102 protein-coding genes and 2 riboswitches (2 of these 104 cut by a window edge) are annotated in these 114,310 nt (G+C 70.9%); of the genes, 61 read left to right on the plus strand and 41 right to left on the minus strand.

Going from position 1 to position 114,310, the window contains the following annotated elements:
• On the plus strand, nt 1-473 hold the 3' portion of the coding sequence (locus JOF37_RS05385; protein WP_210005816.1) for an RDD family protein. It extends 391 nt beyond the left edge of the window; 473 of the gene's 864 nt are visible here — the last part of the coding sequence; its start codon lies beyond the left edge, outside the window; it ends in the stop codon at nt 471-473.
• 24 nt (nt 474-497) lie between these two features.
• On the opposite strand, the gene JOF37_RS05390 is transcribed toward JOF37_RS05385, so the two are convergent.
• Nucleotides 498-704, minus strand: a complete 207-nt coding sequence (locus JOF37_RS05390; protein ID WP_178013449.1) for a DUF3499 family protein — start codon at nt 702-704, stop codon at nt 498-500.
• 100 nt (nt 705-804) lie between these two features.
• Here JOF37_RS05390 and JOF37_RS05395 point away from each other — a divergent pair, with 100 nt between their 5' ends.
• Entirely contained in the window at nt 805-1,245 is a 441-nt protein-coding gene (locus tag JOF37_RS05395) for a metallopeptidase family protein (protein WP_210005818.1), read from the plus strand.
• Nucleotides 1,246-1,254: 9 nt separating this feature from the next.
• On the opposite strand, the gene JOF37_RS05400 is transcribed toward JOF37_RS05395, so the two are convergent.
• The 4 genes from JOF37_RS05400 to manA all read right to left on the minus strand — a co-directional run bounded on the left by JOF37_RS05400 (nt 1,255) and on the right by manA (nt 7,213).
• The gene (locus JOF37_RS05400; RefSeq protein WP_210005819.1) at nt 1,255-2,643 is read right to left on the minus strand and encodes a DUF5719 family protein; all 1,389 of its coding nucleotides are present in this window, start codon (nt 2,641-2,643) and stop codon (nt 1,255-1,257) included.
• Entirely contained in the window at nt 2,640-5,480 is a 2,841-nt protein-coding gene (locus tag JOF37_RS05405; protein WP_210005821.1) for a glycosyltransferase, read from the minus strand. Before JOF37_RS05405 ends, JOF37_RS05400 begins: the two co-directional genes overlap by 4 nt.
• Before the next feature lie 90 nt (nt 5,481-5,570).
• Entirely contained in the window at nt 5,571-5,891 is a 321-nt protein-coding gene (locus JOF37_RS05410; RefSeq protein WP_210005822.1) for a WhiB family transcriptional regulator, read from the minus strand.
• A 146-nt stretch (nt 5,892-6,037) separates the two neighbouring features.
• A complete protein-coding gene (gene manA / locus JOF37_RS05415; RefSeq protein WP_210005826.1) occupies nt 6,038-7,213 on the minus strand; it encodes a mannose-6-phosphate isomerase, class I in 1,176 nt (391 codons plus the stop codon).
• Nucleotides 7,214-7,295: 82 nt separating this feature from the next.
• On the opposite strand from manA, the gene JOF37_RS05420 reads away from it, so the two are divergent.
• From JOF37_RS05420 to JOF37_RS05440, 5 genes are read left to right on the plus strand one after another with little or no spacing between them, the layout of a single operon-like run.
• The gene (locus tag JOF37_RS05420; protein ID WP_210005827.1) at nt 7,296-8,705 is read left to right on the plus strand and encodes an O-antigen ligase family protein; all 1,410 of its coding nucleotides are present in this window, start codon (nt 7,296-7,298) and stop codon (nt 8,703-8,705) included.
• Between the two features lie 50 nt (nt 8,706-8,755).
• Nucleotides 8,756-10,204, plus strand: a complete 1,449-nt coding sequence (locus JOF37_RS05425; RefSeq protein ID WP_210005828.1) for an O-antigen ligase family protein — start codon at nt 8,756-8,758, stop codon at nt 10,202-10,204.
• On the plus strand, nt 10,201-11,547 hold the full coding sequence (locus JOF37_RS05430; protein ID WP_210005830.1) for an O-antigen ligase family protein: 1,347 nt from the start codon (nt 10,201-10,203) through the stop codon (nt 11,545-11,547). The genes JOF37_RS05425 and JOF37_RS05430 overlap by 4 nt, the downstream gene beginning before the upstream one ends.
• A gap of 10 nt (nt 11,548-11,557) precedes the next feature.
• Complete coding sequence (locus JOF37_RS05435) at nt 11,558-12,526, plus strand: glycosyltransferase (protein WP_271174820.1); 969 nt, start codon at nt 11,558-11,560, stop codon at nt 12,524-12,526.
• A gap of 16 nt (nt 12,527-12,542) precedes the next feature.
• The gene (locus tag JOF37_RS05440) at nt 12,543-14,423 is read left to right on the plus strand and encodes a glycosyltransferase (RefSeq protein ID WP_210005832.1); all 1,881 of its coding nucleotides are present in this window, start codon (nt 12,543-12,545) and stop codon (nt 14,421-14,423) included.
• Between the two features lie 2 nt (nt 14,424-14,425).
• Here JOF37_RS05440 and JOF37_RS05445 read toward each other — a convergent pair whose 3' ends face one another.
• The 5 genes from JOF37_RS05445 to glf are packed head-to-tail and all read right to left on the minus strand — an operon-like array spanning nt 14,426 to nt 21,159.
• Entirely contained in the window at nt 14,426-15,169 is a 744-nt protein-coding gene (locus tag JOF37_RS05445; RefSeq protein ID WP_210005835.1) for an ABC transporter ATP-binding protein, read from the minus strand.
• A complete protein-coding gene (locus JOF37_RS05450; protein WP_210005836.1) occupies nt 15,169-15,960 on the minus strand; it encodes an ABC transporter permease in 792 nt (263 codons plus the stop codon). The genes JOF37_RS05445 and JOF37_RS05450 overlap by 1 nt, the downstream gene beginning before the upstream one ends.
• Before the next feature lie 43 nt (nt 15,961-16,003).
• A complete protein-coding gene (locus tag JOF37_RS05455; protein ID WP_210005837.1) occupies nt 16,004-18,088 on the minus strand; it encodes an acyltransferase family protein in 2,085 nt (694 codons plus the stop codon).
• Between the two features lie 39 nt (nt 18,089-18,127).
• The gene (locus JOF37_RS05460; protein WP_210005838.1) at nt 18,128-20,014 is read right to left on the minus strand and encodes a glycosyltransferase; all 1,887 of its coding nucleotides are present in this window, start codon (nt 20,012-20,014) and stop codon (nt 18,128-18,130) included.
• Between the two features lie 8 nt (nt 20,015-20,022).
• A complete protein-coding gene (gene glf / locus JOF37_RS05465; protein WP_210005840.1) occupies nt 20,023-21,159 on the minus strand; it encodes a UDP-galactopyranose mutase in 1,137 nt (378 codons plus the stop codon).
• A gap of 139 nt (nt 21,160-21,298) precedes the next feature.
• Between glf and JOF37_RS05470 the strand changes: the two genes are divergently transcribed.
• The 5 genes from JOF37_RS05470 to JOF37_RS05490 are packed head-to-tail and all read left to right on the plus strand — an operon-like array spanning nt 21,299 to nt 27,993.
• Nucleotides 21,299-23,227 carry a DUF6541 family protein gene (locus tag JOF37_RS05470; RefSeq protein ID WP_210005844.1) on the plus strand — a complete coding sequence of 643 codons (1,929 nt, stop codon included), beginning with the start codon at nt 21,299-21,301 and terminating at the stop codon, nt 23,225-23,227.
• Complete coding sequence (locus JOF37_RS05475; RefSeq protein WP_210005846.1) at nt 23,227-24,420, plus strand: glycosyltransferase family 4 protein; 1,194 nt, start codon at nt 23,227-23,229, stop codon at nt 24,418-24,420. The genes JOF37_RS05470 and JOF37_RS05475 overlap by 1 nt, the downstream gene beginning before the upstream one ends.
• Before the next feature lie 11 nt (nt 24,421-24,431).
• Nucleotides 24,432-25,628 (plus strand): glycosyltransferase family 2 protein, encoded by a 1,197-nt coding sequence (locus JOF37_RS05480; protein ID WP_271174818.1) that lies wholly within the window; start codon nt 24,432-24,434, stop codon nt 25,626-25,628.
• Complete coding sequence (locus JOF37_RS05485) at nt 25,625-26,764, plus strand: glycosyltransferase family 4 protein (RefSeq protein WP_210005848.1); 1,140 nt, start codon at nt 25,625-25,627, stop codon at nt 26,762-26,764. Before JOF37_RS05480 ends, JOF37_RS05485 begins: the two co-directional genes overlap by 4 nt.
• Nucleotides 26,761-27,993 carry an MATE family efflux transporter gene (locus tag JOF37_RS05490; RefSeq protein WP_210005850.1) on the plus strand — a complete coding sequence of 411 codons (1,233 nt, stop codon included), beginning with the start codon at nt 26,761-26,763 and terminating at the stop codon, nt 27,991-27,993. The genes JOF37_RS05485 and JOF37_RS05490 overlap by 4 nt, the downstream gene beginning before the upstream one ends.
• Before the next feature lies 1 nt (nt 27,994).
• On the opposite strand, the gene JOF37_RS05495 is transcribed toward JOF37_RS05490, so the two are convergent.
• Nucleotides 27,995-28,990 carry a glycosyltransferase gene (locus JOF37_RS05495; protein WP_210005853.1) on the minus strand — a complete coding sequence of 332 codons (996 nt, stop codon included), beginning with the start codon at nt 28,988-28,990 and terminating at the stop codon, nt 27,995-27,997.
• An 82-nt stretch (nt 28,991-29,072) separates the two neighbouring features.
• Here JOF37_RS05495 and JOF37_RS05500 point away from each other — a divergent pair, with 82 nt between their 5' ends.
• From JOF37_RS05500 to JOF37_RS05515, 4 genes are read left to right on the plus strand one after another with little or no spacing between them, the layout of a single operon-like run.
• The gene (locus tag JOF37_RS05500; protein ID WP_210005854.1) at nt 29,073-30,044 is read left to right on the plus strand and encodes a glycosyltransferase family 2 protein; all 972 of its coding nucleotides are present in this window, start codon (nt 29,073-29,075) and stop codon (nt 30,042-30,044) included.
• Nucleotides 30,045-30,087: 43 nt separating this feature from the next.
• Nucleotides 30,088-30,957 carry a glucose-1-phosphate thymidylyltransferase RfbA gene (gene rfbA, locus JOF37_RS05505; RefSeq protein ID WP_210005856.1) on the plus strand — a complete coding sequence of 290 codons (870 nt, stop codon included), beginning with the start codon at nt 30,088-30,090 and terminating at the stop codon, nt 30,955-30,957.
• Nucleotides 30,957-31,955, plus strand: coding sequence for a dTDP-glucose 4,6-dehydratase (gene rfbB / locus JOF37_RS05510; protein WP_210005858.1), 999 nt, complete (start codon nt 30,957-30,959; stop codon nt 31,953-31,955). Before rfbA ends, rfbB begins: the two co-directional genes overlap by 1 nt.
• A gap of 4 nt (nt 31,956-31,959) precedes the next feature.
• Nucleotides 31,960-33,381, plus strand: a complete 1,422-nt coding sequence (locus tag JOF37_RS05515; protein ID WP_210005861.1) for a sugar nucleotide-binding protein — start codon at nt 31,960-31,962, stop codon at nt 33,379-33,381.
• A gap of 47 nt (nt 33,382-33,428) precedes the next feature.
• Here the strand turns inward: JOF37_RS05515 and JOF37_RS05520 are convergent, their stop codons facing one another.
• Nucleotides 33,429-36,221: a LasA N-terminal domain-containing protein gene (locus JOF37_RS05520; RefSeq protein ID WP_210005863.1), complete on the minus strand. Its 2,793-nt coding sequence runs from the start codon at nt 36,219-36,221 to the stop codon at nt 33,429-33,431.
• A 156-nt stretch (nt 36,222-36,377) separates the two neighbouring features.
• Here JOF37_RS05520 and JOF37_RS05525 point away from each other — a divergent pair, with 156 nt between their 5' ends.
• The 3 genes from JOF37_RS05525 to JOF37_RS05535 are packed head-to-tail and all read left to right on the plus strand — an operon-like array spanning nt 36,378 to nt 38,941.
• Entirely contained in the window at nt 36,378-37,241 is an 864-nt protein-coding gene (locus JOF37_RS05525; RefSeq protein WP_210005865.1) for an ABC transporter permease, read from the plus strand.
• Entirely contained in the window at nt 37,225-37,965 is a 741-nt protein-coding gene (locus tag JOF37_RS05530; protein ID WP_210005867.1) for an ABC transporter ATP-binding protein, read from the plus strand. The genes JOF37_RS05525 and JOF37_RS05530 overlap by 17 nt, the downstream gene beginning before the upstream one ends.
• Before the next feature lies 1 nt (nt 37,966).
• Nucleotides 37,967-38,941 carry a M23 family metallopeptidase gene (locus JOF37_RS05535; RefSeq protein ID WP_210005868.1) on the plus strand — a complete coding sequence of 325 codons (975 nt, stop codon included), beginning with the start codon at nt 37,967-37,969 and terminating at the stop codon, nt 38,939-38,941.
• Between the two features lie 14 nt (nt 38,942-38,955).
• Here JOF37_RS05535 and JOF37_RS05540 read toward each other — a convergent pair whose 3' ends face one another.
• From JOF37_RS05540 to JOF37_RS05565, 6 genes are all read right to left on the minus strand, one after another.
• On the minus strand, nt 38,956-40,041 hold the full coding sequence (locus tag JOF37_RS05540) for a glycosyltransferase (protein ID WP_210005869.1): 1,086 nt from the start codon (nt 40,039-40,041) through the stop codon (nt 38,956-38,958).
• A complete protein-coding gene (locus JOF37_RS05545; protein WP_210005870.1) occupies nt 40,038-41,480 on the minus strand; it encodes an LCP family protein in 1,443 nt (480 codons plus the stop codon). Before JOF37_RS05545 ends, JOF37_RS05540 begins: the two co-directional genes overlap by 4 nt.
• Nucleotides 41,477-41,944, minus strand: a complete 468-nt coding sequence (gene purE / locus JOF37_RS05550) for a 5-(carboxyamino)imidazole ribonucleotide mutase (RefSeq protein ID WP_210007687.1) — start codon at nt 41,942-41,944, stop codon at nt 41,477-41,479. The genes JOF37_RS05545 and purE overlap by 4 nt, the downstream gene beginning before the upstream one ends.
• Nucleotides 41,945-42,053: 109 nt before the next feature.
• Nucleotides 42,054-43,181 carry a 5-(carboxyamino)imidazole ribonucleotide synthase gene (locus JOF37_RS05555; RefSeq protein WP_210005872.1) on the minus strand — a complete coding sequence of 376 codons (1,128 nt, stop codon included), beginning with the start codon at nt 43,179-43,181 and terminating at the stop codon, nt 42,054-42,056.
• 91 nt (nt 43,182-43,272) lie between these two features.
• Nucleotides 43,273-43,827, minus strand: a complete 555-nt coding sequence (locus tag JOF37_RS05560; protein ID WP_271174817.1) for a PH domain-containing protein — start codon at nt 43,825-43,827, stop codon at nt 43,273-43,275.
• 72 nt (nt 43,828-43,899) lie between these two features.
• Nucleotides 43,900-44,688: a biotin--[acetyl-CoA-carboxylase] ligase gene (locus JOF37_RS05565; RefSeq protein ID WP_210005873.1), complete on the minus strand. Its 789-nt coding sequence runs from the start codon at nt 44,686-44,688 to the stop codon at nt 43,900-43,902.
• 129 nt (nt 44,689-44,817) lie between these two features.
• Between JOF37_RS05565 and JOF37_RS05570 the strand changes: the two genes are divergently transcribed.
• A complete protein-coding gene (locus JOF37_RS05570) occupies nt 44,818-46,407 on the plus strand; it encodes an acyl-CoA carboxylase subunit beta (protein ID WP_210005880.1) in 1,590 nt (529 codons plus the stop codon).
• Nucleotides 46,404-46,628, plus strand: a complete 225-nt coding sequence (locus JOF37_RS05575; protein ID WP_210005881.1) for an acyl-CoA carboxylase subunit epsilon — start codon at nt 46,404-46,406, stop codon at nt 46,626-46,628. Before JOF37_RS05570 ends, JOF37_RS05575 begins: the two co-directional genes overlap by 4 nt.
• Before the next feature lie 211 nt (nt 46,629-46,839).
• Here the strand turns inward: JOF37_RS05575 and JOF37_RS05580 are convergent, their stop codons facing one another.
• The 4 genes from JOF37_RS05580 to JOF37_RS05595 are packed head-to-tail and all read right to left on the minus strand — an operon-like array spanning nt 46,840 to nt 51,105.
• Nucleotides 46,840-47,910: a hypothetical protein gene (locus tag JOF37_RS05580; protein WP_210005882.1), complete on the minus strand. Its 1,071-nt coding sequence runs from the start codon at nt 47,908-47,910 to the stop codon at nt 46,840-46,842.
• Nucleotides 47,907-49,145 (minus strand): sensor histidine kinase, encoded by a 1,239-nt coding sequence (locus tag JOF37_RS05585; RefSeq protein ID WP_210005883.1) that lies wholly within the window; start codon nt 49,143-49,145, stop codon nt 47,907-47,909. Before JOF37_RS05585 ends, JOF37_RS05580 begins: the two co-directional genes overlap by 4 nt.
• A complete protein-coding gene (locus tag JOF37_RS05590) occupies nt 49,135-49,791 on the minus strand; it encodes a response regulator transcription factor (RefSeq protein ID WP_210005885.1) in 657 nt (218 codons plus the stop codon). Before JOF37_RS05590 ends, JOF37_RS05585 begins: the two co-directional genes overlap by 11 nt.
• A 9-nt stretch (nt 49,792-49,800) precedes the next feature.
• Nucleotides 49,801-51,105, minus strand: coding sequence for a class I SAM-dependent RNA methyltransferase (locus tag JOF37_RS05595; RefSeq protein WP_210005886.1), 1,305 nt, complete (start codon nt 51,103-51,105; stop codon nt 49,801-49,803).
• 60 nt (nt 51,106-51,165) lie between these two features.
• Between JOF37_RS05595 and JOF37_RS05600 the strand changes: the two genes are divergently transcribed.
• Nucleotides 51,166-51,822 carry a Maf family protein gene (locus JOF37_RS05600; protein WP_210005888.1) on the plus strand — a complete coding sequence of 219 codons (657 nt, stop codon included), beginning with the start codon at nt 51,166-51,168 and terminating at the stop codon, nt 51,820-51,822.
• A 78-nt stretch (nt 51,823-51,900) separates the two neighbouring features.
• Nucleotides 51,901-53,667 carry an acetyl/propionyl/methylcrotonyl-CoA carboxylase subunit alpha gene (locus tag JOF37_RS05605; protein WP_210005890.1) on the plus strand — a complete coding sequence of 589 codons (1,767 nt, stop codon included), beginning with the start codon at nt 51,901-51,903 and terminating at the stop codon, nt 53,665-53,667.
• A gap of 71 nt (nt 53,668-53,738) precedes the next feature.
• Here the strand turns inward: JOF37_RS05605 and JOF37_RS05610 are convergent, their stop codons facing one another.
• Nucleotides 53,739-55,202: an NAD(P)H-quinone dehydrogenase gene (locus tag JOF37_RS05610; protein WP_210005898.1), complete on the minus strand. Its 1,464-nt coding sequence runs from the start codon at nt 55,200-55,202 to the stop codon at nt 53,739-53,741.
• A gap of 68 nt (nt 55,203-55,270) precedes the next feature.
• On the opposite strand from JOF37_RS05610, the gene JOF37_RS05615 reads away from it, so the two are divergent.
• From JOF37_RS05615 to JOF37_RS05625, 3 genes are read left to right on the plus strand one after another with little or no spacing between them, the layout of a single operon-like run.
• A complete protein-coding gene (locus JOF37_RS05615) occupies nt 55,271-56,104 on the plus strand; it encodes a purine-nucleoside phosphorylase (protein WP_210005900.1) in 834 nt (277 codons plus the stop codon).
• Between the two features lie 38 nt (nt 56,105-56,142).
• The gene (locus JOF37_RS05620) at nt 56,143-57,843 is read left to right on the plus strand and encodes a phospho-sugar mutase (RefSeq protein ID WP_372445484.1); all 1,701 of its coding nucleotides are present in this window, start codon (nt 56,143-56,145) and stop codon (nt 57,841-57,843) included.
• A gap of 26 nt (nt 57,844-57,869) precedes the next feature.
• Entirely contained in the window at nt 57,870-58,439 is a 570-nt protein-coding gene (locus JOF37_RS05625; protein ID WP_210005902.1) for a GNAT family N-acetyltransferase, read from the plus strand.
• 16 nt (nt 58,440-58,455) lie between these two features.
• Here JOF37_RS05625 and JOF37_RS05630 read toward each other — a convergent pair whose 3' ends face one another.
• Nucleotides 58,456-60,375: a BglG family transcription antiterminator gene (locus tag JOF37_RS05630; RefSeq protein ID WP_210005904.1), complete on the minus strand. Its 1,920-nt coding sequence runs from the start codon at nt 60,373-60,375 to the stop codon at nt 58,456-58,458.
• Nucleotides 60,376-60,483: 108 nt separating this feature from the next.
• Between JOF37_RS05630 and JOF37_RS05635 the strand changes: the two genes are divergently transcribed.
• The 8 genes from JOF37_RS05635 to JOF37_RS15755 all read left to right on the plus strand — a co-directional run bounded on the left by JOF37_RS05635 (nt 60,484) and on the right by JOF37_RS15755 (nt 68,214).
• On the plus strand, nt 60,484-60,837 hold the full coding sequence (locus JOF37_RS05635) for a PTS sugar transporter subunit IIB (RefSeq protein WP_210005906.1): 354 nt from the start codon (nt 60,484-60,486) through the stop codon (nt 60,835-60,837).
• Nucleotides 60,834-61,106 (plus strand): HPr family phosphocarrier protein, encoded by a 273-nt coding sequence (locus JOF37_RS05640; protein ID WP_210005907.1) that lies wholly within the window; start codon nt 60,834-60,836, stop codon nt 61,104-61,106. The genes JOF37_RS05635 and JOF37_RS05640 overlap by 4 nt, the downstream gene beginning before the upstream one ends.
• 50 nt (nt 61,107-61,156) lie before the next feature.
• Nucleotides 61,157-62,812 (plus strand): phosphoenolpyruvate--protein phosphotransferase, encoded by a 1,656-nt coding sequence (gene ptsP, locus JOF37_RS05645; protein WP_210005909.1) that lies wholly within the window; start codon nt 61,157-61,159, stop codon nt 62,810-62,812.
• Between the two features lie 25 nt (nt 62,813-62,837).
• Complete coding sequence (locus tag JOF37_RS05650) at nt 62,838-64,487, plus strand: PTS mannitol transporter subunit IIBC (RefSeq protein WP_210005910.1); 1,650 nt, start codon at nt 62,838-62,840, stop codon at nt 64,485-64,487.
• A gap of 87 nt (nt 64,488-64,574) precedes the next feature.
• Entirely contained in the window at nt 64,575-65,012 is a 438-nt protein-coding gene (locus JOF37_RS05655) for a PTS mannitol transporter subunit IIA (RefSeq protein ID WP_210005911.1), read from the plus strand.
• Nucleotides 65,009-66,175 carry a mannitol-1-phosphate 5-dehydrogenase gene (locus JOF37_RS05660; protein ID WP_210005912.1) on the plus strand — a complete coding sequence of 389 codons (1,167 nt, stop codon included), beginning with the start codon at nt 65,009-65,011 and terminating at the stop codon, nt 66,173-66,175. Before JOF37_RS05655 ends, JOF37_RS05660 begins: the two co-directional genes overlap by 4 nt.
• Nucleotides 66,172-66,969 (plus strand): alpha/beta hydrolase, encoded by a 798-nt coding sequence (locus JOF37_RS05665; protein WP_210005913.1) that lies wholly within the window; start codon nt 66,172-66,174, stop codon nt 66,967-66,969. The genes JOF37_RS05660 and JOF37_RS05665 overlap by 4 nt, the downstream gene beginning before the upstream one ends.
• Nucleotides 66,970-67,410: 441 nt before the next feature.
• A complete protein-coding gene (locus JOF37_RS15755) occupies nt 67,411-68,214 on the plus strand; it encodes an endonuclease domain-containing protein (protein WP_210005914.1) in 804 nt (267 codons plus the stop codon).
• A 121-nt stretch (nt 68,215-68,335) separates the two neighbouring features.
• On the opposite strand, the gene JOF37_RS05675 is transcribed toward JOF37_RS15755, so the two are convergent.
• The 8 genes from JOF37_RS05675 to JOF37_RS05710 form a co-directional block, all read right to left on the minus strand.
• Complete coding sequence (locus JOF37_RS05675) at nt 68,336-69,451, minus strand: adenosine deaminase (protein ID WP_210005915.1); 1,116 nt, start codon at nt 69,449-69,451, stop codon at nt 68,336-68,338.
• A 55-nt stretch (nt 69,452-69,506) separates the two neighbouring features.
• Entirely contained in the window at nt 69,507-70,823 is a 1,317-nt protein-coding gene (locus tag JOF37_RS05680; protein ID WP_210005917.1) for a thymidine phosphorylase, read from the minus strand.
• On the minus strand, nt 70,820-71,221 hold the full coding sequence (locus JOF37_RS05685; RefSeq protein WP_210007690.1) for a cytidine deaminase: 402 nt from the start codon (nt 71,219-71,221) through the stop codon (nt 70,820-70,822). Before JOF37_RS05685 ends, JOF37_RS05680 begins: the two co-directional genes overlap by 4 nt.
• 8 nt (nt 71,222-71,229) lie before the next feature.
• Complete coding sequence (locus tag JOF37_RS05690) at nt 71,230-72,516, minus strand: ABC transporter permease (protein WP_210005926.1); 1,287 nt, start codon at nt 72,514-72,516, stop codon at nt 71,230-71,232.
• Nucleotides 72,513-73,829, minus strand: a complete 1,317-nt coding sequence (locus JOF37_RS05695; RefSeq protein ID WP_210005928.1) for an ABC transporter permease — start codon at nt 73,827-73,829, stop codon at nt 72,513-72,515. Before JOF37_RS05695 ends, JOF37_RS05690 begins: the two co-directional genes overlap by 4 nt.
• Nucleotides 73,826-75,340 (minus strand): ABC transporter ATP-binding protein, encoded by a 1,515-nt coding sequence (locus JOF37_RS05700; protein ID WP_210005930.1) that lies wholly within the window; start codon nt 75,338-75,340, stop codon nt 73,826-73,828. Before JOF37_RS05700 ends, JOF37_RS05695 begins: the two co-directional genes overlap by 4 nt.
• A gap of 88 nt (nt 75,341-75,428) precedes the next feature.
• Entirely contained in the window at nt 75,429-76,544 is a 1,116-nt protein-coding gene (locus JOF37_RS05705) for a BMP family lipoprotein (RefSeq protein WP_210005932.1), read from the minus strand.
• A gap of 127 nt (nt 76,545-76,671) precedes the next feature.
• The gene (locus JOF37_RS05710; RefSeq protein ID WP_210005934.1) at nt 76,672-77,787 is read right to left on the minus strand and encodes a mannose-1-phosphate guanylyltransferase; all 1,116 of its coding nucleotides are present in this window, start codon (nt 77,785-77,787) and stop codon (nt 76,672-76,674) included.
• A 191-nt stretch (nt 77,788-77,978) separates the two neighbouring features.
• On the opposite strand from JOF37_RS05710, the gene sdhC reads away from it, so the two are divergent.
• The 8 genes from sdhC to JOF37_RS05750 are packed head-to-tail and all read left to right on the plus strand — an operon-like array spanning nt 77,979 to nt 85,147.
• On the plus strand, nt 77,979-78,413 hold the full coding sequence (gene sdhC, locus JOF37_RS05715; protein ID WP_210005936.1) for a succinate dehydrogenase, cytochrome b556 subunit: 435 nt from the start codon (nt 77,979-77,981) through the stop codon (nt 78,411-78,413).
• On the plus strand, nt 78,413-78,856 hold the full coding sequence (locus JOF37_RS05720; protein ID WP_210005938.1) for a succinate dehydrogenase hydrophobic membrane anchor subunit: 444 nt from the start codon (nt 78,413-78,415) through the stop codon (nt 78,854-78,856). Before sdhC ends, JOF37_RS05720 begins: the two co-directional genes overlap by 1 nt.
• A gap of 46 nt (nt 78,857-78,902) precedes the next feature.
• Entirely contained in the window at nt 78,903-80,729 is a 1,827-nt protein-coding gene (sdhA, locus tag JOF37_RS05725; RefSeq protein ID WP_210005948.1) for a succinate dehydrogenase flavoprotein subunit, read from the plus strand.
• The gene (locus JOF37_RS05730; protein WP_210005950.1) at nt 80,729-81,487 is read left to right on the plus strand and encodes a succinate dehydrogenase iron-sulfur subunit; all 759 of its coding nucleotides are present in this window, start codon (nt 80,729-80,731) and stop codon (nt 81,485-81,487) included. Before sdhA ends, JOF37_RS05730 begins: the two co-directional genes overlap by 1 nt.
• Before the next feature lie 58 nt (nt 81,488-81,545).
• Nucleotides 81,546-82,709: a YihY/virulence factor BrkB family protein gene (locus JOF37_RS05735; RefSeq protein ID WP_210005952.1), complete on the plus strand. Its 1,164-nt coding sequence runs from the start codon at nt 81,546-81,548 to the stop codon at nt 82,707-82,709.
• A gap of 46 nt (nt 82,710-82,755) precedes the next feature.
• A complete protein-coding gene (locus JOF37_RS05740; RefSeq protein WP_210005953.1) occupies nt 82,756-83,595 on the plus strand; it encodes an exodeoxyribonuclease III in 840 nt (279 codons plus the stop codon).
• 42 nt (nt 83,596-83,637) lie between these two features.
• On the plus strand, nt 83,638-84,642 hold the full coding sequence (gene trpS / locus JOF37_RS05745; protein WP_372445416.1) for a tryptophan--tRNA ligase: 1,005 nt from the start codon (nt 83,638-83,640) through the stop codon (nt 84,640-84,642).
• Nucleotides 84,635-85,147 (plus strand): hypothetical protein, encoded by a 513-nt coding sequence (locus tag JOF37_RS05750; RefSeq protein ID WP_245338105.1) that lies wholly within the window; start codon nt 84,635-84,637, stop codon nt 85,145-85,147. The genes trpS and JOF37_RS05750 overlap by 8 nt, the downstream gene beginning before the upstream one ends.
• 155 nt (nt 85,148-85,302) lie before the next feature.
• Here the strand turns inward: JOF37_RS05750 and JOF37_RS05755 are convergent, their stop codons facing one another.
• Both JOF37_RS05755 and JOF37_RS15660 read right to left on the minus strand, forming a co-directional pair.
• Nucleotides 85,303-86,184 (minus strand): endonuclease domain-containing protein, encoded by an 882-nt coding sequence (locus JOF37_RS05755; RefSeq protein WP_210005955.1) that lies wholly within the window; start codon nt 86,182-86,184, stop codon nt 85,303-85,305.
• Nucleotides 86,185-86,329: 145 nt separating this feature from the next.
• Nucleotides 86,330-86,458, minus strand: a complete 129-nt coding sequence (locus JOF37_RS15660; protein ID WP_276512778.1) for a hypothetical protein — start codon at nt 86,456-86,458, stop codon at nt 86,330-86,332.
• Here JOF37_RS15660 and JOF37_RS05760 point away from each other — a divergent pair.
• The 9 genes from JOF37_RS05760 (at nt 86,457) to JOF37_RS05800 (ending at nt 94,836) form a co-directional block, all read left to right on the plus strand.
• Nucleotides 86,457-87,053 carry a GNAT family N-acetyltransferase gene (locus JOF37_RS05760; RefSeq protein ID WP_210005956.1) on the plus strand — a complete coding sequence of 199 codons (597 nt, stop codon included), beginning with the start codon at nt 86,457-86,459 and terminating at the stop codon, nt 87,051-87,053. The genes JOF37_RS15660 and JOF37_RS05760 overlap by 2 nt on opposite strands.
• A 12-nt stretch (nt 87,054-87,065) precedes the next feature.
• Nucleotides 87,066-87,929, plus strand: a complete 864-nt coding sequence (locus JOF37_RS05765) for an Fpg/Nei family DNA glycosylase (protein ID WP_210005957.1) — start codon at nt 87,066-87,068, stop codon at nt 87,927-87,929.
• 56 nt (nt 87,930-87,985) lie between these two features.
• Nucleotides 87,986-88,132: riboswitch (FMN riboswitch) on the plus strand.
• Nucleotides 88,133-88,189: 57 nt separating this feature from the next.
• Entirely contained in the window at nt 88,190-89,266 is a 1,077-nt protein-coding gene (ribD, locus tag JOF37_RS05770; RefSeq protein WP_210005958.1) for a bifunctional diaminohydroxyphosphoribosylaminopyrimidine deaminase/5-amino-6-(5-phosphoribosylamino)uracil reductase RibD, read from the plus strand.
• Nucleotides 89,266-89,901: a riboflavin synthase gene (locus JOF37_RS05775; RefSeq protein ID WP_210005959.1), complete on the plus strand. Its 636-nt coding sequence runs from the start codon at nt 89,266-89,268 to the stop codon at nt 89,899-89,901. Before ribD ends, JOF37_RS05775 begins: the two co-directional genes overlap by 1 nt.
• Nucleotides 89,898-91,211, plus strand: coding sequence for a GTP cyclohydrolase II (ribA, locus tag JOF37_RS05780; protein ID WP_210005962.1), 1,314 nt, complete (start codon nt 89,898-89,900; stop codon nt 91,209-91,211). The genes JOF37_RS05775 and ribA overlap by 4 nt, the downstream gene beginning before the upstream one ends.
• Nucleotides 91,208-91,681 carry a 6,7-dimethyl-8-ribityllumazine synthase gene (gene ribH / locus JOF37_RS05785; RefSeq protein WP_210005964.1) on the plus strand — a complete coding sequence of 158 codons (474 nt, stop codon included), beginning with the start codon at nt 91,208-91,210 and terminating at the stop codon, nt 91,679-91,681. Before ribA ends, ribH begins: the two co-directional genes overlap by 4 nt.
• Nucleotides 91,682-91,714: 33 nt before the next feature.
• Nucleotides 91,715-92,065 (plus strand): Fe-S protein, encoded by a 351-nt coding sequence (locus JOF37_RS05790; protein WP_210005967.1) that lies wholly within the window; start codon nt 91,715-91,717, stop codon nt 92,063-92,065.
• 224 nt (nt 92,066-92,289) lie between these two features.
• On the plus strand, nt 92,290-93,732 hold the full coding sequence (locus JOF37_RS05795) for an MFS transporter (RefSeq protein ID WP_210005969.1): 1,443 nt from the start codon (nt 92,290-92,292) through the stop codon (nt 93,730-93,732).
• Between the two features lie 123 nt (nt 93,733-93,855).
• Nucleotides 93,856-94,836, plus strand: a complete 981-nt coding sequence (locus tag JOF37_RS05800) for an NADP-dependent oxidoreductase (protein WP_245338106.1) — start codon at nt 93,856-93,858, stop codon at nt 94,834-94,836.
• 22 nt (nt 94,837-94,858) lie between these two features.
• Here the strand turns inward: JOF37_RS05800 and JOF37_RS05805 are convergent, their stop codons facing one another.
• The 3 genes from JOF37_RS05805 to JOF37_RS05815 are packed head-to-tail and all read right to left on the minus strand — an operon-like array spanning nt 94,859 to nt 97,481.
• Nucleotides 94,859-95,686, minus strand: coding sequence for an ABC transporter permease (locus tag JOF37_RS05805; protein WP_210005973.1), 828 nt, complete (start codon nt 95,684-95,686; stop codon nt 94,859-94,861).
• Complete coding sequence (locus JOF37_RS05810; protein WP_210005975.1) at nt 95,683-96,543, minus strand: ABC transporter permease; 861 nt, start codon at nt 96,541-96,543, stop codon at nt 95,683-95,685. The genes JOF37_RS05805 and JOF37_RS05810 overlap by 4 nt, the downstream gene beginning before the upstream one ends.
• The gene (locus tag JOF37_RS05815) at nt 96,540-97,481 is read right to left on the minus strand and encodes an ABC transporter ATP-binding protein (protein ID WP_210005978.1); all 942 of its coding nucleotides are present in this window, start codon (nt 97,479-97,481) and stop codon (nt 96,540-96,542) included. The genes JOF37_RS05810 and JOF37_RS05815 overlap by 4 nt, the downstream gene beginning before the upstream one ends.
• A 63-nt stretch (nt 97,482-97,544) precedes the next feature.
• Here JOF37_RS05815 and JOF37_RS05820 point away from each other — a divergent pair, with 63 nt between their 5' ends.
• Entirely contained in the window at nt 97,545-98,396 is an 852-nt protein-coding gene (locus JOF37_RS05820; protein WP_210005979.1) for a sulfurtransferase, read from the plus strand.
• A gap of 86 nt (nt 98,397-98,482) precedes the next feature.
• Complete coding sequence (locus tag JOF37_RS05825; RefSeq protein WP_210005982.1) at nt 98,483-100,363, plus strand: ABC transporter ATP-binding protein; 1,881 nt, start codon at nt 98,483-98,485, stop codon at nt 100,361-100,363.
• A 58-nt stretch (nt 100,364-100,421) separates the two neighbouring features.
• Here the strand turns inward: JOF37_RS05825 and JOF37_RS05830 are convergent, their stop codons facing one another.
• Nucleotides 100,422-102,311, minus strand: coding sequence for a phosphoenolpyruvate carboxykinase (GTP) (locus JOF37_RS05830; protein ID WP_210005983.1), 1,890 nt, complete (start codon nt 102,309-102,311; stop codon nt 100,422-100,424).
• Nucleotides 102,312-102,428: 117 nt separating this feature from the next.
• On the opposite strand from JOF37_RS05830, the gene JOF37_RS05835 reads away from it, so the two are divergent.
• Nucleotides 102,429-103,871, plus strand: a complete 1,443-nt coding sequence (locus tag JOF37_RS05835; RefSeq protein ID WP_210005985.1) for an XRE family transcriptional regulator — start codon at nt 102,429-102,431, stop codon at nt 103,869-103,871.
• A 143-nt stretch (nt 103,872-104,014) separates the two neighbouring features.
• Here the strand turns inward: JOF37_RS05835 and JOF37_RS05840 are convergent, their stop codons facing one another.
• On the minus strand, nt 104,015-105,085 hold the full coding sequence (locus tag JOF37_RS05840) for a DNA glycosylase AlkZ-like family protein (RefSeq protein ID WP_210005986.1): 1,071 nt from the start codon (nt 105,083-105,085) through the stop codon (nt 104,015-104,017).
• Nucleotides 105,086-105,242: 157 nt separating this feature from the next.
• Here JOF37_RS05840 and JOF37_RS05845 point away from each other — a divergent pair, with 157 nt between their 5' ends.
• The 3 genes from JOF37_RS05845 to JOF37_RS05855 are packed head-to-tail and all read left to right on the plus strand — an operon-like array spanning nt 105,243 to nt 107,712.
• Nucleotides 105,243-106,097 (plus strand): ABC transporter substrate-binding protein, encoded by an 855-nt coding sequence (locus tag JOF37_RS05845; RefSeq protein WP_210005987.1) that lies wholly within the window; start codon nt 105,243-105,245, stop codon nt 106,095-106,097.
• A 20-nt stretch (nt 106,098-106,117) separates the two neighbouring features.
• Complete coding sequence (locus JOF37_RS05850; protein ID WP_210005990.1) at nt 106,118-106,963, plus strand: amino acid ABC transporter permease; 846 nt, start codon at nt 106,118-106,120, stop codon at nt 106,961-106,963.
• A 5-nt stretch (nt 106,964-106,968) separates the two neighbouring features.
• A complete protein-coding gene (locus JOF37_RS05855; protein ID WP_210007692.1) occupies nt 106,969-107,712 on the plus strand; it encodes an amino acid ABC transporter ATP-binding protein in 744 nt (247 codons plus the stop codon).
• 91 nt (nt 107,713-107,803) lie between these two features.
• On the opposite strand, the gene JOF37_RS05860 is transcribed toward JOF37_RS05855, so the two are convergent.
• Together JOF37_RS05860 and glyA are read right to left on the minus strand one after the other, a co-directional pair.
• Nucleotides 107,804-108,685, minus strand: coding sequence for a bifunctional methylenetetrahydrofolate dehydrogenase/methenyltetrahydrofolate cyclohydrolase (locus JOF37_RS05860; RefSeq protein WP_210005991.1), 882 nt, complete (start codon nt 108,683-108,685; stop codon nt 107,804-107,806).
• Between the two features lie 131 nt (nt 108,686-108,816).
• Nucleotides 108,817-110,091 (minus strand): serine hydroxymethyltransferase, encoded by a 1,275-nt coding sequence (gene glyA / locus JOF37_RS05865; protein WP_210005992.1) that lies wholly within the window; start codon nt 110,089-110,091, stop codon nt 108,817-108,819.
• Nucleotides 110,092-110,144: 53 nt separating this feature from the next.
• Nucleotides 110,145-110,228: riboswitch (ZMP/ZTP riboswitch) on the minus strand.
• A 71-nt stretch (nt 110,229-110,299) separates the two neighbouring features.
• Here glyA and JOF37_RS05870 point away from each other — a divergent pair.
• The 4 genes in view from JOF37_RS05870 to JOF37_RS05885 are tightly spaced (at most 41 nt apart) and all read left to right on the plus strand, a layout consistent with a single transcriptional unit that may run on beyond the window.
• A complete protein-coding gene (locus tag JOF37_RS05870) occupies nt 110,300-111,811 on the plus strand; it encodes a beta-N-acetylhexosaminidase (protein WP_210005993.1) in 1,512 nt (503 codons plus the stop codon).
• Entirely contained in the window at nt 111,799-112,953 is a 1,155-nt protein-coding gene (locus tag JOF37_RS05875; protein WP_210005994.1) for an N-acetylglucosamine-6-phosphate deacetylase, read from the plus strand. The genes JOF37_RS05870 and JOF37_RS05875 overlap by 13 nt, the downstream gene beginning before the upstream one ends.
• Nucleotides 112,954-112,994: 41 nt before the next feature.
• Complete coding sequence (locus JOF37_RS05880; protein ID WP_210005995.1) at nt 112,995-113,393, plus strand: YrdB family protein; 399 nt, start codon at nt 112,995-112,997, stop codon at nt 113,391-113,393.
• On the plus strand, nt 113,390-114,310 hold the 5' portion of the coding sequence (locus JOF37_RS05885) for an FAD-binding oxidoreductase (protein ID WP_210005996.1). It continues 447 nt past the right edge of the window; the window shows 921 of its 1,368 coding nt (coding positions 1-921); the start codon lies at nt 113,390-113,392; the stop codon falls past the right edge of the window. The genes JOF37_RS05880 and JOF37_RS05885 overlap by 4 nt, the downstream gene beginning before the upstream one ends.

Genomic DNA, 114,310 nt, shown 5'->3' on the forward strand with positions numbered 1-114,310 from the left:
TCACCTTCGGTGCGCTGGCCGGTGTCGTGGCGACCTTCACCCCGCGCTCGACCCGGCTCGGCGACATGGTCGCCGGAACCTACTGCGAGCGCACGCGCGCGCCGAAGCTGCCCGCTCCGGCGGGACCGGTGCCGCCCGAGCTCGAGGAATGGGCGGCCGTCGCCGATGTGGCGCGCCTGCCCGACCGTGTCGCCCGACGCGCGGGACAGTTCGCGCGCTCCGCCGCGGCCATGGACCCTGCCGCGCGGCTGCGCGCCGCCGCGGCGGTCGCGGCGGAGGTCAGCCCGTTCGTGTCGCCCGTGCCGGCGGCAGACCCCGAGACGTTCGTCCGCGCGGTCGTGGCCCTCCGCCGCGACCGGGAGTACACCGCGCTGCGCCGTGTCGACGAGCGCGCCTCGGCCCTCGCGAATGCCGCAGGCGAGTTCCCGCGCGGCTTCCCCGAGCGGGGGACGGTCACGCCGCCGGTCGGGTGAGCCCGGCGTGTGCGACGGCGTCGGTCAGACGCGCAGCGTCTCGTGCCGAATGACGACCCAGCCCTTGGGCACCGACAGCCGGTCGGTGTGGATCGCGCACAAGTCGTGCGCGTGCGGGTCGGTGCCACCGCCGAGCGGGCCGAGCGCGGCCATCTGGTCGCCGTAATCGAAGGTCAGGGTCGTCACGGCCTCGCGGGCGCAGCCCACCTTCGAACACAGTCTCTCGCGCATCTTCTCCACGGTAGACCCGCGGCGCGAGGACGACGGGATGCCGCGCCGCGCTGGCGGCCCGCACCCTCACTCCCGCGTGAGCGCGCATAGGATGGGCGTCATGATCCGGCGCCGTTCCCGCCCGATTCCGCCTCGACGGAGCCGGCCCTCGCGGCACGGTCGACACGGCCGCGACGACCGCAGTCCGGTCGTCCGCCCCCCGTTGCCGGCACTCGAGACCCGGGCGGAACGCTTCGACCTCTCCGTGGGCACCGCCGCCGAGTTCCTCCGCAGCGCGTGGCCCGAGCTGCGCGATGTCCGCTTCGAGGTCGCGGGCATGCCGGCGGAGAGCGACGAGGACGGCATCCCCCGCTGGCGGGTGCTCTCGGACGAGAAGCGCATCATCCTCTACCGGCTGCCCATCGAGCGGTTGAACCGACTGCACCGCAATGACGACCTGCACCGGCGCATGATGGTCGAAAGCTGCGTCTTCCGAGCCGCGGCGGAGTACCTCGACCGCGACCCCTGGGACCTCGGCCCCGACCGCTTCCGGTTCCTCTGACCCCGCCGGTCAGGGGTAGACGGTCAGCTCCGCCGCCGCGGCGGCAGACCCGAAGACCGGGTACGTGCCGATCTGACCGGCCGCGGAGAAGCCGACCGAGCCGTGCACGACGCCCGAGCCGGGGTCCACGCGATACGTCTGACCCGCCGCCACCGTCACCGATCGCGACTGCCCGGCGCGCAGCTCGACCGTCTGCGCGTCGCCGCCCGCGAGCGGGGTGAGCGTCACCGTGGCATCCGAGGCCGCGGCGAGGGTGAGCGTCGGGCCGGGGGCTCGCGCCACCGTGACGAGCGTCGGAGCATCGATCGCCGGTGCGCCGACGGCCCACGCGAAGTCGGCGGGCGCGGAGATGTCGGTCGACGTCCACGCCGAGGCGACGAGGGGCTGCGCGGCGGTCGCGGTGACGGTGTAGTCACCGACGGGCATGCCCGTCACCTCGAGTTCGAGCGGGTGCTCGGCGGTCAATGCGATGTCGTCCTGCTGCGACACGACGGCGCCGTCGGCGACGGAGCGCACGACGACGCTGGCGGTCGTATCGGCGGAGGTGGCGAGCAGACGCACCGACATGCCGCCGGCGGACGACCCCGAGTCGGGCGCGACCGTCACGTCGACGGCCGGGATGATCTGGGTGGTCGCCGGCGGCGCCGCCGCCGAGACCTGGTCGACGCCGCCCGCGATGAGCGTTCGGGTCAGTGCGGACTGCAGCGAGGCGCGCACCGGCGCGCCGGCCGCGGTGACACGCACGACCGGGCTCTCCTCACCGCGCCGGAGGGCAGCGAGCGGCACCGCGCGTTGCGTGCGCGCAGCGACGACGACGGACTGCCCGGCCACGGGATCCTGCGCGCCGTCGGCTCCGTAGACCCGCAGGTCGACCGTGGCGGCGACGTCGCCCGGGTTGGTCAGGAGCACGATGTCGCTCGCACCGGTGGCCGCCGATCCGGCGACGAGCCAGGATTCCATGGCGGGCCGGGTACAGGCGGAAACGCTCAGACCGCGCAGATCGGCGTCATCGAGCACTGACGCGGATGCCGCCGCGAGGTCGGTCGGGCGACCGCCGGACGGGTCGGCGGTGAAGGCCGCCGGCGCGGAACCGGTGTCGGCTCGGTCGGGCGTCGCGAGCGACGTCTCGGTCGGAGCGGGGCCGTCGGCCGCGGACACGACGGCCGCGGCAGCCGCCTCGGTGATCGCCCCCGGAGCGCTCTCGTCACGTCCGAGAACCAGCAGCGGCCCGTCGCACGCGGCGACGGAGCGGGCGGCCTCGGGTACGACGTCGAGCCCGATCGGCTCACGCGCCGTCGTCGGCCACGGGGCGACGACGGCGATCCCGATGCCGCCGGCCACGACCGCGGCCGTGACGGCGCCGACGATCGAGCGGGTGACGGTCAGGCGTACGCTCATCGCTCTCTCCTCCGCAGTTCCCGCAGGCCGACCACGCGAGGCACGGCGCGGGAGGCGGAGCGGCTCCCCCGCGTCGGCAGCGCGAGCAGCAGGGCGATCGCGAAGACCGTGGCGATGCCGGTCCACGCCGCGTTCGTCGCGGCCCGCGCCGAGGCCGGGGCGTCGGAACGCGGCGGGACGTCACCCGACAGACGCCAGAGCTCGCCGCGATCGGTCGCGCCGACGGCATCCAGTCCGTCACGACTGTTCAGCGCGGTGGCCGCGGCCAGGCGGGTCGTGCGCGCCTCGGGCGCCTCGCCCTCGACCTCCGGCGCCACGAGGATGAAGGCCACCCCGTGCTCGCGGAGCTCGCCGACCACGTCGTTCGCGGTGTCGGTGACCAGATCGGCGGCGATCTGCGCGGCGGCCTCGTCACCCTCGGTCAGCCGGGTGCGCGCGGTCACGAGCGTCGACTGCCCGCCGAGCGTCGCGCTGCCGCCCCAGACGACGTCGACGGCCACACCGCCGCTCGTCGGCGTCAGGATGATCGTGCCCAGGCCCGGCCGCCCGGCGCCCTCGGCGGCGACGAACGCGGGCAGGGTGGTCGCCTCGCCGCGGCCGACGATCGCGATGTCTCGCGCCTGCCCGAGCAGCGTCGGCACCGCCGCGACCACGAGGCCCGCGACGGCGATGCTCGCCGCGACCGTCCGAACCGCGCGCAGCGGAACCACGCTGTCGAGCGAGAGCAGCGCGCCGCCGGCGAATCCCACCCAAGCGAGACTGACGGCCGTTCCGGGCCACAGGGAGATCGGCGTCGTCGTATCGATCGAGACCGACACACCGGTCGTCACGACCGCGGTGACGACGCCGAGACCGGCGATCGCGAGGAGCACGATGCCGACGAAGCGGCGGGACGAGGCGCCCGCGGCGAGCGCGAGCACGACGACCGGAGCGGTGAAGAGCAGCAGCCACCAGAGCGGGCCGGCCGCGCCGGTGAACGCGGACCACCCGGCGTCGGCGGGGAACCCGGTGGCCAGCAGCACCCGCCCCAGGACGCCGTCCGCGACCCGCGGGCCGGTCCACGGCACACCGGGATCGGCCAGCAGCGACCACGGGTCGCGAGCGAGCAGCCGCGTGATGACGAGGGGTGCCGAGAGCGCGAGCGAGGGCACGAGGATCCACAGCCATCGGAACCCGGCGCGGCGTCCGCGCAACGCCATCGCCAGCACCACCGCGCAGATCCAGATGACGACGACGGGCGCAGCCAGCACGGGCGAGCACGCCAGCACGACGGCGAGGAGGATGGATGCCGTTCCCGCGTTGCCCCACGAGCGGTGCGCCGCCGCGGCGGTGAACGCGAGCCAGGGCAGCACCAGATGGACGATGACGGCGGCCGGCCGCCCATCGCCGAGCGCGACCAGGAATGCCGGCGCGAGCGCCCAGAGCACGGCGCCGACGATGCGCAGCGTCGGACGCTCGGTCAGGCGGGTGGCGGCGAACCACCCGCCGAGGACGGCGAGGGGCAACGCCAGCAGCCACAGCACGACGAGCGCCCGCGACGGCTCCGCCGGCGAGAGGGTGCCGAGAACGGCGACGACCGCGCTGAAGGGGTCGGCCGGTCCGATGGTGTCCCACCCGAGCGGGCGCTGGACGCCCGTCGCCTCGTCCCACAGTCGCGCGACCGTGGGGGCCAGCGGCGCGAGGGCGCCGCCGCCGATCGAGGGCCAGCTGAGCGCCGCCGGCATGGCCGCGACCGAGACGACCAGCGCCGCCAGGACCGCCCACGCTCCGCCGCCGGAGAAGAACCCGAGGTCGGTGCGCCGCGGCCCGGTGCCGGCGGGCTCGTCCTCGATGAGGCGCTGCCGCATGACGCGCGTGTTGACACGCAGCGGCGCGAGCTGAGCCCACGAGGCTCGTCGGTGCCGGGCGATGCGCGAGCGAGCGCGGACCACCGACACGAGGCTCACGAGCGCGGTGAACGCCGCCGACCATTCCGGGCCGATGCGCGCGGGACGCTTGCCCACGAGGTGGAGGATCGAGCGCCAGAGCGCGAGCGGCAGCAGCGAGAGCCAGTGCAGCGGCACGAGCGGGGGCGCGGCATAGACCAGCCGGCGATGCAGCTGGGCGACGCGGGCCGCGTGGGCCGCGCGGGCCCGGGCACGCGTCGAGTGCGGCGCGGGCGGGCCGGCGACACCGTCGTGCGCAACGGCGATGCGCGCACCGGGGGCGAGGACGACCCGGCCGCCCGCGAGGCGCACGCGAACGCCGAGGTCGAGTCCTTCGTCGGCGCCGCCGAGCGCCTCGTCGACGCCCTCCAGTTCGCGCCACGCCGCCGTATGCACGAGCAGGCCGCGCACGTCACCGCCGAGCACGTCGTCGGCGGCGTCGTGCTGGCCCTGGTCGTGCTCGCCGTCGGCGAGGCCCACGGCGGCCCCGAGGCGCGTGAGCGAGCGGCCGAGCGAGACGATGCGGCTGCGATCGTCCCATTCGACGAGCTTGGGCACGGCGACGGCGACCGACGGCGCCGTCTCGAGCGCGGCGACGAGGCGTTCGAGGGCGGGGGTCTCCGGTGCGACATCCTGCGCGAGAAGCCACACGGCGTCACCATCGATGCGGCGCGAGGCCAGCCGCAGCGCCGCCGCGAACCCCGTGCGCGCCGGAGCGGCGATGACCGCTTCCGCGCCCGATTCCTCGGCGAGCGTGCGCAGCCGGTCGTCAGCGCCGCACAGCACGATCGTCAGCGCATCGACGGCGCGCGTCTGCTCGCGCAGCGCGGCGAGCGTGCGCGAGAGATGGTAGGCCGCGGGCGCGCGTCCATCGGGACGCACGACAAGAAGCGCGTGTACTCGGGCGGGCATGACGGGCCCCAGCCTAAGCTGACCATCTGTGGGTCGCGGACACCGGGCACGCGGTTCGCCGAGAAAGACCGCCGGCGGAGGCCCTTGCCGTCAGCCCGCGCGGCGCTTGAGCTTGCGACGCTCGCGCTCGCTCAGGCCACCCCAGATGCCGAAGCGCTCGTCGTTCTGCAGCGCGTACTCGAGGCACTCGCCCCGGACGTCGCACGAGGTGCAGATCCGCTTGGCGTCGCGGGTGGAACCGCCCTTCTCGGGGAAGAACGCCTCGGGGTCGGTCTGCGCGCACAGCGCGTCGCTCTGCCACGCGAGCGCGTTGTCGTCGTCGGCCGCGTCGACACGACGCACCCCGGGAACACCCAGATTGACCGGATCGACGAACCAGTTGTCGGGAACGCCCGAACGGTATGCCGTCATATCGTGTTCCCTCCTCGCCGGCCGGCACGCGGTCCGCGTGTCTCGCATTAATTACACCCGTGTGATTCGCTCCGGTCAAGTCGCGGATCGTAAACCCTCAAGCGGGTGTTTAACCTTTGCGAGCCCTCGTCGGCGTGTCGCGGATATCAGGGACGCCCCGGCTGAGCGACGAACGCCTCGCCCGCTCCCCCGATCGCGACCGACGCGCCGATGACCACCGCCGCCGTGCCGGGCACCAGCTCGACACGGTCATCCCCCGCCTCAATGACCACGTCACCCGATGTCGCGAGCACGATCGCGGTTCCGGTCAGGGGGATCTCGGCGACGGCCTCGAAGGTCGCCTCGACGCGCACGAGCTGGAAGTCCGGCACCCCGGCGTCATAGGAGAAGACGCCCGGAGCGATCTCGTCCGGCTCGACGATCGGCGCCGCGCCCGTGCTCGTGTCGACGACGCGCATCAGCTCGGGGACGTCGATGTGCTTCGGCGTGAGACCGCCGCGCAGGACGTTGTCGCTCGCCGCCATGAGCTCGACCCCGAGCCCGTCCTGGTACGCGTGCAGCACGCCCGCGGGCGCGAAGAGAGCCTCGCCCCGCGCCAGTTCCACCAGGTTCATGAGCGTCGCCACGACCAGGCCGGCGTCGGCCGGGAACTGGTCGGCGATCCGGCGCAGCACGTCGCGCTCGGCGGCGAACTCGGATGCCTCGTGGTCGACGTCCGGGCCGGACGCAGCGAGCGCCGCCGCCAGGTCGTCCACCACCTCGGTCGCCTCGCCCGAGAGCACCCACCCCATGACGCGGTGGAGCACCGCGGCGTCATCCTCGCCGTCGACCGGCTCCAGCGCGGCGACGAGCGCTCGCACCCCGGGTCGTTCCGGCAGCGAGGCGAGCAGGCGACGGGTCGCGGCGAGAGGTCGCAGCCCCACCAGGGCGCGGAAGCGCTCCGAGAGGGCGACGATGATCTCGGGCTTGTGGTTCTCGTCCTTGTAGAGACGCTCGACGGCATCCCGGGGAACACCCGCCCGCTCCTCCCGAGCGAATCCCTCGGCCGCCTGATCACGCGAGGGATGCGCCTGGATCGACAGCGACATCCCCGCCGCGAGCAGCTTGAGCAGGTACGGGAGCGGTGGGACGCCGACCTCGGCGAGCGCTCGGTCGAGCGGCCGCCCGGTGCCGTCGTCGACGCGCGACGGGCTGCCCGGGTGGTCGCCGAACCAGATCTCGGCCTCGGGCGTCCCCGAGGGCTCGCGCCCCTGCAGCTCGGCGATGAGCGTTTCGGAACCCCAGGCGTAGTCCCGGGCGGAGTTCGAGATCGGAATCAGCACGCCACCAGCCTAGGACGCGGGCCGGGCGGGCGCGGGCCCGCGCCCGGGATAGGCCGGCCACGCGCGATACCCTGTGTGCACCATGGCCGTCCACTCCCGTCACCCCGTCTCGGCGCCGCCCACGGCCCCCGTGCGGGAGTCCACCGGCCACCTGCTGCTGCGGGCCTGGTGCGTCTTCGTCGTCGCCGCGTCCATCGCCGGCACGAGCTGGCTGATGGCCGTCGGCCCCGTCGGCTCGGCGGTCGTCGTGGTCGGCACCGGCGTCGTCTCGACGATCCTGTGGGTCGTCCTGCGACCGCGCGTGCAATGGCGACGCCTTCCCTGGTTCGCCCTCGCCTACGTCGCGTGGGCGGTCGCGTCGATGCTCTGGTCGCAGTGGCTGGGCGCGACGGAGCTGACGCTCCTGCTGCTGGTGTCCACGACGCTGCAGGCGATGTTCGTCGGCGCCGTGCTCACCTGGCGCGAGATCCTCCGGGTCCTGGCCGCGGCGTTGAAGTGGATGCTGGGCCTGTCGATCCTGTTCGAGCTCTACGTGTCGCTGATCTGGCGGGGCGACATGCTGCCCGGCTTCGTCCGTCCCGACGAGTCCTACGACGGACACCCCATCACGCTGTGGTCGCGCGACAACCTCTTCACCGGCGGTCGGCTGCAGGGGATCTTCGGCAACGCGAATCCGCTCGCGTACGTCGCGCTCCTCGCCCTCATCGTGTTCCTCGTGCGCCTCGCATCGGGAGCGCCGCGGAAGTTCCTGCTCACGCTGTGGACCGCGCTGGCGCTGTTCCTGTTCTGGCGTGCGGCGTCCGCGACCGCTCTGGTCTGCGCCGTCGCCGTCGCCGTCGTGCTCGCCACGATCCTGCTCATGCGCACGGCGCGCCGACCGGGAGAGCGCACGCGGTTCTACGTCATGTACGTCGCGGTTGCCGGTTTCGGCGGCGCGGTGCTGTGGCTCGCGCGCGACACCGTCTTCGAGCTGCTCGGGCGCACCCCCGACCTGACCGGCCGGCAGCGGATCTGGGATGCCGTCGGCGAGCGCATCGCCGAGCGACCGGTGATCGGCTGGGGCTACTCCACACCCTGGGTACCCTCCGATCCGGCCTTCGACGGCTGGATCGTCGACCACGGCGTCAGCGTCATGCAGGCCCACAACATGTGGCTGGACGTCGCGCTGCAGCTCGGGTTCGTCGGGGTCGCCCTCATCGCCCTCGCCCTGCTGGCCTTCATCTGGCGATCCTGGTTCTTCGCGGTCGACCGGCCGCGGTGGGATCTCGTCGCCGACCGCCCGTACTCCGCGCTGACCCTCGTGCCCTCGCTGGTCGCGACGGTGCTGCTCGTGCAGGGGATCGCCGAGTCCGCGCCGCTGCTGAACTGGGGCTGGTTCCTGATCGTCCTGTTCGCGTTCAAGATCAAGCAGGCCCCGCTCGTCGGGCGCGGCCCCGCCGAGCAGCGGCTCGACATGGAGCAGGGCGACGGCTTCCCCGAGCGGTCCTCCTGAGCCCGCGCTCAGCGGGCTCGCGGCGGCCCGCCGGTTACCCTGAGAGCATCATGGCCTCTCACACGCACCCGCGGGTCGGGGCCGCTGTGCCCCCTCCCGCATCGCGTCGCCGCATCCCGGTGCGCGTCGTGCGCGCATGGTGCGCCTTCCTCATCGCTGCGTCGATGGCCGGCACGGCCTGGCTCATGGCGATCGGCGTCACGGGCTCGGCCCTGGTCGTGGCTGCGACGACTCTCGTGTCGGCGGGCATGTGGATCGTGCTGCGGCCCCGCCGCCCCTGGCGCCGGCTGCCGTGGTTCGCCCTCGCGTACGTCGGGTGGGCCGTCGCGTCGCTGCTCTGGACCGAATGGCCGGCGGCGACCCTCACGACCCTCGCCCTGTTGCTGGCGACGACGGCGCAGGCGCTCTTCGTGGCATCGGTGCTGACGGGACGCCAGATCATCGAGGCGATCGCCACCGCCGTGAAATGGATGCTGGGACTGTCGATCGGCTTCGAGCTGTGGGTGTCGCTCGTCTGGCGCGGCCCGATCCTCCCGCACTTCGTTCGACCGGGGGCCGATTTCGACGGCGACCCGATCATGTTCTGGTCGCGCGACAAACTGTTCACCGACGACCGCATCCAGGGCATCTTCGGCAACGCGAACTCGCTCGCCTACATCGCGCTGCTGGGCATCGTGGTGTTCGGCCTGCAGCTGAACACCCGAGCCGCCCCGCGCGGCCCCCTCGTGGGCTGGACCGCGGTCGCGGTGTTCTGCTTCTGGCGCGGCTCGTCGGCGACCGCCGCGATGTGCGCCCTCGCGATCGTGATCGTCGTCATCGTCGTGCTCCTCATGCGCCGGGCGCGCACGGAGCGGACGCGCCGCGTGCTCTACGTCGTCTTCACCTTCTCAGGCGCGGCGATCATCGGGGCCCTGTGGGTGTTCCGCGAGGACCTGTTCGAGCTCCTCGGTCGCTCGTCCGATCTGAGTGGTCGGAAGGAGATCTGGGCGACCGTCGGCGCCCGGTTCGCCGAGAGCCCGCTCATCGGCTGGGGCTACTCGGTACCGTGGGTGCCCACCGACCCGTTCTTCGACGGGTGGATCATCGATCGCGGAGTGACCGTCATGCAGGCCCACAGCACGTGGTACGACGTCGCCATGCAGCTGGGCGTCGTCGGCCTGCTCTTCTTCGCCGTCGCGCTCGGGGTGTTCACCTGGCGCGCGTGGTTCCTCGCGCTCGGCCGCGTCCCGAAGCCCGGCGACAGCCCCGAGCCCCGCTCGCGTCTGCTGCTCATTCCCGCGCTCGTCGCGACGATCCTGCTCGTCCAGAGCATCACCGAGTCCTCTCCCCTGCTCAACTGGGGCTGGTTCCTGCTCGTCATGCTGGCTTTCGCGATCAAGCAGGCCCCGGCGACGGTGCGCGGGACCCCGCCGCGACGCCGCTCCACGCTCGCGGCAGCCTGGCCGCTCGAGGGCGCCGTGTCGCTCGACTCCGTCTCGGCCGGCGAGACCCGGTCGTGAGCACACCGCCGGCGCTCTCGGGCTCGTGGCTCGTCCGGACGCTCGACTCCGCGGCCTTCGCGCAGGCGTTCGCGCACGCCGCCCTGGCCGCCGTGTTCGCCGAGCACCTGATCGAGCGGACCGCCGGCCGGGTCACCTACCTCACCGTCATCACCGGGCTCTGCCTCATCGGGGCGGCCGTCCTCGTGGTGCGCCGCCGCGAACTCACCCTCGTGCGGGTCGCGCCGACCACCCTGCTGCTCTTCCTCGGCTGGGCGCTCGCGAGCATCTCGTGGACCACCGACACCCGCGGAACCCTGGGCGGCTGGCTCGAGCTGACCGCCATCGCCTTCCTCGCCGTCGTCATCGGCAACACCCGCGACACGCTGCAGACGGTTCGCGCCCTCGCCGACGTGTTCCGGATGCTGCTGACCCTCTCGCTCGCCCTCGAGCTGTTGTCGGGGGTGTTCTTCGACATCCCCTTCACGTTCCTCGGCATCGAGGGAGACATCGCCTTCTTCGGGCCCGTGCAGGGCATCTTCGGCACACGCAACGCGCTCGGGTTCATCGCCGTCCTCGCGCTCATCACCTTCTACGTCGAGTGGCGGACCGTCTCGGTGCGGCCGGGGCTGTCGCTGTACTCGGCGGGACTCGCGGCGCTCCTCGCCGCCTTCTCGGACTCCCCCACCGTCCTCGTCCTGGCCGTCGCGACCGCCGTCGCCACCGCCGCCCTCGGCGCCGTCCGCCGCGCGCCGCGCAGGATCCGGCGCTCGGTGCAGCTCGCTCTCGGCGTGACGGTCGTCGTCGGCGCGATGGCCGGCTACCTGCTGCGCGAACGCATCATCGCCTGGATCGGGGCGGGAACCGACTTCTCGATCCGCGCCGAGCTCTGGGCGCAGGTGGCATCCTTCGTGCGGTTCGAGCCGGTGCGCGGGTGGGGCTGGTTCGGTCCGTGGTCTCGCGTGGACTTCCCGTTCAACGCGGTCAACTACGCCCTCAACGACCGGCACACGTCGGCGCTCAGCGCCTACGTCGACGTCGTCCTGCAGCTGGGATGGGTCGGCCTGCTGATCTTCATCGTCTTCGCCGGCCTCGCCCTGGGGCGGGCCTGGCTCGTCGCCAGCGAGCGGCGGTCGATCCTCTACGCCTGGACGCCCCTGATCCTGGTGACGCTGCTCGTCGACTCCCTCTTCGAGAGCTTCACGCTGCACGGGTACGGCTGGCTGATGCTCGTGCTCTGCGCCCTGCGCGCCGGCCAGTCGAAGTCGTGGCGCGAGCGCATCGGCGACGCACCCCGCTCGCCCGGCGCGGCGAGCGGCGGTCCCGACAACACCACGACGGGAACTCACCGCATCGCACGGTAGGATCGGGCCGGTGAGCGCGCAGGTTTTCGATCCGTCTTCGGCAGCCATCGTCGTCGTCACCTTCAACCGGTCCGCGCTCCTGTCGCGGCTGCTCGAGAGCATCATCCGCATGGAGCCTCGGCCCGGGCGCGTCATCGTGATCGACAATGCGTCATCCGACGACACCACCGAGGTCGTCGAGTCGTTCCGCAGCCGCCTCGGCACCGAGCTGGTGTACCGGCGCCTCGCGACCAACACGGGCGGCTCCGGCGGATTCAGCGAGGGCGTCCGCGTCGCCTACGAGCTCGGCTCCGAGTGGATCTGGCTCATGGACGACGATGTCGAGGTCATCCCCGATGGACTGGCCAAGATGGGGCGCTGGGCGCCGCGGTTCCGCAGCATCCAGGGTCGCCGGTACGACTACGACGGCAGCGAGTTCTACTGGCAGTACCGCATCGCCGAGCGCATGGGCATCCCCATCCCCTTCGCTCCCGCGGGGTTCGACGCGTCGGGGTACAAGGAGATGAACTCCGGCTGCTTCGAGGGGATGTTCATCCACCGCGACATCGTCGCCCGCATCGGCCTGCCCGACCCGCGATTCTTCATCTACTGGGACGACCAGCTGTACGGCTGGCTCGCCTCGCGCATCACGACGTCCGTCATCGTGGACGAGTTCGTGCTGCGCCGCACGCGTGAGATCCGGCAGTGGGACATGGGCATCCGCCACATGAACGCCTCGAGCGACGCGTACCGGTACTACATCATGCGCAATCGCGCGCACATCAAGCAGTACTACCGGGCGAAGGGCGCCTACAACCCGGTGCTGTTCGGCCTGGGCACGACGCTGACCTTCGGCAAGGAGCTCATCCGGCTCCTCGCCGTCGAGCGGACCGTCCGCGGCACCTCGCACCTGTTCCGCGGCCTCCGCGACGGTCGCCGCATCGCCCGTGACCGGTCGTGGCAGCCGATGCAGCCGCTGATCGATCAGCCGGCCGCGTAGTCGGCGAAGGCACAGGATGCGTCACCTGCTCCACCGCGTCGTGCTCCCCCTCGACCGCGATCCCGCCCTGGCGCCGCTTTACATCGATCCCGAGGTCCTGACCGCGCCCGACGGTGATCCCGCCCATGCACCCTCCCCCGCGGTCGCGCACATCTCGAGCCGGTCCGAGGTCCGGATCGCCGCCGGCACACGGCTGTCGTTCGGCAGCTACTTCAATGCCTTCCCCGCCTCGTACTGGCAGCATTGGACGCCGGTGCGGAACGTGCGCCTCGAGGTCCACTCCACCGGTCCGGTGACGATCCTCGTCTACCGCTCGGACGGGGCCGGCGTGCCCCGGCGCCTGGCGAGGCACGAGGCGGTCGACGAGGCGACGAGCGTGTTCGACCTGACGCTCGACGCGTACAACGACGGCGGGTGGATCTGGTTCGACATCGCGGCGGGCGAGGACGACGCCCGGCTCCTCGGCGCCGAGTGGACCACCGAGCAGGCGCCCGTCCGACGGGGGAAGGCGTCGTTGGGCATCACGACCTACAACAAGCCGGACTACTGCGTCGAGACCCTCCGCGCGCTTGCGGCGGCCCCCGAGCTGCTCGAACTCGTCGATCGCGTGTTCCTCATCGATCAGGGCACCGACCGAGTCGATGCGCAGCCCGACTTCGGCCACATCGCCGATCGTCTCGGGGGGACCCTCGAGATCATCGCTCAGCCGAATCTCGGTGGATCCGGCGGCTTCGCTCGCGCTATGTACGAGACGCTGCAGCGCCCCGAGAGCGACTTCGTCCAGCTTCTCGACGACGATGTCCGCATCGAGCCGGAATCCCTCCGCCGCTCGATCGTCTTCGGGCGTTACACGACCACGCCCAGCATCGTCGGGGCTCACATGTTCGACCTGCTGAAGCGCTCCCGCCTGCATGCGTGGGCGGAGGTCGTCGACGATGCCCCCTTCATGTGGCGACCCGTCCAGCAGGATCGGATGCCGCACGACTTCGCCGTGGCGAATCTTCGTCAGACTCCCGAGCTCCACCAGCGTCTGGACGCCGACTACAACGGATGGTGGATGTGCCTCATCCCCGTCGAGATCATCCGCCGCATCGGGCTGCCGCTTCCCGTCTTCATCAAGTGGGACGATGCCGAGTACTGCCTTCGCGCACGCGATGCCGGCTACCGGACCTTATCGGTGCCGGGGGTGGCGATCTGGCACATCTCGTGGGTGGGCAAGGACGACACGACGGACTGGCAGGCCTACTTCCACGCGCGCAACCGCATTGTGACGGCGCTCCTGCATTCGCGGAGCCCGCGCGGGGGCACGCTTCTGCGCCACAGCCGCCGGGTCGACCTCAAGCATCTGATGCTGATGCAGTACTACCCGGTCGCGCTCCGCCAGCGAGCGCTCCGAGATGTCTTCGCGGGTCCGTATGCCATGGCGAGTGGTCTCGCCGACGCGATGCCCGCAGCTCGGGCGTTGGCTGGGGACTTCCCGGAGACCCGCTCCAGCCCCGATGGCGGGCTGTCGCGGAGGCAGGGCTCGGTGCCACCGAGTCCGCCGAGGAGCTGGCGGCTGGCGCTGCTCACCGTGGCGGGCCTCCTCCGCCACGCCGTGATCCCCGTGAAGCCGAGCGCAGCGCAGAGCGCCGCGGTCGAGCTGGCGAAGCAGGATGCGGTGTGGTGGCGCATGTGGCGGCTCGACAGCGCGACCGTCGCGACCGCAGACGGATCCGGACGCAACGTCTACGTGCGAGACCGAACCGCGTTCCGGGCGATGCTGCGCACCAGCATCCGCCAGCACGCTCGCCTCCGGCGGGAATGGCCGAAGCTGTCGAGCTGGTATCGCGACGCCCTCGCCGACACGACTTCCCCGGCTGCGTGGGAGCAGCACTTTCCGCAGCGCGAGCCCTGACGTCAGGAGGCGCTGTTGTAGTCCGCGTTGTATCGATCGAGCACATCGCCGATCGGACCGTCGAGGACGAGCCCGCCCCTGTCGAGATACAGACCGCGGGTGCAGAAGCGGCGCAGGTCCTTCTCGTTGTGGCTGACGAAGAAGAGCGTGCGCCCCTCCGCGAGCAGTTCGTCGATGCGCTTGTAGCACTTGGCGCGGAACGCGCGGTCGCCGACGGCGAGGACTTCGTCGACCAGCAGGATGGGTTCGTCGAGCTGCGACACCACCGAGAACGCCAGGCGCACCTTCATGCCGTTGGAGAGGTGCTTGTACGGCGTATCGACGAAGTCGCCGATCTCGGCGAAGTCGATGATGTCGTCGAACCGACGGTTCACCTCGGCCTTCGACATCCCGTGCAGGCCCGCCGTCAGCCGCACGTTCTCGCGTACCGTCAGGTCGCCCACGAATCCGCCGGTGATCTCGATCAACGGGGCCACGCCGCCGTTCACGTCGACCGATCCTTCGTCGGCCAGCAGCACCCCGGCGACGAGCTTGAGCAGCGTCGACTTGCCCTGTCCGTTACGACCGACGACGCCGATCGATTCCCCGGGCGTCACGGAGAACGTCACCCCGCGCAGCGCCCAGAACTCGCCGGGACGGCTGCGCCGAGAGGACCCGCCGAAGAGGTCCTTGAGGTTGCGCCGTCCCCGACGGTTGCGCCGGAAACGGACGCCGAGGTCACGCACCTCGATCGCGAGCGGCTGCATCACAGCTCCTTCAGGACCGGGCGTTCCAGCCGGCGGAAGACGAACACTCCGAGCACCAGCACGAGGATGCTCGAGACGGCCCCGACGACGACAGCGAGCGTGTCCCACTGATCCGGGAAGAACCCGACACGGTAGAGGGTGAGGATGCCGGCCAGCGGATTGAACGCGCCGAGCTCCTTGAACACGCCCGGGAGATCCGCCACGCCGTAGATGATCGGGGACGCGTAGAACAGTGCCCGCAGCACCAGTCGGGTCGTGCGCTCGAGGTCACCCCACAGGACGCACAGCGGCGCGACGATGAGACCGAGTCCGACCAGCAAGGCGACCTGCAGGAGGACCGCGACGGGGAACAGCAGCAGACCCCAGTTGACGGTGGCGCCCCCGAAGATCGCGAAGAGCGCGAGGACCGGGATGGAGAAGAGGAACTCGATGCCCTTGCTCAACACGATGCGGCCCACCCAGATGGAGCGCGGGATCGAGGTCGATCGCACGAGCCGCGCATCCTTATTGAACGCACGGGTGAAGTCGGTGACGGCGGAGTTGAACCACACCCAGGGCAGCAGCGCCGTGATGAGGAAGACGATGTAGGGCGTCTCGCCGACGTCGCGCTGGAAGACCTGCGTGAAGACGAACCAGTAGATGCCGCTCATGACGAGCGGATCGAGCACCGACCACAGGTACCCGAGAGCGCTCGTGGAGTACCGCACCCGCAGATCGCGCGCCGACAGCAGCCACAACGAGTGGAAGTAGCGCCGGGGCGATCCGGGGGCGCCGACGACGGCAGGACTCACAGCATCGATCCTACGGGCGCTGTCTGCGCGCCCGTCGCGGGCGTCACCAGCCGAGGAGCGGAAGTATCCGCCCCGCCAGGATCGGCGACGTCGACAGCGCGTAGCTGTTGGAGAGGTGGTGCTGATCGCGGTAGACCAGCCGACCGCCTTGAACGAACGGGCACCATCCGTCGGGACAGATGATGTCGGTCATGTCCACCGGCAGAACCGGGGCGCCACCCGGGGCGGCGACGGGCGCGGGCGGTTCCACGTCGAGGAAGTCGGCGGCGACGACGCCGCACGGCGACGGGTCGTCCCGGTTCTCGGCCACGCAGCCGACGGTGTCGGTTCCCGTCCAGGGGTTGTCGCGGATCGCGAGGGTGGTGATGCCCGCGGCACTCAGGGTCTCCCACGCCCGCTGGTAAGCGGCCGGCACCGCCTCGCGAGGGCCCTCGGGCAGATCCGAGGGGCGAGTCCAGGTCGTGAAGACGGCATCCGGCTGCATCCGGACCAGCTCGGTCAGCGCATTCGCCGACCAGGGTTCGCACTCCGGGTTCAGCTCGGTGAAGAACTCGACGCCATCGAGTCCGTCGATGAGCTCACAGGTCCACTTGATCATGACGTCGACGCGGAAGCCGGCCTGCTCGCCCTCGACGGCCACAGCGTCGATCCATTGCTCGGTGTGCGAACCGCCGGCCATCACGATCACTCGGTCGGCTTCGAGATCGCCGTAGGAGCACACCTCCACCTCAGTCGACATGTTGCCGCATCCGTCGGCGACCGCGCGGGGCTTGTCCTGGTCCGCGATGTCGAGTTGCGGGATGATGCCTGCGCGCGGGTCCCACGAGAACACGTCAGGGTAAGCGACCGCCAGGGCGCCTGGGTGGCGATCGAGATCGATCGCCGCGTCGGCGTAGTTCACCCGCTGCACCTCGAGACGCACGATCCAGGCGAGCGGCAGCGCGGCGACCACGGCGACGGCGACCCCGAGCGTGACCGCGCTGCGTCGCGCGCGCGCCGTGCCGAGCTCCCGCGCCGGCTTGCGGTCCTCGATCCAGACATGCGTGACGACGGCGAGCGCCGCCGAGACGAGGAGCACCGCGCTGCCGGCGAGCCATCCGACCTCGGCGCGACCGCGGACCTCGATCGCGAAGACCAGGACGGGCCAGTGCCACAGGTAGAACGCGTAGGCGTAGCGACCCGCCTCGGACAGCGGCCGCCATGCGAGGAGCCGCGCGGGCGCCCAGGGCGACCGCCAGCAGAGGATGAGAAGAAGGGCGCCGCCGACCGGGACGAGTGCGGCCGGCCCGGGGAACTGCTGCAGACCGTCGACGGCGAACCCGGTCGCGAGAATGGCCGCGAACCCGACCCAGCCGGCGACGGCGATCATGGTGCGGCGACGTGTCGAAGCCTCTCCCCCGGCGGTCCGAGAGAGAGTGGCTCCGGCCACCGCCCCGGCGAGGTACTCCCAGGCCCGCGCGAAGGTGTCGTAGTACGCCGCCCCCTGGTCGATCCGCACCGAGACGACGGCATAGACGAATGAGGCGACCGCGGCGACGCTGGCCGTCAGCAGCACGATGCGCGCCACGTCGCCGGGCGCGATCCGACGCGCCACCGCGGCGACCGCGAGCAGGAGAAGCGGCAAGGCGACGAAGAGCTGGCCCTGCACCGACAGCGACCAGATGTGCTGAAAGGGAGAGCTCAGGATGTCGGCGGCGCCGTAGTCGCGTCCGGCCGAGACCAGGTACCAGTTCTCGACGTAGAAGATCGACGCGAGCCCCTGGCGCGCGACCTCTCCCCACCGACTGGAGGGCAGGAGCAGGACGCTCGCGGCGAGCGCGACTGCCACCACGAGGAGGAGGGGCGGCAGCAGTCGCCGGCCGATGCGCAGCAGATACGACCCCATCGCCGGCGGTTGTCCGGCGGACACACGACGCAACAGGCTCCCTCCGACGAAGAAGCCGGAGAGCACGAGGAAGACGTCCACGCCGCCCGAGACACGGTGGACCCAGATGTGGTAGACCGCCACCAGCAGCACGGCGATGGCGCGAAGGCCGTCGAGGTCGTGCCGGTGACCGCCCGGCGCGGCGGAGACGGATGGACGCGACGCGCGGTGACGCACGCGCACACCCGCGCTCGGGGACTGCATACCCTTCCTACGCTTTCTGAGAACGAAGAGCGGCGACGCTCACGCGCCGAGCGTCTTCTTCCACGCCTCCGGGGAGACGAGGTCGGGGATCTCGTCCCGGTACTTCCGCGTCAGCTTCGCCCAGCGAAGAGCGAGGCGGCAGTTCATGATGAGACTGCGCACGAGGTAACGACGCATGACTCGGCGGTCGCGCTGATACCACGCGACACCGATCCCATCCGGAGCCGTGACCAGCGCCGAGTCGATGTCCGCGAAGCGCCACCAGTTGATGTCCGGCGCGGGGATGATGCGCTCGGGATGACGCCGGCTCCCCGCGGTCTCCTTCACCAGAAGCTGGCGGAAGGTGACCCGCAGCGCCAGCGCGATCGTCGCCAAGGGGTTCGTCGGCCGGCGAACCGGTCCCAGGATCGCCCGCGAGGATCGCCGCACCGGCGGAAGGGTGGAGAGCTCCTCGACGACGCGCGCGTCGACGAAGTCGGTCCGGATCTCCCGAGCCTGCTGATTCTTCGTCCCGAGCCACTCGTGGAGCCGCGCCGGTCCCGAGAAGACGTCGACCATCGCCTGGTACCTGAGCTGGACCGTCGAGTACTGGAGCATGAACAGCAGCTTCAGGTCGCCGAGGAAGGAGTGGAGCGGCAGCAGACCGCCACGCGCCACATCCGAGCGGAGCAGACCCGTGATGATGCGGTTGCGGTGGATGAAGTACTCCTCCCACGTCCGCGTCGGGTCCTTATCGTGCCACGCGAGGTGCCACACGGCGACACCCGGCAGACACACGGTCGGGAAGCCGTGCTGCGCCGCCCGGAGGGAGAACTCCACATCGTCGAACTTCAGGAACACCGGCAGCGAGAGGCCGATCTCGCGCAGCACGGCGGTGGGGATGAGGCACATCCACCAGCCGTTGAAATCGGCGTTCAACCGACGGTGGAGAGTCGGGGTCTCGCGCAGAGTGTCCTCGGCGAAATCGTGGTCGTATTCGCTCTGCCCGGACGGCGCCATCCAGGACCGCGCCGGATCCCACACCTCACCTTGCGTGTAGAGCACGGCGCGCTCATCCAGGTGGAGCATGCCGCCCCCGACGATCGTCGGCGTGACGGCGAAATCGGCGAAGCGCACAGCTCGCACGATGGCTTCCGGCTCTGAGATCGCGTCGTCGTCCAGCAGAAGGACGTACTGGCTGTCGTCGGACTCGAGCGATGCGAGCATGGCGCGCGAGAAGCCGCCCGAGCCACCCATGTTCGGCTGACGCAGCATGACGAGCCGCTCGCCCAGCGGCTCTGCCGCCGCGGCGAAACCGGGCTGCTCCGACACCAGATCGGTGCCCTGGTCGATGACCACGAGGCGGTCCAGCACGTCGCGGACGTCCGCGTTCTCACCGACCGCGCGGATCTGGTTCAGGCAGTACGTCGGCCGGTTGAAGGTCGTGATCCCGACGGTCGTGCGTCCGCCCTGCCAGTCCTCGGGAACGCTGATCAGCCATTCCGCCGAGACCAGCGTGGCCTCGCTCTGGGCGCAGGCGATATCGAACCAGTAGAAACCGCCGTCGACGAACGATCGGATGGGGAGATCGAACTCGACGACACCGCCTTCGAACTGCTGCGACGCGACGGCTGAGGCACGTCCGCGAGCGCTCGACTTGTAGACCGAGAGGAGTCCCTCTCCCTCGACCTGAACGCGCAGACGGACATCGCGCACCGTCGTCCACCGCTGCCAGTAGCTCGCCGCGAAGGCATTGAAGAAGGTACTCAGCGACACGCGCTTGTGGGCGAAGACGCGGATCGAGCGTCGGCTGAGGATCTCGTATGCCTCACCCGGCTGCGAGCCGTCGCCGGATCCCGTGTCGACGTAGAGAGCGGAGACCTCTCCCACCCCCTCGACCGGGAAGACGACGCGGTTGACGGGAACGAGACGCTGCGAATCGGACATGTTCTTCCTTACGCGAGCTGGTTGTTCCACATGGACAGCGCGGAGCCGATCGCCATGTGCATGTCGAGGTACTGGTACGTGCCGAGACGACCGCCGAAGTGGACGTCCTGCTCGCCCTTGGCGAGGTCGCGGTAGGCCAGCAGTCCGCTGCGGTCCTCGGCCGTGTTGACGGGGTAGTAGGGCTCATCCTCGCGCGTCGCGAAGCGGGAGTACTCCCGGACGATGACGGTCTTGTCCGTGGGATAGCGGTCCGCGCGTTCGGGGTGGAAGTGCTTGAACTCGTGGATGCGCGTGTACGGCACGTCGGCGTCGGCGTAGTTCATGACGCTCGTGCCCTGGAAATCGGGGATGTCGAGCACGTCCTGCTCGAAGTCGAGCGTGCGCCACGACAGCTCGCCCGCGGTGTAGTCGAAGTAGCGATCGACGGGCCCGGTGTAGACGATCGGAACCTGGCCGACCGTCGCCGCCTTGTTCAGCGGCTGCGACTCGTCGAAGAAATCGGTGTTCAGCTGCACCTCGATGTTCGGGTGGTCCGCCATCCGCTCCAGCCACGCGGTGTAGCCGTCCACCGGCAGACCCTCCCACGTGTCGTTGAAGTACCGGTTGTCGTAGGTGTACCGAACCGGGAGCCGCGAGATGATCTCCGCCGGCAGCTCCTTGGGGTCGGTCTGCCACTGCTTCGCGGTGTAGTCGCGGATGAACGCCTCGTAGAGCGGACGGCCGATGAGGCCGATCGCGCGCTCCTCGAGGTTCTGGGCGCTCTTCGGGTCGAACTCCCCCGCGAGCTCGTGGATGAGATCGCGTGCTTCGCCGGGCGTGTAGGCGGCCTGGAAGAACTGGTTGATCGTGCCGAGATTGATCGGCAGCGGGTACACGACGCCCTTGTGCGTGGTGTAGACGCGGTGGACGTAATCCGTGAAGGCCGTGAACCGGTTGACGTACTCCCACACGGTCGCATTCGAGGTGTGGAAGAGGTGCGCGCCGTACTTGTGGACCTCGATGCCGGTGGTCGGCTCGTTCTCGGTGTAGGCGTTACCGCCGATGTGGTGGCGGCGGTCGATGACCGTGACCCGGCGTCCGGCGGCGGCGGCGCGCTCGGCGATCGTGAGACCGAAGAAACCGGAGCCGACAACGAGCAGATCCATACAAAGACCGTCTTCCTCTAGGCGAGTTGGCGTGAGCACATTCTATCCGGCTCCCCCTGGACGCCTCGCCAGCGCTCAGTCGGCGCCGAAGGAGCGTCCGTTACGATGACTCGTCGTCAATGAGAGGAACCGATGGCTGATGGGTGACACCTGGATCGACATGGCGCCCGCCCTCATCGTGGCGGCCTGTCTCGCGACGATCCCAGGAGCCGCCGTGGTGTTCGCCGGTTGGCGGTGGCGCCGACCCGGCCTCTACTTCCTGGCTCCGGCCGTCTCGATCGCCATCATCGCCGTCGCCGCCGTGGCCGCGCCGGTCATCGGTCTGGGTTGGTCGCCGATCCCGGTCCTGGGCCTCACCGTCCTCGCCGCGGTCGCGGCTTATCTCATCGGGCGCCGCTCACCGGACGCTGCCCCCGAGCGCTGGACCCCTCCGGCCCTGCTCATCGTCATCGCGGCCGCGCTCGTGGCGGCGGCTCTGCTCGGGTGGCGACTGGCCACCGTGTTCGGCAGCCCGCAGAACATCTCCCAGACGTTCGACGCCATCGTCCACCTCAACACGGTGGCCTTCGCGATCGATACGTCCAACGCATCCGCTCTGCACATCGGGCAGACATCCGACATCCCGTTCTACCCGAACGGGTGGCACGCCTTCACGGCCCTCGTGGCCACCATGACCGGCATCTCGGTTCCCGCCGCCGTCGCCGTCGCGAACATCGCGATCGGGGCCATCGTCTGGCCGGCCTCGTGCCTCGCCTTGACATGGGCACTCCTCGGCCCCCGCATCGCCGCGCTCGTGGCGACGGCGGCCCTCGCGACCGGGTTCGGGGCCTTCCCCCTCCTCATCCTGGACTTCGGGGTGCTGTACCCGAACACGATCGCCTACGCGGCACTGCCGGCGGGCGTGGCCGCAGCGATCTTCGCCATCGAGGCACGGATCGCACCGGCCGAACGGGTGCGCCGCGGGCTTCTGGCCGTGGCGCTGGCCGGCGGCATCGCGCTGTGTCATCCCAACGCGCTGCTCGCGCTGGTGGCCTTCTTCGCCGTGATCGCGGGGCGCCGCTGGATCGTCGCGGCGGTACGAACGGCGAGCCGGCGCGTCCGTGTGACGGCGTCGGCGGGGGTCGTGGCCCTCATCGTCGCCGGCGTGGGCCTGTGGCTGTTCTCGCGCACGAACGAGGAGATGTCGCGCTGGGGTCCGTGGCAGACCGCGGGTCAGGCACTCGGCGAGGCCCTCAGCGGCGCGCCGCGTCAGTACCCCGTCACGATCCTCGTCTGCGCGCTGATCATCAGCGGGCTGGTCGTCGTCGCACGACGCCCGGCGAATGTCGACGTCGTGCTCCCGTTCGCCGCGGCTGTCGTCCTCTTCGTCGCCGCAGCCGGCGTCAACGTCGACAACCCGCTTCGCGAGTTCCTCACTAACCCCTGGTACAACGACCCCTACCGTCTCGCTGCGCTGCTTCCCGCTGCGACCATTCCCGTCGCGTCGCTCGGGGCGGCCGCGATCGCCGAGTCGCTCGCGCGCGGGATCGCTCGCCGGCGGTGGCCGGCAGCGGTCCGGTACGTCGGCGCTCTGGCCCTGGCCGCCATCGTCTTCAGCGTCGCCTGGGGTCCCAATGTGACCCATGCCGCCGAGATGGCGCGAGGCAACTACCTTTCGACCCCGGAGAGCCGTCTGCTCGACAGTGACGAACAGGAGCTGCTGAACCGCCTTCCCGAGTTGGTCGACGAGGATGCCGTGATCGTGGCCAACCCCTGGACGGGTGCCTCTCTGGCATACGCCCTGGCCGGCCGCGAGGTGCTCGAGAAGCATGCGTACGGCATCCGCACTCCCGAGGAGGCCCTCCTCGGGAGCAACCTGGCGGACATCGACGACGACCCCGCGGTGTGCGAAGCCGTGAACCGGGTCGGCGCGGAGTACGTGCTCGACTTCGGGGATCGCAACGTGTTCGATAACCCCGGCGCCGGCACCGAGCACGAGGGGCTCAACAACCTCGAGCCCGGCGATCGCCTGGTGCTCGTCGAGGAGACCGGGCCCGACGCCCGCCTCTTCCGGATCGAGGGCTGCTGATGACGGCTGATCGCATCGCGGTCGTCTACGACTGCCTGTTCCCCTACACGACCGGCGGCGGGGAACGGCAGTACCGGGGGTTCGCGGAGGCATTCGTCGACCTCGGGCGGGAAGTGGACTACCTCACCGTCCGTCAGTGGCCGGAGGAAGAGCCGCCTTCGGCGATCTTCTCGGTGGTTCCGCTCGGGGGTGGACTCGACCTCTACGACGACGAGGGCGTCCGTCGCTCGTCGTCGGCTCTCCGATTCGCCTGGCGCGTGTTCCGCGCCCTGCTGACGAGACGGAACCGCTACGACGCGGTCGTCGTCAGCGCACTCCCCGTCCTCAACGTGTTCGCGGCGCGCCTCGCGCTGGTCGGATCGCGGACCACGGTGGCGGCGGACTATCTCGAGGTGTGGGGGCGGCACCAGTGGGTCGACTACGCCGGTCGGCTCACCGGCAACGTCGCGTGGGCGCTGCAGCGCGCCGCGATCGCCCTCACCCCCCTCGCGACGGCTCACTCCGCCCTCACGTCGAACCGTCTTCGCAAGGAAGGCTTCCGCGGGCAGATCCTGCTCAGCCCGGGGCTGATCGACGGCGATGCAGCGGTGGCGGAGTCCGAAAACGCGGCATCCCCGTCCTCGCCGGACGAGGCCTTCGTCCTGTATGCAGGCCGCCATATTCCCGACAAGCGGGTCGAGGCGCTGCCCGCTGCCGTCGCCGCGGTGCGCGAGCGCTACCCGTCTCTGCGCCTGGTGATCACCGGCCGCGGCGCGAGCACCGGGGCGATCGAGGAGGCGGTAACGGCGGTCGACGGCTGGGATTGGACGTCGATGCCCGGCTTCGTCAGCGAGAGCGAGCTGCGGGATCTCATGGCCCGCGCGAGCGCCGTGGTGAATCCGTCTCGACGCGAGGGATACGGCCTCGTCGTCGTCGAGGCGGCCGCGTTCGGGACGCCGACGGTCCTCGTCGCCGACGAGGGCAACGCCTCCACGGAGCTCGTCCAGACCAATGTGAACGGGTTCATTGCGGCTAGTGTGGAACCCGGCCCGCTGGGGTCGGCCATCGCGGCCGCGGTCGCCGAAGGCGAGGCGCTGCGTCGTCGAACTCGTGAGTGGTACTCCGAGGCGATTCGCACGCGAACCATCCGGAGAACTGTCCAGCAGCTGGCGGATGCGCTGGATGAGCGCTCCGCCGGGCGCAAACGATCCTGAGGAAACCCACCGTGAACAGCACTGACGGGCGAACGCTCGAGCTCACCATCCTGATGCCCTGCCTCAACGAGGCCGAGACGCTCGCGACCTGCATCGAGAAGGCGCAGGGCTACCTCGAACGGTCGGGGGTCGAGGGCGAGGTTCTGATCTCGGACAACGGCAGCACCGACGGTTCGCAGGAGATCGCGCAGCGATTGGGGGCACGTGTCTCCGCAGCGCCGCGCCGCGGTTACGGAGCTGCGCTGATCAACGGGATCGAGGCCGCGCGCGGTCGCTACGTCATCATGGGTGACGCCGACGACAGCTACGACTTCACCTCTCTCGACCCCTTCGTCGAGAAGCTTCGCGACGGATCCGACCTGGTCATGGGCAACCGCTTCGCCGGTGGGATCGAGCCGGGCGCGATGCCGCCTCTGCACAAATACCTCGGCAACCCGGTGCTGTCTTTCATCGGTCAGCTGTTCTTCCGCCCCAACGTGCGGGATTTCCACTGCGGCCTGCGGGGTTTCAACCGGGCGCGCATCGATGAGCTCGACCTGCAGACGACCGGCATGGAGTTCGCATCCGAGATGGTCGTGAAGGCGTCGCTCGCGCGGTACCGCATCGACGAGGTGCCGACCACCTTGAAGAAGGACGGCCGTTCCCGTCCGCCGCACCTGCGCAGCTGGCACGACGGCTGGCGCCACCTGCGCTTCCTGCTGCTGTTCGCACCCCGTTGGCTCTTCGTGTACCCGGGCCTGTTCGCCTTCCTGCTCGGCGCGATCGCCGTCGGCACGCTCGCCTTCGGTGGCGTGCAGATCGGCGGCATCGGTTTCGATGTCACGACGATGGTCTACGCCGCGGCATTGTGCGTGATCGGCTACCAGTCACTCCTCTTCTTCTGGCTCACGAAGCTGTTCGCGACTCAAGAGGGCTTCCTGCCGGCGAGTGAGCGGTACCGATCGATCGTGGCCAAGTGGACAGCCGAACGCGGACTGTTGATCGGCCTGGGCCTGTTCGGCATCGGGGTGCTCATCGGCGTCCTGCAGCTCGTGCGTTGGGGCGGTATGGACTTCGGCCCGCAGGACGCCGCAGAAGTCGTGCGCGTCGCGGTGCCGAGCTCGCTCGGAATCGTGCTCGGTTTCCAGACGATCATGATGAGCTTCTTCTCGGGTGTGCTGACGACGCCCCGTCGCGAGCAGAAGCCCGAATCGGTCATCGAAGCGTGAGCGCGCCGCGCCGGGTCCTCGTCGATCTGCTCGGCGTGACCGGGAACAGGGGCGGCACCGAGACGTACGTCCGGGCTCTCCTCCCGCGACTTCCCGAGCACCTGCCCGGCAGCTCCTTCGTGGCTCTCACGAATCGCGTCGGGGCGGACCTGGTGGGCGGGCTCTTCCCGGGCGATGTGTTCGTGCAGGCGCGCAACTCCGGCACTCCGCGCGAATGGGCCGTCGCCGCCGCGACGAGCGTCATCCCGGCGGCGCGTCGCCACGGCGCAGACCTGATCTGGTCCCCCGCGAACTTCGGGCCGCTCCGCCCGGGCCCCGTCGCGCGTGCCGTCACGCTCCATGACGTGATCTACCACGACAGCGCCGGCACCGTAGGCGTCGAACGGGCCATGCGCTGGGCCACCGCGCAACTGAGCGCCCGCGCCGCGCGGACCGCTGACCGGGTCATCACCGTCTCCCACGCCGCAGCCGCCGACATCGGGCGCCGCCTCGGGATCGACGCCGAGCGCATCGGCGTCGTGCACAACGGCGTCGCGACGCCCCCGGCTGTCAGAGACGCCCGCGCCGCCGACCTCGGACGCGAGCTCGGGTACGACGCTTCACGACCGATGATCCTCAGCGTCGGCAACCGGATGCCGCACAAGAACCTGCCGGGTCTGCTGCGGGCCCTCGCGACCATTTCGGCAGCGGAACGCCCGGTTCTCGTGATCCCGGGAGGGTCGGAACCCGATCCCCTCGCGGCAGAGGCGGCGCATCTCGGACTGTCGCGTGATGTCGTGCTGCCGGGCTGGGTGAGCGAGGACACGCTCGAGCGCCTGTACGCGGCCGCGCGGCTCTACGTCTGCCCGTCGCTCGATGAGGGGTTCGGACTTCCGGTCCTCGACGCGCTTAGGCGCGGCACTCCGGTGCTCGCCAACGACGTAGCGGTCCTCCGCGAGGTCGGCGGGTCGGTGGCGTCGTACGCCGATGCCACCGACCCCCTCCGCTTCGGCGAGGCGATCGGACGGGAACTCCCCCGCGACGACGACGAGGCGACGCGACGCGCGCGCCGGGAGTGGGCGGCATCCTTCTCGTGGGATGCCGCCGCCGAAGCCACGGCCGGCCATCTCGTCGCTGCCCGGAACACGCGCCCGTGAGAGTGCTGCTCGGGCGGTTGTTCGGCTTCGGTGCCGCTCCCATGGTGGTCGCCGTCGTACCGCTGCTGGTGCTTCCGGTCGCTTCGCGCATCGAAGGGCCCGCGGGGTGGGCGGCCGTCGGAACCGGGCAGGCTCTCGGCAGCCTCTGCGCGATGATCTGCAGCTACGGCTGGAACGTCGCCGGCGGCGCGCGTGTGGCGCTCGCGAGCGACGATGCCGCACGCCGCGAGATCTACGCGAACAGTTTCTGGTCGCGACTGATCGTCTTCGGCGTCGTCGGGGCGGTTCTCGCGACCCTCGCCGGCATCCTGGTGGAGCCGGGCTTCACGGCTGTGGCGGCTCTGGTCGTCCTCGCCACCGGGCTCTCCGGACTCGGCATGGCCTGGTACGCGGTCGGGACCGGCCGTGCGCGCCTGGTCGTGCAGTACGAGGCCATCCCCATCGCGGTCTTCACCGCAGCGAGCGCTGTCGTCATGCAGCTCACGGGGGCTCTCATCGCCTTCCCGCTGATGCTGATCGTCGGGACCGCGGGCGGCTTGGTCGCATTGAACCTGCATCTCTACAAGCGGGTGCTTCCTCCGTTCCGGCCTCGGGACGTCCGGGCGAGCTTCCGGCGCAACCTGTCGATCGCGAGCGCCGACGGGATCGGCGGCAGCTACACGACGGCGCCCGTCCCCCTCGCGCAGGGCCTCGTCGGAACTCAGGCCGCCGCGGAGCTCACCTCGGCCGACAAGTTCTACCGCATCGGGCTCACGGCCATCCTCGTGATGGGCAACACCCTCCAGAAGTGGGTGCTCGAGGCCTCCTGGCAGGAGGACCGCGCGCGCCGTCACGCCATCGCTCTGCTGGCCCACCTGGGTGTCGGGATCATCGGGCTCCTCGTGCTCGTGATCGCCGGACCGGCCGTCGCGACCTGGCTGCTCGGCGCCGAAGTGGCTCCGAGCCCCGCCCTCTTCCCCGCCTACGGGGTGACCTTCCTGATCATCTCGCTGACGACACCGCTCATCCGCAATGTCCTGGTCCCCGCGGACCGGAGCCGCACGGTCCTCGTCGCGACCGTCCTGTCTGCGGGCGTGGGTCTTCCGGCGATGACGGTGTGCGGCCTGCTCGGGGGTGCGACGACGATCGTGTGGGGTCTCGCCCTGTCAGAAGTGGTCGTCCTGGCGATCGTCGGCACCACGGCGGCCCGGGAGGTCCGCGCGCGGCATCGCGAGGGACGAGCGGAATAGCTCAGCGACGTCGTCGCGGCGCGACGGCGGCGCCGACGGCGTAGACCACGGCGTTGCGCACCGACGCGGCGCCGGACAGGCCTCGACGCAGCGCGTGGACGATCGCCGGCAGCCGTCGGCGATCGCTGCCGTAGAGGGCGGCGAGCCGCGCAGACCGCTCATTGCGGATGCGCGCGTCCGCCGTGTCGACCATGACCTCAGCCCATCCGGCGCTCACCCCGAACAGGGACGCCCGGAAGGACCCGAGGGCGGATCGCTCGCTGTCCGCGTTCGCCTCGGCGACGCGGCGACGCAGCGCGGCCACCCAGTTCCAGCGGCCACCCGCCGACTCGCCCAGGACGTTCGCGTCGTGCTGGACGTAGTCCTGGACCACGTCCTCGGTCACGCGAGCACCGTCGCTCAACGCCGCGCACATCGCCAGCCAGTGGTCATGCACCTGCGACGGGTGATCGTGGGCGGGGAACGGAAGGGCGACGTCGAGCAGAGTCCCCCGGAACAGGCACAGGGCCCCCGAGTACTGGTTCTCGAAGGGAAGGACATCGACCGCGACTTCGCGGCGCCCGGTCGACTCCGCGACGATCTCGCCGGACGGATGCCGCACGACGCGCGCCTGCCCGCTGACGAGAGCCACGCTCTCGAGCGACGGCAGCAGGAGCTGGAGCTTCTCGGGGAACCAGGCGTCGTCCTGATCACTGAGCGCAACCCAGGGGGCGGAGGAAGGCACGGCCGCCAGACCCCGCTCGAAGTTCCGATAGAAGCCGACGCGGTGCTCGAAACCGATGACCTCGAATCGGTCGTCGTCGCCGACGCAGGACTGCAGCAGGCGCCGGACGTCGTCGGGCTGCCCGTCGGCGACGATGAGACAGCGGAACCGCCGGTAGGTCTGGTTCCGGATCGACTCGATCTGTCTGCGGAAGAGGGTCTCGTCCGGCTTGTACGCCGCCAGCACCACATAGCCCACCGCTGCGGCGGGGGAGGTCGATTCGGAAGAGTCCATCAGAGCGTTGCGCTAGCCTCGCTGACGAGCGCCGCGACCACTCTACCGGCGCTGCAGGCCATTCGCGATCAGATGGGATCCCATGGAAGCTCCGAACGACGACACCGCGATCGATGTGGTCGTGCCGGTTCACGGTGGATGGGCCTACGTCTCGCAGTGCCTCCAGTCGCTTCGATCGCAGGGCGACGGCGTTCGGGTCATCGTGGTGGACGACAAGTCACCCGATGACACGGCCGATCGGGTGGCAGCATCCTTCCCCGAGGTGACGCTCATCCGCAACGAGGACAATCGCGGCTTCGCCGCCTCGTGCAACGTCGGGATCCGTGCCGGCTCGGCACCCATCGTCGTTCTTCTCAACAGCGACGTCGAGGCCGAGCCCGACTTCGCGGCGTCGATCCGCGGAGCCTTCGCGGACTGCCCGGACGATGTCGGAAGCGTGTCCCCCATCCTGTTGCGCCCCGACGGGCTCGTCGATTCCTTCGGCATCGTCGCCGATCCCAGCGCCGCCGGATACGTCCGGTATCACGGTGCGAGCCTCGACATCGTGGATGCGTCCTCGCCCGTCGTGCTCGGCCCGTACGGCGCGGCCGCCGCCTACCGTCGTTCCGCACTGGACGAGGCCGGCCTCCTGGACGAGAACATCTTCATGTACGGCGAGGAGCTCGAGCTCGCCCTCCGACTGCGAGCCGCCGGCTGGGGAGCGATCGGGCTGGCCCGCGTCGTGGGAACACACCTCGGTGGCGCCTCCGCGGGCAAGGGCTCTCGGCGACAGCGCTATCTCTCCGGCTTCGGCCGGGGCTACATCCTGCACGCCTACGGCATCCTGCGCAGCCGCGCGGCCGCGCATGCGCTCGTCACCGAGGCCGTGGTCACCGTGCTGCGACTCGTGCGCTTCGGCGATGTCGCCTCGCTGCGCGGACGGTGGGACGGGTGGCGCAAAGCCCGAGGCGTGACGCGTCGACGGATGCCGCAGGACGGCATCGACACCGGGATCGGCACGCTCAAGGCGCTGCGCATGCGATCCGCGAGGTACTGGCACGACGGCGGTCGTTGAGAAACGGCCACGAGGGCCCGTCTCGGTGTGTCACGATTGACGAGTGAAGGGCATCATCCTCGCCGGCGGCTCCGGCACGCGGCTGCATCCGATCACCTTGGGCGTCTCGAAGCAGCTCATCCCGGTCTACGACAAGCCGATGGTCTACTACCCGTTGTCGACGCTGATGCTCGCCGGGATCCAAGACATCCTCGTCATCACGACGCCGCATGACGCGCCGTTCTTCGAGCGGCTGCTCGGCGACGGGTCGCAGTTCGGCATCTCGTTGACGTTCGCGCAGCAGCCCTCGCCCGACGGGCTGGCGCAGGCGTTCACGATCGGTGCGGATTTCATCGGCGACGACAAGGTCGCCCTCGTGCTGGGCGACAACCTGCTCTACGGTCCTGGTCTGGGGTCGCAGCTCAAGCGCTACGCGGACGTCGACGGCGGTGCGGTGTTCGCGTACTGGGTGGCGGAGCCCTCCGCATACGGTGTGGTCGAGTTCGACGAGACCGGACGCGCCGTCTCGCTCGAGGAGAAGCCGGCGGAGCCCAAGAGCAACTACGCCGTGCCCGGCCTGTACTTCTACGACAACGACGTGATCGACATCGCCCGAGGCCTCGCTCCCTCGCCGCGCGGTGAGTACGAGATCACCGACATCAACAGCGCCTATCTTGAACGCGGGAAGCTGCAGGTGGAGGTCCTCCCCCGCGGCACCGCCTGGCTCGACACGGGAACGTTCGACCAGATGACGGATGCGGCCGACTACGTGCGCACGATGGAGCGACGCACCGGTCTGCGGATCGGTGTGCCCGAAGAGGTGGCCTGGCGGCAGGGGTTCCTCACCGACGACGAACTGCGCGAGCGGGCGGGCAAGCTGGTGAAGTCCGGCTACGGGACGTATCTGTTGGAGATTCTGGAGAGGGGACGCTGATGGGAACGCTTCTCGTGACCGGCGGCGCCGGGTTCATCGGTTCGAATTTCGTCCACCACGTCATCGCGCACACCGATCACTCGGTCGTCGTGCTCGACAAGCTGACCTATGCGGGCAACGCCGCATCTCTCGCGGGGCTTCCCGAAGACCGGGTCCGTCTCGTCGAGGGCGACATCGCGGACGCGGCTCTGGTCGACGAGCTGTTCGGACAGGTCGACGCGGTCGTGCACTTCGCCGCAGAGTCGCACAACGACAACTCGCTGCACGACCCCCGCCCGTTCCTCGACACGAACGTGATCGGCACCTTCACCCTGCTCGAGGCCGCGCGCAAGCACGACAAGCGGTTCCACCACATCTCCACCGACGAGGTGTACGGCGACCTCGAACTCGACGACCCGGCACGGTTCACCGAGAACACGCCGTACAACCCTTCCTCGCCGTACTCGTCCACCAAGGCGGGCTCGGACCTGCTGGTGCGCGCGTGGGTCCGCTCGTTCGGAGTGAAGGCGACCATCAGCAACTGCTCGAACAACTACGGCCCCTACCAGCACGTCGAGAAGTTCATCCCGCGCCAGATCACCAACGTCCTGCGCGGCATCCGTCCCAAGCTGTACGGCAAGGGCGAGAACGTGCGCGACTGGATCCACGCCGATGACCACTCCTCGGCGGTCCTGACGATTCTCGACAAGGGCGTCATCGGCGAGACCTACCTCATCGGCGCCGACGGCGAAAAGGACAACAAGACCGTCGTCGAGCTCATCCTCAGCATCACGGGCCAGCCCACCGACGCGTACGACCACGTCACCGACCGCCCCGGTCACGACATGCGTTATGCCATCGATTCCACGAAGCTCCGCACCGAGCTGGGCTGGGAGCCTCGTTACCAGGACTTCGAAGCCGGCCTCCGGGCCACGATCGACTGGTACCGCGACAACGAGGACTGGTGGGCTCCGGCGAAGGACGGCGTCGAGGCCTTCTACGCCTCGAAGGGACAGTGAGCCGGTGACCATCGAGTTCGGCAAGCAGCTGACCGTCACCGAGACGCCGATCCCCGGCCTCGTCGTTCTCGAGCTTCCGGTTCACGGGGATGCGCGCGGCTGGTTCAAGGAGAACTGGCAGCGCGAGAAGATGACCGCGGCAGGGGTCGATCTGCCCGACTTCGGACCGGTGCAGAACAACATCTCGTTCAACGACGCGGTCGGGACGACGCGCGGCATCCATGCCGAGCCGTGGGACAAGTACGTCTCGGTCGCCACCGGACGCATCTTCGGAGCGTGGGTCGATCTGCGCGAGGGGCCGACGTTCGGCGCGGTGTACACCGCCGAGCTCGATCCGTCGCGCGCGATCTTCGTCCCGCGGGGCGTGGGCAACTCGTACCAGACGCTCGAGGCCGACACGGCCTACACCTACCTCGTGAACGATCACTGGTCCCCCGACGCGACCTACACGTTCCTGAACCTCGCCGACGAGACCGCCGCGATCGCCTGGCCGATCCCGCTCGAGCAGGTCGAGATCAGCGCGAAGGACAAGAACCACCCCCGGCTGGCCGATGTCGTCCCCATGCCGCCGAAGCGCGTCCTCGTCACCGGGGCGAACGGACAGCTCGGTCGGGCCCTGCGCGCCGAGTTCGGCGACCAGCCGTGGATCGAGTACGCCGGCCGCGACGAGCTCGACCTCACGGCGCCCGACCTCGCATCGGCACGTCGCTGGCGCGACTACGGCACCATCATCAATGCCGCCGCCTACACCAAGGTGGACGTCGCCGAGACCCCCGAGGGCCGCACGGCGGCCTGGGAAGCCAATGTGACGGCGGTGGCGGCCCTCGCCGGCGTCGCGGCGGCCCACGGCATCACCCTCGTGCACGTCTCGAGCGACTACGTCTTCGACGGCGCGAAGGACGGGGCCTACGCCGAGGACGAACCCGTGTCACCGCTCGGCGTGTACGGGCAGACGAAGGCCGCCGGTGACGCCCTCGTCTCGGTCGCGCCCCGGCACTACATCATCCGCACCAGCTGGGTCATCGGCGAGGGCAACAACTTCGTGCGCACGATGGCGTCGCTCGCCGAGCGGGGCATCGATCCGAAGGTCGTCGACGATCAGGTCGGACGCCTCACGTTCACGGACGACATAGCCCGCGGCATCCGTCATCTGCTCGAGACGGCGGCACCGTACGGCGTGTACAACCTGACATCCGCCGGGACGCCCGCGAGCTGGTTCGATATCGCTCGAGAGGTGTTTCGCGCGACCGGCCACGACGACGCTCGGGTGACGGGCGTGAGCACCGAGGCCTACTTCGGGGAAGCGACCGCACCGGTCTCGCCCCGCCCCCGCAACAGCGTGCTCGACCTCGCGAAGATCGGACGGACGGGCTGGGAGGCGTCGGAGATGTCGGCCGCGCTCTCCCGTTACCTCGACGCTCGCTGACCCCGTCGGCTCGCCGAGACCACATCGCGGCGAGCCGAGGGAGCCGCTCAGGGCACAGTGACCGAGCGGCAGCCGAGCGGGGTCTTGACGCCCGTGGCGGTCAACGCCGAGACGCATACTCTCTGCGTCCCGCGCGCTGCGTCGACGGTTCCCGAGAATCCGTGCGACTCACCCGCCACCGGATACACCGCGGCAACATCGGCGCGCTGCTGGTTCGCGGTGAGCACGGTCGTGCGACCGGCCACCTCGACCTGAACCGAGATCGCGGTCCGGGGCGCTTCGGGATCGAAGGCCCAGCCCCGCACGCTGATGCCGCGCGCCGTGGCCTCCACACCGTCCAGGTGACCATTGGCTCCCGGAACCACGATGTCGCGGCAGCCGAGCAGCGGGTTATCACCCGCGGGGACGTTGATGCCGTACGCGCAGACCCGGTGGCGGCCGGAATCGACCGACAGGAGCGCGTCGAACCCGCGGTTCGTGTCGTGCGCGAACAGGTGGTCCTTCAGGTCAGGCCGGCTGCGATCCGCGGAGACGGTGGAGACATGCGCACCGTCGACGTACAGGTGCATGGTCACCGGGGCGAGCGTGTCGGGATCGACAGCCCAACCCGTGACGCGCACCTTGCCCGAGGACATGGCCACGGAGTCCAGGTGTCCGACCGGCGGGCCGCTCCTCGGGGGCCAGGAACGGCACCCGAGGAAGGTGTCGTCGCCGAGCCCTGCATCATTGACGGCCGTTGCGCACACCGTCGCTGCGCCTCCGGGCGGCGCGGGGAGCTTCACGTCGAATCCAGTGCGCGGCCCCGCCCACGAGTAGGCCTGGCGCACGTCGGGACGCTCATCATCGGCGATCACGGTCGTCGTCTGCGACCCGATCGTGAAGCGCACCTCGATGGGGCTTTGCGTGTCGGGGTCGGCTGCCCAGCCGCGAACGCGGACACCACCGACCTCGCCCTCGGCCAGGTCGAAGCTTCCGACCGGCGGGGCGGTGGGGATGCGGAGGACCTCAGCCGTCCGGCAGCGCGTCAGCGTCGTCGCCTTCTTCGTGGCGCTGTCGATGGCGCGGACGCACACCTCGTAGGTGCCGTACGGAACCGTCGCCGAGAGGCGGAACCCGTGGTTCGGCCCGTAGATGGGATAGGCCTCGCCGATATCGGAACGCGCGACATTCGCGCGCCCGCCGACGACCTGTCCGTTGATCGTCATCTCGACGTCGATGGCGGCCGTGGTGTCGGGGTCGATGGCCCAGCCGGTCGCGGTCACGACCCGGTCCTTGACCGTCACCTCGTCGAAGTGGCCGATCGGCGCGCGCCCTCGTTCGGAGACCGGCGCCACCGTGACGGTGCGGCACCCGAAGCCCGCGTTGTCCCCGACGGGGACGTTGATGCCGTAGACGCAGATCCGCCGCTCACCCGCCGCGAGCGGCACGGTGATGTCGTACCCCCGGTCGAGGCTGTGGGCGAAGAGCGAGCCGCTGAGGTCGGGCCGGTTGATGTTGGCTCGTGCTTCGCGCACGAACTTGCCGTCGGCGTAGACGTGCATCACCACCGGGTCCAGCGTGTCGGGATCGACCGCCCACCCCGTCACGGTCGCGCCGCCCTCCACGGCTCGCACGTCGTCGAGGTAGCCCACGGGAGGGCCGGTACGCGGCGTGTACGTGCGGCACCCGAGGTTCTTCGTGGACCCCGCGCCGGCGGCGTTGGGCACCGAGATGCAGACCGTCGTGGCACCCCCCGGCGGCACCGGGAGCTTCGCGTCGAACCCGGTGTTGCGCTGCAGGTGCGGGTAGACGGCGCGAACGTCGTCTCGGATGCCGTCGGCGCGGACCGTGAAGGTCTCGGAGCCGATCGTGACCTTCACATCGATCGACGACGACGTGTCGGGATCGGCAGCCCAGCCCCGTACGCGCACACCGCCGACCTCCGCCTCGACCGAGTCGAAGCTCCCGACCGGGTCAGGAGACGACCGCGTCGAGCCGAACCAGTCGGTGAAGTAGTTGTAGAAGTTGCGGTTCCCGTAGGCCGAACATGCGTCCCCTTCGCCGTAACCGGCCGCGAGGGCTGCGGCGTTCGGCTGGTAGGGCGTGTAGTAGTACAGGTTCGCCGTGGCCTGGTTCGCGATGTACACCGGAGACGAGCCGCAGTTCGCATCCGGGTTGTAGCGCACGTTCCACGTCTTGCCCGGCGCGTACCAGGTGAAGTACTGGCTGGTCCCGGGCGGGTTCGCGTATCGCTTCAGCTGCCAGGCGGCGCCGAAGACCTGATTGAAGAAGCCGTAGTAGCGCGCGTCGCACGCGGCGGTGTCCGGGCACCCCTGGCCCATCGCGATGCGGTAGCGGGCTGCGCTCGGCGACGAGTGCGTGACGAGGCCCTGCTCCTTCTGCAACGTCACGATGAGCACGCGCGGGTTGATGCCGCACGCCTGGGCGACCTTGTAGATGATGCGCGACGCACGCTCGTTGGCGGCGCCCTGGTACGCGCCGCACATCGCATCGGCCGCAGTCGTCCGAGACGTGTCGTGGTAATCGCGCAAGCAGATCGCGCCCGGCTCGCACGGGCGACCGCGCTCCTCGAGGAAGCGCTGGATGTCCGCTTCCGTCATGGAGCCCGCGTTGAAGAAGACCGCATCGTCGATGATGTTGCCGGGCGTGAAGCCCGCGAGCGACATCGGAACGATGCCGGCCTCGACACCGGTCGCGGCTCCCGCCTGCGTCAGGGTGGTCTCGCGGCCGGCCGCGCTCGCGACGGTCGGAACAGCGACGCCGAGGGAGACCGCGACGGCGACGGTAGCCACGAACGCCCCGACGCGCGAGAGGAGGAAGCGGAGTCTGCTCGAAGTCACGTCACATAGTCTGTACGCAAATCAGAATCTCAGCGAGTCCGCAGCATCCTCGCGCGGAGCGACGCGGCGAGTCCCTGGCCGCTAAGCGCTGCTTGCCGGGGGCGTCAGATTAGGATGGCTCGGGCGCTTCGCCGCACCATCACCCGAGAGAAGTCGATGACCGCTGCTACCACCACCGAACCGCTGCTGCCCCCGGGGCGCGGATTCGGACTGGCCGACGTCTTCCGTCGCCGGTACCTCCTCTCCCTGATCGTGAGGAAAGAGGTGCAGATCCGCTACCGCGGCTCCGCGCTCGGATGGGTCTGGTCCTACGTCAAACCGCTGGTCCAGTTCGCTGTCTTCTACCTCGCCATCGGCGTCTTCCTGGGGATGAACGCGCGGGTCGAGTATTTCCCGCTCTATCTGCTCTCCGGCATCACGATCGTCACGTTCTTCAACGAAGCGTTCACGAACGGCACACGGTCGCTCGTCGACAACGCTGCGCTCATCAAGAAGATCTACCTGCCGCGCGAGATGTTCCCTGTTTCGAGCATGCTCATCGCGGCGGTGAACATCCTTCCCCAGATCGCCGTGCTGGTCGTCATCGCGCTCGTCTTCGGGTGGGCGCCGTCGGTGCTGCAGGTCCTCGCTCTCCTGCTGGCGATCGCGTTGATCGCCGCGCTCGCCACCGGCCTGGGGCTGCTGTTCGGGGCCGTCAACGTCACGTTCCGCGACGCTCAGAGCTTCGTCGAGATCATCACGATGTTCGCGGTCTGGGCTTCGCCCGTGATGTACCAGTGGGAAATGGTGGCCGAGAAGGTTCCCGACTGGCTCTTCGTGCTCTACCGCCTCAACCCCGTGACCGCCGCGGTGGAGCTCTTCCACTACGGCATCTGGTTCCCCCTCGATCCGGCCGGCGGTCGGATCATGCCGGACATGTGGTTGTTCAGCGGCATCGCCGCCGTTATGTCGATGGTCTTCCTCATCATCGGTCAGACCGTGTTCCGCTCCCTGGAGGGTCGCTTTGCCCAGGACCTCTGAGGCCGTCGCGCCCCGCATCCGCCTTGTGGACGTCCATAAGGACTTCCGACTGCGCCACACGCACTCGATCAAGGAGACGTTCCTCGCCGCCGTGCGGCGCAAACCCCTCACCACGGACTTCCACGCGCTCGACGGCGTGAGCTTCGACATCGCGCCCGGCGACGCGGTGGCGCTTCTCGGCTTCAACGGTTCGGGCAAGTCCACAGTTCTGAAGATGATCTCCGGCGTGCTGCGTCCTGACTCCGGCGAGGTCCTGACCCGTGGCCGCATAGCCGGGCTCATCGAGGTGGGCGCGGGTTTCCACCCCGACCTCTCCGGCCGCGAGAACATCTTCCTGAACGCTGCGATCCTCGGGATGAGCCGGCGCGAGACCGAGGAGCGCTACGACGACATCGTCGCGTTCAGTGAGATCGAGCGGTTCATCGACACCGAGGTCAAGCACTACTCGTCCGGCATGTTCCTTCGGCTCGCCTTCTCGGTCGCGATCCACACCGAGGTCGACATCCTTCTCATCGACGAGATCCTCTCGGTGGGCGACGAGCCGTTCCAGCAGAAATGCCTGCAGCGGATCCGCGAGCTCCACGCCGCGGGAAAGACGCTGGTCGTCGTTTCTCACGACCTGGACATGGTTTCGCAACTGTGCGAACGCGGAATCCTGCTGCGCGACGGCAAGGTGGCATTCGACGGTCGAAGCGATCTCGCAGTCGAGCGCATGAGGGCCTGACATGGATCCGACGGCGGGCGAGGAGGGGCGAGGCGCGGCTGAGCCCCTTCTCTCCCGACGTTCGCTGATCCTGGGCTCGGTCGCCGCCGGGGCGATCGTCGTCGGCTCCGCGTCGAGCGCTCGAGCCTTCACCTATCAGCTGCGATCGCAGGCCGAACACGATGCCCTCCCCATCACCTGGGGGTACCCGTTCGACAGCCCGGCCGACCGCAGGCTCGGCGTCGACGGCTATCCCGGCCCCACCTACAGCGGGCATATCGGCGTCGACTTCTTCACCGTGCCCCGGGTGGGCACGCGCGTGCTGGCCGTCGCGAACGGCACCGTGAGCCAGATCGGCGACGACGGCGAGGTCGGACGTGGCGTGTTCGTCGTTGTTCAGCACGCCGCGGGCGTGAGATCCGAGTACCTGCATCTCGAGCGCGGGAGCATTGCGGTGAGGGTGGGGCAGCCCATCAGCAGATGGACGCCGCTCGGCCGCACGGGCTGGACGGGCGACGTGCGACCGAAGGAACCGCTGAGCGGGCACCTGCATCTGGCGATATTCTCCGGGCCGCATCGGACCGGGGTTGTCTGGAACCCGGTGTGGCTCGTCGCAGACGCCCCGACGCCCGGCGGGACGATCCCGGAACCGACACCGACAAACTACGAGGATGACATGGCCTATCCCTTCCGCGTCGACAACAAGCACCTCTTCCTCGTGTCCCCGGGGTTCATCAAGCACTTCTCGGACTCGGGGCCGGCTGACCTCACCCGCAACATCGTGGCGTCGAACGACGAGTGGATCTCTCTCGGGTCGGCCGATTTCCTGAAGCAGCTGGACTCCTTCGGCGTCCCGCGGAACATGGTGGATCTCACCGTCGGACGCGTGTTCGACGTATCCGCGGGTCAGATGGTCGTCGGTGGCATGTGGTCGTGGGCGCGCGAAGCGCAGCAGAACACGCGAGCGATCCTGGCGGCGCTGAACAACCGACCCTAGGTCCTACCGGCGCGTCACAGCTCGGCGTGCAGCGCCCAGACCCGCTCCGCGTGATCGCGCCACGAGAAGGCCCGTCCGCGATCACCGGCCCGCACCGCCCATCGGTGCAGCTCGTCGGGGGTGGCCAGCACCTCGCCGGCGGCGTCGCGCAGCTCGGCGAACGGAGCGATGCGCGCCCCGTCGAGCAGCACTTCGCGGTGCACGGGCGAATCAGCGGCCACGACCGGTACGCCCAGCACCATCGCCTCGATGGCGCGCCACGGGAACGCGGACTGCTCCGACAGCGCGATCAGCAGCACCGCGGCGTCGAGGACGGCCGCACGGTCGGCGGCATCCAGTCGGCCGGGGATGATCACCCGGTCGCGGGCGATGCCGGCGTTCTCGATCACGCCGGCGATATCGGCTGGCTCGTCGAAGATCACGACGCTGACGGTCTCTTCGCCGGCGATCGACGACAGCACGGCGCGCAGTTGCTCCTCGGTGCCGCCGGCGACGATCGCGACCCGGTCGGGAACCCCGAGCTCGCGGCGGCGCCCGATCGCGTCCGTGGGCACGCGGAACCCGTCCGGCGCAGCCCCGGGGATGACGCGGACCCGCGCTCCGAGCCGCGGGGCGATCTCGGCGAGGCGTTCGGCGAGGGCGTGGGTCGGGACGACCACGGCATCCGCGTGCTTCTCGGCGCGCTTGAGCAGCGCGCGCTGAGCCAGCACCGTCGCCCTGGGCAGCAGGGCGGGAGTCTCCCACGCGGCGAGGTCCCAGACCGTCACGACGGTCTGCTCGAGGTCGTGGGCACGGTCGTGCTTGACCAGCGGGGCGAGGAGCGTGGGGGCGTGCAGCAGTCCCCCGGCCACTCCCCCCGTGATGCCCATGGGCCACGAGGCCAGCAGTCCGGTGCGCGGGAACGGTGCGCGGACGGTCTGCGCCAGACCGGCGATCGCGGCGGCGGCATTGCCCGCATCCGAGGCGACCACCCCGGCCACTTCGCAGCGGGCGGGGGCGGTGGCGATGAGCGCGCGCGCCACCTCGAGCGATGCCTCCGCCGTGTCGGCGGCGACGACGTCGGCGAGCTGGTCGAGCACGAGCTTGAGGACGGTGGTCATCCCTCGTTCTCCGCTTCCGGAGTCGGCGGGTGCAGCGCGTTGCGCACCATCTCCTGCGCCAGCGCGAAGTCGGGGTCACGCTCCTCGATGCCGTTCTCGGGGGTCAGCTCGATCGTCGTGACCGGCTGCTCCTTGGCCTTCATCGCGATGTCGGCGAGGAACGGCAGCAGATCGGCGGGGATGTCGGTCTGCACGAGCACCTGCCCGGCGTCGGCGATCTCGGTGAAGCGGTCGAGCACGTTCTGCGGCGTCATCTGCGCGAGGATCGCCTGCTGCAGCTCGCGCTGGCGGCGCATGCGGTCGAAGTCGCTCGTGGTGTAACGCGAGCGGGCGTACCACTGCGCGGTGTCGCCGTCCATGTGCTGCTGACCGGCTTCGATCCAGCCCTCGGCCCAGTCCTCGGCGCTCTGGCCCTCGTACTGCGGCCCGCCGCCCTTCGGAAGACGCTCGATGACGTTGATGTCCACGCCGCCGAGAGCGTCGACGAGGTCGGCGAAGCCCTTCATGTCGAGGAAGACGTAGTACGGGATCGTGATGCCGAGGATGCCCTCGGCGGCATCCTTCGTGGCCTCGACGCCCGGCGACGACCCGTCGGCGACGGCGTCGGGATACAGCGCGTCGCCGTCACGGCAGACCTCGACCTCGGTGCGCAGCTGGTTGATGCCGCTGTTCCATCCGCAGCTCGGGTCGATGCGACCCTCGTGCACGTCGGGGTAGAGATCGCGCATCGGCCCCTCGGCGAACGGGAAGTGTCCCATGTCGCGCGGGATGCCGGTGATGGTGGTGGCACCCGTCTCGGCGTTGACCGACACGACCGAGATCGAGTCGAATCGCATCGAGTCGCGCCCGTCGCCGCTGTCGGCGCCGAGCAGGAGGATGTTGTAGTAGCCGTCCGAGGGCGGGACGCTCGGTCCGCTGGCGCCGAAGACGCTGCTGAGCGTCTCGCGCACCGAGTTGACGCGGTCGAAGGTCCACGCAGCCGCCGATGTCGAGGCGACCGCGAGCAGGATCGCCAGCAGCGGCACGCCGACGCGGGCGATCGTGGACGCCCGGACGAGTCGGACCAGGCGGAGCGTGTCGATGGTCAGGACGATCCACAGCACCGCGTAGAACGCGATGACAGCCTGTACCAGGAGGAGCACGAACCAGTTCGTGGCGAGCGAGAACAGCAGCGGTCGCCACAGCAGGCCGGTGAGCACCGTGATCAGCGCGAGCAGCCACATCACGATCGTCGCGCCGAGTCCGAAGCGTCCGAGACGCCGGTTGCCCGCGAGCACCTGCGCCGACCCCGGCAGCAGGAAGTTCATGACGACCAGCCACCATCCGCGACGGCCCATCATCTCGGGCGACGACGCGTCGGGATGCCGCAGCGGCCGCTCTTCGACGAGGCTGCGGCCCCGCGGGCGCGCGGAACCCCGCGGCGGTGCGGCCACGCTCACAGGGACTCCTTCAGCCGGCGGTTCTTCTCGTCGACCTGCTGCTCGAGCGAACGCGCGTAATCCTCGAGCCGGTCCGCGACCGCGGGGTCGGCGGCGCCGATGATCCGCGCCGCGAGCAGGCCGGCGTTCTTGGCGCCGTTGATCGACACCGTTGCGACCGGGATGCCGCCGGGCATCTGCACGATGCTGAGCAGAGAGTCCAAACCGTCGAGCGTGGCCAGCTGCACCGGGACGCCCACGACGGGCAGGGGCGTGAGCGAGGCGAGCATGCCCGGCAGGTGCGCCGCTCCCCCGGCTCCGGCGACGATCACGCGCAGGCCGCGACCGCGCGCCTCACGCCCGTAGCGCAGCAGCTTGTCGGGGGTGCGGTGGGCCGAGACGACCTCCACCTCGTGCGGAATGCCGAGCTCGGTGAGCGCCTGCGAGGCGTCGCTCATCACGCGCCAATCGGAGTCCGAACCCATGACGACCCCGACGAGGGGCGCGTCCGACGAATGCAGCGGCGAGGATGTCACCGATCCAGGTTAGGCGGGGAGCCTGGGGAAACCCCGGAGCGGCACGGGGCCGACAGCCTCAGTCGTCGAAGTGTGCGGCCACTCCGCGTGCGTCCGAGACGACGGCATCCAGATCCGACCCCGTGAGGTTGACGTGACCGACCTTGCGGCCGGGGCGCGGCGCCTTGCCGTAGGTGTGCACCTTGGCGCCGGGGTGGGCCGCGAGGGCGCCGGGGATGCGCGACTCGAGGCTGTCGGCGGCCGGCCCGCCGAGGATGTTGATCATCACCGACCACGGCGCCCGCGGCTCGGTGTCGCCGAGCGGCAGGTCGAGCACGGCGCGCAGGTGCTGCTCGAACTGCCCCGTCACGGCGCCGTCCTGGCTCCAGTGGCCGCTGTTGTGGGGGCGCATCGCCAGCTCGTTCACCAGCAGTCGGTCATCGGCGGTCTCGAACAGCTCGACGGCCAGCATGCCGGTCACTCCGAGCCCCTCGGCGATCGCGACGCCGATGCTCTCGGCGACATCCGTTAGTCGCTGACCGGCGCGCGGCGCCGGCGCGATCACCTCGGCGCAGACACCGCCGCGCTGCACGGTTTCGACGACGGGGTAGGCGCGCCACGAGCCCGAGGGGCGGCGGGCCACCTGCTGCGCGAGCTCGCGCGTGAAGTCGACGAGTTCCTCGACGAGCAGCTGTCCGCCGGGCTCGAGCGCCTCGATCCAGTCGGCCGCGTCGGCTGCCGTCGACACGACGCGCACGCCCTTGCCGTCGTAGCCGCCGCGCGGGGTCTTCACGACGGCCCGGCCGCCGTTGGCGTCGAGGAAGGCCTGCAGTTCGGCGGCATCCGAGATCGCCGCCCACTCGGGCTGCGGCATGCCGAGCTCGGCGAGCTTCGCGCGCATCCGCAGCTTGTCCTGGGCGTAGAAGAGGGCGTCCGGGCCCGGGTGCACGGCGATCCCGTCCGCGACGAGCGCCCGCAGGACGTCCTGCGGCACGTGCTCGTGGTCGAACGTGATGACGTCGACGTCGCGGGCGAAGGCGCGCACGGTCTCGAGGTCGCGGTAGTCGCCGGTGGCGGTGGCGGCGAGCCCCGCGGCCATGCCCGGCTCTTCGGCCAGCACCCGCACGTCGAGGCCCAGCTCGACCGCGGGGGCGATCATCATGCGGGCGAGCTGCCCTCCGCCGACGATTCCGACTCGCAACGACATGGCGCCTCCTCCGGGTTTCGCTCTCCATCTTCGCGCACACGCGCGGCCGCCCGCATGCGCGCGTCGGCACCGGGCCGACGCCGTGGCGGAATCAGGCGTCGGGCGTGATCGCCGGCATGCTGTGCGAGTCGCGGTGGGCGAGGATCTGGCTGACCTCGACCTGGTCGGCGAGCACCTCGTGCACGAGCGAGACGTTCGGGATGTTGCGCAGCCGCAGCGACGGGTCGACGCCGTTCGAGAGGGTCAGCGTGCCGCTGCGGCCCAGCCGCTGCAGGGGTCCGCGCGTCTCGTTGATGGCGTAGCCGCGGATGTGGCTGAGCTCGCCGCGGCGCCGCACCAGCAGCCCCGAGGTCTCGATGACCCGCCGCGTCGTGATGGTGTACGCGTGCCCGAGCCACCGCAGGTATGGCAGCACCACGAGCAGCAGCACGACGATGCCCGCGGCCGACCACAGCATGAGGTCGGTGAACGGCTCGGGGAGGTTGCCCGAGAAGAACCCCACGGCACCGGCCAGCGCGATCAGCAGCAGCGCCGGCCACACCATGCCGCGCGCCTGCGGGCGCACGCGCGCGATGCGCAGTTCGGGGGCGGCTGCCCCCGGCGCGGGCGCGACGGGGCGGCCGAAGGATGCCGCGGGCTGACTCACAGCTCCATCTTCACCCGCCGTCGCCCCAACCCGGTGACGGCACGCCCGCGAACGACGCCGCGTGCGTCGCGCTCAGTCGGCCCGGCGCACGTGCACGACGTCACCGGCGCCCACCGCGACCTCGTTCGCGCCCGTGTCGACCACGAGGCGCCCGTCCTCGTCGAGGCGCCTAGCGGTGCCGGCAAGGACCTCACCGTCGGGCAGCGACACCGTGACCCGCTCCCCCAGGGTGAGGCACGCGCCGGCGACGCGTTCGCGCAGCCGCGGTGCGGCGCCGTCGACGGCGAGCTCGGCGATGCCGTCGCGCAGCCCGGTGAGGAAGTCCGCGAGCAGGCGGTCCTCGTCGACCTCCGCGCCGATCGCAGCGAAGGACGTGGCGGTCGAGACCGGCAGGTCGACCTCGGCCATCGTCGTGTTGACCCCGGCGCCCAGGACGACGTCCCCGGCCTCCCCCGGCAGGACCTCAGCCAGGATGCCGCTGATCTTCCGGCCGTCGACGAGCACGTCGTTGGGCCACTTCAGTCCGACGTCCGACTTCGGCAGCTGCGCCGCGACGGCCTCGCTCATGGCGACCCCGGCGACCAGCGGGATCCAGCCTCGGGCCGGCACCGGCACCGCGTCGACCCGCAACACCACCGAGACGGCGAGCGCGGTGCCCGGCGGGGTCGTCCAGCTGCGATCGAGACGGCCGCGCCCGGCGCGCTGATCCCGGGTGAGCAGGACCGAGAGGTGCGGATGCCCCTGCGGGTCGGCTTCGACATCGTGTCGCAGCTGAGCGTTGGTGGAGTCGCTGTGGTCGACGACATGCAGGCGGGGCGTCACGGCTGCGGCGCGCGGGTAGCCGCTTTCGGGGATCGTCATGGCGGCACTCTACGGTGCGGCATCCGTCACAGGCGAGGGGTTGCATCCGCGGAATCCGACAGACGATTCCGCTCCTCGTTGTGGCCGGGCTCCAACGGCTGCGCGACCGCGCTGGATAGGGTGGAACGCGTGACCGACCAGCCCGACCTGTCCACGACCGCCGGCAAGATCGCCGATCTGCGCGCCCGCTATCAGACGGCCGTCGTCGAAGCCGAGACCGTCGCGCGCGAGAAGCAGCACAAGAAGGGCAAGCTGACCGCCCGCGAACGCATCGAGATGCTCGTCGACCCGGGTTCGTTCGTCGAGCTCGACGAATACGTCCGTCATCGCACGACGGCGTTCGGCATGGACCGCTCGCGCCCCTACGGCGACTCGGTCGTCTCGGGCGTCGGAACGATCCACGGCCGCACCGTCGCCGTCTACTCGCAGGACTTCACGACCTTCGGCGGCTCGCTCGGCGAGTCGGCCGGCGACAAGATCATCAAGGTCATGGAGCTCGCGCTGCGCGGCGGCATGCCGATCATCGGCATCCTCGACTCGGGCGGGGCCCGCATCCAAGAGGGCGTGGTCGCCCTCGGCAAGTACGGCGAGATCTTCCGCCTGAACACCGCCGCCTCCGGCGTGATCCCGCAGATCTCGATCATCATGGGGCCCGCCGCGGGCGGCGCCGTGTACTCGCCGGCCCTCACCGACTTCGTGATCATGGTCGACAAGACCAGCCAGATGTTCGTCACCGGTCCCGACGTGATCAAGACCGTGACCGGCGAGGACGTCGGCATGGAGGAGCTCGGCGGTGCGCACACGCACAACACGCGCTCGGGTGTCGCCCACTACCTGGCCGAGGACGAGGACGACGCGATCGACTACGCCCGCTCGCTGCTGGGCTTCCTGCCCGACAACAACATGTCGGACGCGCCCGTGTACGAGAGCGGCTTCGAGTGGGAGACGACCGACGGCGATCGCACGCTCAACACGATCATCCCGGACTCCCCCAACCAGCCGTACGACATCCACCAGGTCATCGGCGGCATCGTCGACGACGGCGAGTTCCTCGAGGTGCAGCCGCTGTTCGCCCCGAACATCGTGATCGGGTTCGGCCGCGTCGAGGGACGCACCGTCGGCATCATCGCCAACCAGCCCTCGCAGATGGCCGGAACCCTCAACATCGACGCGGGTGAGAAGGCGAGCCGATTCGTGCGGTTCTGCGACGCGTTCTCGGTGCCGATCGTCACCCTCGTCGACGTCCCCGGGTACCTCCCGGGAACCGACCAGGAGTGGACCGGCGTCATCCGCCGCGGCGCGAAGCTGCTCTACGCCTACGCCGAGGCCACCGTGCCGCTCGTCACCGTCATCCTGCGGAAGGCCTACGGCGGGGCGTACATCGTGATGGGCTCGAAGCAGCTGGGCGCCGACGTCAACCTGGCCTGGCCGACCGCCGAGATCGCCGTGATGGGCGGTCAGGGCGCCGTCAACATCCTGTACCGCGGCGAGATCAAGCGCGCCGAGGAGGCCGGCGAGGACGTCGCGGCCGTACGCTCGCGTCTGGCGTCGGAATACACCTACAACGTCGCGTCGCCGTTCCTGGCGGCCGAGCGCGGTGAGCTGGACGGGATCATCGAGCCCGCGCAGACCCGCGTCTACATCGCCAAGTCGCTGCGCGCGCTGCGCGGCAAGCGGGCGGAGCTGCCGGCCAAGAAGCACGGGAACATCCCGCTGTGAGCGCGAGCGACGGTGAGCCCGTGCGCATCGACGTGCGCCGCGGGGATCCCACGCCCGAGGAGCTCGCGGCGGTCATCGCCGTGGTCAGCGAGTCGTACGCCCAGGAGGCGGCCGAGGCGATCGCCGACGACGCCCCGGCCGAGTCGGCCTGGCGCCGATCGGCCCGGGCGCTGCGCGCGCCGCTGCGCCGCGGCTACGGCTGGGGTCGGTTCACCGGGTGACGGTGTCCCCCGAAATACCTACAGACAGCCCCGCGCGCATCGCGCAAACTGGATGTGCTGGAACGCTTCTGCGTTCGGTCGCCTGAGCTTCAACGCCGGCGACTGCTGCGGGTCGGTTTTCGGGTAACCACTCGCATGGCGAGGGGCGGGCGGCTTCGCCGCCCCTCGCCCCCAGCGAGCGACTCGCTCCCCTACTTCTTCGGCGGGGCGGTCATTTCTTCGGCCGGGCGATCTCGCGCCACAGGTCGACCGTCTCTTCGGCCGCGTCGTCGTGACGCGACCGTCCGACCACCGTGACGGCGGTGTCGGGATGCGTCGAGGTGCGGATGTAGAGCCGCTCTGATCGGGCGCCGTCGAGGATCGTCGCGAGCTCGGCGCGGATGGCCGCGAGCTCGCGCTCGTCCAGTCCGTCGAGCCCGCCCTCGTCGAGGAACGTCACGTGCGAGCCCGTGCGGCGCACCTCCTCGAGCACGCGGCGCACCGCGTCGTCGAGCAGGCGGGGACCGCGCAGCTCGTCGCGCAGCCGTCCCTCGGCCAACCGCGCCTGGAGGCGCTCGTCGTCGTCGAGCGCTCCCCCGGCGGCGATCGTGCGCGAGAGCACGGGACCGGCCACCGCGAGCGCCCGCTGGACGCGCACCCGACGCTCGCGGCGGCGCCCCTCCTGCGTCGCGAGCCACTCCGAGGCATCGCGCTGCAGCCGCGTCAGCTCCGCCGTCTCGACGGCGGCGCGGTCGATCAGCAGCACGATGATCTGCGCCCCGCCCACCCAGATCGCCGAGCCCACCGCTCCCAGCGACAGCGTGGGGCCGATGCCGATCCAGACGACCGACCCGACGAACATCACCGCCACCCCGGTCCAGGCGATGAGGGAACGCCGACGCACCACGAGGATGGCCAGCAGCGCGCCGAGGCCGCCCAGGCTCCAGGTGGCGAACGTCTGCAACCGCCCCTCCTCGCCTGCCGCCCACCACGTCGCCGAGGGGATGACCGCCGTGACGGCGAGTGCGAGCAGGGCGATCCACAGGGGCAGCGGCGCCGGGCGGCTCAGACCGGCGGTGACGGCCGTCACCGCGCCGCCGACGGGGTGGGCCTGTTCGGCGGCGGCCATCGGCCGCGTGGGCCAGAAGATGCAGAGACCGGCGACGGCGAGGTACACCACGAGGGTCAGCACCAGCACCACCGGCGAATCGACGGGCCGCGTCCAGAACATCCCGCCGACGGCGAGGTAGCCGGTGAAGGCGACGCCGAGCGCGGAGAGGACCCAGCGAACGGAACGGTTCACGACGACCCCTCCCACACGATCGCCACGGTCGTGCCGGTCGGCCCGGAGGTCACCGTCGCGGTGCCGGCGACCGCCGCGACCCGCGCCACGATGGAGGCGCGGATGCCGAGGCGGTCCTCCGCCACGCGATCGGCGGCGAAGCCGGGGCCGTCGTCCTGCACACGGATCTCCAGACCCCGTGGGTCGGCCCGGAACGTCACGTGCAGCTCAGCTCCGCCCGCGTGCTCGACCGCGTTGGTCACCGCCTGCGCGGCGGCCAGGTGCAGGGCGCGGGCGACCCGCCCGGGCACGGCGCTCGCGCCCGGATCGATGCTGCTGATGTACCGCGCGGCGGGATGCAGGCGCTCGGTCGTCGCGGCCAGCTCGGCCGCCATCGCCTCGGCCGGGACAGGCGCGTCGGGTCCCTCTCCCGCCTCCTGGTCGACGTTCGCCAGACGGGTCAGGGCGTCGCGGGCCATCGACACCGCGAGCGCACGCTCGCGGTCGGTCTCGGCGCGCTCGGCGGCGATGAGGGCGGCCAGGACGCTGTCGTGCATGAGCGCCGCGACGGCGACGCGCTCCTTCTCGACCGCGTCCGCCGACGCCGCCTGGGCGAACGAGCGGACCGCGCTCTCGCGGCCCGCGTCGATGCTCGCCGCGAGCGAGCGGAGGATCCAGCCGACGACGATGAGGACGCTCGCGAGGATGATCGCGAACACCGTGTCGAGCGCGACGTCGACGAGGGTCGCCCGATGCAGGCCGAGGAGCACGAGACGCACGACGCCGTAGAGCACGGGCAAGAGGAACGCCCACACGATCTGCAGCGGCAGCGGGAAGCAGAACACGGCGGCCACGGTGCCGACGTTGATGAGGAACCACAGCCACGGCTGCTGGTCCACCGTCGTCGTGTCGCCCGCGGCGAGCGGCCACAGCACGATCGCCACCGGGAAGACGCCGGCGACCAGGCCCGAGAAGGCGCGCACCCCGCGGGAGGTGAGCAGCGCGACGCACATCATGAGCAGGGATCCCAGCACGACCACCAGCAGCACGGTGTTCCAGAAGCGATCGCCCACGGGGGCGCTCAGCGCGCCGACGAGCGATTGCACACCGATGATGGCGCTGCCCGATCCGACGACGAGACCCAGGATGCGGTCGATGCGCGACTGCGTGAAGCGCTGTGTCTGCGCGAGGGCCTCGCGGAACTCCGCGGGGCCGCGCGGCCGGGTCACCGCGGCCGCCGACGGTTCAGCGGGCATCGGAGGTCTCTGAGACGAGGCCGTCCTCCATCGCGCGGCGGAGCAGGTCGACCTTCGTGGGCGCAGGTCGGCCCACCTCGACGTACTTCACGCGCACCCGCGTGATGTTCTCCTTGGCCGTCGAGTACGCGATGCCGAGCTGTTCCGCGACCGACTTCAGCGGCAGTCCGGCGGCGTAGAGCCGGAGCACATCGCGCTCGCGGGCGGAGAGCTGCGCGTCGGCGAACGCGCGGTCGCCGTCGACGGCGCTGGCCCACTCGACGTTGTCGAGATGCTCGCCGCGCGCGACGGTCGCGATCGCGGCCACGACGTCGTCGGTGCGGGCCGACTTGCTGATGACGCCGAGGGCGCCCGCCGCGAGCGCCTGACGGACGGCGGCAGGCCGGTCGGCGACGCTGTGGATGATCACCTGCGAGCCGTTCCAGACGAGGCGCGAGACGTTCTCGGAGACGGTGGCCCCGTCGCCCAGCATGAGATCGAGCACGACGACGTCGGCCGGCGGCTCGCCGGAGTCGCTGCGCCACCGCACGTACTCGGCGACGGTGCTGCCCGAGAAGACGACCTCGCCGACGCCCGAGCGGGCGCAGGCGGCGGCGAGCCCGAGCCGCACGGACTCGTGATCGTCGATGAGAGCCACCCGCGTCATGCGCTCAGCCTAGGACAGGGCACCCGGAGCGGTCAGTACCGCGACGGTCTCGACGTGGTGCGAGTTCGGGAACAGGTCGATGCCGCGCAACGACAGCGGCTCGTACCCGCCGGTCCGCAGCTGCGCGACATCCCGCGCGAGCGCGACGGGGTCGCAGGCCACGTAGACGAGGGTGGCGGGCTGCAGCCGCAGCAGCGCGTCGACGACATCCCGCCCGGCACCCGACCGGGGCGGGTCGAGCACGGTGACGCCCGAGCGCAGCCGCGCGCGCTCGGCCGGCGACGCCGACTGCTCGAGGTGGGTCAGCCATCGGTCGACACGCCCGGTCTCGGCGCGCGCCCCGACCCAGTCGACGAGGTTCTCGCCGGCGTGGTCGGTGGCCCGCTCGTCGGACTCGACGCTCGTGACGCGGGTGGCGGGTCCGCCCAGCTCCGCGATCGATGCGGCGAGCAGACCGACGCCGCCGTAGAGGTCGAGGTGCCACGCCTCGGGGTCGAGGTCGGCCCGCCCTGCCTCGCGCAGGCCGCGCTGCACGGCATCCGTCAGCGCCGTCGCGGCCAGCCGGTGCACCTGCCAGAACCCGCCAGCGTCGACGCGGAACTCGCGGTCGCCCACTCGCTCGACGACGACCTCCCGCAGCGCGGGATCCGGTGCCGTCCGCGGCCGTCCGCGACCACCGCGACCGTTCCGGCGGGCCGTTTCGGCGCGGGGCAGGACGCGCACACGGCCGTCGGCGGGCTGGACGAGGTCGAGGCGTCCGGGTGCGGCGGAGCGACCGCGGGCGATGGCCTCGGCGATGGCGGAGGTCGCGAGGGGGTGGTCGTCCACCTCGACGACCCGGTGCGAGCGGGCCGCGAACGGGCCGACGCGCCCGTCGTCGTCGACGTGCAGGCTGACGCGCGTGCGCCATCCCGTGCCGTCGCCGGTCTCATCGGCTCCCGCCGGCTCGACCGAGACCGCGGTCTCGAGGCCGCCGAACCGCCGCAATGCGTCGGTGATGACGTGGGACTTCAGCTCGCGCTGGTGGCCGAGCTCGATGTGACCGAGGTCGGCGCCGCCCGGGCGGCGCTCCGGCGGCGTGCCGATGTCGGCGGGCGCCCACACGTGCGCACGCCGGTGCGTCGAGGCATCGAGGACCTCGAGGGCTTCGGCCCGCCAGAACGAGGACTTCGACGTGTCGGTCAGGCGCACCCGCACCCGCTCGCCGGGGATCGCGTCCGGGACGAACACGACGCGTCCCTCGTGACGGGCGACGAATACGCCGCCGTGGGCGACGTCGGTGACGTCGAGGTCGATGGTGTCGCCGGGCTGCATCCTCCGATGGTCCCATACGCCGCGGCCGCACGAGGGCGGTGCGCCGGTAGCGTGAGCGGCATGCGCGTGTGCCTCGCTTCGACCTCCCCCGCCCGCCTGATGCTGCTGCGACAGGCCGGCATCGAGCCCGTGACTCGCTCGCCGCAGGTCGACGAAGAGGGCGTCATCGCTGCCGTCGAGGCGGCCGAGGGACGGATGCTGCCTCCGGACGAGCATGTTCTGCTGCTGGCGCGGCGCAAGGCCGCCGACGTGGTGGCGACCCTCGCGCAGCTCGAGCCCGACTTCGACGGCGTCGTGATCGGCGGCGACTCGATGTTCGCCTTCGGCGGCGAGGTGCTCGGCAAGCCGCTCGAGCCCGCCGTCGCGACCGCCCGCTGGGAGAGCATGCGCGGGGGCACCGGCATCCTGCACTCCGGCCACTCGGTCTACCGGGTCGCGCCCGGGCAGCAGCCGCGCGAAGCGCACGCGGTCGCGCAGGCGGCCGTCACGTTCGCCGACGACGTCACGTCCGCCGAGATCGCGGCGTACGTCGCGTCGGGCGAACCGCTGCACGTCGCCGGGGCGTTCACCGTCGACAGCCTCGGTGGCGCGTTCATCACGCGCGTGGAGGGCGACCCCTCGACGGTCGTCGGGATGTCGCTGTCGACCCTCCGCCGGCTCGTGCGCGAACTCGGCGTCGCGTGGACGGATCTGTGGAACCGCGAGCCCGTTTCGTAGCGTTCCACCGACGTTCGGCCGCTCAGTTTGTGCGAGTGATCCAAAAGCGGAGGCCCTCGGCTCGCTAGGCTGGCATTCATGCCTGAGATCGCCAAGGTCCTGATCGCGAACCGCGGCGAGATCGCCGTCCGAATCGTGCGCGCCGCCCGCGACAGCGGGAAGGCGTCCGTCGCCGTCTACGCCGACCAGGACCGCGATGCTCTGCACGCCCGCCTGGCCGACGAGGCTTACGCCCTCGACGGCTCCACGAGCGCCGACACCTATCTGTCGATCGAGAAGATCCTGTCGGTGGCCCGCCGCTCGGGCGCCGACGCCGTGCACCCCGGCTACGGCTTCCTCGCCGAGAACGCCGACTTCGCCCGCGCCGTCATCGCGGCGGGGCTGACCTGGATCGGGCCCTCCCCCGAGGCGATCGAGGCGCTGGGCGACAAGGTGACCGCACGGCATGTCGCCGAGAAGGTCGGCGCTCCGCTCGCGCCGGGAACGCCCGGACCCGTCGAGGGCGCCGACGAGGTCATCGCGTTCGCGCAGGAGTACGGCCTGCCGATCGCCATTAAGGCCGCGTACGGCGGCGGCGGCCGGGGACTCAAGGTCGCGCGCGAGTTCGACGAGGTCGCCGAGCTGTTCGAGTCCGCCACCCGCGAGGCCATCGCGGCGTTCGGGCGCGGCGAGTGCTTCGTCGAGAAGTACCTCGACAAGCCGCGCCACGTCGAGACCCAGTGCCTCGCCGACGCCGAGGGCAACGTCGTCATCGTCTCGACTCGCGACTGCTCGCTGCAGCGTCGCCACCAGAAGCTCGTCGAAGAGGCGCCCGCGCCCTTCCTGACCCCCGAGCAGAACGACATCCTGTACTCGGCGTCGAAGGCGATCCTGCGCGAGGTCGGCTACGTCGGCGCGGGTACATGCGAGTTCCTGATCGGCGCCGACGGCACGATCTCGTTCCTCGAGGTCAACACCCGTCTGCAGGTCGAGCACCCGGTGTCCGAAGAGGTCACCGGCATCGACCTCGTGCGCGAGCAGTTCCGTCTCGCCGAGGGCGGCGTCCTCGACTACGACGACCCGGCGCCCGTCGGCCACTCGATCGAGTTCCGCATTAACGGCGAGGACCCGGGCCGCAACTTCCTGCCGCAGCCGGGCAACATCCACGTCTTCAAGACCTTCGGCGGCCCCGGCATCCGGCTGGACTCCGGCGTCACCGCGGGCGACTCCGTCTCGGGCGCGTTCGACTCGATGCTCGGCAAGATCATCGTGACGGGCCGCACGCGCGAAGAGGCCCTCGAGCGCTCGCGCCGCGCCCTCGACGAGTTCGAGGTCGCGGGCATGCCGACCGTGCTGCCCTTCCACCGCAAGGTGGTGCGCGAGCCGGCCTTCACGGCCGCGGACGGCACATTCGGCGTCTACACCCGCTGGATCGAGACCGAGTTCGTCAACGACATCCCCGCCTGGGACGGCGAGCTCGAGGCTCCCGCCGAGCCGGCCGGCCGCCACACGGTCGTCGTCGAGGTCTCGGGCAAGCGCCTCGAGGTCAGCCTGCCCGACCGCGTCGCATCGGCCCCGGTAGCCGTGGGGCGCCCGGCTCAGGTGCCGCCGTCACGTCGCTCGCACGCGGCGAGCGCGAGCGCAGCCGCATCCGGAGACGCGGTGAAGTCGCCCATGCAGGCGACCGTCGTCAAGGTCGCGGTCGAGGCGGGCCAGCAGGTCGTCAAGGGCGACCTCGTGGTCGTGCTCGAGGCGATGAAGATGGAGCAGCCCATCCAGGCCCACAAGGACGGCGTCGTCGGCGCGATCGATGCGGCTCCCGGCACCACGGTCGGCGCGGGTCACGCACTGCTCACCATCTCCTGAGGCAGCGTCCCCCCGGGTTTGCTCCGCGGCACCGCATCCGGCTCGGCCGAGCGGATGCCGCGGAGCGCGGCTCAGGAGAGCGGGTCTTCGTCCCGCTGGACGAGGTGCATCGCGCGCGCGGCATCCGTGATGCTGCCGGTCAGCGAGGGGTAGACCGCGAACACGCGCGAGACCTGGTCCACGGTCAGGCGACGCTCGACGGCGATCGCGATCGGGTAGATGAGCTCGGACGCACGCGGGGCGACGATGACGCCGCCGATGACGGTGCCCGATCCCTCCCGGGCGATGATCTTCACGAAGCCGTCCTTGACGCCCATCATCTTGGCCCGCGGGTTGGCGGCCAGCGGCAGCTTGTGCACGTAGCCGTTGACGAGGCCCGACTCGATGTCCTTCTGCTGCTGTCCCACCGTCGCGATCTCGGGAGCGGTGAAGATGTTCGCGGTGATGCGACGCCGCTCGAGCGGGATCACGGTGTCGCCGAGCGCGTGGAAGACCGCCTGGCGCCCCTGCATCGCGGCGACCGAGGCGAGGGGGACGAAGGTGGTGCAGTCCCCCGCCGCGTAGATGTTGGGCACCGACGTGCGCGCGACGCGGTTGACCTGGATGTGACCCGACTCGGTCAGCTGGATGCCGGCCTCCTCGAGGCCGATGCCGGCGGTGTTGGGGATCGAGCCGACGGCCAGCAGGCAGTGGCTGCCCTCGACGGTGCGCCCGTCCGAGAGCGTCGCGACGACGCCGTCGTCGGTGCGCTCGACCTTCTCGGCGCGGGACTTCGACAGCACCGTCATCCCGCCGCGCTTGAACACCTTCTCGATGACCGCCGCGGCGTCGGCGTCCTCGCCCGGCAGCACCTGGTCGCGGCTCGAGATGAGCGTGACCTTCGCGCCGAGGTTCATGTACGCCGAGGCGAACTCGGCGCCCGTCACGCCCGACCCGACGACGATGAGGTGCTCGGGCAGCGACTTCATGTCGTACAGCTGGGTCCACGTGAGGATCCGCTGGCCGTCGGGCTTGGCGCTGGGCAGCTCGCGCGGCGACGCGCCGACCGAGACCACGAGGGTGTCGGCCTCGACGCGGTCGAAGTCCGTGCCGCCGGGACCGGTCGAGGCGATGATCGCGTGGGGGCCGTCGAGGCGCCCGTGACCGGAGATGATGCGCACGCCCGCCTCGATCAGCTGGGCGCGCATGTCGTCGGACTGCTGCCGCGCGAGCGCGAGCAGTCGGCGGTTGACGGCGGCGAGGTTGATGGCGACCTCGGGCTTGAGCGGCGTGCCCGAGTCGGACCGCGCGAACAGCTGCACGCCGAGGTCGGACGCCTCGCTGATGGCCACCGCGGCGTCGGCCGTGGCGATGAGCGACTTCGACGGGACGACGTCGGTGATGACGGCCGAGCCGCCGACGCCGGCACGTTCGACGAGCGTCACCTCCGCGCCCTGTTGCGCGGCGGCCAGCGCCGCCTCGTATCCGCCGGGACCGCCGCCGAGGACGGCGACGCTTTGGGTGCGCTCGAAGCTGAGAGGCGACATGATCTCCATTCTTGCTCAGGTCCAGGGGCCGCGCGCACGCCTGTGGCGGCGGGCTCACCGCGTCCTAGAGTGGAGGAATGTCCGACACCTTCGCGCACCCGCTCGACGACCCCGCCGCCGACCCCCTCGAGGTCGCACGGCAGGCCGCGGCCGACATCGCCCGCATCACCGGCGTCGAGCGTCACGACATCGCTCTGACCCTCGGCAGCGGCTGGGGCCGCGCCGCCGAACTCATCGGCGAGACCACGGCGACGATCGCCGCCACCGACGTCACCGGATTCAGCAAGCCCGCGCTCGAGGGGCACGTCGGCACCCTGCGCAGCATCGTCACCCCCGAGGGCAAGCGCATTCTCGTGATCGGGGCGCGCACCCACTACTACGAGGGCCACGGCGTCCGCCGCGTCGTGCACAGTGTCCGCACCGCCGCGGCGACCGCCGCGAAGATCATGGTGCTGACCAACGGCGCGGGCGGCATCAAGCCGACCTGGCGCCCCGGGCAGCCCGTCCTCATCAGCGACCACCTGAACCTCACGGCCGACTCGCCCCTCGAGGGCGCGACGTTCGTCGACCTCACCGACCTGTACTCGTCTCGCCTGCGCGACATCGCCCGCACGATCGACCCGAGCCTCGACGAGGGCGTGTACACGCAGTTCCGCGGGCCGCACTACGAGACGCCCGCCGAAGTCCGGATGGCGCGCGCGATCGGCGGCGACATCGTCGGGATGTCGACCGCGCTCGAGGCCATCGCGGCGCGCGAGGCCGGCATGGAGATCCTCGGCTTCTCGCTGATCACGAACCTCGCGGCCGGCATCCAGGAGACGCCGCTCAGCCATGCCGAGGTCATCGAGGCCGGTCGCGAGGCCGAGCCCGTCATCTCGGCGCTGCTCGCCCGCGTGATCGAGGCGCTGTGAGCGGCGCGACCGGCGCGGCGCCGGAGGACGAGCGCGAGGTGTCGGCCGAGGCCCCGGCGCCCGTGGTCCCGTTGGAGGCGGCGCGGGCCTGGCTCGCGCAGGACCCCGATCCCGAGACGCGCGACGAGCTGAGCGCGATCATCGCCGCGGCGGAGTCGGGCGATCCGGGCGCGCAGGCCGACCTCATCGACCGCTTCGCCACCCGCCTGGCCTTCGGCACCGCGGGCCTGCGCGGGCGTCTGGGCGCCGGCAGCAATCGCATGAACCGCGTCCTGGTCACGCAGGCCGCCGCGGGCCTGGCGGGCTACCTGCTCGACAAAGCCGGCCCGGATGCTCCGCCCGTCGTCGTCGTCGGCTACGACGGACGTCGCGGCTCGGCGCAGTTCGCCCGCGACTCCGCCGAGGTCTTCGCGGGAGCGGGGCTGCGCGCCATCCTCCTGCCGCGGCTGCTGCCGACCCCGGTGCTCGCCTTCGCGGTGCGCCATCTCGGTGCCGACGCCGGCGTCATGGTCACCGCGAGCCACAACCCGCCCGACGACAACGGCTACAAGGTCTACCTCGGCGGCGCCGACGACGGGTCGCAGATCGTCCCGCCCGCCGATGGCGAGATCGCCGCGCACATCCAACGCGTCGCCGACGCGGGCGACATCGCCGCGCTCCCCCGAACCGACGAGTACGAGATCGCCGACGAAGCCGTCATCGAGGCCTACGTCGCCGCGACGGCGACCGTGGCCCCCGCGCCGGCCGGTGCGAGCGGGATGCGCTGGGTCTACACCGCGATGCACGGCGTCGGCACCGAGACGCTGCTGCGCATCCTCGACACGGCGGGCTACCCGCACCCCGTGCCGGTGACCGCGCAGGCCGAGCCCGACGGCCGGTTCCCGACCGTGGCGTTCCCCAACCCGGAGGAGCCGGGGGCGATGGACCTGGCGTTCGAGACCGCGCGGGCGAACGACGCCGAGTTCATCCTCGCCAACGACCCCGACGCCGACCGCCTGGCCGTGGCGATCCCGGATGCCGCTGCCGAGGGCGGCTGGCACCGGCTGACGGGCAATCAGATAGGACTCCTGCTGGGGTGGCGCGCCGCCCGCCGAGCAGCGGAACAGGGTGTGGCCGCCGATTCCTCGCTCGCCTGCTCGCTCGTGTCGTCGCCGGCGCTGCAGGTCGTCGCGGAGCGCTACGGCCTCGCCTTCCACGCGACACTCACCGGCTTCAAGTGGATCTCTCGCGCTCCGAACCTGGTGTTCGGGTTCGAGGAGGCGCTGGGCTACCTCGTCAACCCCGAGACCGTGAAGGACAAGGACGGCATCTCCGCCGCCATCGCGATCCTCGGCCTCGCCGCCGAGGCGCGCGAGCACGGGCGCACGCTGGGCGACCTGCTCGCCGAGTTCGACGCCGAGTTCGGCAGCTTCGCCAGTGGGCAGGTGTCGGTCCGCGTCGACGACCTCGCGGTCATCGGCCGCATCACGACGGCACTGCGTTCGGCGCCGCCCGCTCGGATCGGCAGCGCCGCGGTCGTCTCGTTCGAAGACCTCGCCGCTCCCGTCGCCGGCCCGCCGCTCGGCGACATCCTGCGGCTGTGGCTCGACGGCGACGCTCGCATCCTCGTGCGCCCGAGCGGTACCGAGCCGAAGCTGAAGCTCTACCTCGACGTACGCGGGGACTCGGCCGCCGACGCGGCATCCCGTCTCGCCGACCTCGAGGCCGGCGTGCGCGAGCTGCTCGCCGGGCTCAGCTGAACCAGGGGCGCCGCTAGGCTTCGGGGATGCTGCTGACGGAGCCGATCGAGCTCGCCGACGACCACGTGCGCCTGGTTCCCCTGGCAACCGACCACGCCGACGACCTTGCTCGGGCCACCGCGGGTCTCGAGTACGCCTGGTACACGTCGGTGCCGGCATCCGTGCCCGACGACATCTCGCAGCGGCTGACCTGGCGCGATGAGGGTCACATGAACCCGTTCGCGGTGCTGCGGGACGGTGTCGCCGTCGGGATGACCACGTTCTGCAACATCGACCAGCCGAACCGCCGCGTCGAGATCGGCCACACCTGGTTGTCACCAGCCGTGCAGCGCACCGCCGTGAACACGGCGGCCAAGCGCCTGCTGCTCGCCCACGCCTTCGAGGCCTGCGATGCGATCGCCGTCGAGTTCCGCACGTCGTGGCACAACCGGCAGTCCCGCGCCGCGATCGAGCGCCTCGGCGCCAAGCAGGACGGCGTCCTGCGCAACCACCGGCTCGGCCCGAACGGAACGCTGCGCGACACCGTCGTTTACTCGGTGCTCCCGCACGAGTGGCCCGCGGTCAAGCTGGGACTCGACGCGCGACTGGCCCGCTGAGCGCGAGCGGACCGGGTCAGCCGTCGACGACGGCGACGAGCTCGTCGAGGAACGCCCCGAAGCTCGTGCCGCGGCGGACGAGCCGCTGCACGCTCTCGCGTTCGCTGAAGACCTCGACGAGCTGCTCGAACACGGTCTGGAACGCCGCGCGGTCGGATTCCGAGAAGGCCACCATCGCGACGACCTGAACCCGGCCGTCGCCCCACGCGATCGAGGGGTCGGCGATCCCGAGCGAGATCGCCGTGCGCGTCGCCGTCATGCCGATGGCGTGGGGCACCGCGAGGGCGTCGGTGAACGCGGTCGACGAGAGCTTCTCGCGCTCGATGGTGCGGTCGATGTAGTCGTCGTCGATGATGCCCTGGTCGACGAGAAGCGACCCGAGCTGTCGGATGACGCCGTCCTCGCCGGCGGCGCCATCGATACCGCGAACGAAGGCAGCCGGATCGAAGTAGCGCTCGAGCTCGGCCCGCAGGCGCGCGAGGCGCCGCGCCCGGCGCACCCGCCCCGCCGCCGCCTGCACGCGGTCGATGTCGGCATCGGTGAGGAAGGGCTGGATGTGCACGATGCGGTCGCTCATCGCCGGCGGCGCGATGGTCGAGAGGATGAGGTCGGTGTCGATCGACGCCCAGTCCGGGTCGACGCGGGTCTCGACGCCGACGACGTCGAGGGCCTGGCCGAGCGACCGGTCGACGCTCGAGCGCAGCAGCTCGTGGAGCTCGTAGTAACCCGGGCACACGATCGTCGCCGTGAGCGCCTGCGCCGACAGCCGGCTGCGCTCGAGGCGCCCGCCCACGTGCATGGCGATGTACGCGATCTCGTCGTCGAGCAACGGGATGCCGAGCAGCCCGCGCAGCGCATCGGCGATGTACACCGCGACCTCGAAGATCATCGGATAGGTCGTCTTGAGCGAACGCGTCAGCGGATTGCGCGACCACGCCTGCTCGCGTGCGCGGTGCCGGAGGTTCTGCACGTGCAGCGACAGGCGCAGCACGAAGTCCTCCTGGTCGATGTCGACGAGGAACTCGGCGGCCGCGCGGCGGACGACGTCGCGCACCGCGGCCGCGACGTCGGGATCGATGCGCTCGCGGATGAGCGCTGCGGGCTCGGTCGCGCCGGGCGCCACCACGCGGGTGAGGACGAGCGCCGCGAGATGCTGGCGGTCGCCCGAGCCGAGCACGACACCGAGGTGCCGGCGGGTCAGGCGGTCGAGGATGTCGCCGACCTCGGCCCGGAACGCGGCGTCATCGGCCTCGGCCACCTCGAGCGCGCGACCCCGGGCGATCCGGTCGGCGGCGATCGCGATGTGCATGACGACATCGCCGATGCCGAACTCGTTGACGAAGTAGCCGAGCTCGGTCAGCTCGGCGACGAGGTCGTCCTTGAACGGGCCGAAGGCCACGGCGCCGACCGACCGCTCGCCGAGGGTGCGGCGAAGGCTGTCGAGGTCGAACGACCCGTCGTCGGTCTCCTCGTGGGCGAGTCGGCTGAGCAGTCGCCGCTGCGCCATCTCGGTGCCCCGCAGGCGCGCCCGCGACGCGGTGCGCTCGAGGCTGAGCTCGGTGCCGCCCAGCAGACCGCGCACGCGTCCGAGGTCGGCGTCGATCGTCGCGGGGCTCACGAAGAAGGCGTCCGCGGTCTCGAAGACGTCGATGCCGTCGGGGGCGTCGAGCAGCGAGCGCACGAGCCGGTGCAGCCGCTCGCGCGGCGTTCCGCCGTCGCCGACGTGCACCGCCGACCCGCTGTCGGGGCCGGCGCGATACCCCTGCGGGCCGGACTCGACCACGACGCCGTCGGGCACGCGCGCGTTGAGCGCCGTGACGTAGCTGCGGATCGATCGCGGGGTGACGCCGATCGCGTCCGCGAGCCCGGAAGCGGTCACCCAGTCGCCGTCGCGCACGAGGATCGCGAGAACGCGATCCTGCCGGCTCCTGGTCACGCTCCCATTCCATCATGGCCGGGCCCGTCTTCCGCCCCCGCGGAAGCAGGAATGGGTTGTCTCCTCCCAGGTCGCTCACAACAATTGTTCGGAGGAGGAGGCGGGTCGATGAGGATCCTGGTCGTATGCGGCGCTGGTGCGTCGAGCACCTTCGTCGCACAGCGGGTTCGCCATGCGGCGCAGGCGAGCGGCCTGGACATCACCGCCACCGCCGGAACCGAGCAGTCACTGCCGATCGATCTCGACGCGGCGGATGTCGTTCTCGTCGGACCCCAGCTCATCCCGAAGCTGGACCGGATCACCGAGGCCGCGGCTGCTCGCGGGACGCGCGTCATCCTGATGCCTCACGACATCTTCCGAGATCTCGACGGCAGCCGGACGCTCGCGCTGGTCACCGCGCCGGCCCCTCCGCACCCCCGTTCCAGCACCGACATCCCTTCAACGGAGAGGACCTCCTCATGAGCGAGGCATCGCGCACCGTCCGCATCGGATCGTCCAACGGGCTGCACGCCCGACCTGCCAAGCTGTTCGCGCAGGCGGTCAAGCAGTCCGGCGCGAATGTCACGATCGCCAAGGGATCCGGTTCGCCGGTCAATGCGGCGAGCATCCTCGGGGTCATCGCACTCGGCGTCGAGTACGGCGACTACGTGACCCTGACAGCCGGTGGCGACAACGCCGAGAACGTCCTCGACGAACTCGCGGATCTGCTCGCCACCGACCACGACGAGTGACGACGAACGACCACTGATACGAAATCGGACGAGACGAAGGAGATCGAGCAATGAGTGAGCTTCGCGGAGTGGGCATCGGCCTGGGTGTCGCACAGGGACCGATCGCGCGGATGGCGGAGCCGCTTCCGGCGCCGAAGGACGAGGCCTCCACCCGGAGCATCGACGAGGAGACGACGCGCGTCAAGGATGCCGTCGCCGCCGTGGCACGCGAGCTCGAGCAGCGCGGTGCGCAGGCCGGTGGAGCCGCCCGCGACGTCCTCGAGGCCCAGGCCATGATGGCCGAGGACCCGAGCCTCGAAGCCGAGGTCGCCTCGCGCCTGCAGGCCGGCAAGACCGGCGAGTTCGCCGTCTACGACGCCTTCGCCTCGTTCCGCGACACCCTCTCCGCCATGGGCGGCTACCTCGGTGAGCGCGCCGCCGACCTCGACGACGTCGCCCAGCGCGTCATCGCCCACCTGCGCGGCGTCCCCGCCCCCGGTGTGCCCGAGCCCGGCCACCCCTTCGTCCTCGTGGCCAAGGACCTCGCCCCCGCCGACACCGCCCTGCTGGACCTCGACATGGTCCTCGCGCTCGTCACCTCCGAGGGCGGCCCCACCTCGCACACCGCGATCCTCGCCCGCGAGAAGTCCATCGTCGCCGTCGTCGGCGTGACCGAGGCGGCGGGCCTCACCGACGGACAGACCGTCATCGTCGACGCCGCCAAGGGCGTCGTGACCACCGACCCCAGCGACGACGAGCTGGCTCAGGCCCAGAACCGCGCCGACGAGCGCAAGTCGGCCGCATCCGCTCCCATCACCCCGGGCGCGCTGTCGGACGGCACCGCCATCCCGCTGCTGGCCAACCTCGGCAAGCCCGAGGGCGCAGCGCAGGCCGTCGAGCTCGGCGCCGAGGGCGTCGGCCTCTTCCGCACGGAGTTCCTCTTCCTCAGCTCGTCGCAGGCGCCCACCGTCGCGCAGCAGCGCGAGGCCTATACGAAGCTCCTGCAGGCGTTCCCCGGCCAGAAGGTCGTCGTCCGAGCGCTGGATGCCGGTGCCGACAAGCCGCTCGCGTTCCTCAACGATGCGCACGAGGAGAACCCCGCTCTCGGTCTGCGCGGCCTGCGCGCGCTGCGCGCCAGCGAGGACATCCTGCGCGAGCAGCTGACTGCGCTCGCCGAGGCCGACGCCGCCACCGAGGCCGACCTGTGGGTCATGGCGCCGATGGTGTCGACCGTCGAGGAGACCGAGTACTTCGTCTCGATCGCCCGCGAGTACGGCGTCAAGACCGCCGGCGTGATGGTGGAGGTGCCGTCCTCGGCGCTGCTGGCCGATCACGTGCTGAAGGTCGCCGACTTCGCCTCGATCGGCACCAACGACCTCACCCAGTACACCCTCGCCGCCGACCGGCTGCTCGGTTCGGTGTCGTCGTTCCAGGACCCCTGGCACCCGGCCGTGCTGCGTCTCATCCACGAGACCGGCAAGGCGGGCCAGGCCAACGGCAAGCCCGTGGGCATCTGCGGCGAAGCCGCGGCCGACCCCCTGCTGGCCGTCGTGCTCGTGGGCCTCGGCGCCACGAGCCTGTCGATGGCGCCCACCGCGCTCGCCGACGTCCGCGCCACCCTGCTCACCCACAGCCTCGACGACGCCCGACGCATCGCCGAAGCAGCCTTGACCGCGACCGACGCGGCATCCGCCCGAGCGGCCGCCCAGCAAGCCGCCGGTATCTGACCCGCACCAGAAGGAGAAACCAGAAATGACAACGACGTCAACAGTCGATAAGAAGACAGGAGGAGCCCGCGTCGCCGTCCAGCGATTCGGCACCTTCCTGTCGGGCATGATCATGCCCAACATCGCTGCGTTCATCGCATGGGGCTTCATCACCATGCTGTTCATCCCCGCCGGCTTCCTCGGCGCCGACAGCCCGTTCGGCATCCACTGGTACCCGGTCGCCGACATCATCGGCGGCTCGGGCAACCTCGAGGCCATCGGCTGGGAGGGCGCCATGACGGCGCTCGCCGAGAGCGACGGCACGAACGTCATGGCGTACGTCGGCCTCGTCAGCCCGATGATCACGTACCTGCTGCCGCTGCTCATCGCCAACACCGCGGGCCGCATGGTCTACGGCGAGCGCGGTGGCGTCGTGGCGACGATCGCCACCGTCGGTGTCATCGCCGGCACGAACATCCCGATGTTCCTCGGCGCCATGATCATGGGCCCCCTGGCCGCCCTCGCGGTGAAGTACATGGACCGGATCTGGGACGGCAAGATCAAGCCGGGCTTCGAGATGCTCGTGAACAACTTCTCCGCCGGCATCCTGTCGATGATCCTCGCGGTCGTGGGCTTCTTCGCCTTCGGTCCGTTCTTCCGCGTCGTCAGCCAGGGGCTCGGCGCCGCGGTGGACTGGCTCGTCAGCCTGAACCTGCTGCCCTTCGTCTCGATCATCGTCGAGCCGGCCAAGGTGCTGTTCCTCAACAACGCGATCAACCACGGCGTCTTCACGCCGCTGGGTGTGCAGCAGAGCGAGGAGTTCGGTCGCTCGATCCTGTTCCTCATCGAGGCGAACCCCGGCCCCGGTATCGGCCTCCTGCTGGCCTTCACCTTCTTCGGTGTCGGCGCCGCCAAGGCCTCCGCTCCCGGTGCCGCGGTGATCCAGTTCGTCGGCGGCATCCACGAGATCTACTTCCCGTACGCGCTGAGCAAGCCGATGCTCATCCTCGCCCTCATCGCCGGTGGCGCCACCGGTGTGACCACCAACATGCTGCTCGGCGGCGGTCTGGCCTTCCCGGCGGCCCCCGGAAGCATCATCGCGGTCGTCGCGGCGGCTCTGCCCGGCGGCGTCGGCAACCTGGTCGTGGTGCTGCTGTCGGTCGTCCTGGCCGCGGCCGTCACGTTCATCGTGTCGGCGGTCATCCTGCGGGCCACCCGCAAGCGCGACCTGGCCGCCGAGGGCTCGGACTTCGAGGCCGCCATCGCGCAGACCGAGGCCAACAAGGGCAAGTCGTCGGCCGCGATGGACTCGCTCCGTCGCTCCGGCGGCCGCGACGCCGAGGTGGCGACCGCCGCCGAGGAAGCCGCAGCCGGCACCGGCGCGGCCACGGCGACCAAGCAGGTGAGCAACATCGTCTTCGCGTGCGACGCCGGCATGGGCTCGTCCGCGATGGGCGCGAGCGTGCTGCGCAACAAGATCAAGAAGGCGGGCATCGAAGGTGTCACGGTCGTCAACAAGGCGATCGCCAACCTCGACAACTCGGCCGATCTGGTCATCACGCAGAACCAGCTCACCGACCGCGCACGCCAGCGCACGCCCGACGCGATGCACGTGTCCGTGGACAACTTCATGAACTCGCCGAAGTACGACGAGGTCGTCGAGATGGTCCGCAAGCAGCACGGCGGCGACGCGTAGGCTCGAACCCCAGACGCGGGGCCGGAGCGGTCCATCCGCTCCGGCCCCGACTCATACCCCCAGCACCACCCCTCAGAGGAGACAGACATGGCACGTGAGGTCCTGAACATCGGTCAGATCCGCATCCACTCCGGAAGCGCCACCCGCGAGGAGGCGATGCAGGAAGCGGCCGACATCCTCGAGTCCGCCGGCGCCGTGACCTCGGCCTACTTCGACGCCATGCAGCAGCGCGAGCTGACCGTCTCGACGTACATGGGGAACGAGCTGGCGATCCCCCACGGCACCAACGAGACCAAGGACGCGATCCTCGACTCGGCGCTGTCGTTCGTCCGCTACGACGGCGGCGTCGACTGGAACGGCGAGCCCGTCACCTTCGTCGTCGGCATCGCCGGCAAGGGCGACGAGCACCTCGACATCCTGTCGCAGATCGCCCTGCTCTTCTCGGAAGAGGACGACGTCGCGCGCCTCAAGGCCGCGCAGACGCCCGAAGAGCTCTTCGACCTGCTCGCCTCGGTGAACCAGTGAGCACCGCGGTCCACTTCGGCGCCGGCAACATCGGCCGCGGCTTCGTCGGTCTGCTGCTGCACGAGGGCGGCTACGACCTCGTCTTCTCCGACGTCGCCGCTCCCCTCGTCGACGCGATCAACGCCGCGTCGGAGTACACGGTGCACGAGGTCGGCGACGGGGGCGTCGACAAGGTCGTGACCGGGTTCCGCGCCCTGAACAGCGCCGCCGACCCGCAGGCCGTCGCCGACGCCGTCGCCACCGCTGACGTGGTCACCACCGCCGTCGGCCCCACGGTGCTGAAGTTCATCGCACCGCACATCCTCGCCGGGCTCGCCCTGCGCGACCCCGCCGCCGCTCCCCTGGCGGTCATGGCGTGCGAGAACGCCATCGGCGCGACCGACCTGCTGCGCGACGAGATCCGGGCTCAGGCCGGCGACGCTTGGGAAGCCGTTTCCGGACGGGCGATCTTCGCCAACACCGCGGTCGACCGCATCGTCCCGGCGCAGCCCGCGGACGGCGGCGTCGACGTCACGGTCGAGCCCTTCTTCGAGTGGGCGATCGAGGCCGGACCGTTCGGCGACGCGCTGCCGAGCATCCCCGGCGCGCACTTCGTCGACGACCTCGAGCCCTACATCGAGCGCAAGCTGTTCACCGTCAACACCGGGCACGCCACCACCGCGTACTTCGGCGCACAGGCGGGCACCAGCACCATCGCCGAGTCGCTCGCGGTGCCCGAGATCGCCGCCGGCGTGGCCGCCGCCCTCGAGGAGACCTCGGCGCTGCTCGAGCGCAAGCACGGCCTCGACGCCGCTGAACTCGCCGAGTACCGCGCCACGATCCTCCGCCGCTTCGCGAACCCCGAGCTGCCCGACACCGTAGGCCGCGTCGGGCGCCAGCCGCTGCGCAAGCTCTCGCGACACGAGCGCTTCATCGGACCGGCGGCGGAAGCGGCCGAGCTCGGCCTCTCCGTCGACGCCCTGGTGGCAGCGGTGGGTGCCGCGCTCGCGTTCGACGAGCCCGAGGACCCGCAGTCGGTCGAGCTGCAGGAGCGCCTGCGCACCGAGGATGCCGCGACCCTCACGGCATCCGTCACGGGTCTCGAGCCGCAGCATCCGCTGTTCGCCCGTATCGAGGCCGCCGTCACCGCACGGCAGACGGCGCTGGGCACCGACGCCCGATGAGCGACACGACGCCGGACTCCCCCACCTCTGCCGGTGCGGGAGTCCGGCGACGTTCGCGTGTTCGACGCGTGGTGTTCATCGCGCTGGGCGTGCTCGCCGGCCTGCTGCTCGTCGGCGTCGTCGGCATCCTGATCTGGAGTCAGGTCGGCGTCATGGCGGCGGAGCCGGGACCCCGCGACGATGTGCGCGGCGACGACCGCGTCGCCATGTCTGAGGTCGGCGGCAACGTCGTGATCGCGCCCGCTTCGGGGGCGTCGGACGTCGGGCTCGTCTTCATCCCCGGCGCCAAGGTCGAGGCGGAGGCCTACGCCGCGATCCTCGCCGGAGTCGTCGCGGACGAGAGCGTGACCGTCGTCATCACCCGCCCGTGGCTCAACCTCGCGTTCTTCGATCCGCGACCGCTCACGTCGTTCACCGACGCCGTGCCCGACGTGTCGACCTGGCTCGTCGGGGGCCACTCCCTCGGCGGCGTCCGTGCCTGCCAGCTCGCCCCCGACGCCGACGGCCTGGTGCTGTTCGCGTCGTACTGCGCGAACGACCTCTCCGAGACCGATCTGCCCGTCCTGAGCCTCTCGGGCTCGGAGGACGGCCTGACCACGCCGCAGAAGGTCGACGACAACCGCGGTCTGCTCCCGGCGGACGCCACCCTCATCGAGATCCCCGGCGCCAGCCACGCCTCGTTCGGCGATTACGGTCCTCAAGCCGGAGACGGCACCCCGACGATCTCGGACGCCGACATGCGCGCCGACGTCACCGCTGCCCTCGCCGAGCTGGTCGCCACCCTCCCCCGCTGACCCCGCGACGCCCGGGTGGGTGGCCCGGGCCGGCGGCGGCTCGCGGCAACTCCTCAAATCCGCGAGGTTTCGCGCCCGATCTGCCGGCCTGACGGTTCGAGCCCTCGGGTCTTGAGGAGTTGGCGACGGCCCGGCCGGGGTCCGGCGCCCCAGCGGTGGGCCGCTACGGCGGACCCAGCGCCCGCGACGGCCCGGCTACCGGCGGGCGGGCGCTGGGCCCGCGGCAGCCGGAATCGGCGATGGCTCGGGCTGTAATTCCTCAGATCCGTGCGGCTTCGCGGCAGAACGGCCGGTGTGGGGGCGTCGGACGTCGGGTTATGAGGAGTTGGCGCGGCGCAGCGGCGGAGCCACCGACGCCTCCCCAAGAGGCAGCCGCGGCGGCCCCTCCCCCGCGGGCCGTCGTGGGGGGCCCGGGCGGCCCGGCTGGCGCAGACTGCTCGCGTGCTTCCGACCGACTGGATGAGCGCCGACGACCTGCGGCTCGGTCGCGCGGAGCTCGCCCGCGCCCTCGGTTCCGGCCAGCTCGTGCGCGTGCGGCGCGGACGCTACCTTCCCGCAGCCACGCATCCCGACGTCCTGGCCGCCGCGCGTCTGGGATGCCGCCTCGACTGCGTCTCGCTGCTCCGCGCGGCCGGCGTCTTCGTCCTCGAGCACCGGTCGCTGCACGTCAACGCCCGCGTCGGCGCGAGCAGGCTTCCCCCGGCGCCCGACGGTGTCGTCCGGCACTGGCGCCGCGATGCCGACCCGCCGACGTCGGTCCTGTCGGACATCGTCTCGGCCTTGGCCCAGTCCTGCCGCTGTCAGGAACCCCGCGCGGCGGTCGCGACGCTCGACAGCGCGTGGCACCAGCGGATGATCGACGCCGGCGACATCGCCGAGATCTTCCGCCGCCTGCCACGTCGCTATCGCCGGTTGCGGGCGCTGCTCGACCCGTCGGCCGAGTCCGGAGCCGAGACGCTTCTGCGCCTCATCCTCCGGGCGCTCGGATGCCGCTTCGAGACCCAGGTCGTCGTCGAGGGAGTGGGCCGCGTCGACTTCCTCGTCGAGGGATGGCTCATCATCGAGTGCGACAGCGAGGCGCACCACGCCGATTGGGCCACGCTCAAACGCGACAAGCGACGCGACCTCGCCGCCGCCGCGCAGGGGTATACGACCGTCCGCCCGCTCGCCGAGGACATTTTCCACCACCGCGACGTGCTGGCCGAACAGCTGCGAGCCGTGCTGGCCAGCCGGCCGTCGCGCTAACTCCTCACATCCGGCAGCCCGGCGCGGCGCTACCTCGTCGAGAGAGCCGAGGGCGACCGATTCTGAGGAGTTAGCGCCCCGCGCCTAGCGCCCCGCCCACCGGGCCGCCGACGGCGGGCGGTCAGCGGGCGAAGCCCTCGGCGATGACCTCGATCAGCTCTTCGCGCTCTTCGACGGAGAGGAACGCGCCCGCTGCAGCGTTGAGCTGGAACGCCTGCAGGTCGTCGAGGTCGTACTCGAACGTCTCTGCCAGCGTCGCCAGTTCGCGGGTGAGCGAGGTGCGGCTTTGCGTGCGGTTGTCGACGTTCACCGTGACCGAGAACCCGAGCTGGTAAAGCAGGTCGAACGGGTGGTCCTCCCACTGCGTGCCCCAGGCCTCGATGGCGCCGGTCTGCAGGTTCGACGAGGGCGACAGCTCCAGCGGGATCTCACGATCTCGCACCCACCGCGCGAGGTCGCCGAACTGCACGAGCACCTCTTCGCCGGCGCGCGAGACGACGTTGAGGTCCGAGGCGATGCGAACGCCGTGCCCGAGACGCAGCGCCCGGCCGTCGATGATGGCCGAGCGGATCGAGTCGAGCCCCGCGGCCTCGCCGGCGTGGACGGTCACCGGGAAGAACTCCGAGGCGAGATAGTCGAACGCCGCGCGGTGCTGCGCGGGCAGGAACCCGTCCTCGGGGCCGGCGATGTCGAAGCCCGAGACGCCGCGTGCGCGGTTGGCGACAGCCAGCTGCGCGATCTCGAGCGAGCGCCCCTCCTGCCGCATCGCCGAGAGGATCTGTCCGACCCGGATGTCGTGGCCGTCGGCCTCGGCGGCATCCTCGCCCTCTTCGATGCCCTCCTGCACGGCGTCGACGGCGTCCTGCAGCGACAGGCCGCGCAGCAGGTGCTGCTCGGGCGCCCAGCGCACCTCGCCGTAGACGACGCCGTCGGCCGCGAGATCGGTGACGAACTCGCGCGCGATGCGGCGGAGCCCGTCGCGCGTCTGCATGACCGCGAGGGTGACCTCGAACGTCTCGATGTAGTCGACGAGCGAGCCGGAGTCGCTCTGCTCCTCGAACCAGTCGGCGAGGTCGTCCGCGTCGGTCTCGGGCAGCGCGTGCCCGATCTCGTCGGCCAGCTCGACGATCGTCGCGGGACGCACGCCGCCGTCGAGGTGGTCGTGCAGCGACACCTTCGGCAGCGAGCGCACCGAGACGCCCTGCAGCTTCGTGTCGGCGTGCTGTTCGATCGGCATGGCGGCTCCTTCGGTCGTGTGGCGGGGTGTGGCGGCGGACGGATGCCGGTGGGCGTCAGGCGGTGATGCGCTCGAGGACCAGCGGGCCGGCGGGCGGCGCGTCGTCGTCGATCTCCCACGCGCCGTGCAGCGCGTCGAGAGCCCGGTCGAAGCGGGCACCATCGTCGGCCAGCAGGGTGAACAACGGCTGACCGGCGGCGACCTCGTCGCCGGGCTTGACGTGCAGGTCGATGCCCGCCGCGTGGATCACGGGATCCTGGGCGCGGGCGCGGCCGGCCCCGAGGCGCCAGGCGGCGATGCCGAACGGCAGGGCCTCGAGGCGCGAGAGCACCCCCGCGGTCGGCGCGGTGACGGTGTGGGTCTCGCGGGGCGTCGGCAGCGCGGCATCCGGGTCTCCGCCCTGCGCCTGGATCATGCGGCGCCAGACGTCCATGGCCCGTCCGTCGGCCAGCGCGGCCTCGACGTCGGCGTCGGGCTGTCCCGCGAGCGCGAGCATCTCCCGCGCCAGCGCCACGGTCAGTTCGACGACGTCGGCCGGGCCGCCGCCGGCGAGCACCTCGACGGACTCTCGGACCTCGTTCGCGTTTCCGATCGCGAGACCCAGCGGCGCGTTCATGTCGGTGAGCAGCGCCGTCGTCGCCACGCCCGAGTCGGCACCGAGCGCGACCATCGTGCGGGCGAGCTCCCGGGCCTTGTCGACGTCCTTCATGAACGCGCCCGAGCCGAACTTCACGTCGAGGACGAGCGACTCGGTTCCCTCGGCGATCTTCTTCGACATGATGCTCGACGCGATCAGCGGGATCGCCTCGACGGTGCCGGTGACGTCGCGCAGCGCGTAGAGGCGCTTGTCGGCGGGGGCGAGCCCCGAGCCCGCCGCGCAGATGACGGCGCCGACGTCCTGGAGCTGCGCGAACATCTCGTCGTTCGACAGCGCCGCGCGCCAGCCCGGGATCGACTCGAGCTTGTCGAGCGTGCCGCCGGTGTGGCCCAGTCCGCGGCCCGACAGTTGCGGCACGGCGACGCCGAACGCCGCCACGAGGGGCGCGAGCGGCAGGGTGATCTTGTCGCCGACGCCTCCGGTGGAGTGCTTGTCGACCGTCCGCTTGCCGAGGCCGGCGAAGCTCATGCGCTCGCCCGAGGCGATCATCGCGTCGGTCATGACCCGGATCTCGTCGCGCTCCATGCCGTTGAGCAGCACGGCCATGGCGAAGGCGGCCATCTGCGAGTCGGCGACGTATTCGCGCGTGTAGGCGTCGATCATCCAGCGCAGGGCGTCCTCGGGAACGGCGCCGCCGTCGCGCTTGGTGCGGATGACGTCGACGGCGTCGAATGCCTCGACGGCGGATGCGGCTGCGGTGGACTCGGCGCTCATCGGGCGGTCTCCTCGAGGTCGCGGGGCCCGAACGCGTCGGGCAGCACCTCATCGATCGTGCGGATGCCCGAGACGGTCTCGAGCAGCATTCCGGGCAGGGCGAACTCGTTCAGCAGCTGACGGCACCGTCCGCAGGGCATGATGGTCTGCCCGTCGTTGTTGACGCACACGAAGGCGACGAGTTGTCCGCCGCCCGACATGTGCAGGTCGCCGACGAGGGCGCATTCGGCGCAGAGGCCGACCCCGTACGAGGCGTTCTCGACGTTGCATCCCGAGACGATGCGACCGTCGCTGACGAGAGCCGCGGCCCCCACCTTGTAACGGGAGTACGGCGCGTAGGCGCGGGTCATGGCGTCGGTGGCGACGGCGCGCAGCTCGTCCCAGTCGATGTCGGTCACGTCGGTGGTCATCCCTTGATGTACGGCTTGCCCGCCGCGGCCGGCCCGCGGATCTGACCGGCGAAGCCGGCGACCGCGAGGATCGTCACCACGTACGGGAGCATGAGCATGAATTCGCTGGGGATCGGCGTCCGCAGCACGGTCAGCAGGTTCTGGAGGTTGGTCGCGAACCCGAACAGCAGCCCGGCGAGGGCGGCGCGCAGCGGGTCCCAGCGGCCGAAGATGACGGCGGCCAGCGCGATGAAGCCGAGGCCGGCGGTCATCTCCTTGCCGAACTGCGGCACCGAGACGAGCGTGAAGTACGCGCCGCCGATGCCGGCGATGGCGCCGGCGAGCGAGACGTTCCAGAACCGCGTGCGGTTGACGTTGATGCCCACCGTGTCGGCGGCCTGCGGGTGCTCGCCGACGGCGCGCAGGCGCAGGCCCCACCGCGTGCGGTACAGCGCCCACGTGACGACGGCGACCGTGACGAACATCAGGTAGACGATGATCGTCTGGTTGAACAGCACCGGGCCGATGATCGGGATGTCACCGAGCACCGGGATCTCGAGGCGCGTGAAGCGGACGGGACGGTTCAGCTCGCTCTCGTTGGGCACGAGCAGCGCGCCGTAGAGGAAGCCGGTGAGGCCGGTCACGAGCACGTTGAGGACGACACCGACGATGACCTGCTCGACGAGGTACTTGATCGCGAACGCGGCGAGCACGAACGACACCAGGACGCCGCCGATCATCGCGCCGATCAGCCCCACGAACGGGTTTCCCGTGATGCTCGACAGCAGCGCGGCCGAGAACGCGCCGAGCAGCAGCTGACCCTCGATCGCGACGTTCACGACGCCGACCCGCTCGCCGATGACGCCGCCGAGGGCGCCGAACACGAGCGGCACCGACAGCGACACCGCTCCGAAGAGCAGGCCCGTGACGGGCACGAGGCCGTCGGCCGCCGCCCATGTGAGGAAGGCGAACACCCCGAGGATGCCGAACAGCAGTGTCAGCCACAGCGGGATGTCGCGATAGCTCCACGCGAGCCAGAACGCCGCCGCCGCGATGAGGGCGATGAGCACGAGCACCGTCCACGCGGTGAGCGCGGTCGGGACGGCGACGTCGGGCAGCCCGACCGCCGCCGAGGCGTCGCCGAGCCGGAAGGTGCTCTCGCCGTCGCGGGGCGCGAAGGCGAACAGCGCCGCGAGCAGCAGCGTCACGACCGCGAGCGTGATCGGCACCTTGAGGTGCCGCTGCTTCACGGTGGCGAGGTGGATGGTTCCGTCGTCGGATGCCGTGGGGCTGAGCGTCGTCATGCCGTCACCGCCTTCTTCGCGGCCTTGGCTCGCGCTTTCGCCGCCTTCTCGAGGTCGGTCTTGGGGAGGAAGAACACCGTGCGCAGCAGGGGCGGCGCAGCGATGAAGAGCACGATCAGGGCCTGGACGACCAGCACGATGTCGACGGGGATGCCCTGCGCCTGCATCGAGAACGAGCCCGCCTTCAGGGCGCCGAACAGGATGCCGGCGGCGAAGACGCCCCATGCCCTGCTGCGGCCGAGGAGGGCCACGGTGATGGCGTCGAAGCCGATGCCGGCGTCGATCGTGCCGCTGAAGCCCGTCGTGATCGACCCCTGGATCTGGTTCATGGCCGCGAGTCCGGCGAGCCCGCCCGCGAACAGCATCGCGTAGACGTAGATGCGCTCGACGCCGATGCCCGCAGCGCGGGCCGCGTGGGGGTTCTCGCCCACCGCGCGCATCCGCAGGCCGAGGCTCGAGCGCTCGATAATCCACCACACCAGCACGGTCGCGGCGATGACGATCACGAAGCCCCAGTCCAGCGACGGGAAGCCCGCTCCGAGCAGCTCGGGGAACTGCGCGGAGGCCGGCGTCTCGGAGGTGATCGGCTGGTTCGTGCCCGGCTTCTGCAGCAGCCCCGGGGTCCGGATCATCCACGTGACGAAGTAGAACGCCACGTAGTTGAGCATGATCGTGAGGATGACCTCGTGAGCGCCGGTGCGCGCCTTGAGCACACCGACGATGCCGCCCCAGAGCGCGCCGCCGGCGATACCGGCGAGCAGGGTCAGCGGCAGGTGGATCCACATGGGCAGGTCGAGGCCGAAGGTGACGAGCGCCGCGAAGCCGGCACCCACGAGGATCTGACCGCGCGCGCCGATGTTGAACAGGCCGACGCGGAAGGCCAGGGCGACGCCGAGACCGGCCGCGATGAGCGGCGCGGCGAAGCCGAGCGAGTTCGTCAGCGGACGGATCTGCGCGGCGAAGGAGTTGCCGCGGGGATTGAACACCGCGCCGCGGAAGAGCGCCTCGTAGCCGCCGGAGACGGCGGCCCAGATAGCCGCCAGGGTGTCGCCGGGACGGGCGAAGAAGTAGCCGGCCGCCTCTTGCACGTCGTCGTCGGTGAAAGCGATGAGCACGCCGCCGGCGATCATCGCGAGCACGATCGCGAGGATCGTGGTGACGGCGCTGCCGCGCAGCAGCTCCTTGAGGAAGACGTTCGAACGCGGCGGCGGGGCCACCTCGGGCTGTCCGGTCAGCGGGCCCGACGCGGCGGGCAGCTGCTCGGGGGCGCCGCTGCGGGCGCTCTCGTGCGCTCCGGGTGTCGAGTCGCTCATGCGGCCACCTCCGGGTGGGGTTCGCCGGCCATCATGAGGCCGAGGATGTCGCGGGGAGTGTCGGCGGGGACGATGCCGATGATCGTGCCGCGGTACATCACCGCGATGCGGTCGGCGAGGGCCGTGACCTCGTCGAGCTCGGTCGAGACGACGACGACGGGCACGCCGGCGTCACGCGTCTCGACGATGCGCTTGTGGATGAACTCGATCGAGCCGACGTCGACGCCGCGCGTGGGCTGCGCGGCGACGAACAGGCGCAGCTCGCGGCTCATCTCGCGCGCGATGACGACCTTCTGCTGGTTGCCGCCCGAAAGGGTCCCGGCGGGCGTGTGGGGCCCCTGCGTGCGGATGTCGTACTCGGCGATGCGGTCGCGGGCGAACGACTCGAGCGCTGCGCGCCGGACGGTGCCGCCGCGCACGAACGCCGGATCGCTCGACCGGTCGAGGATGAGGTTCTCGGCGACGGAGAATCCGCCGACGAGGCCGTCCTCCTTGCGATCCTCGGGCACGAAACCGACGCCGGCGTCGAGGATGCCGCGGACGCTGCGCCCGACCAGCTCGGTGTCGCCGAGGCGGATCGAGCCCTCGATCTTGCTCGCGAGGCCGACGATGGCCTCGACGAGCTCGGTCTGACCGTTGCCCTGGACGCCAGCGACGCCCAGGACCTCGCCCGGACGCACGTCGAAGCTCACGCCGTCGACGACGACGGCGCCGGCGGGGGTCAGCACCCGCAGGTCCCGCACCGCGAGCCCGCCGTCGCCGAGTCGCGGCGCGTCCTTCCGGACGGTGAGCTCGACGGCACGTCCGACCATGAGCGAGGCGAGCTCGGCGTTGGTGGCGGTCGGCGACGCCTCGCCGACGACCTTGCCCAGGCGGATGACGGTGATGCGGTCCGCGACCTCGCGGACCTCGCGCAGCTTGTGCGTGATGAACACGATCGACGTGCCCTCGTCGCGCAGCTGGCGCATGATCGCCATGAGCTCGTCGGTCTCCTGCGGGGTCAGCACGGCGGTCGGCTCGTCGAACACGAGCACCTTCGCGTCGCGCGAGAGCGCCTTGATGATCTCGACGCGCTGCTGCACGCCGACGGGGAGGTCGCCGACGACGGCGTCGGGATCGATCTGGAAGCCGAAGCGGTCGGCCACCTCGCGGACGTGGCGCCGGGCCTTGGCGAGGTCGAGGGCGCCGATGCCCTTCGTGTCCTCGTGCCCGAGCATGACGTTCTCGGCGACGGTGAAGACGGGGATGAGCATGAAGTGCTGGTGCACCATGCCGATGCCGGCGGCCATGGCATCGCCCGGGCCGCGGAAGTTCTGGGGGGCGTCGTCGAGCAGGATCTGACCCTCGTCGGCCTGGTACAGACCGTAGAGGACGTTCATCAGGGTCGACTTGCCGGCGCCGTTCTCGCCCAGCAGGGCGTGGATCTCGCCGGGCCGGACCACGAGGTCGATGTGGTCGTTCGCGACGAGGGTGCCGAAGCGCTTGGTGATGCCCCGGAGTTCGAGCTTCATGTTCGCCAATCTATGCGACGTTGGAGTACCGCGGACAGGAATCGGGGCCGGGAGACGATCGTCTCCCGGCCCCGACCTCAGAACCGGATCACGGGGAGTTCGGCGACTCCACGGTGATGTCACCGGCGACGATCGACTCCTGCAGCGCGGTCAGCTCGTCGAGCAGGCCCTCGGGCAGCTGCGACTCGAAGTCGTGGAAGCTCGACAGCTTCACGCCCTCGTTCTCGAGCGTGCCGACGTAGGGCTCCACCTCGAAGTCGCCACCGGCGGCCTCGATGGTGGCGTCGCGCACGGCGACGTCGATGGCCTTCATGATCGAGACGAGCACGAGGTCGGCGACGGTCTCGTCGGCGACGGCCAGGTCGGTGTCGACGCCCAGCATGAGGGTGTCGGTGCCGCCGTCGGTGATCGCCGCGGCTGCGCTCTGGTAGACCGGGCCGCCGACGGGAAGGATGACGTCCGCGCCCTGGTCGAGCAGGTTCTGCGCCGTCTGCTTGGCCGTGTCGTTCGCCGCGAAGCCACCGGTGAACAGGCCCTCTTCGGTGCCCATGTCCCAACCGAGGACCTCGACGGAGCCGCCCTTGTCCTCGTTGTACTTCTCGACGCCGAGCTGGAAGCCGTCCATGAACACGGCGACCGACGGGATCTGCATGCCGCCGAAGGTGCCGACCTTGTTCACACCGCTCTGCTCCGACCATGCGGCGGCGGCGTAGCCACCGAGGTAGGCGGCCTCGGCCGTGTTGAACACGAGCGGCTTGATGTTCGGGGCGTCGGTCTCGCCGTTGAAGTCGTTGTCGGCGAGGTCGTCGATGATCGCGTAGTCGATCTCGGGGTTCGCCAGTGCCGACTCGACCGTGGCGGCCGAGAGGTTGAAGCCGACCGACACGATGAACGTGCAGCCCTCGGCGACGAGCTGCTCGAGGTTCGGCGCGTAGTCGTTGGGGGTGGTCGACTCGAGCTCGATGCCCTCGACGCCGAGCTCTTCGAGAGCGGCATCCATACCGGCCTTGGCCGACTGGTTGAACGACTTGTCGTTCCAGCCGCCCTCGTCCGAGATCAGGCAGGGAGTGAAGCCGTCGACGGCTTCGCCGGCGGCGTCGCCGGTCGAGCTCGCCTCGGGTGCGGATCCGCATCCGGCGAGAGCGACGAGAAGGCCCGCGGCGGCGGTGATGCCGACGAGCTTCTGAGGGGTCGAGAGAGTCAATGCAGCCTCCACATTGAAGGCGCCGCGGACTTCGCGGCGGCTGCATCGAAGTTACCCAGTGTTTCGCCGAGGGCGTACCTCCGAAGCCCCCCGCCTCGCGAATGGTTACAAAGACGCAATATGAGCGTCACAGAACGTCGCCGCGACCGGTCAGCTTGAGGGCGTCGACGACGTGCTTGACCCGCTGCGCGTTCTCGCTGGTGGTCACCAGGAGCGCGTCGGGGGTGTCGACCACGACGATGTCTTTGACGCCGATGAGGCTGATGACGCGGGAGGTGTGGCTCACGACGATGCCGCTGGCGGCATCGGAGAGGATGCGCGCGTTCTCGCCGAGGATGGCCAGGTCGTTCTTGCGGCCGTTGGAGTTGAGCTTGGCGAGGCTGGCGAAGTCGCCCACGTCGTCCCAGTCGAAGTGACCCGGAACGACGGCGAGCTTGCCCTTCTCGGCGGCCGGCTCGGCGACGACGTAGTCGATGGCGATCTTCTTCAGCGTCGGCCAGATGCGGTCGACGGCGGGGCCGCGCCGGTCGCGATCGTCCCACGCCTCGGCGAGCTCGAGCAGGCCGGCGTGCAGCTCCGGGCTGTTCGCCTCGATCTCGGCGAGCAGCACATCGGCGCGCGAGATGAACATTCCGGCATTCCACAGGTACGAGCGATCCGAGACGTAGGTGCGCGCGGTCTCGAGGTCGGGCTTCTCGACGAAGCGCTCCACGAGAGAGGCGTCACGGGCGCCCTCGACGATGAGCTCGCCGCCGCGCTTGATGTAGCCGAAGCCGACCGCGGGCTCGGAGGGGGTGATGCCGATCGTGCAGATGTAGCCCTCGCGCGCGACCTCGACCGCGTCGCGCACGGCGAACTCGAACACGCGAGTGCCGCGGATGACATGGTCGGCCGCGAACGAGCCGATGATCACGTCGGGGTGACGTCGATGCAGGATGGCCGCGGCCAGACCGATCGCGGCGGCGGAGTCGCGGGGCTCGGACTCGAGGAAGACGTTCTTGTCGGGGATGCCGGGCAGCTGGGCCTCGACCGCGGCTCGGTGCGCGCGACCCGTCACGACCGCGATGCGGTCCTGCCCGGCGAGGGGGGCGAGGCGGTCCCAGGTGTCACGCAGCAGCGAATGCCCTGACCCGGTGAGGTCGTGCAGGAACTTCGGGGCGTCGGCGCGCGAGAGCGGCCACAGCCTGCTGCCCACTCCACCGGCGGGGATGACGGCATAGAAGTCCGGAATCTCGTCGACCATGCTCCGAGAGTACCGGCGTGCGCGGACGACGCCCGGCGCAAGAACCCGGTTTCTTTAGGGTGCCCTTCGTCGCCCCCTTCGATTTTCCCGGCCTAGAATCGTTGTGCGCCCATGTGACGCCGGGGGTTGCCACAACCCCACCGGGGCATCGATCGCCCCCACGAACCGTGTTCGATCCAGGGAGGACGACCGTGTCTGCACCAGCACGCGTCACACCGTCGGTGGCCCAGACCACTTCCAAGACCCCGCGCGGCACGCTGTACCGCGGCAACGAGGGCATGTGGTCGTGGGTGCTCCACCGCATCACCGGCGTCGCCATCTTCTTCTTCCTCTTGGTCCACGTGCTCGACACCGCGCTGATCCGCGTGTCGCCCGAGGCCTACGACGCTGTCATCGGCACCTACAAGAACCCGATCATGGGGCTCGGCGAGGTCGCGCTGGTCGCCGCCATCGTCTACCACGCCTTCAACGGCCTGCGCATCATCGCCGTCGACCTGTGGCCGTGGGCCACCCGCCACCAGCGCCAGCTGTGGTGGGGCGTGCTCGCGGTGTGGGCCGTCACGGTGCTCGGCTTCGCCGCTCGCCACGTGCCGATCGTTCTCTCGGAGATTGGAGGGGGTCACTGATGACCGCCGACACCCTGGCCGCACCGCGCAGCCCGCAGGTCCGCAAGAAGGGCGCCAACCTCGAGAAATGGGGCTGGGTCTACATGCGCGCCTCAGGCGTGCTCCTGGTCGTGCTCATCTTCGGGCACCTGTTCGTCAACCTGATGCTCGGCGAGGGCATCAAGGGCATCGACTTCGCGTTCGTCGCCGGCAAGTTCGCCAGCCCGTTCTGGCAGTGGTGGGACGTGCTGATGCTGTGGCTCGCGCTGATCCACGGCGCCAACGGCATGCGGACGATCGTCAACGACTACGTCACGGGCGCCACCGCTCGAAAGGTCCTCGTGTGGGCCATCTGGCTCTCCGCCGCACTGCTGATCCTGCTGGGCACGCTCGTCGTGTTCACCTTCGACCCCTGCCTGGGCGTCACCGCGGACAGCATGCTCTGGGAGATGTGCCAGGGCTGACCCGGCGCACCCACGACGTGAATCACAGCAACGAAAGGCTCGCCGAGTGAGCACCGAGACCCCCGAGGTCGTCGTCAAGGACGGCATCCACTACCACCAGTTCGACATCGTGATCGTCGGTGCCGGCGGCGCCGGCATGCGTGCCGCGATCGAGGCCGGTCCGGGTGCGCGCACCGCGGTGATCTCGAAGCTCTACCCGACGCGCTCGCACACGGGTGCGGCCCAGGGCGGTATGGCGGCGGCGCTGGCCAACGTCGAAGAGGACTCGTGGGAGTGGCACACCTTCGACACGGTCAAGGGCGGCGACTACCTCGTCGACCAGGACGCGGCTGAGATCCTCGCCAAGGAGGCGATCGACGCCGTCATCGACCTCGAGAACATGGGCCTGCCGTTCAACCGCACGCCCGAGGGCAAGATCGACCAGCGCCGCTTCGGCGGGCACACCGCCGATCACGGCAAGTCCCCCGTCCGCCGCGCCTGCTACGCGGCGGACCGCACGGGCCACATGATCCTGCAGACGCTCTTCCAGAACTGCGTCAAGCTCGGCATCAACTTCTTCAACGAGTACTACGTGCTCGACCTGATCACCGTCACCGCCGCCGACGGCAGCACGCAGACGGCGGGTGTGGTCGCGTACGACCTCGCCACCGGCGACCTGCACGTCTTCCACTCGAAGGCGGTCATCTTCGCCACCGGCGGCTTCGGCAAGATCTACAAGACGACCTCCAACGCCCACACGCTCACCGGCGATGGCGTCGGCATCGTCTGGCGCAAGGGCCTCCCCCTCGAGGACATGGAGTTCTTCCAGTTCCACCCGACCGGCCTCGCCGGTCTCGGCATCCTCCTGACTGAGGGCGCACGCGGCGAGGGCGCGATCCTGCGCAACGCGTCGGGCGAGCGCTTCATGGAGCGCTACGCCCCCACGATCAAGGACCTCGCTCCGCGCGACATCGTCTCGCGCTGCATGCAGCAGGAGGTCGCCGAGGGCCGCGGCGCCGGTCCGCACCGCGACTACGTGCTGCTCGACTGCACCCACCTGGGCGCCGAGGTGCTCGAGACCAAGCTCCCCGACATCACCGAGTTCGCGCGCACCTACCTCGGCGTCGACCCCGTCGTCAAGCCGGTGCCGGTGATGCCGACGGCGCACTACGCCATGGGCGGCATCCCCACCAACGTCAAGGCCGAGGTTCTCGCCGACAACACCACGGTCGTGCCCGGCCTGTACGCCGCCGGCGAGTGCGCCTGCGTCTCGGTGCACGGCTCCAACCGCCTCGGCACCAACTCGCTGCTCGACATCAACGTCTTCGGCAAGCGCGCCGGACGCAACGCGGTCGAGTACGTCAAGACGGCCGACTTCGTGCCGCTTCCCGACGACCCGGCCGCGGGTGTGCGCGACCTCATCGAGGGCGTGCGCAACAACGCGGGCACCGAGCGCATCGCCGTGCTGCGCAAGACCCTGCAGGACGAGATGGACAAGGGCGCGCAGGTCTTCCGCACCGAGGAGTCGCTGCTGCACGTCATGGACGTCATCGCGGACCTTCGCGAGCGGTTCAAGAACATCCACGTCGACGACAAGGGCAAGCGGTTCAACACCGACCTGCTCGAGGCGGTCGAGCTGGGCTTCCTCCTCGACATCGCCGAGGTCGTCGTCGTGGCCGCCCGCAACCGCAAGGAGAGCCGCGGCGGTCACATGCGCGACGACTTCCCCTCGCGCGACGACGAGAACTACATGCAGCACACGATGGCGTACCTCTCGGGCGACCCGCACTCCTCGCACGCCGAGGACCACATCCGTCTGGACTGGAAGCCCGTCGTCTTCACCAAGAACGAGGCGGGCGAACTGCGGTACCCGCCGCTGGAAAGGAAGTACTGATGACCCTCGTCGCCCCCGAGACGGAAGTCACGAACGACACCGGCATCCAGTCGTTCCTCGTCACCTTCATCATCCGCCGGTTCGACCCCGAGGTCGACGCCGAGCCGCGCTGGGTGGACTACGACGTCGAGCTGTACTCGACCGACCGCGTGCTCGATGCGCTCCACAAGATTAAGTGGGAGGTCGACGGCTCGCTGACCTTCCGCCGCTCGTGCGCGCACGGCATCTGCGGGTCGGACGCGATGCGCATCAACGGCCGCAACCGGCTCGCGTGCAAGACCCTGATCAAGGACCTCGACATCTCGCAGCCGATCTACGTCGAGGCGATCAAGGGCCTGCCGCTCGAGAAGGACCTCGTCGTCGACATGGAGCCGTTCTTCGCCTCCTACCGCGACGTGCAGCCCTTCCTCATCGCGAACTCGAAGCCCGAGGCGGGCAAGGAGCGCATCCAGACGATCGCCGACCGCGAGATCTTCGACGACACCACCAAGTGCATCCTGTGCGCCGCGTGCACGTCGTCGTGCCCCGTGTTCTGGACCGACGGGCAGTACTTCGGCCCCGCCGCGATCGTCAACGCGCACCGCTTCATCTTCGACTCGCGTGACGACGCGGGCGATGTGCGTCTCGACATCCTCAACGACAAGGAAGGCGTGTGGCGCTGCCGCACGACCTTCAACTGCACCGAGGCGTGCCCCCGCGGCATCGAGGTGACCAAGGCGATCGCCGAGGTCAAGCAGGCGGTTCTGCGCGGCCGGTGACGGGCGCGGCCTGCCGGGCCACCCGTCGCCGCGCCCCGCGGCCGGTACATTCGAGGGTGTGACCACCGATCCGTCGAGCGCCGACGCGCTGCGCGATCGGTGGGACTCCTCGCGGCTGCGCGAGCGCCTCGACCAGCCGATCGAGCGCGCGACCACGATCACCCGCCGCACGCTCGGCTGGTTCCCGATCCGGGTCTGGCGCCACTTCTTGCGCCACAACGGGTTCCTGCTCGCGGCGAGCATCAGCTATCAGTCGCTGTTCGCGCTCTTCGCGACGCTGTACTCCGCGTTCGCGGTCGTCGGCCTCTGGCTCGGCGGCTCGTCGGCCGCGATCGACGCGCTCATCCGCGTCGTCAACTCGTACATCCCCGAGCTGATCTCGACCGGCGGTCCCGTCTCGCCCGACGACGTGACCGCTATCGCCCGCGACAGCGGCAGCGTGCTCGCCGTCACCGGCGCCGTGGCTCTCTCGGTCGCCGTCTGGACCGCGATCGGTTTCGTCACGTTCACCCGGCGGGCGGTGCGCGACATCTTCGGGCTGCCGTTCGACACGCGCAACTACGTCCTGCTGAAGCTGCGCGACTTCGGCGCCGCGATCCTGTTCGGACTGGCACTCGTCCTGGGCGCGGCGCTGGGTCTGGTCGCCGGCGGTGTCGTGCGCCAGGTCTTCGACTTCTTCGACGTGCCGTACGAGTCGATCACCATCGACGTGCTGAGCCGCCTGGCGTCGGTGCTCGTCGCGATCGTCCTGAACGCCGCGGCACTGACCGGACTGATCCGGTTCCTCACCGGGACCTCGCTGCCGTGGCGCACGATCATGCCGGGAGCCCTCTTCGGCGGCGTCACGCTCAGCCTGCTGCAGCTCGGCGCCGGCTTCCTCGCCGTCTACTCCCCCACCAACCCCCTGCTGGCGACGTTCTCGGTGCTGATCGGCTTCCTCCTGTGGCTGCGCCTGGCGGGGATCGTCATGCTCGTCGCGGCGTCGTGGGTGGCCGTATCGGCGGCCGACGACGACATCCCGCTCGTGGTGAAGACCGACGAGGAGCGGCGCGCCGACGAGCGTCGCGCTCTGCGGCTGATCGCCGAGGCCCAGGTTCGGGATGCCGAGCGCGCACTCGCGGACGCCGGCTGGTGGCGACGCGCCTCGGCACGCCGCGCCGTCCGGCAGGCGCGCGCCCTGCTCGCGCGGCTCGACGAGAACGAGGCGGGCACGCCCGGGTGACGCGTCGGGAGCGGCTGTGTCGCCGGCCCCGGTTACGCTGACACGCGTGTCACGCCAGCTCCGCATCGCCTCCGTCAACGTCAACGGCATCCGCGCCGCCGCCCGCAAAGGCATGCACGACTGGCTCGAGACGGCCGATGTCGACATCCTGACGCTGCAAGAGGTGCGCGCCCAGGCTTCCGACCTCGCCGCCGCCCTGCCCGGGTGGCACTTCGTCGCCGACGAGGCGCTGGCGAAGGGCCGCGCGGGCGTCGCGATCGCCGCCCGTGAGCCTCTCGACGTCTGGCGCATCGAGCTCGGCGACGACGACCTCGACTCGAAGGGACGCTGGGTCGAGGCCGACATCGAGGTCGCCGGCGAGCACCTCACCGTGGTGAGCGCCTACGTGTTCACGGGCGAGGCCGACACCGACAAGCAGGTGGCGAAGTACGCGTTCCTCGACGCGATGGAGAGCCGGATGCCGCACCTCGGCCCCCTCGCCGTCATCACCGGCGACCTCAACGTCGGGCACCGCGAGTTCGACATCCGCAACTGGAAGGGAAACCGCAAGAAGGCCGGCTTCCTGCCGCGCGAGCGCGCCTACTTCGACCGTTTCACCGGCCCCACGGGCGAGCCGGTCGCGACGGTCGACGGCGAGACCGGAACGGGCCTGGGCTGGGTCGACGTCGGCCGCCGCTTCGCCGGCGAGGTCGACGGGCCGTACACGTGGTGGTCGAACCGCGGCAAGGCGTTCGACACCGACACCGGCTGGCGGATCGACTACCACCTCGCGACGCCCGCCCTCGCCGAGCGCGTCGCCGACTACCGGGTCGTGCGCGCCCCCTCGTGGGACACGCGCTGGAGCGACCACGCACCGGTCGTCGCCGACTACGTCTTCCCCGGCTGAGGGCCGCTCCGCGGCGCCCCGGCCCGCCCGTAGACTCGTGTGGTGACCAAGCCCCGCCTGTACTCCGGAATGCAGCCGTCCGCCGATTCGCTCCAGATCGGCAACTACATCGGGGCTCTCATGCAGTGGCGCGATCTGCAGCAGACCTACGACGCCTTCTTCTCCGTCGTCGACTTGCACGCTCTCACGCAGCCCAACGACCCCGCCGAGCTCCGCGCGAAGACCCGGCGCACGGCGGCGCAGTACATCGCCGCGGGCATCGAGCCGTCGCGGTCGACCCTGTACGTGCAGTCGCACGTGCGCGCGCACGCCGAGCTCGCCTGGATCCTCTCGACGCTCACCGGCTTCGGCGAGGCCGGCCGGATGACGCAGTTCAAGGACAAGTCGCAGCGCTACGGCGCCGAGGCGACGTCGGTGGGCCTGTTCACCTATCCGGTGCTCATGGCCGCCGACATCCTGCTCTACCAGACCGACATCGTCCCGGTCGGCGACGACCAGAAGCAGCATGTCGAGCTCACCCGCACCCTGGCGGAGCGGTTCAACTCCCGCTACGGCGAGACGTTCCGCGTGCCGATGCCCGTCATCCAGCAGGACACCGCGCGCATCTACGACCTGCAGAACCCGACGTCGAAGATGTCGAAGTCGGCCGAGTCCGATGCCGGTGTGCTGTGGCTGCTGGACGACCCGAAGGTCTCGGCGAAGAAGATCATGCGGGCCGTGACCGACTCCGAAGGCTCCGTGCGCTACGACCGTGACAACAAGCCCGGGGTGTCGAACCTCCTCGTCATCTACGCGGCCCTGACCGGCCGCCAGATCCCCGCGATCGAGGACGAGTACGCAGGCCGCGGGTACGGCGACTTCAAGAAGGGTCTCGCCGAGGTCGTGGTCGCAGAGTTCGGACCGGTGCGCGAGCGCGCGCTCGAGCTGCTCGACGACCCCGCCGAGCTCGACCGCGTCCTGGCAGCGAATGCCGCCCGCGCCGACGAGGTGGCCGACGGCACCCTCGCCGACGTCTACGACAAGATGGGACTTCTGCGCCGTGTCTGAGCCCGAGGCATCCGAGTCGGTCGCGTCCGAGTCTGTCGCGTCGCCGTCGCCCGCGGACGGCTCCGTGACGCCTCCGGCCGAGCCGGCGCCGGAGCTCGTCGCCGAGCTCGACGCGGCCGCCGCCGCATCCAAGAGCGCACCGTCCGATGTGGCCGTGCAGGAACGTCTCTGGCGCGCCGCTTTCGCGCTCGACCGATGGCTGTTCCTCGCGCGCGGCTCGGACGATGAGCCGACGCCGTTCGCGCTGCGCACCGACGAGGGCGCCGTCATCTTCGCGTTCTCGACCGCCGACCGGGCCCACGCCGCCGCGCTCGAGTTCGGCCTGCCCGAGGACGAGGCCGCGCGGATGCTCGCCGTCCCGTTGCCGGCCGCCGCCGCGTGGGTGGCCTCGTACGCCGAGTCCGGCGTGGAGGCGATGGTCTTCGACGCGCCCGGCAACGGCGCGATGGCACCGCTGTCGAACCTCGCGGCGATGGCCGTCTACATCTCGCAGAACCCGGCCTGAACGGCATCCGGCGGCTCGGTAGGGTCGGAAGGGTCGGTCGCAGCGCTGTGTCCCGTCGGAGATGTCCCGTCGACAGGCTGAGCGCCGTACTCATCGCCCGCTGAGCCCCGGAGACCGCGCTGAGCCTGTGGACGGCACAGCTCGCGCGTTCGACCTCAGCGACCGCGAACCGGCTGCGGTCCGCGCGCGAGGAGCCCGCGAACAGCTGCGAGCACCCGCTCCGGCCGCCACATGATGTCGGCGGCCATGGGTCGCAGCGTCACGTACCCCAGGGCGGCCGCCGCCAGGTCGCGTGCGCTGTCTCGGCGACGCGCGTCGAGTCCGGCGTGGTGGGCCTCGCTGTCGCACTCGACGATCAACCAGCCGTCCACGAGCAGGTCGACGCGTCCGACCCCGGCGATGCGCACCTGCACCTCGACCGTCCGGGCTATCCCCCGCAGCAGCAGGCGCATGAGCGTCTCGGGTCCCGATTCCGCCCGCGCATCGATGAGACGCCGCAACGGCGAGTACTTCACCGGCAGAGCCGCGAAGACGACGGCGAGATCGGACTCATCCAGCACTCCCTGGTGCAGGGCGCTGTCGATCGTCGCGACGGCCGCGCGCGGCGGCTGGCACTCCACCGCCCGCACGACAGCATCGACGATGCCCGAGCACACGTGATGCCGGGCGCGCGGATCGAGCGGCGGCGTCCAGTGCAGCACGGGTCGCTCGAAACGGTCACCGGCGATGTCCGGCACCCGCGACGCGGTGCGGGGCAGTTGGACGTGCGGACCGCTGCGATCGAGCACGAACACGTCCGCCAGCCGCAGCAAGCTCACGCAGGTCAGCCGGCCACCCAGGGCAACGGCCGTCACGACCGGCTCCGGGACGTCCGCAGCCAGGTACGACCCCCGACGCGGACGGAGGAGTCGCCCGGCGGCGACCGCCTCGGCCATGTCGCGCTTCCGAAGGCCGTCAGCGCGCAGCTCGGCCGACGACCATCGCCGCAGATTCAGGATCTCGGCGGGGTGCGAGGGCGACGCGGTGCGATGGCTCATCCGGACACCGTGCCGCGACGCGTGCGGGCTCCCGCCGGCGGCGGCCCGAATTGTGAGCCGTTCGCCGCCGTCAAGCGTTGGGGGTGCGGCGACGTCGTTGTGCCGTCGACAGGCTGAGATAGGCGCCCGCCCGCGAATCCCGACCCTAAGCGGGCGCTGAGCCTGTGGACGGCACACGCACCGGCTGCCACAGCCACAGCCACAGCCACAGCCACAGCCACAGCCACAGCCACAGCCATAGCCACAGCCACACCGGTCGGTAGGGTCGGCACATGCGACCGGTGACCCTGCGAACCGCCCGGCTCGAGCTGTCGATCCCGACGACCGCCGACGTCGATGCCATCACCGCCGCAGCCCAGGACCCGGAGGTCCCGCGGTGGACGACCGTGCCCTCGCCGTACCACCGGTCTCACGCCGAGGAGTTCGTCGCGAAGGCGGCGACCTGGTGGGACGAGCAGAGCGAGCTGACGTGGGGCATCCGCGTGAACGGCGCGTGGGTCGGCATGATCGGGCTGCACGGCACGACGCCGGGCGGGGCGGCCGAGATCGGGTTCTGGATGAGCGCTCCCACGCGCGGTCACGGGTACCTGACCGAGGCGGCGCGCGCGGTGATCGACTTCGGTTTCGCCGATCCGCTGTCGCTCGCGCGCATCCAGTGGCGCGCGATCGTCGGCAACGTCGCGTCGGCGCGCACCGCGCGAAGCCTGGGCTTCCACTACGAGGGTCTGCTCCGCCAGGGGCTGTCGGATCCGCGGGGCCGCCACGACGGGTGGATCGCCGCGCTCCTTCCCACCGACGACCGCGCCCCGCAGCCGTGGCCGGTCCTCGGCGACGACGCAAGCCGGGTGCCGCGCGGGGGTGGTGCGTGACAGGATGACGCCATGCCCGAGATGCCGGAAGTGCAGGGACTCGTCGACTACCTCGGCGAGCGCCTCGCCGGGCGCCGCGTCACGAAGGCGCGGATCAGCGCGATCTCGGCATTGAAGACCTACGATCCGCCGATCGAGTCGCTCGAAGGCACGACGGTCGTCGCGACCTCTCGTCATGGCAAGTTCGTCGACCTGTCCACCGATGCCGGAACGCACCTCGTGTTCCACCTCGCGAAGGCGGGCTGGTTGCGCTGGTACGACCTGCTTCCGTCGACCGTCATCCGCCCGGGCAAGACGCCCATCGCGCTGCGCGTCGGTTTCGACGACGACTCGGGCTTCGACCTCACCGAGGCCGGCACGAAGAAGTCCCTCGCCGTGTACGTGGTGCGCGACCCCGCCGAGGTGCCGGGCATCGCCCGCCTCGGCCCCGACCCGCTCGATCCTTCGTTCGACCGCGCTGCCCTCGCGAGCCTGCTCGCCGGTCGCCGCACCCAGATCAAGGGCGTGCTGCGCGATCAGTCGATCATCGCGGGTATCGGCAACGCCTACTCGGACGAGATCCTGCACGCCGCAAAGATGTCGCCGTACGCGCTGGCGGGGAACCTCGACGACGGCGAGATCGACCGCCTGTATGCCGCGCTGTCGGCCACTCTGGCCGAGGCCGTCGCTGCGGCATCCGGCAAGCCCCCCGCCGATCTGAAGGACGCCAAGCGTCGCGGCATGCGGGTGCACGGGCGCCGGGGCGAGGCGTGCCCGGTCTGCGGCGACGAGGTGCGCAGCGTCTTCTTCGCCGACAACAGCCTCGAGTACTGCCCCACCTGCCAGACCGGCGGCAAGCTGCTCGCCGATCGCCGGCTCTCACGCCTGCTCAAGTGACGGCAGAAGTCGGGAATGCCGCCCGCACCGCCGCGTTGAGTACGATCGGAGTATTGAACGTGCTCCGGGGTCGGTGAGAATCCGAACCGGCGGTGAGAGTCCGCGACCCTCGAGGCCCTCGGGCCGAGAGGTTGATCCGGTGGAATTCCGGGACCGACGGTGATGCGACGCGAGTCGCGAGTCCGGATGAGAGGCAGCACGGCAGCGTTCGCGCTGCGCGCGCCCGCCCGCGTCCCCGGAGACTGACCGAAGGACGAAGGATGCCGGGCATCACCGATCGCGAGACCGCGGCGATGCAGCGTGCGTTCGAGATCGCACTGCGCGGTCCCCGCGGCGCGAATCCGCAGGTCGGTGCCGTCTTGCTGCGGCCGGACGGCACGGTGCTCGCCGAGGGCTGGCACCGCGGCGCCGGCACCCCGCACGCCGAGGTCGACGCGCTCTCGCGCATCTCGCCCGACGACGCCCGCGGCGCGACCGCGGTGGTGAGTCTCGAGCCCTGCAACCACACGGGGCGCACCGGCCCGTGCGCCGTCGCCCTCATCGAGGCGGGCATCGCCCGCGTCGTCTACGCCGTGTCGGATCCGGGCGACGCGTCCTCGGGCGGCGCCCGCCGCCTGCGCGAGGCCGGCGTCGACGTCGTCGGCGGCGTCCTCGAGGCCGCGGGCCGGGAGCTCATCGACGGGTGGCTGACCGTGCAGCGCCTCGGCCGACCGCATGTGACGGTCAAGTGGGCGCAGTCGCTCGACGGCCGGGCCGCGGCGGCAGACGGCACGAGCCAATGGATCACCGGTCCTGCCGCGCGGGCCGACGTGCATCGGCGGCGCAGCGAGGCGGACGCCATCGTCGTGGGCACGGGCACGCTCCTCGCGGACGACCCCGCCCTCACCGCCCGCCGCCCCGACGGCACGCTCTACGACGAGCAGCCGATGCCCGTGATCCTCGGCGCGCGCGGCATCCCGGACGACGCGCTCGTGCAGCGGCATCCGCGCCCCCTGCTGCACCGTGACGGCGAGAACCTCGGGGGCGAGAGCCCGAACGGACCCTCGCTCATGACCGAACTGCGCGAGCTCGGAGTGCAGCGCGTGTTCGTCGAGGGCGGCCCGACGATCGCGAGCGCGTTCCTGCGCGCGGGGCTCGCCGATGAGATCCTCGCCTACGTCGCGCCGACGCTGCTCGGGCTCGGTGCCGATGGCTCCGACCGTCCCGCGCTGCGCTCGCTCGGCGTCGAGACGATCGACCAGCAGCGCCGCCTGCGAGTGACATCCGTTCAGACGCTCGGCGACGATCTGCTGATCGTCGCCGCCCCCGAGACATCCCCGGCAGAAGGAGACGCCTGATGTTCACCGGAATCATCGAAGAGCTCGGCGAGGTCATCGCGACCGACCCGTCCGGCGACGGCGTGCGGATCACCGTGCGCGCGCCGAAGGCGGTGTCGGATGCCGCCCACGGCGACTCCATCGCCGTCAGCGGCGTCTGCCTCACCGTCGTCGACCAGGGCGCCGACTGGTTCACCGCCGATGTCATGCGTCAGACCCTCGACGTCTCGAGCCTTGCCGGGGTCGCGCCCGGCCGGGCCGTGAACCTCGAGCGCGCGCTCGCGGCGCACACGCGCCTCGGCGGCCACATCGTGCAGGGCCACGTCGACGGACTGGGCCGCGTGCTCGAGGTCCGTCCCGGCGAGCAGTGGCGCGTGCTGCGCATCTCGCTGCCCCTCGACCTGGCACCGCTGGTCGTCGACAAGGGGTCGATCACGGTCGACGGCGTCTCGCTGACCGTGAGCGCGGTGAGCCCCGCCGACACGGCCGAGCAGTGGTTCGAGGTCTCGCTCATCCCCGAGACCCTCGCCGCGACGACCCTCGGCGACCGCGCCGCGGCTGACACCGTCAACCTCGAGACCGACATCCTGGCCCGTCACGTCCAGCGGCTGCTGGCATTCACCTCACCCGTTTCGAACGAAGGAGGCTCGCGATGAGCCTTTCTCCCCTGTCCGCCGCGCTCGACGCGCTGCGCGCCGGCAAGCCGATCATCGTCGCGGACGATGAGAACCGCGAGAACGAAGGCGACGTCATCCTGTCGGCAGCCCTCGCGACCCCCGAATGGATCGCCTGGACCGTGCGGCACTCGAGCGGCTTCATCTGCGCGCCCATGCCGGCCGAGTGGGCCGACCGCCTCGACCTGCCGCCGATGGTCGAGACGAACGAGGATGCCCGCGGCACGGCGTACACCGTCTCGGTGGATGCCGCCGAGGGCGTGACGACGGGCATCAGCGCCGCCGACCGTGCACGGACGCTCACGGTTCTCGCCGACCCCGCGTCGACTCCGAGCAGTGTCATCCGCCCGGGTCACATCCTGCCGCTGCGCGCCGTCGACGGCGGCGTGCGCGAGCGCAGCGGCCACACCGAGGCCGCCGTCGAGCTCATGCGACTGGCCGGCCTCGAACCGGTCGGCGCGATCGCCGAGATCGTCGCCGAGGACGGCTCGATGATGCGGATGCCGGGGCTGCTCGAGCTCGGCGCCCGCGACGGCATCCCGGTGATCACGATCGAGCAGCTCATCGCCCACCTGAACGAGGTCGACCCGCGCCCGACCAGCGCCGAGGCGGCGCACCGTCGGCGCGTGAGTCTGCGCGCCGAGGCTCAGGTGCCCACGTCCCACGGCACGTTCCGCTTCCTCGCCTACAAGGACCGCATCACGGGCACCGACCACATCGCGGTCGTCTCGGGCGATCTCACCGGCGGCGCCCCGCTCGTGCGCGTGCACTCCGAGTGCCTGACCGGCGAGGCCTTCGGGTCGCTGAAGTGCGAGTGCGGTCCGCAGCTCGATGCCGCTCTCGACGCGATCGACCGCGACGGCGGCATCGTCATCTACATGCGCGGACACGAGGGCCGCGGCATCGGTCTGATCAACAAGCTGCGCGCGTACCAGCTGCAGGAGCGCGGCCTCGACACGCTCGACGCGAACCTCGCGCTGGGCCTGCCCGCTGACGCGCGCGACTACGCGGCGGCCGCCGGCATCCTGGCCGATCTCGGTGTCGACAGCATCCGCCTGCTGACGAACAACTCCGACAAGGTGTCGCAGCTGCGTGCGCTCGGGCTCGACATCGCCGAGCAGGTGCCGCTGCTGGTGGGCGTGGGCGCCAACAACCACCAGTACCTGGCGACCAAGCGCGCCCGCATGGGGCACATCATCGACGAGGCCGAGCTCGACGCCGCCCTCGCCCGCGGCGGGGCGCCCGCCGACCAGACCATCGACGACCGACAGAACTCGGAGAACATCGCATGAGCGGACACGGAGCCCCCGATCGGCAGCCCATCGACGCGAGCGACCTGAAGGTCGTCGTCGTCGCGGGTGAATGGCACGACGTCATCAGCGACGGCCTCATCGCGGGCGCCGAACGCGTGCTCGAGGAGTCCGGCGCGGCCTGGCGACTCGTGCGCGTGCCCGGCTCGTTCGAGCTGCCCGTCGTGGCCAAGGCGGCGCTCGATGCCGGCGCCGACGCCGTCGTCGCTCTCGGTGTGATCATCCGCGGCGGCACGCCCCACTTCGACTTCGTCTCGTCGGCGGCGACCGACGGGCTCACCCGCGTCGCGCTCGACACCGGAAAGCCCGTCGGGTTCGGCGTGCTCACGCTCGACGACGAGGCGCAGGGAATCGATCGCGCCGGGCTCCCCGGCTCGAAGGAGGACAAGGGGGCCGAGGCCGCCGATGCCGCGCTGCGCACCGCACTGACGCTGCGTTCGCTGCGCGGCTGACACATCTCCGGCACCTTCAGTTAGGCTGAGGGTATGGAAACACTGCGCGGAATCGTCCTGGTCGTCCACCTCATCGGCTTCGCGGTGCTGTTCGGCGCCTGGGCAGTTGAAGCCCTCGGCGCCCGTCGCATCACCCGGATCATGAGCTGGGGTCTCCTCGTCGCGGGCGTCGCCGGCCTCGCCCTCGCCGCACCGTGGGGCACCGATCACGACCTGAACTACACGAAGATCGCCGTCAAGCTCATCGTGCTGCTGGTCATCGGGGCTCTGCTCGGCGTCGGGTCGGCCCGGCAGAAGCGCTCGCAGGCACTGCCCGCTGCGATCTTCTGGGTCATCGGAGCGGCGACCGTCGCGAACGTCGCCATCGCCGTCCTCTGGCGCTGACGGACACGCCACGCCGGTCCACCTCGCGCGGATGCCGCGGCTCGGAACATCGAGCCGCGGCATCCGCGCGTAGGATGGACGATCGTGCGTCGTCGACACCGCCGACGCCGCCGGTGAATCACCCGCGCAGGACGCCCGCCGCACCACCCCCGCCTCGGACGCCCGCCCACCGGCGCGCTCCCACGAGGGCGCTCCCCGTTTTCCCAGACAGGCACCCCTTCGCAATGTCATCCGCCACCGCGGCTCCCACCGCGCCCGCGAACCCCCGCTCCCGCGTCATCACCGCCAGCCTCGTCGGCACCACGATCGAGTTCTACGACTTCTACGTCTACGCGACCGCCGCGGTGCTGGTCTTCCCGATCCTCTTCTTCCCCAGCGACGACGACACCGCGTCGCTGCTGGCCTCGTTCGCCGTCTTCGGCGCGGCCATGATCGCCCGTCCCATCGGCGCCGTCGTGTTCGGCCACTTCGGCGACAAGTTCGGCCGCAAGGCGACCCTCGTCGCGTCGCTGCTGACGATGGGCATCGCGACCGTCCTCATCGGCTGCCTGCCCACCTTCAACGACATCGGCTGGTGGGCGGCCCTGCTGCTGCTCGTCCTCCGCCTCGCGCAGGGCTTCGCCCTCGGCGGCGAGTGGTCGGGGGCGGCCCTCGTGGCGACGGAGAATGCCCCCAAGGGCAAGCGCGCCTGGTACGGCACGTTCCCGCAGCTGGGCGCGCCGATCGGCTTCATCATCGCCAACTCGGTCTTCCTGGCGATTTACTTCGCCCTGCCGCACCCGGACGGCCCCGCCCAGCGCTCCGAGGAGTTCCTCGCCTGGGGCTGGCGTGTGCCGTTCCTGTTCTCGGCCGTCATGGTCATCGTCGGACTGTGGGTGCGCCTCAAGCTCGTCGAGTCCGAGACGTTCTCGAAGGCCGAGAAGACCGGTGCCATCCGCAAGTTCCCGCTCGGGTCGGTCATCCGCGGCCACTGGCGTGCGCTCATCCTCGGCACGTTCATCATGCTCGCCACGTACGTGCTGTTCTACCTGATGACGAGCTTCACCCTCGCCTACGGCACCAAGCCGACGTTCGAGGCCGCGCAGGCGACCGCCGAGGCGACGGGGGCTCCGTTCGACGCCGCCGCGTACGTGCCGGGCCTCGGGTTCGGCTTCACGGACTTCGTCATCATGCAGATCGTCGGTGTGATCTTCTTCGGCATCTTCACGCTGCTCTCGGGCCCCGTCGCCGACTCCATCGGCCGTCGCAAGCTCCTGCTGTGGGTCACGGGTGTCATCGCGGTCTTCGGCCTGCTGTTCGCCGTCTTCCTCTCGCCGCAGCTCGACCCGAAGTTCACCGGAGCGCTCGTGCAGGCCTTCCTGGTGCTGGGCTTCATGCTCATGGGTGCCACGTTCGGACCGATGGGCGCGCTGCTGCCCGAGCTGTTCCCGACGAACGTCCGCTACACCGGCTCGGCGATCTCGTACAACGTCGCCTCGATCCTCGGCGCCGCCGTGGCACCGAGCATCGCCACCACCCTCTGGGCGCTGGCGGGCGGCTCGACGTGGCTCGTCGGCGTGTATCTCACGGGCTCGGCCGTCCTGACCTTCGTCGCCCTGTGGCTGTCGAAGGAGACCAAGGACACCGAGTACGAGTCCAACTTCGGCGACGCGTCGCTCGCGCGCTGATCCCGACTCCTGACAAACGGATGCCGCGGGCCTTCGGGCTCGCGGCATCCGTCGTTGTCAAGCTCTCCCCACCCCCGAATGTGCGGTCTACTGTCTGATTCACATTCAGGTCAGGAGGCTGCCATGAGAAAAGTCACCGAGGCGGTGGTCGTCGAGTACGACGAGCCCGGAGGTCCCGAGGTCCTGCGTCTGGTGAAGCGACCGCTGCCGGAGCCCGGGCCCGGCGAGGTGACGGTCGAGGTCATCACGATGGGGCTCAACCACATCGACGGGTTCGTGCGATCCGGAGCCGAGAAGGAGTGGGACGATCCCTATCCGCGACGCTCGGGCAGCTGCTTCGCCGGCACCGTCGTCGCTGCAGGCCCGGGCACCGGTGGATTCCCCGTCGGCGCCGATGTCGTCGGTCACCTGCGGGCGGGCGCGCACGCGAGCCACGTCACGGTCGCGGTGGACCGACTGGTGCGCAAGCCTCGCGCCGTGACCTTCGAGACCGCGGGCGGGCTGTATCTCGCGGGCACCACGGCGCTCGACATCCTCGACGAGCTCAAGATCGGCGCCGACGACACCGTCGTCATCTCGGCGGCCGCCGGTGGCGTCGGCAGCATCGAGGCGCAGATCGCAATGCACCGCGGCGCCCGCGTCATCGGCACGTGCGGCGAGCGCAACTTCGACTATCTGCGCCAGCTCGGCGTCAAGCCGGTTCGCTACGGCGAGGGGATCGTCGAGCGCATCCGCGCACTCGCGCCCGGGGGCGTGACAGCGTTCATCGACAACTTCGGGCAGGACGGGCACGAAATAGCGGAGGCTCTCGGCGTGCCCGCGGGACGGTTCCGTTCGAGCGCCGACCGTCGTGATCGCGAGGTCGCGCTGCTCTCCGACAGCTCGGACGCCGTCGCCCACGGCACGACGCAGCTGCGAAAGGTCGTCGAGCTCGCCGAGAAGCGGGTCGTCTCGCCGCTCGTCTCGGGCTTCTACCCGCTCGCCGATGTCACCGAGGCGTACGACGACCTTCAGAAGCTGCATTCCCGGGGCAAGGTCGTGCTCGCCACGCACCCCGTGAACCCTCGGCGGATCCGCAAGGCCCGCGAGGTCATCGAGGCGTGACGCCGATCGCGCCCCGGCACGGTCAGTCGAGGAAGAGCGCCCGCAGCCGCTTGGTGGTGAAGACGAGACCGAGCGCGATCATCACGACGAAGTAGAGCACGTGCCAGAGCATCCCGGCGGAGAGGATGCCGGTCGTCAGGCCGCGGATGAGCTCGACACCGTGCCACAGCGGGAGCGCCTGGACGATGACCTGCACCCACTCGGGGTACACCGTGATGGGGTAGAACGTCGCCGAGAACAGAAACATCGGCAACAGGACGAAGTTGATCCAGTCCATGTGCTGGAACGTCTTCATGTAGCTCGTGACGGCCATGCCGACGCTCGCGAACCCGAAGGCGATGAGCAGCACGGCCGGGAGTGCGAGCACGGCGGTCCACGCGAGATTGAGGCCGAGCACCTGCATGATGATCATGAATCCCGTGGCGTAGACCAGGCCCCGCAGGAGGGCGTACAGGATCTCGCCGAGAGCGACGTCGAGCGGACCGAGCGACGTCGACAGCATCCCCTCATAGAGCTTGCCGTAGTTGAGCTTGAAGAAGACGTTCCACGTCGAGTCGTAGACCGCGCCGTTCATCGCCGAGACGGCCAGCAGCGCGGGGGCGATGTACGCCGCATACGGCACCTCGGCACCCGAGGACGTCTCGACCTCGCCGATGAGGGCGCCGAGCCCGATGCCGAGAGACGCGAGGTAGAACACGGGCTCGAAGAAGCCCGAGAGCACGACGATCCAGCTCGACGAGCGCGCCGCGATGAGACCGCGCTGCACGACCGCCCCCGGGTTGCCCGCCCACAGCGCCCGCACGCCGCCGCGCCGTCCGGCCGGTGCGCCCCGCTCGATCACGGCGCTCATTTCGCGAGCCTCTCGGTGAAGACGCGCCGGCCCCAGAGGTACCCGACGGCGGCGAGCGCGAGCAGGTAGAGCACGTGCACGGCGATCATCCCGGCACCGATGTCGGCTCCGTAGGTCGCCGCACGCCCCAGCTCGGCGCCGTGCCACAGCGGCGAGATCCACGCGATCCACTGCAGGCCGACCGGGAGGGTCTCCACGGGGTAGAACGTGCCCGAGAAGAGGAACATCGGCATGAAGATGAAGCGCTGCACGAGAGCGAACTGCCCCTTATCGTCCTGGATCGACCCGGCGTATGCCATGAGCGGGATGCCGAAGGCGACCCCGGCCGCAACGCCCGCGAGAACCGACAGCCACCCCGTGGCGGGATTCGGCACAGCCCCGAAGGGCAGGAGCCAGATGAAGAGGTAGTAGGCGGAGACGGCGACGATCATCCGCGCCGTGGCCCCGATGATGACGCCGTTCGCGATCTGGGGGCTCGACAGCGCCGACGCGTTGAATCCGTAGAAGTAGCGGCGCCACTTGAAGCCCGCCATCACCGGATAGGTCATCTCCTCGGAGGCCACGGCGATCGCCGCGGTCACCAGCAGCGCCGGCGCGACGAACGGCAGATAGCCGACCTCTTGCCCGTGAGAGGCGATCGGCGCGGTGATGAGGGCCGCGAGGCCGACCGCGAGCCCGAGCAGATACATGATCGGCTGCCCGACGGCGCCGACGACGATCGTCCAGCCGTAGGCGCGCATGGCGCGGATCATGTGCTCGGCGACGTACCAGGTGCCGTAGCGCCGGGGCCGGCGCCCGCCGGCGAGCGCCTCGGCGCGCAGCTCGTCGAGCGTGGGGTGTGCGGTTCGCGTGCTCATTCGATCAGCGACCGTCCGGTCAGGCGCAGGAAGACGTCTTCGAGGCTCGAGCGGCGCACGAGGCTCGTGAGCGGCGTAAGCCCCGCCGCGGACACGCGCTCGAGGGCCGCCTCGCCGTCGTGCGCGTAGACGAGGATGCGGTCGGGCAGCACCTCGACGCGATCACCGATGCCCCGGAGCTGCGCGGCCGCAGACTCGTTGCGGTCGGAGCCGAAGCGCACCTCGAGCACCTCGCGGCTCGAGTGCTCGCGGATGAGGGAGGCGGGCGTCCCCTCGGCCATGATGCGGCCCTTGTCGACCACGATGAGCCGATCGCACAGCTGCTCGGCCTCGTCCATGTAGTGCGTCGTGAGCACGAGCGTCGTGCCGCGCTCCTTGAGGCGGAACAGGCGGTCCCACAGCACGTGCCGGGCTTGGGGGTCGAGACCCGTCGTCGGCTCGTCGAGCAGGAGGATGCGCGGGTCGTTGATGAGGCCGCGGGCGATCGTGAGGCGCCGCTTCATGCCGCCCGAGAGCTGGTCGACCTTGTTCTTGGCCTTGTCTTCGAGCTGCGCGAACGCCAGCAGCTCGTCCGCCTTCTCGTGGCACACCTTGCCCGGCAGACCGAAGTAGCGCCCGTAGATGTAGAGGTTCTCGCGGGCGTTGAGCTCGCCGTCGAGGTTGTCCTGCTGCGGCACCACGCCCAGCCGGGACCGGATCTCGGGGCCGTAGCGGTCGGGATCGAGCCCGAGGATCTGCAGGTCGCCGTCCGTGCGGGTGGAGACGGCCCCGATCATCTTCATCGTCGTCGACTTGCCGGCGCCGTTGGGACCGAGCAGACCGAACGACTCACCGGGCGCCACCTCGAACGACAGGTCATCGACGGCGACGAAATCGGGCTTGCCCTTGACGGCGTACGTCTTGCGCAGCCCACGGGCGGAGATGACGGATTCTGGCACGCGACAACACTAGCGACGCCCGACGACGCCGGCCCCGGACTCCGGGGGCGGCAGAATCGGGGCATGGCCTCGATCCTCACCACCGCCGCCGACCTGCAGACCGCGCTCGCCGCAGGAAGCTACCCGGACGGCGGACCCGTCCGGGTGCTCGACGTCCGCTGGCGGCTCGACCGCCCCGACGGGCGGCCGGCTTTCCTCGCCGGTCACATCCCCGGAGCGCGCTACGCCGACCTCGACGCGCAGCTGGCCGAGCACGGCGACCCGGGCGCCGGGCGGCATCCGCTTCCCTCGCCCGAACGGCTGCAGGCCGCGGTGCGCGATTGGGGCATCGACGCGGGCGACACCGTCGTGGTCTACGACGACGTGAACAACCTCTCGAGCGCCCGGGCGTGGTGGGTGCTGCGGGATGCCGGAATCGCCGACGTCCGCGTCCTCGACGGCGCCCTCGCGGCGTGGATCGACGCCGGATTCGCGCTCGAGCAGGGCGAACCGGATGCCGCTCGTCCAGGGTCCGCGGTCGTCTCGCCCGGGACGCTGCCCGTGCTCGACATCGATGAGGTGCTCGACCACGCACGCACCGGGCTGCTGCTGGACGCGCGGGCGGGCGAGCGTTTCCGCGGTGAGGTCGAGGCGATCGACCCGCGCGCGGGCCACATCCCCGGCGCCGTCTCGGCGCCCACCACCGACAACCTGGATGAGACCGGACGGTTCCGTCGCGCCCAAGAACTGCGCGCCCGCTTCGCCGCCCTGGGCGCGGAGCCCGGCGGCGCCGTCGGGGTCTACTGCGGATCGGGCGTCACCGCGGCGCACGAGGCCGTCGCCCTCACCGTCGCGGGGTACGAGCCGGTGCTCTACCCGGGCTCGTGGAGTCAGTGGTCGCAGCATCCCGACCGGCCCCTCGCGACCGGCGCCTGACCGGGGCCGCATCGCGCCGCCGCCGGGCGACCCGCAGCGACGAAGTACGGTCGAGGGTGACACCATCGCCGAACCGAGGGGACCGCATGTCCGACACCCGCACGCGCTCGCGCGGACGCCGCCGCACCGAGGAAGGGCCGCGCGCGCGACTGTCGCAGCTGCTCCCCTACCTCTTCGAGCACAAGGGCGTCCTGGTCGCCGTCGCGGTGCTCAGCGTCATCGAGGCCGTCGCGACGCTCGGCCAGCCGCTCGTCGTCGGGCAGGTCATCGAGCGCGTGCAGGCCGGCGACACGCTCGGCATCCTCGTCTGGGCTCTCGTGATCCTCGTCGTGGTCTCGTCGGCCATCGGCGCGTTCCAGCACTACCTGCTGCAGCGCACCGGAACCGCTGTCGTGTTCTCGAGCCGCCGCCGACTCATCGCGCGGCTGCTGCGCCTGCCGATCTCGGAGTTCGACGCGCGGCGCACCGGCGACCTCGTCTCGCGCGTCGGCACCGACACGACGCTGCTGTACGCGGTGCTGACCCAGGGTCTGGCCGACTCGGTCGGCAACGCCCTCATCTTCGTCGGTGCCATCGTGGCGATGCTGTTCATCGACCCGCTGCTGCTGCTGCTGATCGTCGTCGTCATCGGCGCCTCGGTCGCGGTGGTGGTGGCCCTGAGCACCCGCATCCGGCGCGCGACCCGCGAACAGCAGGAGCGCGTGGGTGAGCTGGCCTCGGGCGTCGAGCGCGCGATCGGCTCGATCCGGACCATCCGCGCCGCCGGCGCCACCGAGCGCGAGGAGGCCGCGGTCGCGGGGTCTGCGCGCGACGCCTACGACGCCGGCGTGCGCGTCGCCCAGGCGTCTGCGCTGGTCGTGCCCGTCGCCGGCATCGCGCTGCAGCTGTCGTTGCTGGTCGTGCTGGGCGTCGGCGGCTACCGCGTCGCCGCGGGCGCCATCTCGATCGCGAGCCTCGTGACGTTCGTCATGTTCCTGTTCTTCCTCGTGCAGCCGCTCGCCTCGTTCCTCGGCGCCGTCACGTCGGTCAACCAGGCGCTGGGCGCACTCGGCCGCATCCAAGAGGTGCTCGACCTGCCGACGGAGGACGCGCTCGACACGGATGCCGCTGCAGCGGCGACCGATCCGGGTGACGCGGACATCGCGATCGAGTTCCGCGACGTGCACTTCCGCTACCCCGAGGCGGTCGTCGCCGCGCGCCGATCGGCGTCGGACGAGGCGCAGCGCACCCTCGCCGATGCCGGCGTGGACGCCGCGGTCGACGATCCCGCCGACGTGGCCGCCGACGGCGAGGTGTTGCGCGGCGTCAGCTTCCGCGTCCCGCGCGGCGCGCGCGTGGCCCTCGTGGGACCGTCGGGAGCCGGCAAGTCGACGACCCTCGCGCTCATCGAGCGCTTCTACGACGTCACCGGCGGCGCCGTGCTCGTCGGCGGCAGCGACATCCGATCGGTCCCCCGCGGCGACCTGCGCGCGCAGCTCGGCTATGTCGAGCAGGACGCCCCCACCCTCGCCGGCACGATCGCCGACAACCTGCGCCTCGCCTCTCCCGAGGCCACCGACGCGGACTGCGAGCGCGTGCTTCGCGCCGTCAACCTCGGCGAGGTGCTCGAGCGCAGCGAGCTGGGCCTGGAAGCCCCCGTCGGCGAGGCCGGCGTCATGCTGTCGGGGGGCGAGCGCCAGCGCCTCGCGATCGCCCGCGCCCTGCTGGCCGCGCCCCCGATCCTGCTGCTCGACGAGTCGACCTCGTCGCTCGACGGGTTGAACGAGCAGCGGATGCGCGAGGCGATCGATGCCGTCGCGACGGGTCGCACGCTCGTGGTGATCGCCCACCGCCTGTCGACGGTCGTCGACAGCGACGTCATCGTCGTGCTCGACCACGGCCGGGTCGTCGGCCAGGGCACGCACTCCGAGCTCGTGGCCACGGTCCCCCTCTACCGCGACCTCGCGAAGCACCAGCTGCTCGTCTGACCCCGGCCGTCCTGCCCGGCCACCCGCCGAGGACGCACCGTCCTCGGCGGGGAGAGTCTCAGCCGCGCCGGCCGAGCCGGTAGCGCAGCGCCTCGAGCTCCGCACGCAGCGCCGCAGGCAGGCGGTCGCCGAAGGTGTCGTAGAACTCCTCGGTGAGATCGGCCTCGCGCAGCCATGACTGCGGGTCGACCGCGAACAGCTCGTCGAGGTCGCGTTGCGGCACGTCGAGGCCGGTCAGGTCGAGCTCATCGGTGCGCGGCACCCGGCCGATCGGGGTGTCGATCGCCCCCGCCTCGCCGTTCAGCCGGCGGACGATCCAGTCGATGACGCGGGCGTTGTCGCCGAACCCGGGCCACAGGAACCGGCCGTCGGCGCCCTTGCGGAACCAGTTGACCTGGAACACCCGCGGCGCGCGGTCGAACCGGAGCTTCTGCCCCACCTTCAGCCAGTGGGCGAAGTAGTCACCCATGTTGTAGCCGCAGAACGGCAGCATCGCGAAGGGGTCGCGCCGGAGCTCGCCGACGGTTCCCTCGGCGGCCGCGGTCCGCTCCGACGAGATGTTCGACCCGATGAAGACGCCGTGCGTCCAGTCGGTCGCCTCGACCACGAGCGGGACATTGGTCGCACGCCGACCGCCGAAGAGGATGGCGTCGAGGGGCACGCCCTCGGCGGCATCCCAATCCGGCGCGATCTGCGGGCACTGGGCGGCGCGCACCGTGAACCGCGAGTTCGGGTGGGCGGCGGGCCGTCCCGACGCGGGCGTCCAGGGGTTGCCCTCCCAGTCGGTGAGCTCGGCCGGCGGCTGGTCGGTCAGCCCCTCCCACCACACGTCGCCGTCGGGACGCAGCGCGACGTTCGTGAAGATGGTGTTGCCCCACAGGGTCTCGACCGCGGTGACGTTGGTCGACTCGCCGGTTCCTGGCGCGACGCCGAAGAACCCCGCCTCGGGGTTGATCGCCCACAGCCGCCCGTCTTCGCCGGGACGCAGCCACGCGATGTCGTCGCCGAGGGTCTCGACCCGCCACCCGGGGATCGTCGGGCGCAGCATCGCGAGGTTCGTCTTGCCGCAGGCCGAGGGGAACGCCGCGGCCACGTGGTAGGCCCGCCCCTTCGGATCGATGACGCGGATGAGCAGCATGTGCTCGGCCAGCCACCCCTCGTCGCGGCCGATCACCGAGGCGATGCGCAGCGCGAAGCACTTCTTGGCGAGGATCGCGTTGCCGCCGTAGCCCGAGCCGAACGACCACACCTCGAGGGTGTCGGGGAAGTGCACGATGTACTTCTCGTCGTTGCACGGCCACGCCACGTCGGCCTCGCCCGGCTCGAGCGGCGCGCCCACGGAGTGGACGGTCTTGACCCACGGCTTGCCCGCCGCGATCTCGTCGAGCACCGCCGCGCCGACGCGGGTCATGATCCCGATGGATGCCACCGCGTACGCGCTGTCGGTGACCTGCACGCCGATGTGCGACAGCGGCCCGCCGACCGCCCCCATCGAGAACGGCACGACGTACATCGTCCGCCCCCGCATCGAGCCCGCGAACAGCGGCGTGATGGTCGCTCGGATGTCGTCGGGGTCGGCCCAGTTGTTGGTGGGACCGGCATCCGCTTCGTCACGCGAGGCGATGAAGGTGCGCGCCTCGGTGCGGGCGACGTCGCTGGGGTGGGACCGCGCGAGGTACGACCCGGGCCGCCACTCGGGGTTGAGCTTGATGAGCTTGCCCTCGTCGACCATCTGGCGCAGCAGCTCGTCGTTCTCGGCCGCCGAGCCGTCGACCCAGTGGACGCGGTCGGGCCGCGTGAGCGCGGCGATCTCGTCCACCCAGGCGGCGAGGTCGGCGAGCGCGCCGGTCGGCGCCGGGGGTGCACCGTGCGCGGTACGGGCGGAGCGGGCGGGGCGTGCGGGAGCACTGCTCGCAGGGGTGCGGCTGAACAGGTCGGCGATGGCCATGTCGGTCTCCTCCGTCGGCGGTGAGGCGGTTGCGTACTCCGATTTCAACGCACGAAACCGACCTCTTCTGGGCAGGTACGTCTTCAAGAACAGCGAATCTTTCCGTATGGTGAAGGAATGGCCGCATCCGGAATCGAACTGGCGACGTTGGGTCACCGCATCCGACACCACCGCCTCGCCCGCGGGTTCACGCTCGACGAACTCGGGGCGCGCGTGGGGGTGGCCGGCAGCCAGCTCAGCCTGATCGAGAACGGGCGGCGCGAGCCCAAGCTCTCGTTGCTGCAGGCGATCGCCTCGGCCACCGGCACCGACGTCGCCGATCTGCTCTCGTCCGAGCCGCCCAATCGTCGCGCCGCCCTCGAACTCGAGCTCGAGCGCGCGCAATCGAGCCCGGTCTTCCGGCGCCTCGGGATCGCGCCGGTGCGGGCGGGCAAGACGATGAGCGACGAGACGCTCGAGTCGATCCTCGGGCTGCACCGCGAGCTGCAGCGCCGTGAGCGCGAGGCCATCGCGACGCCCGAAGAGGCCCGCCGCGCCAACACCGAGCTGCGACTGCGGATGCGCGACGCCGACAACTACCTGCCCGAGATCGAGCGCCTCGCCGAGAAGCAGCTGAAGGCGGCGGGTCACACCTCGGGCGCCCTGACCCATCGGACGGTCAGCATCATGGCCGAGCAGCTCGGCTTCGAGCTGATCTACGTCGCGGACCTGCCGCACTCGGCCCGGTCGGTCATCGACCTCGAGAACGGCCGCATCTACCTTCCGCCCGCGTCGATCCCCGGCGGCCATGGCCTGCGATCCATGGCGTTGCAGGCCATGGCGCACCGGTTGCTCGGCCACACACCCCCCGGCGACTACGCCGACTTCCTGCAGCAGCGCCTCGAGATCAACTACTACGCCGCGTGCTGCCTCATGCCCGAGACCGCCTCGGTGGCGTTCCTCTCGCAGGCGAAGAAGGACCGGAACCTCGCCGTAGAGGACTTCCGCGACGCCTTCGGGGTCACGCACGAGGCCGCCGCCATGCGCATGACCAACCTCATGACGACGCACCTGGGCATCCCGCTGCACTTCCTGCGCGTCGACGGCGCGGGCGCGATCACCCGCGTCTACGAGAACGACGGACTTCCCCTGCCCATGGACGTCACCGGCAGCGTCGAGGGACAGATCGTGTGCCGCGCGTTCTCCGCGCGCTCGGCGTTCGAGGAGCAGAACCGCACCGTCGAGCACTACCAGTACACCGACACCCCCGGCGGCACCTTCTGGTGCTCGAGCCAGACCGGGACGACCGCCGAGGGCGAGTTCTCCATCACCGTCGGGGTCCCCTTCGACGACGCCCGGTGGTTCCGGGGGCGCGAGACCCAGAAGCGCGCGGTGTCGACCTGCCCGGACGAGGCGTGCTGCCGCCGCCCCGCCCCCGACCTGACCGCCCGATGGGAGGGCAAGGCCTGGCCGAGCGCGCGCGTGCACATGCAGATGTTCTCGCCACTTCCCCGCGGCGCCTTCCCGGGCGTCGACGACGGTGAGGTCTACGCCTTCCTCGACCGCCACGCCGCCGGGTGAGCCGGAGCGTGGCGCCGTAACTCCTCAGAGCCGCGCCGCCTGCGGGCCCGGGTCGGCGAGGTGGCGCGGGTCGGGCCGGGCGGCACTGCCGGAACTGAGGAGTTACGGCGCGGCGACCGCGCTCACCCTCGCGCGGCGACGGCTCAGGCGGTGAGGAACCGCGAGACGCGGGCGAGCGACGCCGCGACGTCGGATGCCGCGAGCCCCGGATCGGTCACGAGCACGGGCTCGGGCGGCAGATGGTGCCGACCGACGGCGACGGAGTGGCGCCAGATGCCGACGACCCGACCTCCGGCCACGAGGACCGGCGCGACCTGCCCGTTCAGCGTCGGACCGATGCGCGGCGCGAGGTCGACGCCGCAGACCTCCGTGCGGTCGGCGTACGAGAGGTAGTACTCGTCGAAGGGCGGCAGCGCGATGAGCGCACACTCGCTCCCCGGCGGCGGTCCCACCGCGGCATCGGGTGCCGCGAAGAGCCCGGGCTCGATCTCGGCCACGCGGCCGGCGGCCGCCTCGGCGGCCCGTCGCGAGATGCCGATGGGCAGGCCCGCCCACCAGCGGAAGTCCTCCACGCGCGCGGGGCCGTGCGAACGGACATAGCCCGCGAACATGTCGGCCAGCGGATCCGCGACGCCTCGCGCCGCCGGCAGCTCGTCGACCGCGACGAGGAACTGCTCGCGGGTGGGTCCACCGGTGCGCGGCACGACCGGACCGAACGCGAGCACGCCGCGCACCGCGAGCGCCGAGAGGATGTGGTTGCCGCGCGACCCGGCCGGGTCGATGCCCGCGTCCCGCAGAACCTCGGCGAACCCGTCGCGCGTCAGCCTGTTCCCACCGCGGAGCGCGGCGCGGGCGGCGCGCTCGGCCCGCGCCAGCACCGCGTCGTCAACGGCGAGCCCGCGCAGGATGCCGGCCGCCGCGCGCTGCTGCCGGTCCGCGGTGACCGCGAGCAGCGCGGGCAGGTCGACCGAGCGCACGATGTGCAGCGTGCCGCGCTGCGTCCACGAGCGCACGAGCGTGCCGTCCTCGAACGCCGCGTCGACCTCGCGCAGCACCGGCTCACCCGTGGTGCGCACGGACAGCGCCCAGCGACCGGCCCAGAACTCCTGAGCCTGCACCGCGAGCATGTGCCCGGCGGTGTCGGCCAGCGTGGACGCGGGCGCGCTGAGCAGGTGCGAGCGCATCCGCTGGGCTGCGAACTCCGGCGTCGACATGCCGCTCATCCTGCCGCATGGCGGGCGGTCGGCTCGCGGCATCCGCTGCACGTAATACAGGGACGCGCAACACGATCGTCGTGCGTCCCGGGGGAGAATGGATGCAGCCGCCGGTGACAGCACGCCGATGTGCGGCATCCGCACCCGGAGGTACCCGATGTCCCGCTCCCTCGTCCGCGCCGCCTCGGTCGGTGTCGCCGCCCTCGCGATCGTCCTCGCCGGCTGCTCGTCCTCGCCCGCACCCGCCGCCTCCGGCGACGCCGCCGGCGGGCCCGCCGCCGAGGATTACGTCACGCCGGGCAAGTTCACCATCGCCACCGGTGAGACCGCGTACGAGCCGTACTTCATCGACGACGACCCCGAGTCGGGCGAGGGCTTCGAGGCCGCCGTGGCATACGCCGTCGCCGAGAAGCTCGGGTTCGCGGCCGAGGACGTCGAGTGGGTCCGCACGAGCTTCGAGGGCGCGATCGCACCCGGACCGAAGAGCTTCGACGTCAACATCCAGCAGTACACGATCACCGACGAGCGCAAGCAGGGCGTCGACTTCTCGTCGCCGTACTACTCGGCGAGCCAGTCGATCGTCGCGCTGAAGGGCGGAGCCGCCGACGGCGTCGGCGACATCGCGGGTCTCGCCGACCTCACGATCGGCGCGATGGCGAACTCCACGAGCGCCCAGACCCTCGAGCAGGTCGCCCCCGACGCCGAGGAACGTCTGTACAACTCCAACGAGGATGCCGTCGCCGCCCTCGGCGCCGGCCAGATCGACGCGATCGTGCTCGACACCCCGACGGCCTACCTTGCGGTGAACTTCTACATCGAGAACTCGTTCTTCGTCGGTGAGCTGCCGAAGGCGGGCATCGAGGACGAGTGGGGCCTGCTCCTGGCGAAGGACTCGCCGCTGACCCCCGCCGTGACCGAAGCCGTCGACGAGCTGCGCGCCGACGGCACCCTGGCCGAGCTCGAGAAGGAGTGGCTGTCGGGACTGACGGAGGGCGTGACGCTCCTCCAGTGAGAGCGGGCTAGCGTCTATCCGTGACCACCTTCACTCCGAGCGCGCTCGAACTCGAGCGCCGCGCCTATCGGCGCGGCCGGGAACGCCGATCCGTGCTGATCGCGATCGCCTCGACGATCGCCTTCGCGGCCGTCGTCTGGGTCACCGTCATCAACACGAAGGGCTGGGCGACCGTCCAGCAGAGCTTCTTCGATCCCGAGGTCGCGCTGCAGGCGCTGCCCGAGGTGTGGAAGGGCTTCCTGGTCAACCTGCGCGTGCTCGCGTTCTCGGTGGTCACCGTCAGCGCGGCCGCCCTCGTGCTGGCGCTGCTACGCACCCTGCGCGGCCCGGTGTTCTTCCCGCTGCGGCTGCTGGCGGCCGCCTACACCGACCTCTTCCGCGGACTGCCGTTCGTCATCGTGCTGTACCTCGTGGGGTTCGGGCTGCCGACGATCCTCAACACCCGCATCGACCCCGTGCTGCTGGGTGTGCTCGCGATCACGCTCACCTATTCGGCCTATGTCGCCGAGGTCGTGCGCGCGGGCATCGAGTCGGTGCATCCGTCGCAGCGGCTCGCCGCGCGGGCGCTGGGGCTGAGCTACCCGCAGACCCTCCGTCGCGTGGTGCTGCCGCAGGCGCTGCGCAAGATGACACCCCCGCTCATGAACGACTTCATCTCGATGCAGAAGGATGTCGGACTCATCTCGATCCTCGCCGCGTTCGATGCGATCGCCGAGGCCAAGGGCGTCGTCGCGACGACCTACAACTTCACGCCCTACGTCGTGGCCGGCGTGCTCTTCGTGCTGCTCGCGATCCCGACGATCCGCCTGACGGACTGGTACACCGCGCGACTGCGTCGCCGCGAGCAGACGGGATCGATCCTGTGAGCGAGATGATCGCGGTCACCGATGTGCTGCGGGCCAGCGGCATCCGCAAGTCGTTCGGCGACAAAGAGGTGCTGCGCGGCGTCGACGTGTCGCTCGCGCGGCACGAGGTCGTCGCCCTGATCGGGGCGAGCGGGTCGGGCAAGTCGACGCTGCTGCGCTGCCTCGGGCTGCTCGAGCCCATCGACGACGGCCAGATCCTGCTCGCGGGCGACGACATCTCCGACCCCCGCGTGGACGCGAACGCCGTACGGGCGCGCCTGGGTGCGGTGTTCCAGAGCTACAACCTGTTCCCGCACCTGTCGGTGCTTGACAACGTGACCCTCGCCTCGCGGGTCGTGCACCGCGTCCCGCGGCGCGAGGCCGAGGCGCGGGCTCGCGAGCTGCTCGCGCGGATCGGACTGGCCGACAAGGCCGGCGAGCACCCCGACCGACTGTCGGGCGGGCAGCAGCAGCGCGCGGCCATCATCCGGGCGGTCGCGACCGATCCCGAGGTGCTGCTGCTCGACGAGATCACCTCGGCGCTCGATCCCGAGCTCGTCGGCGAGGTGCTCGAACTCGTCCGCGACCTCGCGGAGGGCGGCTCGACGATCCTGATGGCGACGCACGAGATGGCGTTCGCGAGGGATGTCGCCGACCGTGTCGTCTTCCTCGATCAGGGCACGATCGTCGAGGAGGGCCGGCCGTCCGAGGTCTTCGGCGCCCCGCGCGAGCCCCGCACCCGGGCCTTCCTGTCGCGCTTCCTCCCCTGAGCCCGGTTGCTCCCGTCGACTCGTCACGATGTGCGGGTCCGGCGCGACCGGCATCCGCGATTCCCGGCGAGTCGACGGGAGGAAGAGGGGGTCAGGCGGTCGCGCGCTCGGCGGCCTCGACGACGTTGGTCATCAGCAGGGCGACGGTCATCGGACCGACGCCGCCGGGGTTCGGGGAGAGGAAGCCGGCGACCTCGGCCACGTCGGGGGCGATGTCGCCGTAGACCTTCGACTTGCCGGTCTCGGGGTCGTTCTCGCGCGTGACGCCGACGTCGAGGACGGCCGCGCCCGGCTTGACGTCGGCGGCGGTCACGAGGTGCTTCACACCCGCGGCGCCCACGATGACGTCGGCCTCGCGCAGGTGCGCGCCGAGGTCGGCGGTGCCGGTGTGGGTGAGGGTCACGGTCGCGTTGATCTCGCGGCGGGTCAGCAGCAGTCCGATCGAGCGGCCGATCGTGACGCCGCGTCCGACGACGACGACGTTCTTGCCGGCGAGGTCGTACCCGTTGCGCTGCAGCAGCTCGATGACCGCGCGCGGCGTGCACGGCAGCGGCGTCGTGATGGGCTCGTTGACGTTGAGGACGAGACGGCCGAGGTTGACGGGGTGCAGGCCGTCGGCATCCTTCGCGGGGTCGATGCGCTCGAGGATGCGGTCGGTGTCGAGGTGCTTGGGCAGCGGCAACTGCACGATGTAGCCGTGGCACGTCGGGTCGGCGTTGAGGCGATCGATGACCTCTTCGACCTCGGCCTGCGTCGACTCGGCGGGCAGCTCGATCTGGATCGAGTTCATGCCGATCGCCTCGGACTCGCGGTGCTTCATCCCCACGTACAGCTGGGATGCCGGGTCGGCTCCGACCAGCACCGTCGCGATGCCCGGGGTCACCCCGCGGGCCGTCAGCGCGGCGACGCGCTCGGCCAGTTCGGTCTTGATCGCAGCGGCGGTGGCCCGCCCGTCGAGCTTCTGCGCGGTCATGTCGTTCTCCGTTCGAGGGGTCGCGGCCGCCCGGTCGCGGCCGCCGAGAACGTCCCGCCCACGCGAGCACGCACCGTTCGGGGTGCGTGCTCGCGGGAAGGATGCGCGCGCGGCGACCGGCGACGGCCGGGTTACTGCTGCAGGTCGGGGTACAGCGGGAAGGCGTCGGCGAGGGTCGCGACGCGGGCGCGCAGGGCCTCGAGGTCGGCGCCGGGCTGCAGCGCGAGCGCGATGATGTCGGCGACCTCGGTGAACTCGGCGTCGCCGAAGCCGCGCGTCGCGAGCGCGGGCGTACCGATGCGCAGACCCGAGGTGACCATCGGCGGGCGCGGGTCGTTGGGGACCGCGTTGCGGTTGACGGTGATGTGGATCTCGTGCAGCAGGTCTTCGGCCTGCTTGCCGTCCAGCTCGGCGTCGCGCAGGTCGACCAGCACGAGGTGCACGTCGGTGCCGCCCGAGCGCACGGCGATGCCGGCATCCGCGACATCCTGCTGCGTCAGACGCTCCGCGATGATCGACGCACCGCGCACGGTGCGCTCCTGGCGCTCCTTGAACTCCGGCGTCGCGGCGAGCTTGAACGCGGTCGCCTTCGCGGCGATGACGTGCATGAGCGGGCCGCCCTGCTGGCCGGGGAAGACCGCGGTGTTGATCTTTTTCGCCAGGTCGGCGTCGTTGGTCAGGATGATGCCCGAGCGCGGGCCGCCGATGGTCTTGTGCACCGTCGACGAGACGACGTGGGCGTGGGGCACCGGAGAGGGGTGCACGCCCGCGGCGACGAGTCCGGCGAAGTGCGCCATGTCGACCCAGAGGTACGCGCCGACCTCGTCGGCGATCGCGCGGAACGCGGCGAAGTCGAGCTGGCGCGGGTAGGCCGACCAGCCGGCGATGATGACCTTCGGCTTGTGCTCGAGGGCGAGGCGGCGCACCTCGTCCATGTCGATGAGCGAGGTCTCGGGGTCGACGCCGTAGGCGACGATGTCGTACAGCCGGCCCGAGAAGTTGATCTTCATGCCGTGGGTGAGGTGGCCGCCGTGGTCGAGCGAGAGACCGAGCAGCGTGTCGCCGGGGCGGGCGATCGCGTGCAGCACGGCGGCGTTAGCGGTTGCGCCCGAGTGGGGCTGAACATTCGCGAACTCGGAGCCGAACAGCGACTTCGCGCGCGAGATCGCCAGCTCCTCGGCGACGTCGACCTCTTCGCAGCCACCGTAGTAGCGGCGTCCGGGGTAGCCCTCGGCGTACTTGTTCGTGAGCACCGAGCCCTGCGACTGCAGCACCGAGACGGGCACGAAGTTCTCGGAGGCGATCATCTCGAGGTAGCCGCGCTGGCGGTCGAGCTCGCGCTCGAGCACCTGGGCGATCTCGGGGTCGACCTCCGCGAGCGGGGCGTTGAAGTACGAATCGGTCATGACGATCTCCAGACGACGGCTTTCGGGACGGATTTCACAAGCAGAGAAGATTCCACATCGGCCCAGGCGTGCGGTCGAATGCCGTGTCGGTCGCTCCCCGGTGGTGGCCCACCTCAACGCCAGTCGCGACGCGTCCGAGCATAACCGATGCCGCGCTGGTACGCTGGCCCGAATCGGTTTGTTAGGCCTCCTTACAGATGGGTACGCCATGACGTCGCTGCCGCTCGTGCCTCTGCCCGCCGCCGTCACGTCCGCCGACGGTCCGCCGTTCGCGCTCGACCGCGGCGTCCGCATCACCGGCGATGCCTCGGCTGCGGCTGTCCTGCACCGCCTCGTCGCCACCCGTACAGGCGTGCATCTCGGGCACGCCGACGACGCGGACGCATCGGATGCGGCCCGGATCGCGGTCACCGTCGACGGCGCCGGCCCCGCGGAGTCGTACCGGCTCGCGGTGCGCCACGACGGCATCGAGGTCCGCGGCGCCGACGCGGCGGGCCTCTTCTACGGCATCCAGACGCTCGGTCAGCTCATCACCGGCTCCGCCTCCGGCTGGACCGTGCCCGCGGTCGACATCGACGACGCTCCCCGGTTCGCCTACCGCGGTGTCATGCTCGACGTCGCCCGGCACTTCCACGACGTCGCGACGGTGACGGCGTTCCTCGAGCGCGCCGCGAGCCTGAAGTTCAACGTGCTGCATCTGCACCTGAGCGATGACCAGGCCTGGCGGCTCGAGCTGCACAGCCGCCCCGAGCTCACCGCGCGCACCGCCGCGGGCGCCGTCGGCGGCGACCCGGGCGGGTTGTACACACAGGCCGACTACCGCAGCATCATCGAGCACGCAGCCGCGCATCACATGACCGTGGTGCCGGAGTTCGACATGCCGGGGCATACCCACGCGGTCGGGATCGCGTACCCCGAGGTCGCGGCAGCCCCGGCGCTCGAGGGGTGGGATGCCGCCGGCGGCCCGACCCCCGTCGCCGGCGAGGCCTACACCGGGATCGGCGTCGGCTTCTCGTCGCTGCGCATCGGCGACGACGCGACGGATGCCTTCGTCGCGGACGTCTTCACCGAACTCGCGGCGCTGACCCCCGGCCCCTATCTGCACTTCGGCGGCGACGAGGCGCACGGCACTCCCCCGGCCGACTTCGCCGCATTCGTCGAGCGCACCTCGGCGCTGATCGCGAGCCTCGGCAAGACCCCGATCGCCTGGCACGAGGCCGGAGCCGCGGGCGATCTCGCACCCGGCACCGTCGGGCAGTACTGGAGCTTCGTCCGCCCCGCCGAGGGCGCGGCCGACAAGGCACGCGCGTTCGTGACCGCCGGCGGACGCGTCATCCTCTCCCCCGCCGATGCGGTGTATCTCGACATGAAGCCCGATGAGACCGCCGCGCTCGGCCTGACGTGGGCGAACGGACCGACGAGCCTGGAGCGCGCGTACCGCTGGGAGCCCGCCGACGTCGTCGAGGGCCTGTCGGAGGACGACATCCTCGGGGTCGAGGCACCGCTGTGGACCGAGACGGTGCGCACCCTCGACGACATCGACGCATTGACCTTCCCGCGCATCGCCGCGGCGGCCGAGGCGGCCTGGTCGCCGCCGACCGGCCGCGCGCCGGGTCGCACCTGGGAGTCGTTCCGCTCGCGGGTGGGCGGACTCGGCCCGCTGTGGACGACGCTCGACATCCGCTTCCCCGCATCTCCGGAGGTTTCGTGGACTCTGTGAACCACCTCGTGCACTCGGCACGACTCGTCGACGACGGCATCGAGACCGCGGATGCGTGGCTGCTCGTCCGCGACGGCCGTGTCGCTGCGCGCGGCACCGGCGATGGGTGGCGCGACCGTGTCGCCGAGGCGCACGAGGTCACGGATGCCGTCGCCGAGGCCGGTCCGCGCGCCGTCCTGACCCCCGGGTTCGTCGACATCCACGGGCACGGCGGCGGCGGTGCCGCGTACGACGACGGCGCGGAGGCGATCCGCGCCGCCCGCGCTCTGCATCGGGCGCACGGCACGACTCGCGCCGTGATCTCGCTCGTGACCGCCTCGCTCGACGACCTGGCCCGCCGCGTGTCGACGATCGCCGACCTGGCCGAGACGGATGCCGCTGTGCTCGGGTCGCATCTCGAGGGACCGTTCCTCGATCCCGGCCACCACGGCGCGCACGATCCCGGCCTCCTCGTCGCACCGGCGCCCGGCGCGGTCGACCGTCTGCTCGAGGCCGGGCGCGGCACCGTGCGGCAGGTGACCATCGCACCCGAGCTTCCCGGAGCGCTCGCGGCGATCGAGCAGATCACGGCGTCCGGTGCGGCGGCGGCGGTCGGCCACACCGACGCGGACGCCGATGTCACCCGCCGAGCCTTCGACGCGGGCGCGACGATCCTGACGCACGCATTCAATGCCATGCCCGGACTGCACCACCGCGCGCCCGGCCCCGTCGGGGCCGCCACCGGCGACCCGCGGGTGACGGTCGAGGTGATCGCCGACGGTGTGCACCTGCACCCCGACATCCTCCGCATCGTCTTCGCCGCCGCCCCCGGACGCGTCGCGCTCGTGACCGACGCCATGGCGGCGGCCGGATCCGCGGACGGCGAGTACCTGCTCGGCGCGCTCCGCGTCCGGGTCGAGAACACCGTCGCCCGACTGGCCGACGGCACGATCGCCGGCTCGACCCTGACCCAGGATGCCGCCCTGCGCACGGCGATCGCCGCGGGCGTCGCGCTGCCCGAGGCCGTCCGCGCGCTCACCTCGACCCCCGCCTGCGCGATCGGCCGTCCCGACCTCGGATCGCTTCGCCCCGGCGCCCCCGCCGACGCCGTGCTGCTGGATGACGCGCTGCAGGTGCGCCGGGTCTGGACCGGCCGGGTCTGAGGCCGCCGGCGCGGCATCCGCGGGCGCCTAGAATTGCAGGCATGTCCGATCTGCCGAACGTGCGTCCCGCTCAGCCCGAAGCGCCGCAGCAGGCGCCCGGCACGCGGCCCGCGCTGTCGCCGATCGAGCTGCTCGCCTTCGCGTGCCAGCTGTTCGCGTTCGCGACCTTCGCGATCTGGGGCTTCGCCGCCTGGGACTTCCCCGGCAACATCGTCGCGGGGATCGCCGCGCCGGTCGCCGCGGTCCTGCTGTGGGCGCTGTTCGTGTCGCCCCGGGCCGTCTTCGTCGTGCACCCCTTCGTGCGGGCGCTCGTCGAGCTGTTCGTGTACGCCTCGGCGACCATCGCCTGGTGGAGTATGGGCCACGCGTGGATCGGGCTCGTCTTCGGCGTCGTCGCGGTGACCTTCGGTCTGCTCTCCGGACGCCGCCGCCTGGCATGACCGCTCCCGACGTCGTCGCCCGCCTCGTCGCCGAGCTCGGCGATCGCGTCGACGTGTCGGATGCCGCTCTCGCCGGTGCCCGGGCCGACAAGTCGGGCCACGCGGCATCCGGGTCGCCCCTCGCCGTTGTCACGGCCCGCTCGGTGGCAGATGTCCAGACGACGATGCGCATCGCGTCCGAGACCGGCACGCCGGTCGTCCCCCGCGGAGCCGGCACGGGTCTGGCCGGCGGCGCCAACACGGGCGCCGGTGAGATCGCGCTGTCGCTGCGCGCGATGGACCGGGTCGTCGAGGTGCGTCCCGACGACCTGATCGCGGTCGTGGAGCCCGGCATCCTCAACGCCGACCTCAACGCCGCCCTCGCTCCGCTCGGCCTGTGGTGGGCGCCCGATCCCGCCAGCCGCGAGATCTCGACCGTCGGCGGCAACATCGCCACGGGGGCCGGCGGTCTGCTGTGCGCGAAGTACGGGGTGGTGCGCGACGCGGTTCTCGGTGTCGACCTGGTGCTCGCGGACGGCCGCCTGCTGCGCCTAGGTCATCGCACCGTCAAGGGCGTGACGGGCCTCGACCTGACGTCTCTCGTCATCGGCTCGGAGGGCATCCTCGGCGTCGTCGTGGGCGCGACCCTCAAGCTGCGCCGGCTGATCCCGGGTGAGGCCCGCACGATCGCCGCCACCTTCGGCGACGTCCGTTCCGCCGCCGTCGCCGCCTCCGCGGTGACCGCCGCGGGCGTGCAGCCGGCGATCATGGAGCTGATGGACGCGACATCGCTCGCGGCCGCACACCGGTTGCTCGGACTGCCCGCTCCCACCCCGGGAGCGGCTCAGCTGACGGTGCAGACCGACGGTCCCGCGGCCCACGCGGAGGCCGAGGCGATCGTCGCCGTCCTCGCCGGGGCCGGTGGCACGGTCCGCCTC

The organism is Microbacterium imperiale, assembly GCF_017876655.1.
GTDB lineage: Bacteria > Actinomycetota > Actinomycetes > Actinomycetales > Microbacteriaceae > Microbacterium > Microbacterium imperiale.

What these genes read in the sequence shown, in the direction of transcription:
- JOF37_RS05390 (WP_178013449.1), bottom strand. Translation starts at nt 704, where the DNA reads ATGCGCGAGAGACTGTGTTCGAAGGTGGGCTGCGCCCGCGAGGCCGTG.
- JOF37_RS05395 (WP_210005818.1), top strand. Translation starts at nt 805, where the DNA reads ATGATCCGGCGCCGTTCCCGCCCGATTCCGCCTCGACGGAGCCGGCCC.
- JOF37_RS05400 (WP_210005819.1), bottom strand. Translation starts at nt 2,643, where the DNA reads ATGAGCGTACGCCTGACCGTCACCCGCTCGATCGTCGGCGCCGTCACG.
- JOF37_RS05405 (WP_210005821.1), bottom strand. Translation starts at nt 5,480, where the DNA reads ATGCCCGCCCGAGTACACGCGCTTCTTGTCGTGCGTCCCGATGGACGC.
- JOF37_RS05410 (WP_210005822.1), bottom strand. Translation starts at nt 5,891, where the DNA reads ATGACGGCATACCGTTCGGGCGTTCCCGACAACTGGTTCGTCGATCCG.
- JOF37_RS05420 (WP_210005827.1), top strand. Translation starts at nt 7,296, where the DNA reads ATGGCCGTCCACTCCCGTCACCCCGTCTCGGCGCCGCCCACGGCCCCC.
- JOF37_RS05425 (WP_210005828.1), top strand. Translation starts at nt 8,756, where the DNA reads ATGGCCTCTCACACGCACCCGCGGGTCGGGGCCGCTGTGCCCCCTCCC.
- JOF37_RS05440 (WP_210005832.1), top strand. Translation starts at nt 12,543, where the DNA reads ATGCGTCACCTGCTCCACCGCGTCGTGCTCCCCCTCGACCGCGATCCC.
- JOF37_RS05445 (WP_210005835.1), bottom strand. Translation starts at nt 15,169, where the DNA reads ATGCAGCCGCTCGCGATCGAGGTGCGTGACCTCGGCGTCCGTTTCCGG.
- JOF37_RS05455 (WP_210005837.1), bottom strand. Translation starts at nt 18,088, where the DNA reads ATGCAGTCCCCGAGCGCGGGTGTGCGCGTGCGTCACCGCGCGTCGCGT.
- JOF37_RS05460 (WP_210005838.1), bottom strand. Translation starts at nt 20,014, where the DNA reads ATGTCCGATTCGCAGCGTCTCGTTCCCGTCAACCGCGTCGTCTTCCCG.
- glf (WP_210005840.1), bottom strand. Translation starts at nt 21,159, where the DNA reads ATGGATCTGCTCGTTGTCGGCTCCGGTTTCTTCGGTCTCACGATCGCC.
- JOF37_RS05470 (WP_210005844.1), top strand. Translation starts at nt 21,299, where the DNA reads ATGGGTGACACCTGGATCGACATGGCGCCCGCCCTCATCGTGGCGGCC.
- JOF37_RS05475 (WP_210005846.1), top strand. Translation starts at nt 23,227, where the DNA reads ATGACGGCTGATCGCATCGCGGTCGTCTACGACTGCCTGTTCCCCTAC.
- JOF37_RS05495 (WP_210005853.1), bottom strand. Translation starts at nt 28,990, where the DNA reads ATGGACTCTTCCGAATCGACCTCCCCCGCCGCAGCGGTGGGCTATGTG.
- JOF37_RS05500 (WP_210005854.1), top strand. Translation starts at nt 29,073, where the DNA reads ATGGAAGCTCCGAACGACGACACCGCGATCGATGTGGTCGTGCCGGTT.
- rfbB (WP_210005858.1), top strand. Translation starts at nt 30,957, where the DNA reads ATGGGAACGCTTCTCGTGACCGGCGGCGCCGGGTTCATCGGTTCGAAT.
- JOF37_RS05525 (WP_210005865.1), top strand. Translation starts at nt 36,378, where the DNA reads ATGACCGCTGCTACCACCACCGAACCGCTGCTGCCCCCGGGGCGCGGA.
- JOF37_RS05535 (WP_210005868.1), top strand. Translation starts at nt 37,967, where the DNA reads ATGGATCCGACGGCGGGCGAGGAGGGGCGAGGCGCGGCTGAGCCCCTT.
- JOF37_RS05540 (WP_210005869.1), bottom strand. Translation starts at nt 40,041, where the DNA reads ATGACCACCGTCCTCAAGCTCGTGCTCGACCAGCTCGCCGACGTCGTC.
- purE (WP_210007687.1), bottom strand. Translation starts at nt 41,944, where the DNA reads ATGGGTTCGGACTCCGATTGGCGCGTGATGAGCGACGCCTCGCAGGCG.
- JOF37_RS05555 (WP_210005872.1), bottom strand. Translation starts at nt 43,181, where the DNA reads ATGTCGTTGCGAGTCGGAATCGTCGGCGGAGGGCAGCTCGCCCGCATG.
- JOF37_RS05565 (WP_210005873.1), bottom strand. Translation starts at nt 44,688, where the DNA reads ATGACGATCCCCGAAAGCGGCTACCCGCGCGCCGCAGCCGTGACGCCC.
- JOF37_RS05585 (WP_210005883.1), bottom strand. Translation starts at nt 49,145, where the DNA reads ATGCCCGCTGAACCGTCGGCGGCCGCGGTGACCCGGCCGCGCGGCCCC.
- JOF37_RS05590 (WP_210005885.1), bottom strand. Translation starts at nt 49,791, where the DNA reads ATGACGCGGGTGGCTCTCATCGACGATCACGAGTCCGTGCGGCTCGGG.
- JOF37_RS05595 (WP_210005886.1), bottom strand. Translation starts at nt 51,105, where the DNA reads ATGCAGCCCGGCGACACCATCGACCTCGACGTCACCGACGTCGCCCAC.
- JOF37_RS05600 (WP_210005888.1), top strand. Translation starts at nt 51,166, where the DNA reads ATGCGCGTGTGCCTCGCTTCGACCTCCCCCGCCCGCCTGATGCTGCTG.
- JOF37_RS05605 (WP_210005890.1), top strand. Translation starts at nt 51,901, where the DNA reads ATGCCTGAGATCGCCAAGGTCCTGATCGCGAACCGCGGCGAGATCGCC.
- JOF37_RS05610 (WP_210005898.1), bottom strand. Translation starts at nt 55,202, where the DNA reads ATGGAGATCATGTCGCCTCTCAGCTTCGAGCGCACCCAAAGCGTCGCC.
- JOF37_RS05615 (WP_210005900.1), top strand. Translation starts at nt 55,271, where the DNA reads ATGTCCGACACCTTCGCGCACCCGCTCGACGACCCCGCCGCCGACCCC.
- JOF37_RS05625 (WP_210005902.1), top strand. Translation starts at nt 57,870, where the DNA reads ATGCTGCTGACGGAGCCGATCGAGCTCGCCGACGACCACGTGCGCCTG.
- JOF37_RS05635 (WP_210005906.1), top strand. Translation starts at nt 60,484, where the DNA reads ATGAGGATCCTGGTCGTATGCGGCGCTGGTGCGTCGAGCACCTTCGTC.
- JOF37_RS05640 (WP_210005907.1), top strand. Translation starts at nt 60,834, where the DNA reads ATGAGCGAGGCATCGCGCACCGTCCGCATCGGATCGTCCAACGGGCTG.
- ptsP (WP_210005909.1), top strand. Translation starts at nt 61,157, where the DNA reads ATGAGTGAGCTTCGCGGAGTGGGCATCGGCCTGGGTGTCGCACAGGGA.
- JOF37_RS05650 (WP_210005910.1), top strand. Translation starts at nt 62,838, where the DNA reads ATGACAACGACGTCAACAGTCGATAAGAAGACAGGAGGAGCCCGCGTC.
- JOF37_RS05655 (WP_210005911.1), top strand. Translation starts at nt 64,575, where the DNA reads ATGGCACGTGAGGTCCTGAACATCGGTCAGATCCGCATCCACTCCGGA.
- JOF37_RS05665 (WP_210005913.1), top strand. Translation starts at nt 66,172, where the DNA reads ATGAGCGACACGACGCCGGACTCCCCCACCTCTGCCGGTGCGGGAGTC.
- JOF37_RS05675 (WP_210005915.1), bottom strand. Translation starts at nt 69,451, where the DNA reads ATGCCGATCGAACAGCACGCCGACACGAAGCTGCAGGGCGTCTCGGTG.
- JOF37_RS05680 (WP_210005917.1), bottom strand. Translation starts at nt 70,823, where the DNA reads ATGAGCGCCGAGTCCACCGCAGCCGCATCCGCCGTCGAGGCATTCGAC.
- JOF37_RS05690 (WP_210005926.1), bottom strand. Translation starts at nt 72,516, where the DNA reads ATGACGACGCTCAGCCCCACGGCATCCGACGACGGAACCATCCACCTC.
- JOF37_RS05695 (WP_210005928.1), bottom strand. Translation starts at nt 73,829, where the DNA reads ATGAGCGACTCGACACCCGGAGCGCACGAGAGCGCCCGCAGCGGCGCC.
- JOF37_RS05700 (WP_210005930.1), bottom strand. Translation starts at nt 75,340, where the DNA reads ATGAAGCTCGAACTCCGGGGCATCACCAAGCGCTTCGGCACCCTCGTC.
- JOF37_RS05710 (WP_210005934.1), bottom strand. Translation starts at nt 77,787, where the DNA reads ATGGTCGACGAGATTCCGGACTTCTATGCCGTCATCCCCGCCGGTGGA.
- JOF37_RS05720 (WP_210005938.1), top strand. Translation starts at nt 78,413, where the DNA reads ATGACCGCCGACACCCTGGCCGCACCGCGCAGCCCGCAGGTCCGCAAG.
- JOF37_RS05730 (WP_210005950.1), top strand. Translation starts at nt 80,729, where the DNA reads ATGACCCTCGTCGCCCCCGAGACGGAAGTCACGAACGACACCGGCATC.
- JOF37_RS05755 (WP_210005955.1), bottom strand. Translation starts at nt 86,184, where the DNA reads ATGAGCCATCGCACCGCGTCGCCCTCGCACCCCGCCGAGATCCTGAAT.
- JOF37_RS05760 (WP_210005956.1), top strand. Translation starts at nt 86,457, where the DNA reads ATGCGACCGGTGACCCTGCGAACCGCCCGGCTCGAGCTGTCGATCCCG.
- JOF37_RS15660 (WP_276512778.1), bottom strand. Translation starts at nt 86,458, where the DNA reads ATGTGCCGACCCTACCGACCGGTGTGGCTGTGGCTATGGCTGTGGCTG.
- JOF37_RS05765 (WP_210005957.1), top strand. Translation starts at nt 87,066, where the DNA reads ATGCCCGAGATGCCGGAAGTGCAGGGACTCGTCGACTACCTCGGCGAG.
- ribD (WP_210005958.1), top strand. Translation starts at nt 88,190, where the DNA reads ATGCCGGGCATCACCGATCGCGAGACCGCGGCGATGCAGCGTGCGTTC.
- JOF37_RS05775 (WP_210005959.1), top strand. Translation starts at nt 89,266, where the DNA reads ATGTTCACCGGAATCATCGAAGAGCTCGGCGAGGTCATCGCGACCGAC.
- ribA (WP_210005962.1), top strand. Translation starts at nt 89,898, where the DNA reads ATGAGCCTTTCTCCCCTGTCCGCCGCGCTCGACGCGCTGCGCGCCGGC.
- ribH (WP_210005964.1), top strand. Translation starts at nt 91,208, where the DNA reads ATGAGCGGACACGGAGCCCCCGATCGGCAGCCCATCGACGCGAGCGAC.
- JOF37_RS05790 (WP_210005967.1), top strand. Translation starts at nt 91,715, where the DNA reads ATGGAAACACTGCGCGGAATCGTCCTGGTCGTCCACCTCATCGGCTTC.
- JOF37_RS05795 (WP_210005969.1), top strand. Translation starts at nt 92,290, where the DNA reads ATGTCATCCGCCACCGCGGCTCCCACCGCGCCCGCGAACCCCCGCTCC.
- JOF37_RS05800 (WP_245338106.1), top strand. Translation starts at nt 93,856, where the DNA reads ATGAGAAAAGTCACCGAGGCGGTGGTCGTCGAGTACGACGAGCCCGGA.
- JOF37_RS05805 (WP_210005973.1), bottom strand. Translation starts at nt 95,686, where the DNA reads ATGAGCGCCGTGATCGAGCGGGGCGCACCGGCCGGACGGCGCGGCGGC.
- JOF37_RS05810 (WP_210005975.1), bottom strand. Translation starts at nt 96,543, where the DNA reads ATGAGCACGCGAACCGCACACCCCACGCTCGACGAGCTGCGCGCCGAG.
- JOF37_RS05820 (WP_210005979.1), top strand. Translation starts at nt 97,545, where the DNA reads ATGGCCTCGATCCTCACCACCGCCGCCGACCTGCAGACCGCGCTCGCC.
- JOF37_RS05825 (WP_210005982.1), top strand. Translation starts at nt 98,483, where the DNA reads ATGTCCGACACCCGCACGCGCTCGCGCGGACGCCGCCGCACCGAGGAA.
- JOF37_RS05830 (WP_210005983.1), bottom strand. Translation starts at nt 102,311, where the DNA reads ATGGCCATCGCCGACCTGTTCAGCCGCACCCCTGCGAGCAGTGCTCCC.
- JOF37_RS05835 (WP_210005985.1), top strand. Translation starts at nt 102,429, where the DNA reads ATGGCCGCATCCGGAATCGAACTGGCGACGTTGGGTCACCGCATCCGA.
- JOF37_RS05840 (WP_210005986.1), bottom strand. Translation starts at nt 105,085, where the DNA reads ATGTCGACGCCGGAGTTCGCAGCCCAGCGGATGCGCTCGCACCTGCTC.
- JOF37_RS05845 (WP_210005987.1), top strand. Translation starts at nt 105,243, where the DNA reads ATGTCCCGCTCCCTCGTCCGCGCCGCCTCGGTCGGTGTCGCCGCCCTC.
- JOF37_RS05855 (WP_210007692.1), top strand. Translation starts at nt 106,969, where the DNA reads ATGATCGCGGTCACCGATGTGCTGCGGGCCAGCGGCATCCGCAAGTCG.
- JOF37_RS05860 (WP_210005991.1), bottom strand. Translation starts at nt 108,685, where the DNA reads ATGACCGCGCAGAAGCTCGACGGGCGGGCCACCGCCGCTGCGATCAAG.
- glyA (WP_210005992.1), bottom strand. Translation starts at nt 110,091, where the DNA reads ATGACCGATTCGTACTTCAACGCCCCGCTCGCGGAGGTCGACCCCGAG.
- JOF37_RS05870 (WP_210005993.1), top strand. Translation starts at nt 110,300, where the DNA reads ATGACGTCGCTGCCGCTCGTGCCTCTGCCCGCCGCCGTCACGTCCGCC.
- JOF37_RS05880 (WP_210005995.1), top strand. Translation starts at nt 112,995, where the DNA reads ATGTCCGATCTGCCGAACGTGCGTCCCGCTCAGCCCGAAGCGCCGCAG.